Source organism: Streptomyces sp. NPDC014861 (genome assembly GCF_043081625.1).
Classification (GTDB): Bacteria; Actinomycetota; Actinomycetes; order Streptomycetales; family Streptomycetaceae; genus Streptomyces.
In genome coordinates, this window is sequence record NZ_JBIBWV010000015.1 from 50437 (window position 1) to 165779 (window position 115343).

At 73.7% G+C, this 115343-nt stretch carries 85 protein-coding genes and 2 pseudogenes (1 of these 87 running past the window's edge); 57 read left to right on the forward strand and 30 right to left on the reverse strand.

Annotated features, from left to right (window positions below):
• Positions 1-127: 127 nt before the first annotated feature.
• The 4 genes from ACF1BN_RS25770 to ACF1BN_RS25785 all read right to left on the reverse strand — a co-directional run bounded on the left by ACF1BN_RS25770 (position 128) and on the right by ACF1BN_RS25785 (position 6746).
• Positions 128-997 (reverse strand): GyrI-like domain-containing protein, encoded by an 870-nt coding sequence (locus ACF1BN_RS25770; protein WP_392333966.1) that lies wholly within the window; start codon positions 995-997, stop codon positions 128-130.
• A 120-nt stretch (positions 998-1117) separates the two neighbouring features.
• Positions 1118-3079 (reverse strand): acyl-CoA dehydrogenase, encoded by a 1962-nt coding sequence (locus ACF1BN_RS25775; protein ID WP_392333967.1) that lies wholly within the window; start codon positions 3077-3079, stop codon positions 1118-1120.
• A 95-nt stretch (positions 3080-3174) separates the two neighbouring features.
• Positions 3175-4701: a tetratricopeptide repeat protein gene (locus ACF1BN_RS25780; protein WP_392333968.1), complete on the reverse strand. Its 1527-nt coding sequence runs from the start codon at positions 4699-4701 to the stop codon at positions 3175-3177.
• The gene (locus ACF1BN_RS25785; RefSeq protein ID WP_392333969.1) at positions 4698-6746 is read right to left on the reverse strand and encodes a protein kinase; all 2049 of its coding nucleotides are present in this window, start codon (positions 6744-6746) and stop codon (positions 4698-4700) included. The genes ACF1BN_RS25780 and ACF1BN_RS25785 overlap by 4 nt, the downstream gene beginning before the upstream one ends.
• A gap of 157 nt (positions 6747-6903) precedes the next feature.
• Between ACF1BN_RS25785 and ACF1BN_RS25790 the strand changes: the two genes are divergently transcribed.
• Positions 6904-7485, forward strand: a complete 582-nt coding sequence (locus ACF1BN_RS25790; RefSeq protein WP_392333970.1) for a sugar O-acetyltransferase — start codon at positions 6904-6906, stop codon at positions 7483-7485.
• 13 nt (positions 7486-7498) lie between these two features.
• Positions 7499-8044, forward strand: coding sequence for a TetR/AcrR family transcriptional regulator (locus tag ACF1BN_RS25795; protein WP_392333971.1), 546 nt, complete (start codon positions 7499-7501; stop codon positions 8042-8044).
• Positions 8045-8151: 107 nt separating this feature from the next.
• Here ACF1BN_RS25795 and ACF1BN_RS25800 read toward each other — a convergent pair whose 3' ends face one another.
• Entirely contained in the window at positions 8152-8688 is a 537-nt protein-coding gene (locus ACF1BN_RS25800) for a VOC family protein (RefSeq protein ID WP_392333972.1), read from the reverse strand.
• 382 nt (positions 8689-9070) lie between these two features.
• Here ACF1BN_RS25800 and fabG point away from each other — a divergent pair, with 382 nt between their 5' ends.
• The 7 genes from fabG (at position 9071) to ACF1BN_RS25835 (ending at position 14759) form a co-directional block, all read left to right on the forward strand.
• The gene (fabG, locus tag ACF1BN_RS25805; protein WP_392333973.1) at positions 9071-9877 is read left to right on the forward strand and encodes a 3-oxoacyl-ACP reductase FabG; all 807 of its coding nucleotides are present in this window, start codon (positions 9071-9073) and stop codon (positions 9875-9877) included.
• 286 nt (positions 9878-10163) lie between these two features.
• Complete coding sequence (locus tag ACF1BN_RS25810; RefSeq protein ID WP_392333974.1) at positions 10164-11363, forward strand: S8 family peptidase; 1200 nt, start codon at positions 10164-10166, stop codon at positions 11361-11363.
• A gap of 219 nt (positions 11364-11582) precedes the next feature.
• Positions 11583-12056: a hypothetical protein gene (locus ACF1BN_RS25815; protein WP_392333975.1), complete on the forward strand. Its 474-nt coding sequence runs from the start codon at positions 11583-11585 to the stop codon at positions 12054-12056.
• Between the two features lie 22 nt (positions 12057-12078).
• Positions 12079-12234, forward strand: coding sequence for a hypothetical protein (locus tag ACF1BN_RS25820; RefSeq protein WP_392333976.1), 156 nt, complete (start codon positions 12079-12081; stop codon positions 12232-12234).
• Between the two features lie 105 nt (positions 12235-12339).
• Complete coding sequence (locus tag ACF1BN_RS25825; RefSeq protein WP_392333977.1) at positions 12340-13065, forward strand: class I SAM-dependent methyltransferase; 726 nt, start codon at positions 12340-12342, stop codon at positions 13063-13065.
• A 204-nt stretch (positions 13066-13269) separates the two neighbouring features.
• Positions 13270-13644, forward strand: a complete 375-nt coding sequence (locus ACF1BN_RS25830; RefSeq protein ID WP_392333978.1) for an FKBP-type peptidyl-prolyl cis-trans isomerase — start codon at positions 13270-13272, stop codon at positions 13642-13644.
• Between the two features lie 602 nt (positions 13645-14246).
• The gene (locus tag ACF1BN_RS25835; RefSeq protein ID WP_392333979.1) at positions 14247-14759 is read left to right on the forward strand and encodes a hypothetical protein; all 513 of its coding nucleotides are present in this window, start codon (positions 14247-14249) and stop codon (positions 14757-14759) included.
• Between the two features lie 78 nt (positions 14760-14837).
• On the opposite strand, the gene ACF1BN_RS25840 is transcribed toward ACF1BN_RS25835, so the two are convergent.
• The 7 genes from ACF1BN_RS25840 to ACF1BN_RS25870 form a co-directional block, all read right to left on the reverse strand.
• Positions 14838-15920, reverse strand: coding sequence for an LLM class flavin-dependent oxidoreductase (locus ACF1BN_RS25840; RefSeq protein WP_392333980.1), 1083 nt, complete (start codon positions 15918-15920; stop codon positions 14838-14840).
• A 4-nt stretch (positions 15921-15924) separates the two neighbouring features.
• Positions 15925-16788: an ABC transporter substrate-binding protein gene (locus tag ACF1BN_RS25845; protein ID WP_392333981.1), complete on the reverse strand. Its 864-nt coding sequence runs from the start codon at positions 16786-16788 to the stop codon at positions 15925-15927.
• Positions 16785-17612 carry an ABC transporter ATP-binding protein gene (locus ACF1BN_RS25850; protein WP_392333982.1) on the reverse strand — a complete coding sequence of 276 codons (828 nt, stop codon included), beginning with the start codon at positions 17610-17612 and terminating at the stop codon, positions 16785-16787. The genes ACF1BN_RS25845 and ACF1BN_RS25850 overlap by 4 nt, the downstream gene beginning before the upstream one ends.
• The gene (locus ACF1BN_RS25855) at positions 17609-18442 is read right to left on the reverse strand and encodes an ABC transporter permease (RefSeq protein ID WP_392333983.1); all 834 of its coding nucleotides are present in this window, start codon (positions 18440-18442) and stop codon (positions 17609-17611) included. Before ACF1BN_RS25855 ends, ACF1BN_RS25850 begins: the two co-directional genes overlap by 4 nt.
• Positions 18439-19458 carry an NrtA/SsuA/CpmA family ABC transporter substrate-binding protein gene (locus ACF1BN_RS25860; protein ID WP_392333984.1) on the reverse strand — a complete coding sequence of 340 codons (1020 nt, stop codon included), beginning with the start codon at positions 19456-19458 and terminating at the stop codon, positions 18439-18441. The genes ACF1BN_RS25855 and ACF1BN_RS25860 overlap by 4 nt, the downstream gene beginning before the upstream one ends.
• A gap of 145 nt (positions 19459-19603) precedes the next feature.
• Positions 19604-20620 carry an ABC transporter substrate-binding protein gene (locus tag ACF1BN_RS25865; protein WP_392333985.1) on the reverse strand — a complete coding sequence of 339 codons (1017 nt, stop codon included), beginning with the start codon at positions 20618-20620 and terminating at the stop codon, positions 19604-19606.
• A gap of 262 nt (positions 20621-20882) precedes the next feature.
• Positions 20883-21011 carry a putative leader peptide gene (locus tag ACF1BN_RS25870; protein ID WP_392333986.1) on the reverse strand — a complete coding sequence of 43 codons (129 nt, stop codon included), beginning with the start codon at positions 21009-21011 and terminating at the stop codon, positions 20883-20885.
• Positions 21012-21240: 229 nt separating this feature from the next.
• On the opposite strand from ACF1BN_RS25870, the gene ACF1BN_RS25875 reads away from it, so the two are divergent.
• From ACF1BN_RS25875 to ACF1BN_RS25915, 9 genes are all read left to right on the forward strand, one after another.
• On the forward strand, positions 21241-22059 hold the full coding sequence (locus ACF1BN_RS25875; RefSeq protein WP_392333987.1) for an IclR family transcriptional regulator: 819 nt from the start codon (positions 21241-21243) through the stop codon (positions 22057-22059).
• 271 nt (positions 22060-22330) lie between these two features.
• A complete protein-coding gene (locus ACF1BN_RS25880) occupies positions 22331-23737 on the forward strand; it encodes a uracil-xanthine permease family protein (RefSeq protein ID WP_392333988.1) in 1407 nt (468 codons plus the stop codon).
• Positions 23738-24067: 330 nt separating this feature from the next.
• Positions 24068-25366: an SLC13 family permease gene (locus tag ACF1BN_RS25885; RefSeq protein ID WP_392333989.1), complete on the forward strand. Its 1299-nt coding sequence runs from the start codon at positions 24068-24070 to the stop codon at positions 25364-25366.
• A gap of 101 nt (positions 25367-25467) precedes the next feature.
• Positions 25468-25725, forward strand: coding sequence for a hypothetical protein (locus ACF1BN_RS25890; RefSeq protein WP_392333990.1), 258 nt, complete (start codon positions 25468-25470; stop codon positions 25723-25725).
• A 223-nt stretch (positions 25726-25948) separates the two neighbouring features.
• Positions 25949-26977: a HAMP domain-containing sensor histidine kinase gene (locus ACF1BN_RS25895; protein WP_392333991.1), complete on the forward strand. Its 1029-nt coding sequence runs from the start codon at positions 25949-25951 to the stop codon at positions 26975-26977.
• Positions 26974-27627 (forward strand): response regulator, encoded by a 654-nt coding sequence (locus tag ACF1BN_RS25900; protein ID WP_392333992.1) that lies wholly within the window; start codon positions 26974-26976, stop codon positions 27625-27627. Before ACF1BN_RS25895 ends, ACF1BN_RS25900 begins: the two co-directional genes overlap by 4 nt.
• A 253-nt stretch (positions 27628-27880) precedes the next feature.
• Entirely contained in the window at positions 27881-28279 is a 399-nt protein-coding gene (locus ACF1BN_RS25905; RefSeq protein WP_392333993.1) for a hypothetical protein, read from the forward strand.
• Positions 28280-28388: 109 nt separating this feature from the next.
• Positions 28389-29459 carry a MerR family transcriptional regulator gene (locus tag ACF1BN_RS25910; RefSeq protein ID WP_392333994.1) on the forward strand — a complete coding sequence of 357 codons (1071 nt, stop codon included), beginning with the start codon at positions 28389-28391 and terminating at the stop codon, positions 29457-29459.
• 137 nt (positions 29460-29596) lie between these two features.
• Positions 29597-30112 carry a hypothetical protein gene (locus tag ACF1BN_RS25915; protein ID WP_392333995.1) on the forward strand — a complete coding sequence of 172 codons (516 nt, stop codon included), beginning with the start codon at positions 29597-29599 and terminating at the stop codon, positions 30110-30112.
• Between the two features lie 53 nt (positions 30113-30165).
• Here ACF1BN_RS25915 and ACF1BN_RS25920 read toward each other — a convergent pair whose 3' ends face one another.
• On the reverse strand, positions 30166-31200 hold the full coding sequence (locus tag ACF1BN_RS25920; RefSeq protein ID WP_392333996.1) for a polyprenyl synthetase family protein: 1035 nt from the start codon (positions 31198-31200) through the stop codon (positions 30166-30168).
• A gap of 373 nt (positions 31201-31573) precedes the next feature.
• Between ACF1BN_RS25920 and ACF1BN_RS25925 the strand changes: the two genes are divergently transcribed.
• The 6 genes from ACF1BN_RS25925 to ACF1BN_RS25950 all read left to right on the forward strand — a co-directional run bounded on the left by ACF1BN_RS25925 (position 31574) and on the right by ACF1BN_RS25950 (position 37372).
• Positions 31574-32143 (forward strand): maleylpyruvate isomerase N-terminal domain-containing protein, encoded by a 570-nt coding sequence (locus ACF1BN_RS25925; protein WP_392333997.1) that lies wholly within the window; start codon positions 31574-31576, stop codon positions 32141-32143.
• A gap of 358 nt (positions 32144-32501) precedes the next feature.
• The gene (locus tag ACF1BN_RS25930) at positions 32502-33758 is read left to right on the forward strand and encodes an NAD(P)/FAD-dependent oxidoreductase (RefSeq protein WP_392333998.1); all 1257 of its coding nucleotides are present in this window, start codon (positions 32502-32504) and stop codon (positions 33756-33758) included.
• The gene (locus ACF1BN_RS25935; protein ID WP_392333999.1) at positions 33758-34507 is read left to right on the forward strand and encodes a DUF1365 domain-containing protein; all 750 of its coding nucleotides are present in this window, start codon (positions 33758-33760) and stop codon (positions 34505-34507) included. The genes ACF1BN_RS25930 and ACF1BN_RS25935 overlap by 1 nt, the downstream gene beginning before the upstream one ends.
• Complete coding sequence (locus tag ACF1BN_RS25940; protein ID WP_392334000.1) at positions 34504-35838, forward strand: class I SAM-dependent methyltransferase; 1335 nt, start codon at positions 34504-34506, stop codon at positions 35836-35838. The genes ACF1BN_RS25935 and ACF1BN_RS25940 overlap by 4 nt, the downstream gene beginning before the upstream one ends.
• A 56-nt stretch (positions 35839-35894) precedes the next feature.
• Positions 35895-36650, forward strand: coding sequence for a DUF1295 domain-containing protein (locus tag ACF1BN_RS25945; protein WP_392334058.1), 756 nt, complete (start codon positions 35895-35897; stop codon positions 36648-36650).
• Positions 36647-37372 carry an alpha/beta fold hydrolase gene (locus tag ACF1BN_RS25950; RefSeq protein ID WP_392334001.1) on the forward strand — a complete coding sequence of 242 codons (726 nt, stop codon included), beginning with the start codon at positions 36647-36649 and terminating at the stop codon, positions 37370-37372. Before ACF1BN_RS25945 ends, ACF1BN_RS25950 begins: the two co-directional genes overlap by 4 nt.
• 43 nt (positions 37373-37415) lie before the next feature.
• Here ACF1BN_RS25950 and ACF1BN_RS25955 read toward each other — a convergent pair whose 3' ends face one another.
• Positions 37416-38084: an SDR family NAD(P)-dependent oxidoreductase gene (locus ACF1BN_RS25955; RefSeq protein ID WP_392334002.1), complete on the reverse strand. Its 669-nt coding sequence runs from the start codon at positions 38082-38084 to the stop codon at positions 37416-37418.
• A gap of 199 nt (positions 38085-38283) precedes the next feature.
• On the opposite strand from ACF1BN_RS25955, the gene ACF1BN_RS25960 reads away from it, so the two are divergent.
• Both ACF1BN_RS25960 and ACF1BN_RS25965 read left to right on the forward strand, forming a co-directional pair.
• A complete protein-coding gene (locus ACF1BN_RS25960) occupies positions 38284-39564 on the forward strand; it encodes an NAD(P)/FAD-dependent oxidoreductase (RefSeq protein WP_392334003.1) in 1281 nt (426 codons plus the stop codon).
• Between the two features lie 130 nt (positions 39565-39694).
• A complete protein-coding gene (locus ACF1BN_RS25965) occupies positions 39695-39895 on the forward strand; it encodes a DUF6480 family protein (protein ID WP_392334004.1) in 201 nt (66 codons plus the stop codon).
• Between the two features lie 34 nt (positions 39896-39929).
• Here ACF1BN_RS25965 and ACF1BN_RS25970 read toward each other — a convergent pair whose 3' ends face one another.
• The 3 genes from ACF1BN_RS25970 to ACF1BN_RS25980 form a co-directional block, all read right to left on the reverse strand.
• On the reverse strand, positions 39930-40340 hold the full coding sequence (locus ACF1BN_RS25970; RefSeq protein WP_392334005.1) for a UBP-type zinc finger domain-containing protein: 411 nt from the start codon (positions 40338-40340) through the stop codon (positions 39930-39932).
• A 139-nt stretch (positions 40341-40479) separates the two neighbouring features.
• Complete coding sequence (locus tag ACF1BN_RS25975) at positions 40480-41733, reverse strand: hypothetical protein (protein ID WP_392334006.1); 1254 nt, start codon at positions 41731-41733, stop codon at positions 40480-40482.
• A gap of 104 nt (positions 41734-41837) precedes the next feature.
• Complete coding sequence (locus ACF1BN_RS25980; protein ID WP_392334007.1) at positions 41838-43472, reverse strand: endo-1,3-beta-xylanase; 1635 nt, start codon at positions 43470-43472, stop codon at positions 41838-41840.
• A 293-nt stretch (positions 43473-43765) separates the two neighbouring features.
• Between ACF1BN_RS25980 and ACF1BN_RS25985 the strand changes: the two genes are divergently transcribed.
• From ACF1BN_RS25985 to ACF1BN_RS26005, 5 genes are all read left to right on the forward strand, one after another.
• Entirely contained in the window at positions 43766-45046 is a 1281-nt protein-coding gene (locus tag ACF1BN_RS25985; RefSeq protein WP_392334008.1) for an extracellular solute-binding protein, read from the forward strand.
• 252 nt (positions 45047-45298) lie between these two features.
• Complete coding sequence (locus tag ACF1BN_RS25990; RefSeq protein ID WP_392334009.1) at positions 45299-46252, forward strand: carbohydrate ABC transporter permease; 954 nt, start codon at positions 45299-45301, stop codon at positions 46250-46252.
• A 58-nt stretch (positions 46253-46310) separates the two neighbouring features.
• A complete protein-coding gene (locus tag ACF1BN_RS25995; RefSeq protein ID WP_392334010.1) occupies positions 46311-47222 on the forward strand; it encodes a carbohydrate ABC transporter permease in 912 nt (303 codons plus the stop codon).
• A gap of 22 nt (positions 47223-47244) precedes the next feature.
• On the forward strand, positions 47245-49053 hold the full coding sequence (locus ACF1BN_RS26000; protein WP_392334011.1) for a glycoside hydrolase family 43 protein: 1809 nt from the start codon (positions 47245-47247) through the stop codon (positions 49051-49053).
• A gap of 95 nt (positions 49054-49148) precedes the next feature.
• Positions 49149-50186 (forward strand): LacI family DNA-binding transcriptional regulator, encoded by a 1038-nt coding sequence (locus tag ACF1BN_RS26005; RefSeq protein ID WP_392334012.1) that lies wholly within the window; start codon positions 49149-49151, stop codon positions 50184-50186.
• Positions 50187-50243: 57 nt separating this feature from the next.
• On the opposite strand, the gene ACF1BN_RS26010 is transcribed toward ACF1BN_RS26005, so the two are convergent.
• Positions 50244-51326: a glycoside hydrolase family 43 protein gene (locus ACF1BN_RS26010; RefSeq protein WP_392334013.1), complete on the reverse strand. Its 1083-nt coding sequence runs from the start codon at positions 51324-51326 to the stop codon at positions 50244-50246.
• 325 nt (positions 51327-51651) lie between these two features.
• Between ACF1BN_RS26010 and ACF1BN_RS26015 the strand changes: the two are divergent.
• Together ACF1BN_RS26015 and ACF1BN_RS26020 are read left to right on the forward strand one after the other, a co-directional pair.
• Positions 51652-53988, forward strand: a pseudogene (locus ACF1BN_RS26015) (AbfB domain-containing protein); the annotation flags it as partial.
• 60 nt (positions 53989-54048) lie between these two features.
• Positions 54049-54483: pseudogene (locus ACF1BN_RS26020) on the forward strand (AbfB domain-containing protein); the annotation flags it as partial.
• Between the two features lie 68 nt (positions 54484-54551).
• Here ACF1BN_RS26020 and ACF1BN_RS26025 read toward each other — a convergent pair.
• Complete coding sequence (locus ACF1BN_RS26025; RefSeq protein WP_392334014.1) at positions 54552-57842, reverse strand: LamG-like jellyroll fold domain-containing protein; 3291 nt, start codon at positions 57840-57842, stop codon at positions 54552-54554.
• A 586-nt stretch (positions 57843-58428) separates the two neighbouring features.
• Between ACF1BN_RS26025 and ACF1BN_RS26030 the strand changes: the two genes are divergently transcribed.
• From ACF1BN_RS26030 to ACF1BN_RS26055, 6 genes are all read left to right on the forward strand, one after another.
• Entirely contained in the window at positions 58429-59520 is a 1092-nt protein-coding gene (locus ACF1BN_RS26030; protein ID WP_392334015.1) for an ABC transporter substrate-binding protein, read from the forward strand.
• A gap of 375 nt (positions 59521-59895) precedes the next feature.
• A complete protein-coding gene (locus ACF1BN_RS26035; RefSeq protein ID WP_392334016.1) occupies positions 59896-61686 on the forward strand; it encodes a sugar ABC transporter ATP-binding protein in 1791 nt (596 codons plus the stop codon).
• Positions 61683-62738 (forward strand): ABC transporter permease, encoded by a 1056-nt coding sequence (locus ACF1BN_RS26040; RefSeq protein WP_392334017.1) that lies wholly within the window; start codon positions 61683-61685, stop codon positions 62736-62738. The genes ACF1BN_RS26035 and ACF1BN_RS26040 overlap by 4 nt, the downstream gene beginning before the upstream one ends.
• Positions 62735-63847 (forward strand): ABC transporter permease, encoded by a 1113-nt coding sequence (locus ACF1BN_RS26045; RefSeq protein ID WP_392334018.1) that lies wholly within the window; start codon positions 62735-62737, stop codon positions 63845-63847. The genes ACF1BN_RS26040 and ACF1BN_RS26045 overlap by 4 nt, the downstream gene beginning before the upstream one ends.
• Positions 63848-63927: 80 nt before the next feature.
• The gene (locus ACF1BN_RS26050; protein ID WP_392334019.1) at positions 63928-64998 is read left to right on the forward strand and encodes a LacI family DNA-binding transcriptional regulator; all 1071 of its coding nucleotides are present in this window, start codon (positions 63928-63930) and stop codon (positions 64996-64998) included.
• Positions 64999-65066: 68 nt separating this feature from the next.
• Positions 65067-66146, forward strand: a complete 1080-nt coding sequence (locus tag ACF1BN_RS26055) for an aldose epimerase family protein (RefSeq protein ID WP_392334020.1) — start codon at positions 65067-65069, stop codon at positions 66144-66146.
• A 52-nt stretch (positions 66147-66198) separates the two neighbouring features.
• Here ACF1BN_RS26055 and urtE read toward each other — a convergent pair whose 3' ends face one another.
• The 5 genes from urtE to urtA are packed head-to-tail and all read right to left on the reverse strand — an operon-like array spanning position 66199 to position 70994.
• Positions 66199-66891 (reverse strand): urea ABC transporter ATP-binding subunit UrtE, encoded by a 693-nt coding sequence (gene urtE / locus ACF1BN_RS26060; protein ID WP_392334059.1) that lies wholly within the window; start codon positions 66889-66891, stop codon positions 66199-66201.
• Positions 66892-66896: 5 nt separating this feature from the next.
• Positions 66897-67682, reverse strand: coding sequence for an urea ABC transporter ATP-binding protein UrtD (gene urtD / locus ACF1BN_RS26065; RefSeq protein ID WP_392334021.1), 786 nt, complete (start codon positions 67680-67682; stop codon positions 66897-66899).
• Complete coding sequence (gene urtC / locus ACF1BN_RS26070) at positions 67679-68812, reverse strand: urea ABC transporter permease subunit UrtC (protein WP_392334022.1); 1134 nt, start codon at positions 68810-68812, stop codon at positions 67679-67681. Before urtC ends, urtD begins: the two co-directional genes overlap by 4 nt.
• Positions 68809-69693 carry an urea ABC transporter permease subunit UrtB gene (gene urtB, locus ACF1BN_RS26075; RefSeq protein ID WP_392334023.1) on the reverse strand — a complete coding sequence of 295 codons (885 nt, stop codon included), beginning with the start codon at positions 69691-69693 and terminating at the stop codon, positions 68809-68811. The genes urtC and urtB overlap by 4 nt, the downstream gene beginning before the upstream one ends.
• Positions 69694-69740: 47 nt before the next feature.
• The gene (urtA, locus tag ACF1BN_RS26080; protein WP_392334024.1) at positions 69741-70994 is read right to left on the reverse strand and encodes an urea ABC transporter substrate-binding protein; all 1254 of its coding nucleotides are present in this window, start codon (positions 70992-70994) and stop codon (positions 69741-69743) included.
• Between the two features lie 320 nt (positions 70995-71314).
• Here urtA and ACF1BN_RS26085 point away from each other — a divergent pair, with 320 nt between their 5' ends.
• Complete coding sequence (locus tag ACF1BN_RS26085; RefSeq protein WP_392334025.1) at positions 71315-71791, forward strand: MarR family winged helix-turn-helix transcriptional regulator; 477 nt, start codon at positions 71315-71317, stop codon at positions 71789-71791.
• On the opposite strand, the gene ACF1BN_RS26090 is transcribed toward ACF1BN_RS26085, so the two are convergent.
• A complete protein-coding gene (locus ACF1BN_RS26090; protein WP_392334026.1) occupies positions 71748-72863 on the reverse strand; it encodes a substrate-binding domain-containing protein in 1116 nt (371 codons plus the stop codon). The two genes, ACF1BN_RS26085 and ACF1BN_RS26090, sit on opposite strands and share 44 nt — an antisense overlap.
• Positions 72864-73065: 202 nt before the next feature.
• Between ACF1BN_RS26090 and ACF1BN_RS26095 the strand changes: the two genes are divergently transcribed.
• The 5 genes from ACF1BN_RS26095 to ACF1BN_RS26115 all read left to right on the forward strand — a co-directional run bounded on the left by ACF1BN_RS26095 (position 73066) and on the right by ACF1BN_RS26115 (position 76764).
• Positions 73066-73269 carry a cold-shock protein gene (locus tag ACF1BN_RS26095; protein WP_383813762.1) on the forward strand — a complete coding sequence of 68 codons (204 nt, stop codon included), beginning with the start codon at positions 73066-73068 and terminating at the stop codon, positions 73267-73269.
• Between the two features lie 221 nt (positions 73270-73490).
• Complete coding sequence (locus ACF1BN_RS26100; protein WP_392334027.1) at positions 73491-74291, forward strand: hypothetical protein; 801 nt, start codon at positions 73491-73493, stop codon at positions 74289-74291.
• Positions 74292-74477: 186 nt separating this feature from the next.
• Positions 74478-75053, forward strand: coding sequence for an RNA polymerase sigma factor (locus tag ACF1BN_RS26105; protein ID WP_392334028.1), 576 nt, complete (start codon positions 74478-74480; stop codon positions 75051-75053).
• Positions 75050-76120: a CU044_5270 family protein gene (locus ACF1BN_RS26110; RefSeq protein ID WP_392334029.1), complete on the forward strand. Its 1071-nt coding sequence runs from the start codon at positions 75050-75052 to the stop codon at positions 76118-76120. The genes ACF1BN_RS26105 and ACF1BN_RS26110 overlap by 4 nt, the downstream gene beginning before the upstream one ends.
• A 110-nt stretch (positions 76121-76230) precedes the next feature.
• The gene (locus ACF1BN_RS26115; protein ID WP_392334030.1) at positions 76231-76764 is read left to right on the forward strand and encodes a hypothetical protein; all 534 of its coding nucleotides are present in this window, start codon (positions 76231-76233) and stop codon (positions 76762-76764) included.
• 36 nt (positions 76765-76800) lie between these two features.
• Here ACF1BN_RS26115 and ACF1BN_RS26120 read toward each other — a convergent pair whose 3' ends face one another.
• A complete protein-coding gene (locus tag ACF1BN_RS26120) occupies positions 76801-77193 on the reverse strand; it encodes a hypothetical protein (protein ID WP_392334031.1) in 393 nt (130 codons plus the stop codon).
• Positions 77194-77452: 259 nt separating this feature from the next.
• The gene (locus ACF1BN_RS26125) at positions 77453-77644 is read right to left on the reverse strand and encodes a hypothetical protein (RefSeq protein ID WP_392334032.1); all 192 of its coding nucleotides are present in this window, start codon (positions 77642-77644) and stop codon (positions 77453-77455) included.
• Between the two features lie 366 nt (positions 77645-78010).
• Here ACF1BN_RS26125 and ACF1BN_RS26130 point away from each other — a divergent pair, with 366 nt between their 5' ends.
• Entirely contained in the window at positions 78011-78868 is an 858-nt protein-coding gene (locus ACF1BN_RS26130; RefSeq protein WP_392334033.1) for a DUF4232 domain-containing protein, read from the forward strand.
• Positions 78869-79118: 250 nt separating this feature from the next.
• On the opposite strand, the gene ACF1BN_RS26135 is transcribed toward ACF1BN_RS26130, so the two are convergent.
• Together ACF1BN_RS26135 and ACF1BN_RS26140 are read right to left on the reverse strand one after the other, a co-directional pair.
• A complete protein-coding gene (locus ACF1BN_RS26135; RefSeq protein ID WP_392334034.1) occupies positions 79119-79988 on the reverse strand; it encodes a D-alanyl-D-alanine carboxypeptidase family protein in 870 nt (289 codons plus the stop codon).
• A 314-nt stretch (positions 79989-80302) separates the two neighbouring features.
• The gene (locus ACF1BN_RS26140) at positions 80303-80701 is read right to left on the reverse strand and encodes a nuclear transport factor 2 family protein (RefSeq protein ID WP_392334035.1); all 399 of its coding nucleotides are present in this window, start codon (positions 80699-80701) and stop codon (positions 80303-80305) included.
• A 255-nt stretch (positions 80702-80956) separates the two neighbouring features.
• On the opposite strand from ACF1BN_RS26140, the gene ACF1BN_RS26145 reads away from it, so the two are divergent.
• Complete coding sequence (locus ACF1BN_RS26145; RefSeq protein WP_392334060.1) at positions 80957-83983, forward strand: BTAD domain-containing putative transcriptional regulator; 3027 nt, start codon at positions 80957-80959, stop codon at positions 83981-83983.
• Positions 83984-84470: 487 nt separating this feature from the next.
• Here ACF1BN_RS26145 and ACF1BN_RS26150 read toward each other — a convergent pair whose 3' ends face one another.
• Positions 84471-84677, reverse strand: a complete 207-nt coding sequence (locus tag ACF1BN_RS26150) for a hypothetical protein (RefSeq protein ID WP_392334036.1) — start codon at positions 84675-84677, stop codon at positions 84471-84473.
• Positions 84678-85069: 392 nt separating this feature from the next.
• Here ACF1BN_RS26150 and ACF1BN_RS26155 point away from each other — a divergent pair, with 392 nt between their 5' ends.
• From ACF1BN_RS26155 to ACF1BN_RS26200, 10 genes are all read left to right on the forward strand, one after another.
• Positions 85070-86524, forward strand: a complete 1455-nt coding sequence (locus tag ACF1BN_RS26155; RefSeq protein ID WP_392334037.1) for an AAA family ATPase — start codon at positions 85070-85072, stop codon at positions 86522-86524.
• 441 nt (positions 86525-86965) lie between these two features.
• Positions 86966-96493 carry an amino acid adenylation domain-containing protein gene (locus ACF1BN_RS26160; RefSeq protein WP_392334038.1) on the forward strand — a complete coding sequence of 3176 codons (9528 nt, stop codon included), beginning with the start codon at positions 86966-86968 and terminating at the stop codon, positions 96491-96493.
• On the forward strand, positions 96490-97275 hold the full coding sequence (locus tag ACF1BN_RS26165; protein ID WP_392334039.1) for a thioesterase II family protein: 786 nt from the start codon (positions 96490-96492) through the stop codon (positions 97273-97275). Before ACF1BN_RS26160 ends, ACF1BN_RS26165 begins: the two co-directional genes overlap by 4 nt.
• A gap of 273 nt (positions 97276-97548) precedes the next feature.
• On the forward strand, positions 97549-98601 hold the full coding sequence (locus tag ACF1BN_RS26170; protein ID WP_392334040.1) for a TauD/TfdA family dioxygenase: 1053 nt from the start codon (positions 97549-97551) through the stop codon (positions 98599-98601).
• A gap of 11 nt (positions 98602-98612) precedes the next feature.
• Entirely contained in the window at positions 98613-100529 is a 1917-nt protein-coding gene (locus tag ACF1BN_RS26175) for an amino acid adenylation domain-containing protein (protein WP_392334041.1), read from the forward strand.
• Positions 100530-100603: 74 nt separating this feature from the next.
• Positions 100604-106174 (forward strand): condensation domain-containing protein, encoded by a 5571-nt coding sequence (locus tag ACF1BN_RS26180; protein ID WP_392334042.1) that lies wholly within the window; start codon positions 100604-100606, stop codon positions 106172-106174.
• Positions 106175-106332: 158 nt separating this feature from the next.
• Positions 106333-113460 (forward strand): amino acid adenylation domain-containing protein, encoded by a 7128-nt coding sequence (locus ACF1BN_RS26185; protein WP_392334043.1) that lies wholly within the window; start codon positions 106333-106335, stop codon positions 113458-113460.
• A complete protein-coding gene (locus tag ACF1BN_RS26190; protein ID WP_392334044.1) occupies positions 113457-113672 on the forward strand; it encodes an MbtH family protein in 216 nt (71 codons plus the stop codon). Before ACF1BN_RS26185 ends, ACF1BN_RS26190 begins: the two co-directional genes overlap by 4 nt.
• Positions 113673-113836: 164 nt before the next feature.
• A complete protein-coding gene (locus tag ACF1BN_RS26195) occupies positions 113837-114247 on the forward strand; it encodes a cobalamin B12-binding domain-containing protein (RefSeq protein ID WP_392334045.1) in 411 nt (136 codons plus the stop codon).
• Positions 114244-115343, forward strand: partial view of a methylaspartate mutase gene (locus tag ACF1BN_RS26200; RefSeq protein ID WP_392334046.1) — the 5' portion only. The gene runs 244 nt beyond the window's last position; only the first 1100 of its 1344 coding nucleotides appear in the window; it begins with the start codon at positions 114244-114246; its stop codon lies off the right edge, out of view. The genes ACF1BN_RS26195 and ACF1BN_RS26200 overlap by 4 nt, the downstream gene beginning before the upstream one ends.

The following is a 115343-nucleotide window of genomic DNA, read 5'->3' on the forward strand; positions in this document are numbered from 1 at the left end:
CCCGACGCCCGACGCCCGACGCCCGACGCCCGACGCCCGACGCCCGACGCCCGACGCCCGACGCCCGACGCCCGACGCCCGACGCCCGACGCCCGACGCCCGGCGCCCGGGGATCGGGCCGCGTGGGTCACGCGGGCTCGACGGGCAGCCACAGCTCACACGTCGCGGTGGTGAAGTCGTCCGCGCGTTCGAGGACCGCGACGATCGAGGGGCCCCGGCGCAGCCGCCACGGGTTGGAGGGGAACCACTCGGTCGCGGTCGCCGCCCATGCCTTCTGGAGCGCCTGCGGATGGGGTCCACTGGTGCGGAAGACGGCCCACCGGCCGGCCTGCACCTCGATCGCGTCCAGCCCCTCGGGGACGGGCGTGTCCCCGTCCAGGGCGACGCCGTGGAGGTAGGTCAGCTCGCTCCCCTCCGCCGCGTCGAGGTCGAGGTCGTCGCTGACCTGGAGCAGCCCCTCGGGCTGGGTGTCGCCGAGCGCCTTCAGCCGCAGGTGCTCCTCCTGCGGCAGCGCGGAGATGTGCCGGACGATGTGCGGATTGACGCCCTCATGGATGAGCGGTACCCGGGCCGAGTGTCCGACCAGGCGGAACGCGGGGCGGTCGACGAGGCGGGTGTCCATAGGGGTGCTCCCTTCGACGGTCAGGCGGAACCTGAGCTGTGGTTGTGTGCGCAGGGGGCCTCCGTCACGGCGTACGTCACCGGGACCGGCGCCGTGCACGGCACGGAACGCCCGCCCGAACGCCTCGCCCGACCCGTATCCGTGCCGGACGGCGACGGTCAGCAGATCGTCCTCCCCCCGGACGACGTCGGCGGCGGCGACGGTCATGCGCCGCCGCCGCACGTACTCCGACAGCGGCATGCCGGCCAGCGACGAGAACATCCGCCGCAGGTGGTACTCGGTCGTGCCGAGCGATCGGGCCAGCGCGTCGACGTCGAGCTCCTCGGAGAGGTGCTCCTCGACGAGATCCACGAGCCGGTTGAGTGCCGAGATCATGAGGCCTCCTTTCGACACCCACCCTGGCATCGGGCACCCGCCCCGCACCCGATCGCCGCGGTCCGTTCCGATCAGGAGCGGATCCGCCCCGGGCGGGCGCGGGCCCGCACGTGCCGGAACTCAGCCCAGCAGGTCCCCGGCGCGCAGCACCTCGGGCGGGACGCGCCAGGCGTCGACCAGATCGACGGCGTGCGGCCGGATGCTGCGGCAGAGGCTGTTGACCTCGCGGGTGATCGCCTTGGACCGCTGGACGGTCAGCCGCCCGTGCTCCATGAACCACGCCCGGTCCGCCTCGATCGTGGACAGCGCGAACAGGTCGCACAGCAGACCGAGCGCGACCTTGTCGCCGTCGTCGGGCAGGGCCCGGCACGCGTCGACGAACGCCTCGAGCACCAGACGCTCGGCATGGGCGTGGGCGAGCGCGATCACATGGTCCTGGACCTGGGAGAAGACGGCGCCGGGATCGCGCTCCTGGTCGATGCCGCGCTTGAGGCGGCGCGCCAGCCCGGCGAGCATGTGCTCCTCGCGGTAGCGCAGCATGGCGAGCTGGTACTCCGAGTCGAGCAGCCCCGCCTCCTGGTCCCACGCGTCGCCGCCGGGCAGCAGGTCGCGGACCCGCTCCAGGAGCTTGTGGACGGACGCCTTCTCGATCACGGTCTCGACCGCGAGACCGGTGACGTACCGGACCACGCCCAGCTGGTCCAGGTCCTCGAACTCGCCGGCGTGGTCGGTGAGCAGGCCCTTCGCCACGAGCTGGAGCAGCACGTGGTTGTCGCCCTCGAAGGTGGTGAAGACGTCGCTGTCGGCCTTGAGCGCGGCGAAGCGGTTCACCGCGAGATAGCCCGCGCCGCCGCACGCCTCGCGGCACTCCTGCACGGTCCGGGTGGCGTGCCAGGTGCCGAGCGCCTTCGTGGCGGCGGCCCGCGACTCCAGCCGGCGCCGCGCCCGCGGATCGTCCTCGTGGCCGGAGAACACGTCGTGCAGCTGCCCGCGGACGACGTCCTGGGCGAAGTGCAGCGCATACGTACGGGCCAGCAGGGGCAGCAGTCGGCGCTGGTGCAGCCCGTAGTCCAGGAGGAGCTGCTCCGGTGCGCCCGCCGACGCCTCGAACTGGCGCCGCCGCACGCCGTACTTGACGGCGATGGTGAGCGCGACCTTGGCCACGCTCACCCCGGCCCCGCCCACGCAGACCCGTCCCTGCACGAGCGTGCCGAGCATGGTGAAGAAGCGCCGGTCGGGGTTGTCGATGGAGCTGACGTACCTGCCGTCGGGCGTGACGTCGGCGAAGCGGTTGAGCAGCGCCTCGCGCGGCACCCGGACCCCGTCGAAGCGGATCCGGCCGTTGTCGACGCCGTTGAGGCCCATCTTGCGCCCGTCGTCCTCGATCGCGACGCCCGGAAGGACCCGCCCCCCGGACCGCAGCGGTACGAGGAGCGCGTGCACCCCGCGCGACTCGCCGCCCACCTCCAGCTGCGCGAAGACGACCGCCAGCTCGGCGTGGCGGGCGGCGTTCCCGATGTAGTCCTTGCGGGCGGCGTCGGCCTCCGTGGTGACGACGAACTCCTCGGTCCCTGGGTCGTACCGGGCCACCGTGCCGAGCGACTGGACGTTGGAGCCGTGCCCGGTCTCGGTCATCGCGAAGCAGCCCAGGAGCCGCCCGGCGACCAGATCCGGCAGGTACGCGCCGTGGTGGCGCTCCGTGCCGAGGTGCAGGATCGCGCCGCCGAACAGCCCGAACTGCACGCCGCTCTTGACCAGTACCGACAGGTCGCCGAAGGCGAGGGTCTCGAACGCGGCGACAGAGGCGCCGACGTCACCGCCGCCGCCGTGCTCCACGGGGAAGCCCATGCCGGTCTGACCGGTGGCGGCGAGCTCGACCACGACGTCGCGGACCCGTTCACGGAACGCGTCCGTGTCCAGTCGCTCCGCGTCCTCCAGCACGGAGGCGTGGGCCACCAGACCGGTGCGGACGAGGTCGCGGACCTCCGGGTACTCGCCGTCGAGAAGAGCCGCCAGGGCGTCGACGTCGATCTCCGGCCGGGTCGTGCCGCTGGTCGCGGCGGAAGGATCATCGGGTGCCATGGACGTCGGATACCCCGGCCGGAGGGGATCAACCGGCGGTGATCGCGTGACGCGGCGAACCCGGAGTGACGTGCTGTCCGGCCGCCCCGCCCCGGTCAGGACGTCGACCGGCGCCTCCACGGCCGCCTCCGGCGCGGCCCGGCGGGGAAGCGGCGCAGCAGGTCCGCGGCCTGCGCGTCGCCCGCCTCGGCGGCCCGGCGCAGCCAGCGCAGCCCCTCGTCGGGCCGGCCCAGCGCCGTGGTGAGCCCGTAGAGGTTCATCATCGCGTGGGCGTCGCCGTTCTCGCCCGCCCGCACGAGCCACGGTTCGGCCTCCTGCGGCCGGCCCTGCTCCAGCAGCAGGGCGCCCAGCACGCCGGCCGGTCTGACCGGGTCCCGCTCGGCCACGCGCCGCAGCAGCCGCTCCGCCTCGTCCCGGTCATCGGAGCGGCCGGTCCGGCCGAGGAAGAGGGCCAGGTCGAGGACGTCCACGTCGCGCCCGCCCTCGGCAGCCCTCCGCAGGTACGGCTCCGCCCCCGTGATGTCGCCGGCGTCGGCCAGACGGCGCCCCACCTTCCCGCTCGCCTCGGGAAGCCCGGCCGCCGCCGCGCTCCGGTACCAGCGCCCGGCCTCCTCGTCACGACCCAGCCGTTCCAGCGCCAGCGCCAGCAGATGGGCGGCGCGCGGCCCCATCCCGGCCTCGTGCGCGCGCTGCAGCAGCGGCTCGGCCTCCGCCGGACGGTTCGCGTTCAGGAGCACGATGCCCAGGTCGAACGTGCCTCGCACGTCGCCGGCGGCCGCGGCGTCACCGAGGCACCGCTCGGCCTCCTCCTCGCGGCCGGCGTCGTACAGCAGCGCCCCCAGGGATCCGAGCGCGGGCGCCACGCCCTCGCTCGCGGCCCGCCGGTACCACCGCTCCGCCTCGTCGCTCCGTCCCAGCCGTTCGAGCACCCCGCCCAGGCGGACCATGGCCGCGAGGTCCCCGTCCTCAGCGTCCGCGCGGTACCTCGACTCCTGGTCGGGCGCGAACTCCGGGAAGGTCCGCCGCCCGTCCGGTCCCGGCACGCCGTCCTCGATCGCCCGCCGGTGGGCGCGCATCCGGTCGAGCGTGCGCGCCGTCACGCCGTCGGTGACGGCCGCTCCGCGCTCCGCGATCCCGAGGTAGTCGCGTGCCTCGCCCCGTTCGCCGAGGGCCAGGTAGGAGGCGGTGAGGTTGACGGCGGCCCGGATCGTGGCCGGGTGCCGCCGGCCGAACGCCTGCGACTGGATCACCATGTTGTGCTGGTCGAGCGTCAGCGCCTCCCGGTTCCGGCCCACCTGACGCAGCGCCTGGGCCGTGCTGTCCATCACGTCACCGGTGCGCGGATGGGACGCGCCGTGGACCCAGGGGGCGTGGTCGAGCGCCCGCAGCCCGCAGACGGCGGCCTCCTCGTACCGCTGGACGAACAGGTGGTTCACATGCAGGCCCTCCAGGATGTCGTACAGGTGCACGCTGTCCGGTCCGAGCAGCCGCTCGCCGGCCGCGAGCGCCTCGCCCAGCTTCGCCAGCGCCTCCTCGGACCGTCCGGCCCTGCTCAGCTCGACGCCCTCCTCGTAGGGCAGCCACATCTCCGCGAGGTGCGGATCGCGCTCGGAACGTCTCATGACGACGTGCTCCCGTCTCCGGAGAAGTGCCGCTCGGTCTTCTTCACGAACGCCGTCGCGGGATCGAACTCTGCTCGCTGCGAACCGAGTTCGGCGAATCCTGGGTGACTGCGGAGGAACTGCCGCCGCTGTTCGAGGAGGAAGACGAGGTCGAGGGCGGCCGCGCCCGGACCGGTGTCCCCGCCGTCCAGCTCCCGGTAGGCGCGCGCGGCCCGGCGCGCCAGCCCCAGCGCCGCCTCGTGCTCCCCGAGATGGCGGCGGGTGCGGGCGAGGGCGTCCAGCTGCTCGGCCAGCCGGTGGGCGAGGCGCGCGTACAGCGGGGCGAAGTCGCTCTCGTACGCGAGCTCCAGGGCCTCGTACCAGCAGGCGAAGGCCGTGGGGGCGTCACCGGGCAACGCGATCCGCACGTTCCCCTCCTGGAGCAGCCCCCGGGTCACCCCGAACAGGTCGGCCACGGAACGGGACAGCTCCACGGCGCTCCGGTGGCTGACGGCCGCCTCCGCGAGATCCCCGAGCATCCGGTCCGTCTCGCCGAGGTCGGACAGGGCGTCCGCCTCCAGCCTGCGATCCCCGACCGCCCGCGCCCGGGCCAGCGCCCGCTCCACATGGGGACGGGCGTCCTGCGGGCGCCGCGCGTCGAGGAGCGACCGGGCCAGGGTGAGCCGGGCGGCGGTGAGGTCGGATCCGTCCCCGTCCCCCTCCAGGAGCCGTAAGGCCTCCTCCGCGTCGGCCCTGGCCTCGTCCGATCGGCCCAGGCTGCCGTGGACGTGCGCCCTGCTGCGCAGCAGCCGGCTCAGGGCCCGCCGGTCACCCGCCCCGCGCAGCAGCGCGACCCCGCGGTCGAGGCACCCGAGCGCCTGCAGCCGCCGGCCGGCCGTCCGCAGGTCCAGTCCGGCGCGCTCCCACGTCGCCGCCTGCAACAGGACGTCCCCGGCGGCCTCCGCGTGCGCGAGGGCCTCGCGATAGTGGTGCAGGGCTCGTCCGTGCTCCCCGATGGCGTCGGCCGAGACGCCGAACTCGAAGGCCGCGTGGGCCCGTTCCTCCGGACTCTCCGCGCGGACCACGCCTGCGGGGGCCGTACCAGCGCCCCTGGGCGGCGCCGCGGGACCTCCGGGGCCGGCGGCCTGGCCCCAGGCGGCCGTGAGGGACTTCTCCACCTCGTCCCACGACGCGGGACGCCCGGCGGGATCGGTCGCCAGACAGTCCGCCACCAGGGAACGCAGGGCCGGTGGCCATGAATCCGGCAGCGGGACCAGGGCGGCCTGCCCGCTGATGTGCGCTCCGCACAGCTCCCAGATGTTGGCCCCGGACACCACCGGCCGCCCCGTCAGCACCTCGTGGACGATGGCCCCGAAGGCGTACACGTCGGCGCGGAGGTCGACCCCGCGTCCCGGCTCCCACTGCTCGGGGGCCATGTAGTACGGCGTGCCCGCGCCGTCCGCCCACCGGGGGTCGTGGAGCAGCACCTCCGCTCCGATCGACCGGTACGCCACGGCGATGCCGAAGTCGGTGACCTTCGCCGTCCCGTCCTCGGCGATCAGGATGTTGCCCGGTTTCAGGTCGCGGTGGACGAACCCGTGCACCTCGCGCGCCGCGTGCCCCATGCCGCGGGCGACGCCCAGCGCGTACCCCAGAGCCTCGCCGAGCGGGAGCGGCCCGTCGCGGCGGGCGCGGGCCGCGAGCGAGGCGTCGTCGTACCCCGGGGCGGCGGCCACGAGTTCGAGGACCAGGTGCGGCAGGTCGTCCGGTCCGTCCCGGAAGAGCCGCTCCACGGTGACGACATGGGGGTGGGCGGGGATCCTGGACCACAGCGTGGCCTCCTGGAGGAAGCCGCGCCGCAGGTCGATGTCCCCCTCCTTGCCCGGGAGCAGCGTCTTGACCGCGACCGGCCGGTCGTCGGCGAGATCGCGGCAGAGGCAGACGGCTCCCATCCCGCCCCGCAGCACGCGCCCCACGAGGTAGCGGCCGGCCAGGAGGTCGCCTGCCGCCGGAAGCCCCTCCGCGCCCTCCATGCCCTCCATGCCCTCCGGGTCTTCTCCCGTCATGCCCCACCCCGCTCTGCCCAGGACCGGTCGCGTCAGCCGATCTATGGACGATCCGCGGGGTCGGGACGGTTCCCGGGGCGCCTGCCCGGAAGGGCCCGGCCAGGCTTCCCGGCCGGGGAGCGTACGACCGTACGTTCAAGGGTGTACGATCGTACGCATGGCAACGGACTACTTCGCGGGCGACTCCCGCACCCAGCTGGAGCGCATGCTGGCCGGCGACCTCTACATCGCCGACGACCCGCAGATCGTCGAGCGGCAGCGGCACGCGATGCGCCTTGCCGCGCGCTACCAGGCGCTCTTCGTGGAGGGGCCCGAGGAGGCCCGGGCGGTCCTCGGCGAACTGCTCGGTGCCGTCGGCGAGGAGGTCGAGGTGCGTCCGCCGCTGTACGTCGACTACGGCAGCAACATCACCATCGGCGCGCGCACGTTCGTGAACTACAACCTGACGGCCCTGGACGTCGCCGCGATCACGATCGGCGAGGACTGCCAGATCGGGCCGAACGTCCAACTCCTCACGCCCACGCACCCCCTGGAGCCCCAGCCCCGGCGCGACAAGCTGGAGGCCGCCCGCCCCATCACCCTGGGGGACAACGTGTGGCTCGGCGGCGGCGTCATCGTGTGCCCCGGTGTGACCATCGGCGACAACAGCGTCATCGGCGCCGGAGCGGTCGTCACCAGGGACATCCCGGCGAACGTCGTCGCGGTCGGCAACCCCGCCCGCCCCGTCCGCGACCTCTGACCGCGCGCCCGCCATGGCCACCGGACACACCGACCCCCAGCGGCGCGAACGCATCCTCGCCGCCACCCTGGACCACATCGCGGCCGAGGGGGTCGCCGGCGTCTCCCACCGGAAGATCGCCGCGCGAGCCGGGGTGCCGCTGGGCTCGATGACGTACCACTTCACCGGCATCGACGATCTGCTCCGCGAGGCGTTCACCCGCTTCGCCGACCACATCGTCACCGTCTTCGACGAGCACCTCGGCGGCGTCGACGACCGGGAACAGGCCCGAGAGGCCCTCACCGGCCTGGTCCACGCCCTCTCCGAGGGCCCCCGGCGCGACCTCGTGCTGACGCAGGAGCTCTACACCCTCGCCGCCCGCCGCCCCGAGTACCGCGCTCTCACCCAGGCGTGGATGGCCCGCAGCCGCCACCTCCTGGAGCGGCACTTCGACCCCGGCACCGCCCGCCAGCTCGACGCCCTCATCGAGGGCCTGACCCTCCACCGGGCCCTCGACCCCGAGCCCCACGACCGCGAGCTGACGAACGAGGCGATCCGCCGCATCACCACAGCGGCCTGACCGGCGGCCCCCCCGGGCCGCCTGACCGGGGGCCTCATGAACCGCCTGCGAGGGCGCGGACCTGACACCGCGCCCTCGCAGGCACACACCCGGGGAGGGTGTTTCGTTCAGCGTCGGGCCGTGAGCCGGGGGGCGCTCGAGATCCCCGTCTCCCGGCCGCTCAGCTCGGTGTCCAGCGTCGCCTGAGCCGTGCGCATCGACTCGGCGTACTTCGGCTCGGACATCCGCTCCCAGGCGACGTCGGGGTCGACGTCCTCGACCCGGCTCGTCACCCACCAGATGTTGCCGAACGGATCCCGGACCCGGCCGCCGCGATCCCCCCACGCGCTGTCGCTGACCGCGGTGACCACCTGTGCTCCGTGCTCGACCGCGGTGGCCACGGCGGCGTCCGCGTCGGGGACGTAGACCCGCAGCAGCGAGGGCATCACCGGCCAGTCGGGCCGTCGGTCGAAGGCCAGCACGACCGTGTCGCCGACCCGGATCTCGCCGTGGCCGATGGTGCCGTCCTCGACCGGCACCCGTGCGATCTCCTCGCCGTCGAACGCGGCGGTGACGAAGTCGAGCAGTCCTCCGGTGTCGTCGGTGACCACCCACGGTGCGACGCTCGTGTAGCCCTCGGGTGCGGTGCCGTTCATCGTTCTCATCCTTCGGTTCGGTGCTTCGAGATGACGACGACGCTAGGACTCGATTAGGACACTCCCGGTCCTAGTTGCGGGCCCTGGCGGCATATGGGGCGACAGTTCACCCCTTCGGGTGAGGTCGAGGGCGACGGCGGTCCGGCGTCACCGACGCGACGGGCGGGGCGCGAGGCGTCCCGTGCCGTACATCGCCGGAGTCCCGGCGTCCGCGCACCGGCCCTCGGGGCCCGCGTACCCCACCGGTGCGGGCACACACCTCGACTAGCGTGGCCCGCCGCGGCCGACTCGGCCGCGACGCCGTCCGGGGGCGTCCGGCGCCATCCAGCGGCATCCAGCGGCATCCGGATGGCATCCGGCGGCATCCGGCGCAGGACGAGGGAGTCGAGCCATGTTCCGTACCACCCCCTGGCAGGAACGGTCCGTAGTCGTGACCGGCGGAACCCGCGGCATCGGCCGGGGCATCGCCGAACTCTTCGCCCGCAGGGGTGCGGCGGTGCTGCTCACGGGCCGGGACGAGGCGACGGCCCGCGAGGTGGCCGCCGGCCTCGCGCGGGACACCGGAGGGCGCGTCACCGGCATGGGCATGGACCTGCGCGACGCGGACGCCGTCGAGGCGGTGGCGGCCGAGGCCGAACGCCGGCACGGACACCTCGACATCCTGTGCGCGAACGCCGGGATCTTCCCCGAGAAGCCCTTGCGCGAGATGACCGCCGCCGACGTCGACGAGGTCCTGGCGGTCAACCTGCGCGGCTCCATCCTCGCCGTCCGGGCGTGCCTGCCGGCCATGGAGCGCGCCGGACGCGGCCGTGTCGTCCTGACCTCCTCCATCACCGGACCCACGACGGGCTACGCCGGCTGGAGTCACTACGGGGCGAGCAAGGCGGGCCAGCTCGGGTTCCTGCGCGGCGCGGCACTGGAACTGGCCCCGTCGGGCATCACGGTGAACGCGGTCCTCCCGGGCAACGTCCGCACCGAGGGCCTGGAGGCCCTGGGTGAGGACTACCTGCGCAGGATGACGGCCTCGATCCCGCTCGGCAGGGTGGGGGAGACCGAGGACGTCGCGCACGCCGTGGCCTTCCTCGCCTCCGACGAGGCCGCGTTCATCACCGGGCAGACCCTGACCGTCGACGGCGGTCAGACCGTGCCGGAGTCCCTCGACGCCCTCACCCCCGCCGCCGTCCCGGCGGGAGGCTGACGGCCGCGTCCGTCGACAGCTCCGGACCGACGCCCTCCCCCGCGTGTCCGGGCGTCAGCTCACGTGGACGTGGGAACGTTTGGCGATCGCCGCGTGATGTGCGCGTTCGGAGGAGGGGGCCGTCGGGGAGCGTGAACGACGTGGAGGCGATGCGGAGAGCCTTTTAAGAAACCTTGTTGAATATCGCGGTTGTCATGATCAGGCCTTGATTTGCGCCTGCCAATCCGCACAGGGTTCTACCGAACGTTTGACGCCCCACACGTCAACACGAGGAGAGATCCCCTACATGGCAACTCACAAGCGATCGCGTCGAGTTCGCAACACGGTCATCGCCGCAGGCGTGGCGGGTTCCACCGCCGCCGCCCTGCTCGCGGCCAACCTGGCCGGCGCGGCCACCCCCGCCGAAGGAACCGTGCACGGACTCGGCGCCCCCGGGGCCGTGGACGGCAGCTTCGTCGTCATCCTCGACGCATCCGCGAACAAGGAAGCCCTGGCGAAGAAGTACGGCGGCACGCTCGACCGTGCCTACGGCTCGGAGGTCAACGGCTTCTCCGCGTCGGGTCTCAGCGTCCAGGAGGCCAAGCGCCTCGCCGCCGACCCCGCCGTCGGAACGGTCGTCCAGAACAAGCGCTTCACCATCAACGAGACGCAGGAGAAGCCCCCGTCCTGGGGCCTCGACCGGATCGACCAGGCCGAGACCGCGGGCGACGAGAAGTACACCTACCCCGACGGCGGCGGGGAGGGCGTGACCGCGTACGTCATCGACACCGGCGTCCGCGTCTCGCACCAGGACTTCGGGGGCCGGGCCACCCACGGCTTCGACGCCATCGACAACGACGAGACCGCCGACGACGGCAACGGCCACGGCACCCACGTCGCCGGCACGATAGCCGGAACCGCGCACGGCGTCGCCAAGAAGGCCAAGATCGTGGCCGTCCGCGTCCTGGACGACAACGGCTCCGGCACCACCGAGCAGGTGGTCGCGGGCATCGACTGGGTGACGAAGAACCACAGCGGCCCCTCCGTCGCCAACATGAGCCTCGGCGGCGGCGCCGACGAGGCGCTCGACGCGGCGGTCCAGCGCGCCATCGCCGCCGGCATCACCTTCGCGGTCGCCGCCGGCAACGAGTCCTCCGACGCGGGCCAGGGCTCGCCCTCCCGGGTCCCCGAAGCCCTCACGGTCGCCTCCAGCACCAGCGGGGACGAGCAGTCGGACTTCTCCAACTTCGGCGCGGTCGTGGACCTCTACGCCCCCGGCTCGGAGATCACCTCGGCGTGGAACGACAGCGACACCGGAGTCAAGACCATCTCCGGTACGTCGATGGCCGCCCCCCACGTCGCGGGCGCCGCCGCCCTCCACCTGGCGACCGACCCGACGTCGACCCCGGCCGAGACGGCCGCCGCGCTCACCGGCTCGGCGACCGCGGACGCCATCAAGAGCCCGTCCGCCGGCACGCCCAACAAGCTCCTGAAGATCGCCCCCTGATCCGGACTCACCCCGCACACGACGGCCCCCTGTCACCAGGGGGCCGTCCCCGTGCGCCCGTCGCGTCCTCGTGGAAGCGGATCCGCGCCGACGCGGGCCGGGACCTGGCGTCGGGCGAGGCCGGGCCCTCGGGCGCGTGCGAGACTGAGCGCCAGTTCGATGGAGGCAGGGAGCCTCCACGCGTGTCGCTCGGGGGGAATTGTGCGCAAGGTCGGATGGATGGCCGCTGCCGCTGGTCTGGCACTGCTCGTGACGGGCTGCGGCGACGAGGGCGCGACGCCGTCCGGGGGGTCGGGTGCGAACGGCGTGAAGCTGGAAGCGACCACCGTCGCCAGGGAGATCGACGCGGCGGCGAAGGCCGCCGGGTTCACCAAGGACTCCTCGGTCAGCAGGGTGAAGCCCGAACTCAAGGAGTGCATGGTCGACTGGGTGGCGGACGACCCCGGCCGCGCCGCCGACCCGAAGAAGTCCGCGGCGGACACGATCGCGGGGCTGGTCGAGGCCGGCTGGACCGAGGGCGAGAGCGCCCAGCAGGGCGACCGGGAGACGAAGACCCTGACGAAGGGCGACTGGGAGATCAGGTCCGCGTCCGAACTGGGCAAGGGCATCAAGGCCTTGGTGTTCGCAGGCACCCGCACGTCCCCGGAGTGCGTCGAACTGCTGGTCGCCGACCTGGGCAGCGGCAAGGGATAGTCGCGACACGGGACGGGACGTCATGAACCTGAAAGAGGCCCTGGACCGGAGCCGGAGGGCCGAACGTATCGGGTGGACGGCGATCGCCCTGCTCCTGGCTCTGGGACTCCTGGCCGTCCTGGGCGTGCTGGCGGGCGTCGTGCTGTTCAGCTACCTCGCGGTCAACCTGGTGCCCTGAGGACGGTGCCACGGCGCTCCTCCGGGTCTCCAGGCGGACGTGCGGGTGGCTGTGGAGCCAGTCGGGTGCGGCGCTGAGGGGCAGGCGATGCGTAACCTCGACCGCATGGTTGGCGACTGTTTCCGGCATCCGCGACTCGCCGCGATCTACGATCCGCTCGATCCCGATCGCGGCGACCTGGACGCGTATCTGTCGATGGTGGACGAGTTCGAGGCCCGCCGAGTCCTGGACATCGGTTGTGGCACCGGCGTGTTCGCGCTGCTCCTCGCCGACCGCGGGGTCGAAGTCGTGGGCGTGGACCCCGCTCAGGCGTCCGTCGACGTCGCCTGTGCCAAGCCGCGGAGCGGACGTGTGCGCTGGATCTGCGGCGACGCGACGAACCTTCCCCCGCTCCAGGCGGACCTGGCGACGATGACGGCGAACGTCGCACAGGAGATCGTCGACCGGCAGACGTGGCAGGAGACGCTGTCCGGGATCCGCGGGGCACTGCGGCCCGGCGGGCGTCTGATCTTCGAGACGCGGGACCCGGCCGCACGTGCCTGGGAGGAGTGGACCCGGGAGAAGTCGTGGCGCGTGACCGAGGTTTCGGGCGTCGGATCCGTCGAGAGCTGGGTTCGGGTGACCGAGGTGAGCGGGCCGCTCGTGTCCTTCCGCTGGACCTACAGGTTCGCGGCGGACGGCCAGATGCTGACGTCGGACTCGACGCTGCGGTTCCGCGAACGAGAGGAGGTCGCCCAGGACCTGAAGGCGCAGGGGTACGTGGTGGACGAGGTCCGCGATGCGCCCGACCGCCCGGGGCGGGAGTTCGTCTTCCTGGCGCGGCGTCCGTGAGCGGTGGGTATCGCGAGCCGGCCTTCGAACGACCGGGTGGGTCGATGCGGCGGTCGCAGGCGCAGGCAGGTCAGGTGCGCCCGGCGCGTCGGGGTTCCCGGGGTCGGGTCGCGTCATGTTCTTGTCGGGCGGCGTGCGAGAGTGATCGCTCAGTGATGCCGGGCGGCGGCAGGTCGGGCCGGCGACGAGAGCGAGGAGCGGGCGATGGCCCTTGAACGACCGGAGATCGACACCCCCCAGGGCCGCCCGTCCCCCTATCTGCACATCGAGGACGTCTGGGTCGGCGACGGGGACGAGGCCACCAAGGGGGCCGTGGTGTCGGTCCACTACCTCGGGGTGGCCCACTCCACCGGCGAGGAGTTCGACGCCTCGTGGAACCGCGGCGAGCCCTTCGAGTTCACCCTGGGGGGCAAGCAGGTCATCAAGGGCTGGGAGATGGGGGTGCGCGGCATGAAGGTCGGTGGCCGGAGGAAGCTGGTCATCCCGCCCCACCTGGCCTACGGCGACCGTTCCCCGTCGCCGGCCATCAAGGCGGGCGAGACCCTGGTCTTCGTCGTCGACCTTCTCTCGATCGGCTGACACGGGGGCCTCGCCGGTTCGCCGGTCCGGGCATGCCGAGACCGAGGTGAGCCCGGGGGCCCGTCCCTCGACGGGCCCCCACGCAGGGAGGCACGCTCCCGGGCGCGCCGCCTCGTCTCCACCCCGCGGGAGGGCCGGGCGCGCTCGCGCGACGGGGACCGGCTGGGGCGTCTCGGTCCGGTCGGACACGGACGGGATACGGCCGATCGGCGACGCGTACCGCGGGAGGTCGAGGAGCAGACCCCGGGACTCGGACGGAGCTTCTTCGTGCCGGTGATCGGTGAGGTGGTGACGGCCGCTGCAGGCTTCGAGGCCGCCGGGCCGGAGACCGTGCGAGGCTTCCTGACCTCGGTGGAGAAGCCCACCGGGCGGGCGCGCCCGGCCTGAGGGGACGGGGGCGGCCCCGTGCGCCACCCTCGCACCCGGGCCGTCCCCGTCGCGCTCCCGCACCCTCGTGCGGAACAGCGGAATCACGTCAACGTCGCGTACCGGCGCACCCTCCCCGCGCGCCATCTCGTTGGTCCCGGCGGTGCCCCGACGGTTCCGGGGCAGGCGAGAGGAGCGCACCACCGCGTGCGCTGAACCCACAGGGAGGCGCCCAGATGAACGTGACCGATCCGTACGACGAGCTCCAGCGGGACATCGCGGAGACCGAGGCCCGCTTCGCGGTCGACTCCTGGGGTGCGCTGATGACGGTTCTCCGCAGGGACGGCGGCTACCGCCATCTCCGCTTCGACCTGCCCAGGGCGTCCTGGCAGGGCTTCGAGCTCGTGACCTGGCCCGGGACCCTCGTCGTCCGCGGCGGGCTCGGCTGCTGGACCTTCCACTGCGAAGGGGCCGACCTGATGGACGACGCCCGGCCCTCCCGCGGCACCGCGCGGGTCGACCCGCTCTTCTGGGAGGAACGGTTCACCCCCGGCGGCGGGCAGGCCGCGAAGCGGTACGCGGCCGGCCCGGCCGCCGTCCTTCTCCGTGCCGCGGCCGCCGAGACGGAGGAGCCGTACCCCGCCCGGGCAGCGGCGGTGACGTACGACCCCTGGTTCCTGCTGACCTGCGCCGCACTGCCCTGGGCGGCCGAGCAGTTCGACACGACGACCGTTCGCGCCGTCCTCTAGCCGCTCGGAACCCGAGGTTCCGAGCACGCCGGCGGGCATCCCCTCCGACCGCCGGCTCCGCAAGCCGCGCGACGTCCGTCAAGGACGCACGCCGAGCGCCGGCAGGACCGTCTCCGCGACCCGGTACGCCTCCTCCAGGAGCGGGTTCCCGGACAGGATGAAGGTGTCCACACCCAGCTCCCGGAACTCCTGGAGCCGCTCCACGACCTGCGAGGTGGAACCCACGAGCGCCGTGCCGGGACCCGGCCGGAAGAGGCTCATGCCCGGCCACAGGTTGGGGTACGTCTCCAGCTCCCGGGCGCGGGCGGGCACCCTGCCTCCGTGCTGGCGGAACTGCCGCTGCCAGCCGACGCCCTCCTCCCCGGCCCGCTCGCCGAGCTGACGGGCGTACGTCGCCTCGCTGGTGACGTCGAGCAGCCGGTCGGCGGCGGCCCAGGCCTCGTCCTCCGTGTCCCGGACGATGAGGTGCAGGCGCAGGCCGACGCGGAGGGACCGGCCGTGCGCCGCGGCCCGGGCCCGCACCCGGTCGAGCTTCTCCCTGAGGAGGTGCGGCGGCTCGCCCCAGGTGAGATAGACGTCGACGTGTTCGGCGGCCATCTCGATGCCGGGGGCGGACGAGCCGCCGAACCAGAGCGGGACGTGCGGGGCCTGGACCGGGCGCAGGTCGCGGAAGGAGGCGCCCGCGTTCCGGAGGTCGTAGAAGCGGCCCTTGTGGTCGAAGACCTCACCGGCCGTGAGCCGTTTCACGATCGACCAGTACTCGGCGCTCAGCTCGTACCGCTCGTCGTGGTCGACGTGCAGCCCGTACTCGCGGAGGGACTCGGTGGAGCCGTTGACGACGTTGAAGCGCAGCCGGCCGCCGAAGAGGTTGTCGAAGGTGAGCGCCGTCTTGGCGAGCAGGGTGGGCGAGATCAGGCCGGGATGGACGGCGAGCAGCGGTTTGAAGCGGGTGCTCGTGGTGGCGGCGAGGGCCGAGCCGAGCGGCCAGACGTCGTACAGGTCGGTGGCCAGCAGCGCGCCGGTGTAGCCGAGGCGTTCGACGGTGGAGGCCAGGTGCTGGAGATAGCCCAGGTCGACGGGCCTGCGGCCCTCCGGCTCCCAGGGGTAGGCGCCTTCGCGGGGGATGATGTACCAGAGGACTTCGGGTGCCGGGGAGGTCATGGCGTCAGGCCTTCCGGGGCAGTGCGTCGGCGACGGTGACGGCGCGGTCGATGAACCCGGTCCGGTGGAAGATGTCGGCGGCTCGCTGCTGCTCGGCGATGAACTCCTCGCTGACCTCCTCGATCGTCCACGGCAGGGCGCGCAGCGCCGTCTCCCAGTCCTCCGCTGAGCCGCCCTGGTCGGCGGCGGCGATCGCCGCCGCCTCGCCGGGGTGCGCGGCCGCCCACGCGTCGGCCCTGCGGAGCGCCCGGACCAGCGCCTCCACCAGCTCGGGCCGCTCTTCTGCCAGATCCCTGCGGGTGAAGAACACGGACCGGTCGGATATGACGTCGCCGGTGCGGACCAGGGTGCGCAGCCCGCCCGTACGACGGGCCGCCGCGAGCTCGGCGCCCTGCGCGACCCAGGCGGTGATCGCGCCGGAGCGGAGCCGCGCCTCGCTGCCCGCGTCGCCGCGCACCGGGGTGATGTCGGTGGCGTAGGAGAGGCCCGCGTCGTCCAGGGCCTGGGCGACGAGGTGCGTCTGCCACGAGCCGATGGCGAGGTGGACGGTTCCTCCCTGGAGGTCGGCGACGGTACGGACCGGGCTGTCCTCCGGGACGAGCAGGGCGCCGTGATCGGGGCGGGGCGCCGAGATCGCGGTGTAGACGATGTCGTGACCGGCCGCCTGGGCGGTGACCGGCGGGGTCGAACCGGTGCCGCCGAAGTCGATGGTGCCGTCGGAGAGGAGGGCGCCGGTGCGCACGCCGTCGGTGTACGCGTGCCAGCGCGCCGTCTCGCCGAGGGCGGCCAGCTCCTCCTCCGCGTAGCCGAGCCGGGAGAGGTGGAAGAGCGACGGGTTGCTGCGGTGGACGCCGAGGGTGACGGTCATGCGGAGAACTCCTTCTGCGGGGCGGGTGCCGGGGTGGATGCGGGTCCCGAAGCGGGTCCCGTTGCGGGCGCGGGCGCGGGTGTGGGGGTCGGGCCGTCGGTGGCCGAGGCGCGGTCAGGGCGGGGCGCGGTGGCGTGCACGCCGAGGTCGGCGAGGAGGCGGCGGCGCAGGGCGACGACCTCGGGATCGCCGGGATCGCGGGGGTGGGGGACGGCCACGGGTTCGTCGGTCACGAGCCGGCCGTCACGCAGGACGGCGACCCGGTCGGCGAGCCGCACGGCCTCGTCGACGTCGTGGGTGACGAGCAGGACGGCGGGTCGGTGGATCCGGCGCAGTTCGCCCACCAGATCCTGCATCCGGAGGCGGGTCAGCGCGTCGAGGGCCGCGAACGGCTCGTCGAGCAGCAGGAGTTCCGGCTCGCGGACCAGCGCCCTGGCCAGCGCGACCCGCTGGGCCTCGCCGCCGGAGAGGGTGGCCGGCCAGGCGTCCGCGTGCCGCTCCAGGCCGACCTCGGCGAGGGCCCGCAGACCCGTCGCCCGGGTGGCGGCGCCGCGCGGCAGCCCGACGGTGACATTGGGCAGGACCTTCTTCGAGGGGATGAGCCGGGGCTCCTGGAAGACGATCGTGCGGGCCTCGGGGACGAGGACCTCGCCCCCGTCGGCGCCGTCGAGGGCGCCGAGGATCCGCAGCAGGGTGGTCTTGCCGCTGCCGCTGGCACCGAGCAGGGCGACGAACTCGCCGCGCCCGAGGGTGAGATCGAGACCGTCGATGACGGCGCGGTCCCCGAAGGCGCGGCGCAGTCCTCGTACGCGAACGGCGGTCATCGTGTCGTCCCTCCGGGGCCGGCGGTGCGCCAGGGCATGAGGATCCGCTCCAGTCCGCGGACCAGCACGTCGGCGGTGAGGCCGAGGAGTCCGTAGACGAGGATGCAGACGGCGAGGATGTCGGTGCGGGCGTAGCTCTGGGCCTGGGACATCAAGTAGCCGATGCCCGCCGTGGCGTTGATCTCCTCGGCGGCGATGAGCGCGATGACGCTGAGCGTCATCGAGAGACGCAGGCCCGCGAGGAGCGACGGCAGGGCACCCGGGAGGACGACCTGGCGGACGATCGCGAGCCGGCCGAGGCCGAAGCTGCGCATGGCCTCGACGAGCTTGCGGTCGGTGTTGCGGACGCCGCCGCTGGTGGAGACGTACATGGGGAAGGTGGTGGCGACGGCGATGAGCAGGATCTTCGCGGTCTCGTTGATGCCGAACCAGACCATGAAGAGCGGCACCAGGGAGAGGAAGGGGATGGTGCGCAGGGTCTGGAGGGAGGAGTCGAGGAGTTCGTCGCCGAGCCGGGTGAAGCCGGTGGTGATGCCGAGGGCGAGGCCGGCGGCGAGACCGATGACGAGTCCGATCCCGGACCGGGTGAGGGAGGTGGCGAGTGCGTCGGACAGCTGACCGTTGCCCCACAACTCACCCACCGCGTCCAGTACTTGGGCGGGCGATGCCAGGACGTCGGGGGTGAGGAGGCCGGTGGCGGACGAGGCCCACCACAGGACGAGCAGGGCGACCGGCCCGAGGGCGCGGACGGTGACCGCGTACCCCCGGGAGCGGGGGCGGCGGACCGAGGGGCGGGGGGTGACGAGGCCGGGGGCCGGGGGCGCCGTCACGACAGGGACTCGACGTCGAGGAGGTGGGAGGCGATGTCGACCGTCGCGGGGGTGACCTTCTGGTCGGCGTAGAAGCGGGCGACCGTCTCGAACCGCTCGACGTCCTCCGGGCCGATGGGGTCGACGGTCCCGCCCTTGCGGGTGAAGTCGATCTGGACGTCCCTGGCCCTGCCGGTGACGGCGGTGGGGCCGGCGTCGGTGAAGACGTTGAGGTAGGCGGCCGGGTCCTTCCGCTCCTTGGCGCTGTTGTCGTGGAGGTAGTGGTAGAGCGCCTTCACGATGGCGGGGTGCTCCTTCGCGAAGTCCGAACGGACGGCGTTGAGGCTGTAGTTGTCGGAGCCGATCGCCGCGCCGTCGGCGAGGAAGCGTGCCTTGCCGCTGCCGATCTCGGCCACCGCGTAGGTGGACCAGACGGCCCAGGCGTCGACCTGTCCGGCGTTGAAGACGGCGGCGGTCTGGTCGGGCCGGAGATAGACCCGTTCGACCGCGTCGGCCGGGATGCCCTCCTTCGCGAGGGCCTTGAGGAGCAGGTACTCGCCCGTGCCGCCCTTGTTGACGGCGACCTTGCGGCCGACGAGGTCCTTCAGGGAGCCGATGTCGGAGCCCTCGCGGACGAGGATGCCCTCACCGACGGGGTCGGGGTCGGTGGCGGTGAAGAAGGCGAAGCCGGGCTTCTGGGCGAGGGAGGTGATGCCGGAGGTGATGGAGCCGGTGGCGAAGTCCAGCTGGTCGGCGTTCATCGCCTGGGCGGCGGGGGCGAAGGGCCCGGCGCTGCCGGTCCAGGCCACCTCGGCGCCCACGGCGGAGAGTGCCTTGTCCAGGCTGCCGTCCTGCTTGCCCCGGGCGAGGATCCCGGCGTTCCCGGGGTCGGGGATGCGGACGGTGACCGTGCCGCGCTTCGCCCCGTCGCCGCCCCGGCCGGAGGCCGAGTCGGCCGCCGGGTCGGCGCCGCAGGCGGTGAGGGTGGTGAGGGCGGCGAGGGCCGCCAGAGCGGTGAGAGGGGCGAATGGGCGCATGGCGGTCGTCCTTGGTGGGCGGGGTGCGGGAAGGAGTGAGGGGGCGTGCGGGGGCGGGGAGAGAGCGGCGGACGGGGCAATCCGGGCCGGTGCGCCCAGGCCCGTACGGGGTGTACGGGTCCACGGGGGCGCGTACGGGGCCTGGTTACGCGACGGGGCTCGGTGACGTCGGGCCGGCGACGAGCCGTCCGGCCCGGCGCAGCGGCTCCGGGTCGGCCCAGGCCCGGACGTCGACCGCCTCGGGGAGGAAGCCGTGGGCGCGCAGCGCCGCCTCCTGCTCGGCCAGCAGGTCGAGCCGGGTGCCGGACAGATCGGGGTGCAGCGTGCGGTGGGTGTCGGCGCGGTAGGCCCCCGCGACGCCTGCCGCCCCCGCGCCGGTCTCCGCGCCGAGGATGCGGGCGACCTCCGCCGGTTCGCCGGCGGCCCAGTCGGCGGCCCGGAGCAGGACGGCGAGAAAGCGGTCCACCACGTCGGGGTGGCGGTCGAGGAGGTCCTGGTGGACGGTGAGGGGGCGGGGGGTGCCGTTGTTGACCCGGTGCGCCGGGTCGGGGAGCGCGTCGAGCTCGACGGCCACCTCGGCACCGGCGCGGCGGGCCGACTCGACGGCGAGGGCGCCCTTGACGTACACGGCGTCGACCTCGCCCCGGCGCAGCGCGTCGAGTTCGGCGGCCCACTGCCCGTGGTGCCCGGCCGCGGGGACGTCGACGAGCCGGGCGTCGTCGAGCCCGAGACCGCCGGAGGCGAGGGCGCCCTCGAAGCCGCGGAGCGCCATGGCCCGCCAGAAGTCGATCGGCACGTCGTGCCGGGGCACCGCGAGCCGGAGTCCGCGCAGGGCGGCGGCGCCCCGCACCGGGGAGCCGGGCGCGACGAGCACGACCTGGCGCTCCTCGATCCATGTGAGGCCGATCAGCCGGGTGCCCTGGCCGCGCGAACGCGCCCACAGGGCGGGGACGTTGCCGCCCTCGCGGAAGAGGCCGGGCAGGTCGTGGGTGTAGTGGGCGGAGCGGTCGGCGCCCGGGTCGGCGTCCTGGAGGGAGCGGACGGCGATGCCGTCCGGCGCGAACTCGGCGGCCAGCCAGCCGCGGTCGGCGGCCACACCGGTGGCGGTGGGGACGGGGCAGCGGGTGAACCAGAGCGTGGCGGGCACGCGGGTGTCGGTCATGGAGGCGTCCAAGGGTGCGGGGGCGAGGCGGTGCCGTACCGGGGCGCTGCCGGGCACGACGGCGCGACGCCGCGGCGGAGGAGGCGGCGCGCGTACGGCGCCGAGGGAGGAGACGGAGGGCAGAGGGCAGACGGCGGAAGACCGAAGCCGAAGACCGAAGGCGGAAGGCGGAAGGGCGGAAGGCGGGAGCGGGGGGCCGCCGGTGCCGGGCCGGGGACGGCGCGGGGCGAGTGGGAAGGGTGGGGCGGGGGAGCGGCGTCGGCTAGCCGCGACGACAGCCGGTGCCCGCGACCCGCGCCAGGTCGATGTGACGGCGCCGGGTGAGCCCGAGGAGGGCGGGAGGAACAGCGGGAGCGGCGTGCGGCGTCGTACGGCACATGTGCACGCTCATGGCGGACCTGCTCCCTCCGGTGTCGTGAACCCGCGGCGCGGTGTTCCCGGCGCCGTGTTCTCCTGCGGTGTTGGCCGGAACCATGGCACGGTCTTCCGGCTCGTCACAACTCGCTTCCCACCATGTGGGATTGCGTATGAACGGAGTGTTTCCTCCCGTCCTGCGGGGTCGTTCAGCCTCCCATCATGTGGGAGCGTGAGGTGCCGATCACCGAGGGGGATTCCACGCCATGACCACCGAGGCCGAGCCCGTACGGGCCCCGGCGGGCGCCCAGGCGGTCCGACGTGCCCTGGACGTGCTGCACAGCTTCCACGACAACCGGCCGGACCTGAGCGTCTCCGACCTGGCCCGCCGGCTCGGGCTCTCCACCTCGACGGCCCACCGGTTGGTCCGGACCCTGCTCGCGGCCGACTTCCTGGAGCAGGACGTCCGCACGGCCCGCTACCGGCTCGGTCCCGCGGTGACGGAGCTCGGCCGGCTCTCGTACCACCAGCGGGGACTGCATCTCGCCGCGCCGGAGCTGGCCGACCTGGCCGAGCGGACCGGCGCCACCGCCGACCTGGCCCTGCGCAGCGGCCCGTACGCGGTCATCGTGGCGGGCGGCTCGGTGACACCGAAGGTGGGGCTGCGCCGGCCGCTGCACTCGACGGCGCTGGGAAAGGTGCTGCTGGCCTGGCCGAGGGCGGGTGAGCCGGGGCCGCTCGCACTGCCGCCGTTGTACGCGTTCACGGACCGGACCATCGTCGAACCAGGCGCGCTGGCGGCCGAGTTGTCGCGGGTCAGGGAGGCGGGCCACGCCCTGAACGACGGGGAGTCGGCGCCCGGGGTGCGGACGGTCGCGGTGCCGGTCCTGGAACGGACGGGTCACGCGCGCTTCGCGCTCGCGGTCCGGGCGACACCCGAGGTGATCACGGACACGCGGCTCGACTGGTTCCTGGCACAGGCCCGGTCCTGCGCGCGGGCCCTGGAAGTACTGCTGCTGCCCCCGGCGGAACGCCGGGCACCCGAGCCGCCGACGGACGGGCACCGACAGCCCGGAACGGTCTGACCGCCTCGCCCGGCTGTCCGACCGCTCCGCCCGCCTGTCTGAGACCGTGCCGCCCGACGGTCTGGCGGGCCCGCCCGCGCTCGGAGGCGTCGTCGCCACCCGGCCACCCCGCCGCCACCCGGCCACCCGGCCGCCCCCCGCCGCCCTCGTCCGGCCTGGTCAGCGCGGTCGCCTTCGGGCCCACCCCCGGCGCATAACATGTGGCTGATCTTTTACGGCCTGACGCGGCGGCCCGACACGGCCGCCGGATCCGGAGAACGGGAGCGACCTCATGAATCTCGGCGTGCGCTGGACCCTGCACGGGGACGGGAGAACGCCCGCCCCCGGGGCCGTCGTCCGCCCCGACGAGCGGCTGTCCTGGCCCCGCACCGCCGGTCTCGGCGCCCAGCACGTGGTCGCCATGTTCGGCGCGAGTTTCGTCGCCCCGGTGCTGATGGGGCTCGACCCGAACCTCGCGATCATGATGTCCGGCGTCGCCACGATCATCTTCCTGCTCGCCACCCGGGGCACGATCCCCTCGTACCTCGGCTGCTCGCTCTCCTTCGTCGGCGTCGCCGCCGCGATCCGGGCCTCCGGCGGCAGCAGCGCCACCGTCACCGGCGCCGTCCTCGTCGTCGGCGCGGTGCTCTTCCTCGCCGGTCTCGCCGTGCGGAAGTTCGGCGCCCGGATCATCCACGCCGCGATGCCGCCGATCGTGACCGGTGCCGTCGTCATGCTGATCGGCTTCAATCTGGCGCCCGTGACCGCCTCCACCTACTGGCCGCAGGACCAGTGGACGGCGCTGCTGGTGATGCTCTTCACCGGTCTGGCCGTGGTCTGCCTGCGCGGCTTCTGGTCCCGGATCGCGATCTTCCTCGGACTGATCTTCGGCTACGCCGTCTCCTGGGTCTTCGACCTCGTCTTCGGCAAGATCCACTCGATGTCGCCCGCGGGCAAGGTCGAGGACCACTGGCGGCTCGACCTCTCCGGCGTGGGCCAGGCCGACTGGATCGGCCTGCCCTCCTTCCACGGCCCCAGCTTCGAGTGGTCCGCGATCCTCGTCGCGCTCCCCGTCGTCATCGCCCTGATCGCCGAGAACGCCGGCCACGTCAAGGCCGTCGGCGAGATGACCGGCGACAACCTCGACGGCAAGCTGGGCACCGCGATCGCCGCCGACGGCGCCGCCTCGATGCTGTCCACGGCCCTGGGCGGACCGCCGAACACCACGTACTCCGAGAACATCGGCGTCATGGCCGCCACCCGCGTCTACTCCACGGCCGCCTACTGGGCCGCCGCGGGCTTCGCGCTGCTCTTCGGCCTCTGCCCCAAGTTCGGCGCGGTCGTCGCCGCGATCCCCGGCGGCGTCCTCGGCGGCATCACCGTCATCCTCTACGGCATGATCGGCCTGCTCGGCGCCCAGATCTGGATCAACGCCAAGGTCGACCTGCGCAACCCGCTCAACCTGGTCCCGGCCGCCGCCGGCATCATCATCGGCGTCGGGGGTGTGAAGCTGACCTTCACCGACACCTTCGAGCTCGGCGGCATCGCGCTCGGCACGATCGTCGTCATCACCGGCTACCACGTGCTGCGCGCCTTCGCCCCGGCGCACCTGAAGGACGCCCCCACCGAGCAGGAACCGCTCCTGGACTCGGGCACCAGCTCGTACGAGAAGGGCTCCGGCGACACGGGGCAGAGCTGACCCCCGCGGACGGCAGCGCCGTCGACCGGACCGCCGACGGCGCTGCCCCGTAAGGGAGGGAAAGGGAGGAAAAGGGGCGAAGATGGGTGCCGGCCCCGATGCGGCGGCGCGGCACCGTCGGTGAGGGTGGGGTGGAGGAGCACTCCTGGTGCCTCGCGTGGTGCCGGACCGCAGCGCGTGACGCGTGGCGTGCGGCGGCGTCCGGGCCGGGGCGGTGGGCGTGTTCGCGGCCACGGCACGAACGGAGTCCGCGCCGATGACCTCACCGTCCCCCCACTCCTGCCGAAGACATCCCCTCCCGGCCCGCCGTGACGTCGGCGTGGTGCCGCCGTGAGCATGACCACGTGGTTGGCACTGGCGGTCTTCGTCGTCGTCTACGTGCTGATCGCGACCGAGTGGGTCCACCGGGTGGCCGCCGCGCTCGGAGGCGCCGTGGTCATGCTGCTCATCGGGGCGACGACCCCCGAGCACGCCTTCTTCTCCGAACACGCGGGGATCGACTGGAACGTCGTCTTCCTGCTCCTGGGCATGATGCTGATCGTCTCGGTCCTCAAGCGCACGGGCGTGTTCGAGTTCATGGCCATCTGGGCGGCGCAACGGGCCCGGGGGCGGCCGTACCGGCTCATGGTCCTGCTGATCCTCGTGACCTCACTCCTCTCCGCGTGGCTGGACAACGTCACGACCGTCCTCCTGCTCGTGCCGGTGACCATCCTGGTGTGCGAGCGGCTCGCCCTCCCCGTGGTTCCGTACCTGATCGCCGAGGTGATGGCCTGCAACATCAGCGGCGCCGCCACCCTGATCGGCGATCCGCCCAACATCATGATCGGCTCGCGGGCCGGGCTCTCCTTCAACGACTTCCTGCTCCACATGACGCCCATCGCGGCCCTGCTCGTCGTCGTCTTCGCGGTGATGGCGCGCTGGATGTTCCGCCACGCCTTCACCTACGACCCCGAGCGCGCGGCTCGGGTCATGGAGCTGCGCGCGAGGGACGCGATCAAGGACGCGCGGCTGCTGGCCGTCAGCGGCGTGGTCATCCTGATCGTGATGGTCTGCTTCGTCCTGCACACCGCGCTGCACCTGGAGCCCTCGGTGGTGGCCATCAGCGGGGGGCTGCTGCTCCTGGCCGTCTCCCGGCTCGACCCGGGGGAGGTCGTGCGCGACGTGGAGTGGCCGACGCTCGCGTTCTTCACCGGGCTGTTCGTCATGGTCGGCGCGATGGTGCAGACCGGGATCATCGCCGATCTCGGGCAGGCCGCAGCACGGGCGACCGAGGGGCAGCTGTTCGGGGCCTCGATGGCGCTCCTGTTCGGCTCCGTGGTGCCCTCGGCCGTGATCGACAACATCCCGTTCGTCGCCTCCGTCAGCCCGATCGTCTCCGAGGTCGTCGCCGCCTCCGGCGGGATCGAGCACGCCGCCGTGCTGTGGTGGTCCTTCGCCCTCGGGGCGGACCTCGCCGGCAACGCCACGATCATTGCGTCCTCCGCCAACGTCGTCACCGTGGGCATCGCCGACCGCGCCGGCCACCACATCTCGTTCTGGCAGTTCAGCCGGTACGGCCTGGTCGTCACCGCCGTCACCACCTCCCTCGCCGGCCTGTACGTCTGGCTGCGGTACTTCGTGCTCGCCTGACGGGACTGCGAGGGGCGCGAGGGGCGAGAAGGGCGAGGAGGGCGAGGAGGGACGCGGAGCGCGCGGAGCACGGCGGGGGGAAACCAGGAAGGAGCGGTGCCATGTCCGACTCTCCGCGCCAGGGCGACCGACGACAGTCCGGCCCGTCCCGACAGCCCGGCCCGTCCCGACGACGTCCCCGCCCGTCCCGGCGGGGCTTCGCCTGGCTCGCGCTGACCGCGGCCCTGGCCGCGGGCGTCGCCGGCGCCGTCCTGCCCCAGGCCCTGCTGCTCGCCGGAGGCCTGGCCCTCACCGCGACCGCGGCGCACCTCTTCCAGCCCGCCCGCGGGCGCCGCGGCCGGCCTCCCCCCACCGGATGAGCCCCGCGAGCATCGTGGGGGCGGCGCCCGCGGCACCGAGGGACCGGGCGGCAGGCGCGCGCCGGGCCGCGACGTGGGTGCCATCACGGATGGACAAGCGGAGCGGCCACCGGTCACGCTGAAGGGAGGGACCGATGGGTCTCCCGAAGGTCGGCGTCCCGGTACGGGCCGGGGCGCGTGGTGGTGGCGGCGAGGGGGCGCCCCCGGCGAAAGGCACGGGACCATGTCGCTGTTCTGGCGGATCTTCCTCATGAACGCCGCCGTGCTCGTCGTGGCCGTCCTCCTCCTCCTCGGCCCCGTCACCGTGTCCACCCCCGTCCTGCTCGGTGAGGCCCTGGTACTGATCGCCGGACTCATGGCGATGCTCACCGCGAACGCCGCCCTCCTGCGGTTCGGCCTCGCCCCGCTCCAGCGGCTGAGCCGCGCCATGGCCACCGCCGACCTCCTCCAGCCGGGCCATCGCACCGAGGTCACCGGCACCGGGGAGATCGCCGAGCTGACGACGACGTTCAACGCGATGCTGAGCCGCCTCGAATCCGAACGGGCCACCAGTGCCGGCCGGGTCCTGTCCGCGCAGGAGGCCGAGCGGCGACGCATCGCCCAGGAACTCCACGACGAGGTCGGCCAGACCCTCACCGCCGTACTCCTCCAGCTCAAGCACACGGCGGACCAGGTCCCGGAGCCCGTGCGCGCAGACCTCCACCAGGCCCAGGAGACCACCCGCGCCGGCCTGGACGAGATCCGCCGCATCGCCCGCCGCCTGCGCCCCGGCGTCCTGGAGGAACTCGGCCTGCACAGCGCCCTGCGCGCGCTGGCCGCCGAGTTCACCACCTTCCGCCTCGGCGTCACCACCCACATCACCCCCGGTCTGCCGCGGCTGGCCCAGGACGCCGAACTGGTCGTGTACCGCGTCGCCCAGGAGGCGCTCACCAACACGGCCCGCCACTCCGGCGCCGACGCGGTCGAGGTCCACCTCCGTCCGCTGCCGCGCGGGGGAGTGGCCCTGCTCGTCCGCGACAACGGCAAGGGACTGCGCGACGCGGCCGAAGGGGCCGGCATCCGCGGCATGCGGGAACGCACGCTGCTCATCGGCGCGCAGCTCGTCCTCGGCGCCGGACCCCACGGCGGGACCCAGGTCCGCCTGAACCTCCCGGGTACCGGTACCGGTACCGGACCCGAGGACCGGCGGGGAACCGGGTCCGAGGACCTTCCAGGGACCGGGCCCGAGGATCGGCCGGGGAGCCCCGGATGACCGCGCCGGCCCGCATCCTGCTCGCCGACGACCACGCCCTGGTCCGCCGCGGCGTACGGCTCATCCTCGACGCCGAACCGGACATGACCGTGGTGGCCGAGGCCGCCGACGGGGCCGAAGCCGTCGCCCGGGCCCGGGAGCAGGGCGTCGACCTGGCCATCCTCGACATCGCCATGCCCCGCAGGACCGGCCTCCAGGCCGCCCGCGAGCTCGCCCGCGTACGCCCGGGGCTGCGCACCCTGATGCTGACGATGTACGACAACGAGCAGTACTTCTTCGAAGCGCTCAGGGCCGGCGCCTCCGGATACGTCCCCAAGTCCGTCGCCGACCGCGACCTCGTCGAGGCCTGCCGGGCCGCCCTCCGCGACGAACCCTTCATCTACCCCGGGGCGGAGACCACCCTCGTCCGCACCTACCTAGACCGCGCCCGGGGCGGCGATCCCCTCCCCGCCCGGCCCATCACCGAACGCGAGGAGGAGATCCTGAAACTCGTCGCCGAGGGCCACACCTCGAAGGAGATCGGCGACCTCCTCGTCATCAGCGTCAAGACGGTCGAACGCCACCGCGCGAACCTCCTCCAGAAACTCGGCCTGCGCGACCGCCTGGGTCTCACCCGCTACGCCATCCGCGTCGGCCTCATCGAACCGTGACGGGCGAGGGCGCCGCTCAGCGGAAGCGCACCGGCCGGCGGCGAGCTTCGTGAGAGCGGCTGCGAGGTTCAGGGCGGGCATGAGGAGGGGCGGAGGAGGCCGCGGAGCGTCAGGTGCGGAGTCCCGGTGGTGCGGCGCGTCTGGCATACGGGGCATCCAGCACCAAAAAGACCTGGATTTCGAAGGCGTGCGGGGTCGTGGTGCACCATGGCGGGGGCCCCGACGGCGGGGAGCGTCGGCGGAGGAGGATCGCATGGTGGAGTGGAAGCCGATGGGCGGTGGACCACGTCCGGTCCCCGACCCCGTGGCCACGCCCTCCGTCTGGGTCGCGACCTCGGCGGCGGCCCTGGCTCTGGTCACCGCCCTCAACTTCCTGGACCACCACGGCGACCCCGCCCTCGACCTCGCCGTCCTGTCCCTCATCGCCGCACTGGCCGGCACCGGCGCCCGGCTCATCGCCGCACCCGGCACCGCGCTGCTCTGCTGGGTCGCCCTCAACGGCTTCGCCATCCCGCCCGTGGGCCGGCTCACCTGGACGGCGACGCACGACGCGGGACGTCTCGCCTGCCTGCTCGCCGCGGCCGTCACCGGGACCGTCCTGGCCCGCTTGCTCCACGCCCGCGCCGCCTACCGCCGCGTCACGCGCCCGTGACTGCTCGTCCCCGCGTCGGAGGGACGGTGTGGTGCGCGCCGCGCTCGCGGCCGGCGGCGCGAGGCGTCCGTGTTGACCTTCGAGTGGGTCGAAACTCCATGATGACGAGGTGCCGAACGATGAGCTGATGCCGATCGGGGCCTTCGCCCGCCGCAGTGGTCTGACCTCCAGCGCCCTGCGGTTCTACGCCGATTCAGGGCTCCTGCCCCCCGCCGAGGTCGATCCGGTCACCGGGTACCGCTACTACAGCGCCGACCAGGTGGCCCGGGCGACCGCACTGCGCCGGCTCCGCGAGCTCGCGATGCCCCTCGCCGCTGTCGAGGCGGTCCTCGGGGCCGGGGCCGACGAGGCGTCCCGCCTGCTCGACGAGCACGTCGCCGAGGTCGTCGGGAACGCGGCAGCCGTGCGGCGGAAGGCCGCGCTCATCAAGGCCGCTTTCCGCGACGCCCCGGGTCTTCCCCTCGCCGTGCTGAAGGGTCCCGTCCTGGCGGACGCCGTCGAGCAGGTCCTCACCGCGGCGGCCCACGAGCCCGGGGTGCCGGCGCTCACCGGGCTGCGCGTCGAGGCCGATCACGAGGCGGTCACCCTGACCGCCACGGACCGGTACCGGCTCTCCACCCGGACCCTGGTGCCGATCGAACCGCCGAGGCGGCCATGGGCGGGCACCGTCCACGGCGACGAACTGCGTTCCGCGGTCGCGGCGACCCGACGCAGCCCGTTGGTGCGACTGGAAGCCTTCCCGGACGGGATCTGCTTCCGCGTCGCGGGCCAGGAGGACCGGCACTGCCGACTACTGCCCGAGGACTACCCCGACCACAGGCAGCTCCTGGCGTCCCTGGGCGAGGTCACGACGCGCGTGACCGTCGCGAAGGATCCGCTCCTGCGTGCCCTGGAGGAACTTCCCGGCGAGCGCGTCGGGCTGCACGTCGCCGACCAGGGGGTGAGCGTCATGACGGCGGACGAGGGACACGCCGTCCTCACGCTCCCGGGGACCGTGGTGGGCCCCGGCCTCCGGATCGAGTTCGAGCTGACCACCCTCTATCCCGCCGTGAGTACCGCGATCGGCCCCGACCTCCTGATCGACCTGCGCGGACACGACCAGCCCGTCGCGATCCGCTCCGCAGACCGAGGCGATCTCACCACCCTGGCCATGCCCGTCGAGCCCGACCACTCCGCCTGAAATCCGCCTGGGCCATCTGCCCGACCACTCCGCCTGGGCCATCCGCCCGACCACTCCGCCCGAGCCATCCGCCCGACGACTTCGCCTGAGCCGTCCGCCTGAACGATCCGCCTGAGAAGGACGACGAGGAGCCAACCATGACCGCCACACCCGCCGCACCCGCCGCCGACCCGACCATGGAAGCCATCGGGCACGCCGTCGTCCGGGCCAGGACCGGTGACATCGCCTCGGCCCGCCGTGAACTGCTGGGCCTGTGGTCCGGGATCGGCGTCACGGGCGACCCGCTGCACCGCTGCTCGCTGGCCCACTACCTCGCAGACCTCTACGAGGACCCCGCCCAGGCCCTCGCCTGGGACATCCGGGCCCTGGACGCCGCCGACGCCGTGACCGACCTGCGCGTCCGGGAGCACCACGCCGGTCTCCGCATCGCGGGCTTCTACCCGTCCCTGCACCTCAACCTCGCAGACGACTACCGCCGGCTCGGCTCCTTCGAAGCCGCCACCGCGCACATCGACGCGGCCAGGGAGCACGCTCCCAGCCTTCCCCAGGACCCCTACGGAGACCTGATCCGCGGCGCCATCCAAGAGGTCGGGGAGTCCATCGACAGGCGGGACCGATCCCCTCGGGCCTCCGCGCCCGGCCCCGGGGCCTGATGCGCCGCCGGTCGAGACGAGACGATGTGCGGCAAGGCCGCGGTCCGGTGAGGTCAGCGGGTGTGGGTGACGACGTAGTCGATCAGTGAGGCGAGTTCGGCCTTGGAGCGCCGTCCGGGCAGGTCCGCGCGGGCCAGCGCGGTCTGGGCCTGGGCGAGATGGCGGGCACGGTAGTCCTCGACCGCGGTGCGGCCGCCGGCGCGTTCGAGGAGTGCGGCGGCGTCGTGTGCCGCCTCCGGATCGCCCACCGCGTCGCGGAGCGCGGTGCGGAGGGAGTCCCGCAGCGGGCCGGGGGCGGTCCGCAGGCCGAGGATGACGGGCAGGGTGTGCTTTCCGGTCAGGAGATCGGTCAGCGGGGTCTTCCCGGTCGCGATGCCGTCGTTCCAGACGTTGCCCATGTCGTTGCCGGCCTGCCCGGCGAGCGCGGCGTGCAGGCCGGCCCTGCGCAGCGCGTCGATCGCCTGGTCGCTCGCGCCGCCGAGCGTGGCACCGCAGACCAGGGCGAAGCGCACGAGGTTGTCCGTCTTGCCCGTGCACAGTTCCTCGTACTCCCGCAGGGAGACGTCACCGGGTTCGCGTCGCTCCAGCAGGCAGTCGCGGGTCTGCCCGACGTTCAGCTCGACGAGTGCCCGGATCGCCAGCGGCAGCAGCGCGGGGGCGGTCCCGGACTCCTCGGCCACGACCTCCAGGGCCTTGGCGGCGAGGATGTTCCCGAGGAAGAGAGCCGGCCCGGTCCCGAACGCGACCCAGGCCGCGGGCAGCCCGTGCCGGGCCCGGTCGTCGTCCGCGATGTCGTCGTGCAGGAGCGACGAGGCCTGCATCAGCTCCGTCGCGGCGGCGATCCGCAGCACCTCGCCGGGGTCGCCGCCCGCCGCGCCGGCGGCCAGCAGGACCAGGGTCGGCCGGAGCCACTTCCCGGTTCTGGGCGGGTCGATCGGCGTGCCGTCGGCGTGCTGGAAGCCGTTGCAGTACCTGGCGAGTGGCGCCACCTCGCCGGGCAGCTCCGCGAGGATCTTCTCCAGCGTGGGACGGACCGTGTCCAGGCCCCAGGCCAGCAGATCCCTTCCCTCGCGCACGTCGCCTCGCATGGCGGGGATCGTCCGCCCCCGCGGCGTACCGACAGGGGCGGGAGTCGTAGCGGTGGAGACCTTCTTCATGAACCCTGCAACGAGTTCACCCGGCACCGGATACGGAACCAACGACTTCGTCCACCGGTTCGGCGAGAGGGCGCCATACGCCGACGGCCCCTCGAAGCGCGGTGCCGGTGCCGGCGTCGGTGCCGGCCCCAGCTCCCTCACCGTCTCAGCCTCACCCTGAACTTCAGGGTGAGGCTGAGGTGCAGCATGACAGCGTGGGGACCACACCCGGACGGACGGACGGACAGGCAGACAGGAAGAAAGACAGAAAGAAAGACAGAAAGACAGACGGTCCGGTCGCGGCGCGGAGGGGAAGGATCCCGGCATGGACCATCAGGACGTCGACGCCGCGCTGGCGGAGATGCTGCGCGTTCTCGACCCGCTGACCGGCGAGGACTGGACCGTACGGGCGGGTTCGCTCACCTGGACCTGCCGGCGGACGGCGGCGCACGTCGGGCACGACCTCCTGGCCTACGCGGGCCAACTGGCGGCACAGCCCACCGACTCCTACCTGCCGATGGACCTGAACGTCCACCCCACCGCCACCCCCGCCGAGGTCCTCCGGACCGTCACCGCGTGCGCCCGGCTGCTTGGCGCCGCGCTGGCGTCGGCCGACCCGGCCCTGCGCGCCTGGCACTGGGGTCCCTGCGATCCCGAGGGGTTCGCGGCGATGGGCGTCGCCGAGATCCTGCTGCACACCCACGACATCACGCGGGGGCTGTCCGTGGACTGGCGCCCTCCGGCGGCGTTGAGCGCCGCCGTGCTCGACCGCCTCTTCCCTGACGCCCCGGACGGAGACCCCGCCGCCGTACTGCTCTGGTGCACCGGCCGGGGAGAGCTGGACGGCCTCCCGCACCGGGAGTCCTGGACGTGGCAGGCGGCGCGGTCGGACTGATCCGCCCGACCCGCCACGGCCCGGCCCCGAGACCAGCGCGTGTGAGCGCCTCCTCTCCCCTCGCGGGCGGAACGCCGTGCGGACGAGGCGATACCGGCACGACATCGATGCGCAAACGATGCGTCTTGAGCCGGGGCTCCCGTTCGCTCGATCCTGAGGGGGCCGGGCGCACTCGCCCGGTCGGTGCCCGCCCCTCGCGGTGACGAGAGCCGGCGGCGTCCCGGACGGCCCGCGGGACCGGGCCGGAGGAGTCGTCGGCGGGCGAAGGCCCCCGCACCCATCCGCGAGGGCCTCGGCACCGAAGAGACAGAGACGGCGAGCCGCGCGGGCGGAAACCGACGTACACGAGGGGGCAGACATGAACCGGCGCAGTGTCGCGGTGATCGGATCGGGAGTGGCGGGACTGACCGCCGGGTACGTGCTGTCGCGGTCGCACGACGTGGTCCTGTACGAAGCCGACTCCCGGCTCGGGGGCCACGCGCACACCCACGAGCTCCCGACCGGGGCGGGCGGCACCGTACGCGTGGACACCGGCTTCATCGTGCACAACGAGCGCACCTACCCGAACCTGCTGAGGCTCTTCCGCGAGCTCGGGGTCGCCACCCAGGACTCCGAGATGAGCATGTCCGTACGGTGCGACGGCTGCGGCCTCGAATACGCGGGCGCCCGCGGCCCCCGAGGGCTGCTGAGCGGCGGGAACCTGCGCCGCCCCCGCCATCTGCGGATGCTCGCCGACGTACCGCGCTTCCACCGCGCCGCGCGGCGGCTGCTGGCCTCCGGGGACGACACCAGGACGCTCGGGACCTTCCTGCGGCGCGGCGGGTTCTCCCCGTACTTCGTGGGCCACTTCGCCGTCCCGCTCGTCTCCTCCGTCTGGTCCTGCGCCCCGGACACCGCCCTGCAGTACCCGGCGGCGTACCTCTTCCGCTTCCTCGACCACCACGGGCTGCTCTCCGTCACGGGTTCGCCCCAGTGGAAGACCGTGACCGGAGGCTCGTCGGCGTACGTGGACAAGGTCGCCAAGCACCTCGCCTCCGTCCGCACCTCCACCCCCGTGCGGTCGATCGAGCGCGGCCCCGACCACGCGCGCGTGACCACCGAGGACGGCCGCTCCGAGACGCACGCGGCCGTCGTCGTCGCCGTCCACCCCGACCAGGCGCTGCGGATGCTCGCGGACGCCACGCCCGACGAGCGGCGCGTCCTCGGAGCCTTCACCTACTCCCGCAACCCGACGGTGCTGCACCGGGACGAGTCCGTGCTGCCCCGCTCGCCCCACGCGCGGGCCTCCTGGAACTACTGGCTCCCGTCCTGCGCGGCCCGCCCCGGAAGCGTGCGGGTGAGCTACGACATGAACCGCCTCCAGCGCCTCGCCGTCCCCGAACCGCACCTCGTCACCCTGAACCCCGGCCGGCGCGTCGACGAGAGCACCGTCCTCGCCCGGATGGTGTACGAGCATCCCGTCTACACCCCCGGATCGGTCGCGGCCCAGCGCGAACTCCCCGGCCTCGCCACCTCCGTCACCGCCTTCGCCGGCGCCTACCACGGCTGGGGCTTCCACGAGGACGGCTGCCGCTCCGGCGTCGAGGCCGCCCGGACCCTGGGGGTGGACTGGTGATGTCCGCCGACGCCACTCCCGCGACACCCGCGCTCTACACCTGCGAGGTCGCCCACGCGCGTGTCCAGCCGGTACGCCACTCGCTGCGCCAGCGCACCTACCTCTGGCTCGTCGACCTCGACGCCCTGCCCTCGCTGCCCCGCCTCCTGCGCCCCCTCGCCCGGTTCGACGCCCGCGACCACTTCGGCGGCCGAGCCCCCACCATCCGCGCCGGCCTCGACGCCTACCTCGCGTCCCACGGCGTACGGAACGCCGACGGCCGCGTCCTCATGCTGGCCCACGCCCGCGTCCTCGGCTACGTGTTCAACCCGCTCACGGTGTACTGGTGCCACGACAGGGCCGGACGCCCGGTCTGCGTCGTCGCCGAGGTGCACAACACGTACGGCGGCCGCCACTGCTATCTGCTGCGCCCCGACGACGAAGGACGCGCCGACGTCGAGAAGGACTTCTACGTCTCCCCGTTCTTCGACGTCGAAGGCTCCTACCGGATGCGGCTGCCGCTCCCCGGGGACCGCCTCGACCTCACCGTCCAGCTGCGGCTCGGGGACGGGAGCCGGCCGTTCACCGCCACCGTCCGGGGCCGGCACCGACCCGCCGACCCGCGCGGTCTGCTGACCGCGGCGCTCCGCCACCCCTGGTCCACCGCGGCCGTCAGCGCCGGCATCCGCCGGCACGGAATCCGCCTGTACCTCAAGGGACTCCCCGTCCGCCCGCGCCCCGCGCCGTCCACCCGAGAAGGCATGCTGTGACACTCTCCACCTCGCCGGACACCTCCGTCCGCATCGTGGGCCCGCGCCCGCCCGCCGACCCGGAGCGCTGGCCCGACGTCGCCCGCCTGCCGCGCGCCTCCGCCCTGCGCACGGCCATCGCCCGACGCATCGTCGAAGGGGCGCTGACCCGGCTGCCCCTGCGGATACGGCACGGCGACGGAGCGGGGAGCGTGCCCCGGCCCGCGGCCCCCCGCCCCGGAGAGCCGGCAGCGCTCCGGGACGGCGCGCCCACCCTCACCCTCCACGACCCCGCGGCCTTCCACCGCCGGATCGGTGCCGACGGCCTCATCGGCTTCGGCGAGTCCTACATGGCGGGCGAATGGGACAGCGACGACCTCGTCGGCCTGCTCACCGTGCTCGCCACCCACGTCGACGACCTCGTACCGGCCCCGCTGCGCCGTCTCCGCGGGCTCTGGGCACACCGCAGGCCGCTCCGGGACCGCAGCACCATCGAGGGCGCGCGCGACAACATCCAGCGGCACTACGACCTGTCGAACGACCTGTTCACGCTCTTCCTGGACCCGAGCCTGACCTACTCCTCGGCGCTCTTCGACACCCTCCCCGCGACACCGGACGCGCTGACGGCGGCGCAGCACGCCAAGATCGACCGGCTGCTCGACCTCGCGGGCGTCGGCCCCGGCACCCGGCTCCTGGAGATCGGCACCGGCTGGGGCGAACTCGCGATCCGGGCCGCCGCGCGCGGCGCCGACGTCCTGACCGTCACGCTCTCCCGGGAGCAGCGCGACCTCGCGCTGCGGCGGATCGCCGAAGCGGGGGTGGCCGGGCGGGTCGCCGTCGAACTGCGCGACTACCGCGAGGTCGAGGGCCGGTACGACGCCGTGGTCAGCGTCGAGATGATCGAGGCGGTCGGGGCGGAGTTCTGGCCCGCCTATTTCACCGCCCTGCGCGGCCTCCTCGCCCCCGGCGGTCGCGTGGCCCTCCAGGCCATCACGATGCCGCACGACCGGATGCTCGCCACCGCCCGCACGCACACCTGGATCAGCAAGTACGTCTTCCCCGGCGGCCTGATCCCCTCGCCGGACGCCCTCGCCCGCGAGAGCGCCGCCGCCGGCCTGGACATCACGCACGACGACGGATTCGGGGACCACTACGCCGAAACGCTCCGCCTCTGGCGCGAACGCTTCGTCGACGACCCGGACGCGGTCGACGCACTCGGCTTCGACCGGACCTTCCGCCGCATGTGGGAGCTGTATCTCGCCTACTCGGAAGCCGGGTTCCGCGCGCGCTACCTCGACGTCAGGCAGCTGCGGCTGGTCGCCACCGGCGAGGACGGGGAGGGTCCCCGGTGAACGGATCGGCCTTCGCGGTCAACCTGGCCGCCTCGGCGGGCGCGGCCCTCGCGGTCATGCTGGTCACCTTCGCCGTGGGCCTGAGGCAAGGCGTCCACCGGATCGTCGACGTCGCCTGGGGTCTCGCCTTCGCCGCCGTCGCGCTCGTCACCTGGGCGCTCTCCGCCGGGTACGGGGACGACACCCGGCGACTCGTCGTCACCCTCGCGACCTGCCTCTGGGGCCTGCGGCTCGCGGTCCACATCGCCCGGAGGGGACGCGGCCACGGCGAGGACCCCCGCTACGCGCGGATGCTCGCCAAGGCCCCGGGCAGCCCCGCCCTCTACGCGCTGCGCAAGGTCTACCTCCTCCAAGGGGGCCTGGTCTGGCTCGTCTCGCTCCCCGTCCAGGCCGCCGCCTACCTCCCCGAGGGAGTGGACGTCCTCCTGGTCGCGGGACTGGTGCTGTGGGCCGTCGGCCTGGCCTTCGAGGCCGTGGGCGACCATCAGCTGGCCCGCTTCAAGGCCGACCCCGCCCACCGCGGGCGCGTCATGGATCAGGGCCTCTGGAGCTGGACCCGGCACCCCAACTACTTCGGGGACTTCCTGGTCTGGTGGGGCCTCTACCTGACGGCGTGCGCGAGCTGGACCACCGCGGTCCTCACCCTCGTCTCCCCCCTGGTGATGAGCGGACTCCTCATCTGGGGGAGCGGCAAGCGGCTGCTGGACGCCCACATGGCGGACCGCCCCGGCTGGTCGGACTACGCCGCCCGCACGAGCGGCTTCTTCCCCCGCCCGCCCCGCCGCGCGACGAGCCGGACGGAGCCCCTGTGAGCTCCCCGGTCCAGGGCGCCCGCCGGAGCGAAGGGGACCCGCTGGACGTCCTGAACGCGCCGGCGGTCCCCGCCGCCGCCGTACTCCTGCTGCACGGCGGCCGTTCCGAAGGCCTGGAGCCGCCGCCCCCGGTCAATCTCCCGGCGCTGCGCATGCGCCCGTTCGCGGCCCGGCTCAGGCGGACGCTCGCCGACCGGGACGTGCTCGTCGCGCTCGTCCGGTACCGCCACCGGGGCTGGAACGGCCCGCGTGCCGACGCGGCCAGGGACGCCGAGGCCGCGCTCGCGGCGCTGGCGCGGACGGCGGGGGACGTCCCGGTCGTCCTCGTCGGGCATTCGATGGGGGCCCGGGCCGCCCTGCGCGCGGCGGGGCATCCGGCGGTCCGCGGAGTGGTCGGCCTGGCGCCCTGGTGTCCGCCCGGCGAGCCCGTCGGGCACCTCGCCGGCCGGCGTATCCATCTGCTGCACGACGAGGCCGACCGGGTCACCTCGGCGTCGGCGACCTGGGACCTCGTCCGGCGCGCGAACGCGGCGGGTGCCCACGCCGAGGGAATCGTCATGGGGCGCGGGGGACACGCGATGCTCCTCGGTGCGGCCGACTGGCACCGCCGTACGACGGAACTCGTCGCCGCACTGCTGGTGACCCCGCCCCCGGACGGGGAACCGGTAGAAGGGGAAGCCGGGGGACGGGAGGCCGGGGAAGGGGAGGCCGGGACGGTCTGAAGCGGCATCGGCGCCATGGCGGCGCCGGTTCCGGCCGGACGGCTCAGCGGCGGTCCAAGGCGTCGAGGACGGGGACGACCAGATGCTCGCGCACGGCTTCCGCCGGGTCCGCCCCGGGGCCGAGCGCCGGGACCGTGCCCACCACCGCGCGGGCGGCGAAACCGGTGTCCAGATGGGGCATGCGCACGTCCATCACCTGGAGGGCTTCACGGCGGACCTCGCGCCCGGCCACCCCGAGCCAGGCGGCGAGGGCCGACTTCGCCGCCGCGTAGTCGCCCATGCCCCGCGCCGGGCGGTCCACGATCTCGCCCGTCACCACGGCCACGACGCCGCCCGGGGAGAGCACGCCCAGGGAGCCCCTGACGACCGCCATCGGCGCCAGGGCGTTCACGGTGAGGAGATGCTCGGCCGACGCGTCCGAGACCTCCGCCACGGATCCGAAGCCAGCCACGCCCACGGCGACCACCACCGCGTCGAGTCCGCCGAGCACGCCCGCGGCCCAAGGGGCCAGCCGGGCGCAGCCGTTCAGGTCGTACGCGTCGAAAACACGCCGGGGCCGCCCGCCGAGCGCCGCGGCACGCTTCTCCAGCCGGTGACGGTCCCGGCCGGCCAGAGCGGTGGCGATGCCGCGCTCGGTCAGCTGCCCGGCGGCCAGCCCGCCGATGGCACCGGTCGCGCCGACCACGAGAACCCCGGCTCCGACGACACCCATGGCCCCGCTCCTTCGCTGGAGGACTGCGTCTCTCCTTCGGCGGCCCGGCCCCTCCCGGATGCGCCACCGCCTCCCGGGCGGCGACCGGAACCGGAGGGCCCCGGCCCCGGTCGCGTCCTCCCGCGACGAGGCGGCCGCTCGGCGTAACGTGGCCCCGGTCGGCCAATGGGTGGAACGGAACCGAGGAGCGGTGACGGCGATGCGCGGGACCGTCGGCGAAGGCACGAACCCGGGCGGGGACCCGGACGCGGATCTGGACGTGGTGATCGTCGGTGCCGGTGCGTCCGGCCTCGCGTGCGCCGCCGACCTCCTCGCCGCGGGGCTGCGGGTGCGCCTGCTGGAGGCCGAGGACGTCGTGGGCGGGCGGATGCGGACCGACCGGATCGGCGGATTCACCCTCGACCGGGGCTTCCAGGTGTTCAACACCTCCTACCCGCAGGTCAAACGGCGTCTCGACCTCAAGGCGCTCAGGCTGCGGCCGTTCACCGCGGGCATGCTGGTGCACACCTCCGACGGGCCCCGCCGCTTCACGGACCCCAGCCGGCGCCGGGGGCACGGCGGACTGCTGCCGGTCGAGGGTGCGTCGGCCCGCGACCTGACCGCCCTCGGCCTGCTGTCGGCACGGGACATGCTGGCGCCCACCGCGTGGCTGCGACGCCGGCCGGACGCGACGACGGCGACCGCGCTCGCCGACGCCGGTCTCTCCGCCGAACTCGTCGAGAGCGTCCTCCGGCCCTTCCTCTCCGGGGTCTTCCTGGAGGACGACCTGGAGACCTCGGCGCGCTTCTTCCACCTCGTCTGGCGCAGCATGCTGCGGGGCACGCTGTGCCTGCCGGCCGGAGGCATCGGCGCGATCCCGGCCCAGCTCGCCGCGCGGCTCCCCAACAGCGTCCTGCGCACCGGTGTACGCGTCGCCTCGCTGACCCCCGACGGAGTCGCCCTCGCCGAGGGCGGCGAGCTGCCGGTCCGCACCGTCGTCGTCGCCACCGGCCAGGGAGCCGCGGCCGCCCTGCTCCCCGGCCTCGACGTACCGCGCGGCCGGACGGTGACCACGCTCTACCACGCGGTCACGCGGTCCCCCCTGGCCGAGCCGACCCTCGTCGTCGACGAGCGGCGCCGGTTCCTCAACTCCTGCGTCCTCACGGAGGTCCACCCCGGGTTCGCCGACGACGGCCGGGCGCTCGTCTCGACGTCCGTCCTCGGTTCCCCGGGACCCGACGAGGTGGCGGAGGTGGAGACGGCTCTCGGCGAGGCGTACGGAGCGGACGTGTCCACCTGGGAACCGGTGCACCGCGTCACGGTGCGCGACGCCCTTCCCGCGATGCCCCCGCCCCTGGCCCTGTCCCGTGGCACGCGCTTCGCCCCTGGCCGCTACGTCTGCGGCGATCACCGGGCGACGGGCTCGCTCCAGGGCGCTCTCGCCTCCGGGGCACGCGCCGCCCGCGAGGTCCTGGCGGACCTCGGGGCCGGCACCGGATGAGGACCCCCGGCCCGTCGCCGTCGAGGCGCGATCCGGTTTCGCTGCACGAACGACGCGACTTGTAGGGCGACGGGGCCGGCGAGACCGTGGAGGGGAACGGTCTTGACGGTGTCCAGACCCGGGAGGCGTCATGAGCGACAAGCCGGCACCCGTACCCGCACCCGTACCGCCCGGGGAGACACCCCCGGCCGAGGGTTCCACGTCATCGGCGCATCAGGAGCGACCGGACGGGGGCATCTGGGAGCACCCGATGGTGTGGGTGTCCCTGATCGCCCTCGGCTCCGTCATGGTGGCGCTGCTGTTCGCGTTCCGCGTCGGCGGAGGACTCTGAGACACCCGGGGTCTCTGGGGCCGGGGAGCCTCGGTCAGTCCCGGGCTGAGGATCCTCGACCGGTACGAGGCCGAGGATCCTCGATCAGGAAGAGTTCGTCCGCGTAGCACCAGCCCCACTTCTCCTCGGGGTCGAGGGAGAGGGCGACCGGGTGTCCCGAGGCCGCGTGGTGGGCGTAGGCGTGGCGCCCCCGGGAGCTGTCGCAGCAGCCGACGTGTCCGCACGTCGCGCACCACCGCAGCCTCGCCCACGCCCCGCCCGAGGCCGCGCACTCCTCGCAGCCGCCACCGGGCGGATCGGCCGGCCGCCTGACGTCCGGGAGATGACCGCAGGTCCGTCCGTCGGGACGCCCGGGGTCGGGCGCCACCCGCCATGACCCCTCGCCGCCACGGGGCGGTCCGGTGCCGCTGTTCCCGAGCTCGCCGCCCGTCGCGTCCGTGGTCATCGCCCAGCCACCTCGTCCCGTCGATCCCCCCCCCGTACGCCCCCTCTTCCGGTGCTTGGGCACGGAGGGATGCGCGGCCTCGGCGCGCCCCCGGCGTGGCGGTGGGGAGCGATGTCCACCGGGCTCGGAGGACGGCGCGTCAGCGGCAGCGGGCGGTGAAGCCGTTCGCGGCCAACCCCCGGCAGAAAGCCGCTCGGGCCGGGCCGTACCGCGAGAGCCGGCCGTCGACGAACCACGTGGTGTCCGGCGGGAAGTCGAAGCTGCCGTCCTCGATGCCGTCCCAGCCGTAGCGGAAGTCGAGGCCGATGTATACCACGGAGCGGATCACGCCCCGCAGGTCGTGTTCGCCGGGCAGGTTCGGGATCGGTCCCCGGTAGTTCATGAGGGAGAAGAGTCGGTTCACCCACTGCTCGGCGCGGACCTGCTCGATCCCGTCGGTGGTCGTGCCGTCCGCCGTGAAGTTCATCAGGCCGGCCTCGGACAGCACGACCGGCTTGCCGTGGTCGCGGGCGAACTTCACCAGCTTCAGGACGTTGCCGTCGTGGTCGAAGTTCCGCCAGACCGCCGCCGGATTGCCGTGCGCGTCCGTGCCGATGTACGCGTTCCGGCACTGGCTCGCGGCGATGTCGTAGTTCTGCGGCGGGGTGCCGTTGTAGAGGTACCCGCGGTCGTGGATCGGCAGGCACAACTCGTGCGCGAAGACGGACACGCCCATCCAGTCGACGGCCGCGTCTCCGGGGTACATCGCCTCGTACTCGCCCCGGACCGGGTGGAACACGTATTCCAGGTTGTGCGCGCGGGAGCGGGCGTCCAGGTGGGCGGCCAGCCGGTTGAAGGCGTTCTTGTACGAGGAGCAGGCCGCGTCCGCGCAGTGGTAGAAGGAGCTGACCTCGTAGTCGAGTCGGAGCTTGAACCGGGCGGCCGGGTACGCGTCGGTGAAGGCGAGCAGCCGGTCGAGGGCGGCGGTGTGTCCACCCGAGGCGATCTCGGCGGTGACCGCGCGGGAGCGGGCCGCCTTGGCGCTCTCGTCGCCGCCGGTGAAGCCGGGCGGATTGTCCTTCCAGCTGATCCCGACCTGCACGGTCCCGCCCTGCTGGGCCAGCATCGTCGCATAGGCGCGGTGGTTGTCGCCCACCCAGTCGCCGCGGCGCAGCTCGTAGTAGACCGAACCGCCGTCGGCGCCCTGCCCGTAGCTCTGGAAGTCGTCCCAGGCGGTCCGGGTGGACTGGCCGATCAGCAGCTCGGGCGCCGCGGCGGCGGACGTGGTGCGGGGGGAGTCGTCGATACGGGCGGAGGCCGGGCCCGCGGGCAGGGCCGCGAACGCGGCCAGGGCCAGGGCGGCCAGGGTGGCGAGGAGCCGGGCGGCGATCCTCGGGCGACGTGGGTGCTGCATCGTGGCTGCTTCCGTCGAGGGAGGGGCGGGGGAGAGGGGTGCGTGCGGGGGCAGGGGGCCGGGTGGCGCATCCGGTGCGCCACCCGGCCCCGGGGACGGCCGGATCAGACGGCGCGCCAGGTGAAGGAAGGGGTGGTGAGCTGGCTGGTCTGGGTCGAGGGCTGGTAGTGGAGGAAGTACGAGACGGTGGCGCCGGCCGGGACCCGCAGGGACAGCTCCCAGCGCCGGTCGGCGGAGTCGTACGCGAGGAAGTGGTTCTGCGGTGAGCCGCCGTCGACGCGGTACTGGACCGTGACGAACGTGGCCTGGAAGCCCTGCGGGGCGAACCAGAGCGTGGCGTCCGAGGCGGAGCCGGTGACGCCCTGGGTGTATCCCTGCGGTCCCGGAGTCGTCGGGGTCGGGGTCGGGGTCGGGGTCGGCGTGGGGGTGCCGGTCGGGGTCGGCGTGGGGGTGGGTGTCGGGGTCGGCGTCGGACCGGTGGTGCCGTTGGTCCACAGCGGCTTCCTGATCTCGGACAAGAAGCGGCTCAGCACCGTCGGGTCGGCCTGGACCCGGGAGTCGCCCCAGTTGCCGTTGGCGCAGCCGGGGCCGCCGGCCTGGGCCCCCGCCGCGCACTGCCACTGCGTCTGCGCGTCCCAGTTCGTGTTGATGTACGCGGCGGCGCGGATGACGTCCTTGTTGCGGTCGACCCAGTCGAAGTAGCCCGCGTGCCAGCCGTCCCAGATGGCCTGCCCGCTGGTGGCCGTCGGGCTGTTGCGGAAGATGCAGCTGCTGGTCTTCGCGCCGGTCCGCGCGCCCTGCGGGGCGGCCTCGGCGACCATCGCGGGCTTGCCGTGGGCGCGGGCGAAGTCGAGGATGCGGTTCTGCAGGCCGACCGGGTCGGTGTCGAAGGACCCGCAGCCCCACTGGGTGCTCACGGAGCGGGAGTTGTAGAACGAGGAGAGTCCGACCCAGTCCACGTAGGCGTCGCCCGGGTACCAGTCGTCGAGGTGGGCCGGGTCGGTGACGACGTAGTTCCACTCCGGGTGGTCCGGGTGGGTGTTGACGGGCCAGGCCGCGCTCTGCCAGACCGTGGCGATCCGGGTGGCGCCGAGGGCGTCGATCCTGCCCTTGATGTAGCGGAACGCCTGCTTGTAGAAGTCCGCGCTGTAGCAGTTCCAGGGACCGTCGAACTCGTAGCCGATGCGGAGCAGTACGTCCCTGTCGTACGCCTTGAACCGGTTGATCATCTCGTCGACCTTGGCCCGGTACTGGCTGATGAGGTTCGGGTTCCCGGCGGTGACGTCGGCGTCCTGGCGGCCGATGATCGCGCGCAGCGGCTGGTTGCCGCAGCCCGAGGTGGCGTCGGACAGGTAGAGGCCCACGGCGAGCGAGGAGGTGGGGTAGTCGGCCAGGGTGCGGGCGAAGTCCACTGTCCCCGCACCCCAGTTCGCGGGGCCGGTCATCCCCGCGAGCGGCGCGGGCGAGCCACCGAGGACGAGATTGGTGTAGAGGGTCACCGCCCCGGGCGCGGGGGCGCCGAGGGACGCGTCGCCGAGGACGTCCCGGCGGTAGTCCCCGAGGGTGTCGCTGTCCTGGCCCAGGACCAGGCTGACCTTCCCGGCCGGCGGAAGGCCGGGCGGTGCCGCGGAGGTGGCGGCGCCGGCGGGGGTGGGCAGGGCGGTGAAGGCGAGGAGGGCGGCGACGGCCGCGGCGGCGGTGCCGAGGGCGCGTCGGAGCGGGGGTGCGGGGCGGGGCATGCGGAGGCCTCCGGAGTCGGGGAAGGGAGAGGGCCGGCGGCATGGGAGCCGGTGGCGGTCGCATGGTGGGGTCCAGGCAGGGGCGGGTCAACGGCCCGCGCGCTTTTCGTACCGCGCAGCAGGTCAACGGCGCGGTCCAGCGAAAAGTTTCGCGAGGAAGTCGCAGTTCGGTAAGGCTGGTTGAGGATGACTCAGATCTTCTGTCGGAAGTTTTCGCGAAAACCTTGACAGTGTTTTCGGTCGTCCCCGACCTTGGTGGCACCCACCCGTCGCCCTCTTCCCGGAGGATCACCATGGGCCGTTCCCGTGCCCGCAGAACCCTCGGCGCGCTCGCCGCCACCGCCTCGCTCGTCGCCCTCTCCGCCTGCGGCGGCGGGGGAGGGGCGGCGGACGGAACGATCACGCTCACCGTCGCGACCTTCAGCGACTTCGGCTACAAGCCGCTGATCGAGGAGTACCGGCGGACCCACCCGAACGTGGTGATCAAGGAGCGCATCTCCCAGTTCGACCAGCACCACAACCAGCTGTCGACCCAGATCGCCTCCGGCAGCGGGGCCGCCGACGTGGTCGCCATCGAGGAGGGCTACCTCCCCAAGTTCCGCGCGGTGAAGGACAAGTTCACCAACCTCGCCGACCACGGGGCGAACGAACGCCGGGGCGAGTACCTCGACTGGAAGTGGCAGCAGGCCACCCTCGGCACCTCCGACTTCGTCATGGGGTACGGCACCGATGTCGGCAGCCTCGCCGTCTGCTACCGCAAGGACCTCTTCGCGCAGGCCGGCCTCCCCACCGACCGCGCCGCCGTGTCCGCGCTCTGGCCCACCTGGGAGGCCTACTTCGCCACCGGCGAGAAGTTCCGCGCCAAGGTGAAGGACAAGGCCTGGTTCGACAGTTCGGGCAACATCTTCACGGCCATGATGAACCAGACCGAGTTCGGCTTCTTCGACGCGGACGACCGGTACATCGGTGACTCCAACCCCAAGGTGAAGGAGTTCTTCACCGCCACCGCGCAGGCCACCGCCACCGGCCAGTCCGCCAACCTTCAGCCCTTCTCCCAGCAGTGGAACACCGGCATCAAGCTCGGCAGGATGGCGACGATGACCTGCCCGGCCTGGATGACCGGGCTCATCAAGACCGCCGCCGGCGAGTCCGCCGCCGGGACCTGGGACATCGCCTCCGTCCCGGGTGGCGGAGGCAACTGGGGCGGCTCCTTCCTCACCGTGCCCAAGCAGGGCAAGCACGTGAAGGAGGCGGCCGAGCTGGCCGACTTCCTCACCTCGGCCGCCTCCCAGAAGAAGATCTTCACCAGTCCGGTCGGCGCGCTGCCCTCCCTGGTCCCCGTGCTGGAGGACCCCGACGTCAAGGGGGCCACGCAGGACTGGTTCTCCCAGGCCCCCACCGGCGAGATCTTCGCCTCCTCGGCCAAGTCCCTGAAGCCCAACTACCGGGGCACGAAGGACCAGCAGGTCCGCATCCCCTTCGGCAACGCCCTCCAGCTCGTCGAGCAGCGCAAGGCCGACCCCGCCGCGGCCTGGGACAAGGCGCTCGCCGAGGCCGCCAAGAACCTTCGCTGACACCACGGTCCTGACGCGGGCGGCTCCGAGGCGACCGCCCCGGCGTCAACCGCCCTGACGCGCACGCGCCCCAACCCGACACCACGTGCCCCGACACCACCCGACCCGGCACGACCGGGGAGAGCCGGGTCCCCCGACCGCCGGCCCGCCGCACCACCACGCCGCTCACGGCGGGCCGGCACCCCCCCGACCCACCCGGCCCGCGCGCACGCCGTCCCTCCTTCCCTCCCACCCACCTCCCCGGAGACCCCCATGGCGGTCCAGACCCGCCCGCTCCCGACCGCCCGACCGGGCGCGCCGAGCCCGCGCCCGTCCCGGCGACCGGGCCGGAACGCGCTCCCGTACCTCTTCGTCGCCCCCTTCTTCCTCCTCTTCGCCGTCTTCGGCGCCTACCCGCTGCTGCAGACCTTCTGGGTCTCGCTGCACGACTGGGACCGCCTCGCCGGGCAGGGGGAGTGGGTGGGCCTGGACAACTTCCGGCGGCTGCTCGGCGACACCGACTTCTTCACCGCCCTCTTCAACACCCTCAGCATCTTCCTGCTCTCCACCGTCCCCCAGCTCCTCGCCGCCCTCGGCGTCGCCTGGCTGCTCGACCGCCACCTGCGGGCCCGTACCGTCTGGCGCGCTCTCGTCCTCGTCCCGCAGTACGTCTCCGTCGTCGCCGTCGCCCTGGTCTTCTCCCAGCTCTTCGGCCGGGACTACGGCGTCGTCAACTGGGCCCTCCAAGGGCTCGGCCTCATCGACGCGCCCGTCGACTGGACCGCCGACACCTGGAGTTCGCACCTGGCCATCAGCTTCATGGTCATGTGGCGATGGACCGGCTACAACGCCCTCATCTACCTCGCCGCCATGCAGGCCGTCCCCCGCGAGCTGTACGAGTCCGCCGCGATCGACGGCGCCTCCCGCCTCCTCACCTTCCGCAAGGTCACCCTGCCCGCCATCCGGCCGACGCTCCTGTTCACCGTCGTCATCTCCACCATCGGCGGCCTCCAGCTCTTCGCCGAACCCTTCCTCTTCGACCAGCAGGGCAACGCGGAGGGCGGCGCGGAACACCAGTTCCAGACACTGACGCTGATGCTCTACAAGTACGGCTTCATCAACAACGACGCCGGCTACGCCTCCGCCGTCTCCTGGGTGCTCTTCCTCGTCATCGCCGTCGTGGCGGCCGTGAACCTCCTGCTCGCCCGCCGCCCGCGCCGCCCCTGAACCGTCCGCGCCCGCTCCGTCCCACCCCGCTCCGCCCGCCCCGTCACGGAGGACACCCATGGCCGCCACCGCACCGCCCACCCGGATCCGCCCGCGCCCACCCCGCGCACCGGGCGGCCCCTACCGTGCGGTCCCGCGCCGTGCCCGGCGTCTCGACGCGGCCGGCCCGCTCGCCTACACGCTCCTGGCCGCCGTCACCGCCGCCTCCGTCTTCCCGCTGTACTGGAGCTTCGTCGTCGCCTCCCACGACGACAACTCGGTCCTCGCCGGCGCGACCCCGTCGCTCGTGCCCGGCGGGCACCTGATCGAGAACATCCAGCGCGTCTTCGAGCTGTCCGCCTTCTGGCAGGCACTGGGCAACTCCCTCCTCGTCGCCGGAACCACCGCCGTCTCCAACGTGCTGCTGTCCTCGCTCGCCGGCTTCGCCTTCGCCAAACTCCGCTTCCGGGGAAGGGACTTCCTGCTCGGCTGCGTCGTGGTGACCCTGATGGTCCCGACCCAGCTGGGCGTCATCCCGCTGTACATCCTCGTCACCGACCTCGGGATGTACGGGAAGCTGTCGGCGCTGATCGTGCCCGCGCTGGTCTCCGCGGTCGGCGTCTTCTGGATGCGGCAGGCCGTCGAGGAGAACATCCCCGACGAACTCGTCGAGGCCGCCCGCGTCGACGGCGCCGGGCTGCTCCGCACGTACTGGCACGTCGTCGTCCCCGGCGTCCGCACCACCGCCACCGTGCTCGGCCTCTTCACCTTCATGTTCGCCTGGAACGACTACTTCTGGCCGCTGATCGCCCTGCCGCCGGAGAACGGCACCGTCCAGATCGCGCTGAACCAGCTCGCCGCCGGCTACTACACCGACTACACCCTCATGCTCGCCGGCGTCGTCGTCTCGGCCCTCCCCGTCCTCGTCGCCTTCACGGTGCTCGCCCGCCGCATCGTCTCCGGCGTGATGGCCGGCGCCGTCAAGGGCTGACCCCTTCCGAAAGCAGGAGCACATGACCTCCGGGCCCGTCCTCGGCACCCCCGTCCCCCTCCCCGACCCTCTCCCCGCCCCCCGACGCCCCACCGCCCCCGAGGACTCCGTCCTCGTCAATCCCGTGCTGCCCGGGTTCCACCCCGACCCGTCGATCCTCCGTGTCGGCGACGACTACTACATCGCCACCTCCACCTTCGAGTGGACGCCCGGCGTGACCCTCCACCACTCCCGCGACCTCGTCCGCTGGACCCCGCTCGGCGGACTCCTCCAGGAGGACCGGCTGCTCGACCTGGCGGGCCGCCCCGACTCCGGTGGCGTGTGGGCGCCCTGCCTCTCCCACACCGACGGCCTCTTCCACCTGGTCTACAGCGACGTCACCAATCTCGCCGGCGCCTTCAAGGACGTCCGCAACCGTGTCACCACCGCCCCCTCCCTCGCCGGACCCTGGTCCGACCCCGTCCCCTTCCCCTCGCACGGCTTCGACCCCTCCCTCTTCCACGACGACGGGCCGGACGGCGACGGACGCAGCTGGGCGGTGTGGATGGAGTGGGACCACCGGCCGGGCCGCCACCCCTTCGCGGGGATCCTCGTCCAGGAATGGGACCGCGCCCGGAGCACGGTCACCGGCTCCGTGCACCGCGTCTTCACCGGCACCGCCCTCGCCCACACCGAGGGCCCGCACCTCTACCGCCGGGGCCGCTGGCACTACCTCGTCACCGCCGAGGGCGGCACCTCCTGGGACCACGCCGTGACCGTCGCCCGCTCCCGCTCGCTCACCGGCCCGTACGAGGCCGACCCCGCAGGCCCTCTCCTCACCTCCCGGCACCACCCCGAGGCCCCGCTCCAGAAGGCGGGCCACGGCAGCCTCGTCGAGACCCCCGCGGGGGAGTGGTACCTCGCCCATCTGACCGCCCGCCCGCTGACCCCTCGCGGCGCCTGCGTCCTCGGGCGCGAGACCGCGCTCCAGAGGGTGGAGTGGACCCCGGACGGCTGGCCCCGGCTCGCGGGCGCCGCCCCGGTCCCGGGCGGCGAGGCCCTGCCCCGCACCGTCGTCCGGGCCCCGGCACCCGCCCGCCCGTCGCCGCCGGCGCCCGCGCCCGTACCCCCGTCCGCGTCTCCGGCACCCGCCCCGGCCGCGCCCGACGGTGCGGAGCAGGTCGTCTCGGCGGACTCCGCGCGGCTCGCGCCGCCGTGGTCGGCCCTCCGCCGCCACCCCGATCCCGGGTGGCTGGCGCCGCTGCCCGGCGGAGTCCGGCTGTACGGCGGTCAGTCGCTCGGCTCCACGCACGGGCAGAGCCTCGTCGCCCGCCGCCGCCGGGCCGCCCACGGCGACTTCTCCGTACGGCTCGACTTCCGCCCCGGATCGCCGCTGGCGATGGCGGGCCTGGTCCACTACTACAACACCACGCTCTGGCACTACGCCCATCTCACCCGGGACGAGGAGCTGGGCCGCGTGCTCAGGCTCGGAGTGTGCGAGCACGGCCGGTACGCCGAGCCCGCCGCGCCCCTGCCGGTCGGCGACGGGCCGGTGGAGCTGCGGCTCGCCGTCCGGGGGGCCGAGGGCCGGTTCTCCTGGCGCCAGGACGGCCGGGACGGTGGGGACGGCACGGCGGGGGAGCGCGCCGGAGACGCGCGGTGGCGGCCGCTCGGGGAGGCCCTGGACGTGTCTCCGCTCTCCGACGAGGGCGCCACCCGGGGCGATCCCGCGACGGGTCACTACACGGCGTGGGGCTTCACCGGCGCCTTCGCCGGGCTGTGCGCCCAGGACCTCACCGGTGGGCGGGCGCCGGCCGACTTCACCGCACCCGTCCACCGGGAGTGGGCGTGACCTGTGCGGACACCGGCGGAGGGCTGTGGCACCGCCCGTTAGGCTTCGGGAGCACAGCCGGCGGACACCCCCACCCCACGAGCGGAAGGCAGGGCATGACGGAGGAGCGGACCGACGCCCCGGGCGGCAAGGTCACCCTGCACATGGTCGCGGCCGAGGCAGGGGTCTCCGTCTCCACGGTCTCCAAGGTGCTGAACGGGCGCGCCGACATCTCGGCCGACACCAAGGGACGCGTCGAGGAGGTGGCGGACGCCCTCGGCTACCGGCGGCGTCCGGCCCGCCGCCGGGGCAGCGTCGTCGACCTGGTCCTCAACGAACTGGACAGCCTCTGGTCGGTCGAGATCGTGCGCGGCGTGGACGAGGTGCTGCACGAGGCCGGCGCGAGCATGGTGCTCTCCGCCGTCCACGGGCGCAGCGCCGACACCCGCGAGTGGATCGAACAGCTCGCGGCCCGCCGCAGCAACGGCGCCATCCTCGTCGTCTCCGACCTGACCCAGCAGCAGCGGCGCAGGCTCGCCGCGATGGACGTGCCGTTCGTCCTCCTCGACCCGGTCGGACAGGCCGACGCGCTGGTGCCGACGGTCGGTGCCACCAACTGGGCCGGGGCGGTGGCGGCCACCGAGCACCTGATCGCCCTCGGTCACACCCGGATCGCCCATCTCGCCGGGCCCCGGCAGCTGTTGTGCAGCCGGGCCCGTGCCGACGGCTACCGGGCGACGATGGAGGGGGCCGAACTGCCCGTGCCTGAGGGCTTCGTACGGCACGGAGAGTTCAACGACGCCTCGGGGCGCCGCGAGACCGCGCGGCTGCTCGACGCGCTGGAGGCGGTGGGGGAGCCGCCGCCCACCGCGATCTTCGCGGCCAGCGACCTCCAGGCCCTCGGCGCGTACGAGGAGCTGCGCGGGCGGGGGCTGCGGATCCCGGAGGACATCGGCGTCGTCGGCTTCGACGACCTGCCGGTGGCGCGCTGGACGCACCCCCCGCTCACCACGGTCCGCCAGCCGCTCTTCGACATGGCTGCCATGGCGGCCCAGACGCTGCTGAGGATCATCGACGGCGAGCGCGTGGAGAACCTGCGGGTCGAGCTCGCCACCCGTCTCGTGGTGCGCGGCAGCACCGCGCCGCCGTCCTGACGGTCCGGCGCTGCGCCGCCCGCGAGGCGTCGGGACCTCGGCCGGCGCGGGCCGGGACTACTCGAAGAACTTCAGGCTCCACCCGGTGTCGGAGGTCGGCCCGGGGACGTTCGCGCGGCGGTAGGTGGTGTCGCCCCACCAGCAGAAGGTGCCGGTGTGCCAGTAGCGGTTCTCCCAGGCGTACGGGGTGCCCTTGCGTACGGCGTGGAACATGAGCGGGAACCTCGGGCCGGCCGGCGGGCTGGTGGCGATGTCCCCGTCGAGCAGGACGAAGGTGTGGTGCCCGGGACCGTCGACGGACAGGGTGGGGTCCCAGCCGGCCATCATGGTGTCGCGGTGCGAGCCGAAGAGGCAGCCGTTGGACTTGTACCAGTCCCACACGTGGGTGGGGTCGCCGCCGGCCCGCAGCCGCAGGTCGGCCAGGCAGTAGCTGTCGCTCCAGCTGCCGTTGGCGGAGTAGACGACGTGCAGCTGCCCGGCGGGGTCCTTGATGGGTTCGGGGCCCTCGTTGATGTACGGATGGCCGACGACCCGCTCCCAGGGTTCGCGCGGCTGGGAGATGACGTACCGGGCGCCGGTGGGGGTGGTCGGGCCGCTCATGCGGGCGATGTAGAGGTTCTGCTCGACGTCCGTGTCGCCGGCCCAGCCGGACCAGACGAACCAGCGCTGCCCGCCGAAGGTGAAGAGCGTCCCGTCGATGGCCCACTTGTCGTCGGGGAGGGCGAGCCGGGTGGCGGGGGTGTAGCCGCTGTCGGGCGCGGCCGAGCTGATCACGTACATGCGGTGCGCGGCGCCCTTGCCGGCGGCGAAGTAGACGTAGTACCGGCCGCCGTCACGGACGATCTCCGGGGCCCAGACCTCGCCGAGTCCTCCGGTGTCGGTCCACACCGCGCGTTCGGGGGCGGTGGCGAGTCCGGCGGTCGTGTCGGCCTGGCGGACGACGATCGAGCCGCCCGTCGCCTGGACGGCGATGTACGTGGAGCCGACCCGGAGCACGCTGGGGTCGGCGGCCCGCAGCGGTGTCTGCTCCGCGGCGGCGGGGGTGGCCGCGGTGGTCGCCATCGCGGCGGCGAGCAGGGTGAGGAGCAGGGTCAGGACCAGGGTGACGGGCATCCCGGGCCACCGTCGGGCACGCTTCATGGTTGCTCCCGTGAGCGGATCGGCGCGTTGTACAACGATGTAATCCCGCAGGGAAGCATCGCTATATGAAATGGGCATGTCAATGACTGCGGGCGGGTTCGCCCCGCTTGGCTGACGATAAATGTTGGATTCCATGGACTTCCCGGGGGGATTCCGTTGATACATGTTCCGTGTTAGGTTCCCCGGCACCTCGGTCCTCCGAGACGCGGGGCATTCGCCCCCCGCACGAGCCGCTCGCCAACTCCGCACGGACCTCCCGACGTCGCCGCCTCACGGCCCCGGCGCGCGGGGGACTCCGGGCGCCGTCCTGCCCAGGAGGAGTTCGATGCGACGCATCGTCGCCTTTCTCGCGGCCCTGCTGATGACGGCCGGAGGCCTCGTCCTCGCCGCCACCACCGCCGCGTCCGCCGCCGTCGTCCCCAAGACGCCGCCCCTGACCACCCCGTGGACCGGTCAGGTGTCCACCACGAACCCGCTGCCCGAGTACCCGCGCCCCCAGATGACGCGGCCCGACTGGATGTCCCTCAACGGGGAGTGGGAGTTCCTCAACCCGCCCACCGACGCCGCCGGCAACGTCGACCGCGAGGCCGCGCCCCCGCTCGGCCGGACCCTGCCCGAACGCATCCTCGTCCCGTACCCCGTCGAGTCCGCGCTCTCCGGCATCATGCGCAACGACGACCGGGACCTGATGTTCTACCGCCGCACCTTCACCGTCCCGCCGGACTGGAACGGCCGACGCGTCCAACTGCACTTCGGAGCCGTCGACTTCGAGTCCACCGTCTGGGTCAACGGCACCCGCGTCACCAGCCACAAGGGCGGCTACGACCGCTTCGAGGTCGACATCACCCCGCAGCTGCGCGCCGGTGCCGCCAACGAGATCGTCGTCCGCGTCTACGACCCCACCGACGCCCGCGGCGAGAAGCAGGCGGTCGGCAAGCAGACCACCAACCCCAGCGGCATCTTCTACACTTCCACCAGCGGCATCTGGCAGTCCGTCTGGCTGGAACCCACCCCCGTCACCTCGATCTACTCCGTCGACATCCGCCCCGACCTCGCCGCCGGCACCGCCCGCGTGAAGGTCTTCACCCGCGGCTCCACCACCGGTCACACCGTCCGCGCCGAGGCCCTGAGCGGCGGCCAGGTGGTCTCCACCGCCAACGGCGGCTTCACCGAGTTCGCCGTCCCCGTCCCGAACGCCCGCCTCTGGTCGCCGGACGACCCCTTCCTGTACGACCTCCGGGTCACCCTCCGCGACGCCACCGGCGCCGCCGTCGACACCGTCACCAGCTACTTCGGCATGCGCGAGGTCGGCACCAAGCTCGTCGACGGCGTCCTGCGACCCACCCGCAACGGCGAGTTCGTCTTCCAGATCGGCACCCTCGACCAGGGCTTCTGGCCCGACGGCCTCTACACCGCGCCCACCGACGCCGCCCTCGCCTCCGACCTCGTCAAGCACAAGGACCTCGGCTTCAACATGGTCCGCAAGCACATCAAGGTCGAACCCGCCCGCTGGTACTACCACGCCGACCGCCTCGGGCTGCTCGTGTGGCAGGACATCCCCTCCACCCAGGCCTTCGACGCCACCCGCACCCCCGCCCAGATCGCGCAGTTCGAGACCGAGGCGCGCGAGATCATCGACGAACACCGCTTCTCCCCTGCCGTCGTCGCCTACGTCCCCTTCAACGAGGGCTGGGGCGAATGGAACCTGGACGACACCCGCAGGATCACCACCGCCCTGGAGAACCAGGACCCCGCACGCCTCATGAACGCCCACAGCGGCTACAACTGCTGCGCCTCCAAGGGCGACCCCGGCACCGGTGACATGATCGACTGGCACGTCTACACCGGCCCCGACGCCCCCCGCCCCTCCGCCACCCGGATCTCCGTCCTCGGCGAGTTCGGCGGCATCGGCCTGCGCACCCCCGGCCACGAATACAGCCCCAACGGCCAGTTCTTCGCCTACGAGCAGGTCGGCAGCGCGGCCCAGCTCGACGACCGCTACACCGGCATGGTCCGCGACGTCCAGCGCCTGATGACCACCAAGGGCGTCTCCGCCTACGTCTACACCGAGATCACCGACGTCGAGGGCGAGTACAACGGCCTCCTCACCTACGACCGCAGGATCCAGAAGGTCGACACCGCTCGGCTCCGCGCCGCCCACGCCGGCCTCGTCGCGGCCTCCCGCAACCTCAACGCCACCCCGGTCCACACCCTCGGCCACGTCCGCTCCTTCCGGGTCACCACCCCCGGCCACACCACCCGCCACCTCCGCCACGCCGACTCCCTCGCCCGCACCGACGTCCTCACCTCCGCCTCCGCGGACGGCGCCCGCCAGGACGCCTCCTTCCGCACCGTCCCGGGCCTCGCCGACCCGCGCTGCCTCTCCTTCGAATCCGTCAACCTCCCGGGCCGCTACCTCCGCCACGCCGGCGGCCGGGCCCGCGTCGACACCTCCGGCGGCGGCACCTTCGCCGCCGACGCCACCTGGTGCGCGCGCCCCGGTCTCGCGGCCGGCGGCACCTCGTACGAGTCGCTGAACTTCCCCGGCTCCTACCTCCGCCACTACGCCGACGCCGTCCACCTCGCCCGCAGCGGCGGACCCAACCCCTGGGACACCGCCTCCTCCTTCGCCGCCGACGCGACCTGGAGCACCGACGGGCCCGCGCTCTGGCGCAGCTCCGTCCTCCTCCCCACCGACGTACGCCGCTCCCTGCGCGTCACCACCTGGGGGCACACCGACCGCTACCTGCGGCACGCCGACAGCCTCGCCTGGACCGAGATCGTGAACGCGGGCAGCGGCGCCCTGCTCAAGCAGGACGCCACCTACACCGTGCGGCGCGGCCTCGCCGACTCCTCGTGCTACTCCTTCGAGTCCGTGAACTACCCCGGCCAGTTCCTCCGGCACGCCGCGAGCCGGGTCCGCAACGCTCCCTCCGACGGAACCGCCCTCTTCCGCGAGGACGCCACCTGGTGCGCCCGGCCGGGACTCGGCGGCACCGGGGTCACCTTCGAGTCGCTGAACGTCCCCGGTTCGTTCCTCCGCCACTTCGACTCCGCGGTGTACCTGGCCTCGGGTGCCGGGAGCGGCGGCGCCGACCGTCCGCAGACCCTGACCGCCGACAGCAGCTGGTCCCTGGAGGCGCCCTGGGCGCCCTGACCGCACGACCGGGCCCCGGCCGCCGCGAGGCGGCCGGGGCCCGGCCCCACTCGGTGACGCCGGGGCCGCTACGGGCGCTCCGCGGCGTTCAGGGCGGCCACCTCCTCCGAGGACAGCGCCCGGTCGAAGACGCCGACCCGGTCCACCGAGCCCTTCCAGAAGTCGACGTTCCCACCGCCCCACCTGGCCCGGCCCACCGCCAGCGGACCGGTGCTCACGTCCGCGGGACCCGGCGCGGCCGTGGCCACCAGGGCGCCGTCCAGGTAGAGCCGGAGCTCGTTCCGGGCCGGGTCGCGGACGCCCACCAGGTGGTACCAGCGGCCGAGCTCGGGCGTGGTGGCGAAGCGGGCCCGGTTTCCGCCCGGCGTGCTGAAGGCGAAGGCGCCCTGACCGTACTGGAGGTAGAAGGGGTTCTCCTGGCGCCGGCCGTCCTGGCTGACGACGGTGGCGTAGTTCCCGGGGAGGGCGTCGAGTGTCGCCCAGGCCGAGACCGTGTAACCGGCGGTGGTGTCGACCACCGGGCCGGCCGTCTGCGCGAAGTCGCCCTGGCCGTCGAAGCGCAGCCCGCTGCCGCGGACGCCGTCCGTCCAGCTCGTGTCCCCGGTGAGGGTGAGCGTCGCCCTGTTCGGGCCGGAGTCGCCGGCCGTCGTCCCCGCGCCCTCGTCGAGCGCCCAGGAGGCACCGCCCGCCACCGGAGTGTGCCGCCCGGCCGAGGCACCGGCCGCGATCACCTTGCGGTTGATCTGACGGACGCGCACCGGGTCGACCTTGATCTCCCTGCGGTCGTACGTGTAGAGGCCGTTGAGCTCGTTCTCCAGGTCCGAGATCTGGGTGTAGACGGAGCCCGACAGCTCGGCGCCCGCCGCCTCCAGGTAGTACTTCTCCGTGTTCTCGACGTACTTGCGGGTCAGTGCCTCCTTGTCGGCGACCCCGCTGTAGATCACGGTCGGCGCGCCGGGCCACATGTGCCCGGGGGTGCGCAGGGTGAAGCCGCCGTGCTCGCCGTCCATCGCCGCCCGGTGGTCGGGGTAGGGCGCGTCGGTGTTGTTGTAGTCGTGGTGGTCGATGATGTCGCCCTTGCCCGAATCACCCTTGGAGTTGCAGCAGTTGACACCGCTGTGGGCGTTGACGATCCGGGACGGGTCGGCCGCCTTCACCGACTCGGCGATCCGGCCGGACTCCTCGCGGTCCCACTCGCCCCAGCCCTCGTTGAAGACGATCCAGCCGATCACGGACGGGGAGTCGTGGTGCTCGCGCATCATCTCCCGGCCCTGCTCGACGAAGGCCTGCCGCCCGGCGGCGTCCTTCAGGTCGCCGGAGACGAAGTCCTGCCACACCAGGAGACCGAGGCGGTCGGCGTGGTAGAACCAGCGGTCCGACTCGACCTTGATGTGCTTGCGCACCGCGTTGAAGCCGAGCTTCTTGTGGGCCTCCAGATCGAAGGCGAGCGCCTCGTCGCTCGGCGGTGTGTACAGGCCGTCGGGCCAGAAGCCCTGGTCGAGAGTGGCCAGCGAGAAGACCGGCTCGCCGTTGAGCACCAGCTTCGGGAAGCCGCCGACCTTCTCGACGGAGATCTTCCGCATGCCGAAGTAGCTGCCCACGCGGTCGGACGACCGGCCGTCGGTGAGCCGCACGTCGAGGTCGTACAGGTACGGGTCGTCCGGGCTCCACAGCCGGGCCTGCGGCACCGGAAGCCGCAGTTCGCCGTTGGCCGGGCCGCTGATCCGGCCGACGATCCTGCCCCGCGCGTCCCGGGCGACGGCCTCGACGCGGGCGCCGGCCGAGGCACGGGCGGACCGGACCGTCACGGCGAGGGTGGAGGTGTCGACGTCGGGGGTGGTGACGACGTCGTCGATGGCGACGGGAGCGACCGGCTCCATCCACACGGTCTGCCAGATGCCCGAGGACTGGGTGTAGAAGATGCCGCCGGGGTGGGTGGACTGCTTGCCCGTGGGCTGGTTCGGGCCGCCGGTGTCGGTGACGGCGACGACGATCTCCTGCGGGCCCCTCGCCTTCAGTGCGTCGGTGACGTCGGCGCCGAAGGCGTCGTAGCCGCCGGTGTGTTCGGCGACCTTCCGGCCGTTCACGTACACCGTGGCCCGGTGGTCGACGGCGCCGAAGTTCAGCATCAGACGGTTGCCGCGGCCGGTCCTGCCGACCTTCCAGCCCTGGGGGACGTCGACGAGCCGCCGGTAGACCATGTGGTCCTCGTGCCGCTCGATCCCCGAGAGCTGGGACTCGACGGGGAAGGGTACGACGATCCGCTCCGGCAGGTCCTTGCCGAAGACGGGCGTCTCGCCGGCCCTCGCGGGGGCGAACTGCCAGGGGCCGTTGAGGTTCTTCCACTGCGAGCGGACCTGCTGCGGGCGTGGGTACTCGGGCAGCGGGTTCCTCGGGTCCAGCTCGTCGCCCCACTCGGTCGTGAGGCGGTGGGCGGAGGCGTTGGCCGCCGCGCGCAGGAGCCGGGGGACGGTCTCGCCGCCGTTGGTCAGACCGCCGGCGCCGTCGTAGTCGATCCGTACCCGCTGGCCCTTCTGGACCGGAGCGTCGAGCTCGACGACGGCGGTCGTCGGATCGCCGGGCGCGGCCCTGACGGAGCGGATCGGCAGGGGAGTGGTGTCGGCCTCCACGGCGAGGTGGTCCGCGAGCCGGTCGAGGCCGCCGACCCGGTGGTCGAAGCGGAGCAGCAGCCGGCGGCCGTCCGCCGGGACGGTCGGTTCGACCGGATAGACCGCGAAGTCGTCCGGCGGCGTGAAGGCCGACTCGGGGACGAGCTGCTTGGGCATCGTCGGCGTCGACCAGCGCAGGAACATGTTGGCGCCGCCGACGTCCTGGAACATCTCCAGCCGGAAGTCGTGCTTCTCGCCCGCGGTCAGCCGCACGGGCGCGCTGGTCTGCTCCCGGTCCCAGTCGGGCACCCAGTGGTCGATGACCGGCTCGCCGTCGATGAACAGCCGGAAGCCGTTGTCGCCGATGCCGTGGAAGGTGTAGTCGCCGGTGACCGGGGCGGCGATCCGTCCGGTCCAGCGCGCGGTGGTGTGCTCCGAGCTGCCGGTCAGCGCCTCGAACGTGCCGGTGAGTCCGGAGAAGTCGACCTGCGGGTCGAGCGCGGTGCCGCCGAGCCGGGCGAAGTCGCGGGCGCCGGGCGCGGACATCGCGAAGTACTCGCCCTTGAGGCCGTGGACCTCGATGGCGGGGGCGGTGGACGCCGTCGTGGACGCCGCCGAGGACGGGGTCCGATCGGCGGCGAGGGCGGCGGCCGGGGGAGTCAGGGCGCCCACGGGGAGGACGAGGGCGGCGGCGGTGAGGAGGGACCAGAACCGGGTGCGGGAACGGGTGGTGCGTGGTTGTCGTGTCATCACGTCTTCCTCGTGCGGGGCAGGAAGGACCGAGGGGGCGGGCGGCCCCGGAACGTCCCGCCGTGCGGGGTGTCCGGCACGGCGGCCGGCGGGGTCACGCGTACGGCGGGGAGTACGCCCGGTGGCGTACGGAACCGGTGTACGGCGACTGCCTGCGTACGGGGTCGGCAGGGGGCCCCGGCGGGGCGGCCGACCGGAATTCCAACGTTGGAAATCGGCGTGCAGCGGAATGACAGCACGCCGTGCGGAGGCTGTCCAGACCCCGCGCGCGCCCTGGGTGAGCGATCGTCAACAACGTGCGCGGAAAGGTGCTTTCGCCTCGGTGCAGGATTCCGGAAAACGTTGTCCTCGCCTCTTGCCGAGCTCGCCGCGGCACGGTTATAACGTTGTAAAGCCGGAGTCGCCGCCCGTCCCGGAAGGCGCTCCGCATCATGATCTCCCCAGGTCAAGGCCATGATCCGGGCTGATCGAGACTGTGCATCACAGGTCCGCCGTCCTCATCGCGGCGGTCTGGCTCCGCTTCCCTGCCCCCGTGCGACCGCACGCCGCTCGGCGGTGCTGTCCCCCGCCAAGGAGTGTCCTTCCGATGACCCTTCCGCAGAGATCCCGCACGCTCTCCGTCGCCTGCGTCGTCGCGGCCACCGCCGCGCTCGCGCTCTCCGGCTGCGCCAAGTCCGAGACGACCGGCGAGGCCGCCGGCGACAGCGGCCAGGGCGCGCAGACCGTCCAGACACCGACCGCCTCCGCCGAAGCGGGCTCCGGCTGCGACCTCACCACCTACGGCGCGCCGAAGCTCGACCTCAAGGACGCCGTCGTCGGCTTCTCGCAGTCCGAGAAGGAGGCCAACCCGTTCCGCATCGCCGAGACCCGGTCCATCAAGGACGAGGCCGCGAGGATCGGCGTCAAGAAGCTCCTCACCACCAACGCCCAGTCCCAGCTGTCCAAGCAGATCAGCGACATCCAGGACATGCTGGCCCAGGGCGCGCAGTTCCTGATCGTCGCCCCGCTCAACTCCGACGGCCTGGAGCCCGCGTTCCAGGCCGCCGCCGCCAAGAAGGTCCCCGTCCTCACCATCGACCGCAAGGTCAACGCCACCGCCTGCAAGGACTATCTCGCCTTCCTCGGCTCGGACTTCGTCGAGCAGGGCAAGCGGGCGGCGGACGCGATGGCCAAGGCGACCGGAGGCAAGGGCAAGGTCGCCATCCTGCTCGGATCGTCCGGCAACAGCGTCACCACGGACCGGACCAAGGGCTTCGTCGACCAGGTCGCCGCCACGGCGCCGGGCCTGGAGATCGTCGCCCAGCAGACCGGCGAGTTCGCCCGCGACAAGGGCCAGCAGGTCATGGAGCAGCTGATCCAGTCGAAGCCCGACATCACGGCGGTGTACGCCGAGAACGACGAGATGGCCCTGGGCGCCGTCACCGCCCTCAAGGCGGCCGGCAAGAAGCCCGGCAAGGACATCAAGATCGTGTCGATCGACGGCACCCGCAACGCCGTACAGGCCCTGGCCAACGGCGAGTTGAACGCCGTGGTCGAGTCCAACCCGCGCTTCGGGCCGCTGGCCTTCGCCACCGCGCAGAAGTTCTACGCGGGTGAGGGCATCCCCGAGGACGTCATCATCGCCGACCGCGCCTACGACCCGGCGAACGCCGAGGAGTCGCTGGGCGGCGCGTACTGACCGACGGGGGCGGGAGCCGAGACGGGGCCGGTACGCAGGGGACCTCGGCGCGATCCCGGCCCGCGCCTCCCGGATGGATCCGCGGGGCCGCACCCGGCCTCCCCGCTCCGTGCGGCCCCGCGCCACGTCCGCCTCTGACGTACGGCCTCCGCAGGCCACGTCCGCCTCTGACGTACGGCCTCCGCAGGCCACGTCCGCCCCTGACGTACCGGCTCCGCAGGCCACGCCCGCCCCTGACGTACCGGCTCCGCGGGCCACCCCTCGCGGCCTCTCCGACGGTCTCCCTCGGGCCCTCTCCGCCGGTCACCCGCGCCGGCCGCGCCGGCCGACCCCTCAGCCCCCTGCCCACCCACCCTCGAACCCCGGAAGGCCCCCATGGCACTCCCCGAAGCGGCAGCGTCCGCGGTCCGCGGCACGGCGTCCGCGTCCGCGCCGGCGGTGCTGGAGGCCCGCGGCGTCGGGAAACGCTTCCCCGGCGTCATCGCCCTGGACGACGTCTCCTTCACGCTCCGCGCCGGCGAGATCCACGCCCTCGTCGGTGAGAACGGCGCGGGCAAGTCCACCCTCATCAAGGTGCTCACCGGAGTGCACCGCCCCGACGCCGGCGAACTCCTGCTCGCCGGAAGCCCGGTGAGCTTCTCCCGCCCCTCCGAGGCGCAGAGCGCCGGGATCTCCACGATCTACCAGGAGGTCAACCTCGTTCCGCTGATGAGCGTGGCCCGGAACGTCTTCCTCGGCCGCGAACCCAAGAACCGTCTCCGCCTGATCGACTTCCCGAGGATGCACGAGGAGGCGGCCGAACTCCTCGGCGGCTTCGGCGTCACCGTGGAGCCGCGCCGCCCCCTGCACACGCTCGGGCTCGGCACCCAGCAGATGGTCGCCCTCGCCCGCGCGGTCTCGGTCGACGCCCAGGTCGTCGTCATGGACGAACCGACGTCGTCCCTGGAACCCCGCGAGGTCGAGACCCTCTTCCGGGTCATCGAGGACCTCAGACGGCGGAACATCGCCGTCGTGTACGTCAGCCACCGCATGGACGAGCTCTACCGCGTCTGCGACCGCGTCACCGTCCTGCGCGACGGCCGGCACATCCACACCGGCCCGCTCGCGGAGCTCGACCGGGTGAGGCTGGTCTCCATGATGCTGGGCCGGGAGGTGTCCGAGGTACGACGCGACGGCGTCACCAGCTTCGGCGCGGACGGCCACGAGGTCGCCCGGACCCCCGTCCTGACCGCGAAGGGCCTGGTACGCCGCCACCAACTGGACGACGTCTCGCTGGAGTTGCATCCGGGCGAGGTGCTCGGCCTCGGGGGTCTGCTCGGCTCCGGCCGCAGCGAGACCGCGAAGGCCCTCGCCGGCGCGCTCTCCCTGGACGCGGGGGAGGTACGGGTCGCGGGCACGCCGCTCGCCCGCTCCTCCTCGGCGGCGGCCATCCGGGCGGGGATCAGCCTGCTCCCGGAGGACCGCAAGGCGGAGGGGATCGTGCCCGGCCTGTCCGTGCGGGAGAACATCGTTCTCGCCGCCCTGCCCCGGCTGTCACGCGGCGGCGTGGTCTCCCGGGCGCGCCAGGACCGACTGGTCGAGATCTTCATGAAGCGGCTGCGGATCAAGGCGTCCAGCCCGGAGCAGAAGGTCGGCGAACTGTCCGGCGGCAACCAGCAGAAGGTCCTCCTGGCCCGCTGGCTCTGCCTCGAACCGAAGGTCCTGCTCCTCGACGAACCCACCCGGGGCATCGACGTGGGGGCGAAGGCCGAGGTCCAGGCCCTCATCGACGAACTCGCGGGGGAGGGCCTCGCCGTCCTGCTGATCTCGTCCGACATCGAGGAACTCGTCGAAGGCGCCGACCGGATCGTCGTCCTGCGCAACGGCGCGACCGTCGACGAACTCGTGGGCGAGGACGTCTCGGAAGGCGCCCTCCTCGCCGCGCTGGCCGACCACGCCCCACCCGCCGACCAGGCCCCGGAAGCCGGCCGCCCTCGATCCCCCGACGACCCCACCGCGACCGCGCCCGCCCCCGCACCGGCACCCGAACCCGCACCGGAATCGACACCGGCACCGGCACTCGAACCCGCACCCACCTCAACACCCCCGTCCGAACCCCCGTCCGAGCCCCCGCCCACCCCCGCGTCCCCACACCCCCGCCCCGCATCCGAGGAGGCCCCCCGATGACCGCCCAGGCCACCGAGGAACCCGTCCACGGCGAGGGAGCCCACGGCCCCGGCACCCCCGGTGCCCCAGGCGCACCCGGCACACCCGGAGCCCCCGGCGCCAAGAGCCCCGGACCCCGAGGCCGCGGCGCTACGGCGGCCTGGCTCCAGGAGTACGGCGTCTACGCGGCCGTGGCCGCGCTGCTCCTCTTCAACGCGCTCTTCACCGACCACTTCCTCACCGCCGACAACTTCCGCACCCAGCTCATCCAGGTCGCGCCGATCGTCATCGTCGCCCTCGGGATGGCCCTGGTCATCGGCACCGAGGGCGTCGACCTCTCCGTGGGCTCCGCCATGGCCCTCGCCGCCGCGCTGCTGCCGCTCTACCTCGGCTACGGACTGATCCCGGCCCTGCTCGTCGCGCTCCTCTCGGGCGCCCTCGTCGGAGCGATCAACGGGACCCTGGTCTCCGTCGTCGGACTCCAACCGATCGTCGCCACCCTCGCGCTGTTCGTCGGCGGACGCGGTCTGGCGCTCGTCATGGCGGACGGCCGGCTCAAGCAGATCGTCAACCCCGACCTGCTCGCCCTCGGCACCGGCAGCTTCCTCGGCATCCCGCTCGTCGTGCTGATCGCCGGCGTCCTGGCCCTCGCCGTCGCCTTCGTCGTCCACCGCACCACCTTCGGGCGGCAGGTCGTCGCCATCGGCGGCAACCGCGCCGCCGCCACGCTCGCGGGGCTCCCCGTCAAGCGCGTCCTGACCGGCGTCTACATCCTGTGCGGCGTCCTCGCCGCCCTGGCCGGCGTCCTCGCCACCGCCCGCCTCACCGCCAGCGACCCCTCCTCCCTCGGCACGCTGATGGAACTCTCGGCCATCACCGCCGTGGTCGTCGGCGGCACCCCGCTCAGCGGCGGCTCGATCCGCGTCCTGGGCACCGTCGCCGGCGCGCTCCTGATGCAGCTGCTCCGGGCCACGCTCGTCAAGCACGACCTGCCCGACTCCACCGCCCAGATCGCCCAGGCGGCCATCATCGTCGCCGCCGTCTACGTCGCACGGGAGCGCCGATCCCGATGAAGCAGACCTCGTCCGCAGCCACAGCGGCCACGGCCGACCCGGCCGGCCCCACGCCGGCTGCCGGCCCGACCGCTCCGGAAGCCCCGGAAGCCCCGGACGGCCGGGGCACACCCACCGCCTCCCACCGGCCCTCAGTCGCCCGTCCCCGCGACAGCCTCGCGGAACGCCTCCTGGCGGGCGTGCGGAGCCAGGGCGTGCTCGCCGTCCTGCTCTCGGTCGTGGTGATCGCGTCCTTCGTCTACCCGACCTTCGCCACCCTCGACAACGCGCGCGGCGTCCTCGTCCAGGCGTCCTTCCTCGCCGTCGTCGCCCTCGGCATGACCCTGGTGATCATCACCGGCGGCATCGACCTGTCCGTCGGCTCCGTCTTCGCCCTCGGCGGTGTCCTCGCCGCCTGGGCCTCGCAGTGGGGCCTGCTGCCCGCGCTGCTCGCGCCGCTCGTCGTGTGCGGCGCCATCGGACTGCTCAACGGCCTCCTGATCGCCCGCGCCGGCATGGCCCCCTTCATCGTCACCCTCGCCTCCCTGCTGGGCGCCCGGGGCCTGCTGCTCGCGCTGACCGACGAGGGCGCCACCACCCATCTCGTGCCGAAGGGCTCGGCGTTCGCCGAGCTCGGCCAGGGCGGCGTCGCCGGGTTCGGCCACCCGATCCTGATCGCCCTGGCGCTGTTCGCCGCGGGCGGCCTCGTCCTCCAGCGCACCTCCTTCGGCCAGACGCTGTTCGCCGTCGGCGGCAGCGGCGACGCGGCGACCCTCATGGGGCTGCCGGTTGCCCGCGCCAAGGTGACGGTGTACGTGCTCAGCGGCCTGCTCGCCGGCTTCGCGGGGGCGATCAACGCCGCACGGCTCTCCTCCGGCGTCACGATCATCGGCACCGGCATGGAGCTCGACGCCATCGCCGCCGTCGTCATCGGCGGCACGCTCCTCGTCGGCGGCGCCGGCTCGGTGACCGGCACGCTGTGGGGCGTCCTGCTGCTCGCCGTCATCCAGAACCTCATCAACCAGATCGGCTCGCTGAACTCCTCGTACCAGTCGGTGGTCAGTGGAGGCTTCCTGATCCTGGTCGTGGTGGCCCAGCGGTACGTTTCACGTACCAGAAGAACGCTCTGAAGCCGATCCGCACCACCGCAACCGCCCCGTCGGTCCCGTCCCGGCCCCGACACCGGCCAGAGCCGAACCAGAGGAGTCTCGTGGGCGTCAGCCTCAAGGACGTCGCGCAGAGGGCCGGCGTCTCCATCAAGACCGTCTCGAACGTGGTCAACAACTACCCCCACGTCACGCCGCAGATGCGCGCCAAGGTGCAGCGGGCCATCGACGAGCTCGGCTACCGGCCGAACCTCACGGCCCGCCACCTCCGCAAGGGGCGCACGGGCATCATCGCCTTCGCGGTCCCCGAGCTGGGCAACCCGTACTTCGCGGAGCTGGCCGGCGCGGTGATCGACGCGGCCGCCCAGCACGACTACACCGTGCTCGTCGACCACACGGCGGGGCTGCGCGAGCGGGAGCTGCTGGTCTGCCAGGAGTTCCGCTCCCACGTCATCGACGGGCTGATCCTCAGCCCCATCCACCTGGAGAACGGCGACCTGCTCGCCCGCCAGGAGACCTCCCCGCTCGTCCTCCTCGGCGAGCGGGAGTACGACGCCCCGTACGACCAGATCGCCATCGACAACGTCGCCGCCGCCCGCAGCGCGGTCCGCCACCTGCTCGACCTCGGCCGGCGCCGCATCGCCTTCCTGGGCTCCCGCACCGGCCGCGAACGCCAGCCCGCCCACCTGCGGTTGCGCGGCTGGCGCGAGGAGCTCACCGCCGCCGGGGTGGAACCCGACGAGCGGCTGGTCGTCGCCACCGACGGCTACGGCCGGGGCGACGGCGCCGACGCCATGGCCACCCTCCTCGACCGCGACGTCCGGCCCGACGCCGTCTTCGCCTACAACGACCTGATCGCGCTCGGCGCGCTGCGCACCCTCGCCGAGCGGGGCCTGCGGGTCCCCGACGACATCGCCGTCGTCGGCTTCGACGACATCGAGGAGAGCCGGTACGGCGCCATCAGCCTCACCACCGTCGCCCCGGACAAGCGGGCCATCGCCCGCCAGGCCGTCGACCGGCTGGTGGAGCGCCTCGCCGGCGCCCCCGTCACGGAGCCGCGCCGCATCCGCCCCGGCTACGAACTCGTCGTCCGCGAATCCACCGGCGGCTCCCACACGGTGGCGGGGCCGCGGACCCGCACGGCACCGACCGCCCCTGTGACCGACGCTCCCTGAACCCGTCCTCGGGGCCCGTCCCGCCCCGAGGACGCCCACCCTTCCTCCCCCCGGCCCGAGGAATCCCCATGCCCCGACCCACCATCCGTCACCGCCCGTTCGGCACCACCCCCGCCGGGGAGGAGGTCACCCTCTGGCACCTGGCGTCGCCCTCCGGGACCTACGCGGAGATCCTCACGTACGGCGGCGTCCTGCACGCCCTCGGCGTCCCCGACACCCTGGGGCGCACGGACAACGTGGTCCTCTCGCTCGGCTCGCTCGACCAGTACGCGGAGAAGAGCCCGTACCTCGGCGCCCTCATCGGCCGGTACGCCAACCGCATCGCCCACGGACGGTTCACGCTCGACGGCGTCACCCACCACGTCCCCGTGAACGACCGGGGCCATGCCCTGCACGGCGGGCCCGACGGCTTCGACAACCGGGTCTGGAGCGCCGCCCCGCTCGTCGACGGCGACACCGCGGCGCTGCGGCTCACCCTGCGCAGCCCCGACGGCGACATGGGCTTCCCCGGAACCCTCGACGTCACCGCCACGTACGCGCTCGACGCCGCCGGCACCCTCTCCCTGGAGTGCGTCGCCACCACGGACCGACCGACCGTCGTCAGCCTCACCAGCCACGCCTACTTCAACCTCGCGGCCGACGGCGGCGACGTCCTCGACCACACGCTCCAGGTCGACGCCACCGGCTACCTCCCCGTCGACCCCGCCGGCATCCCGCTCGGCCCGCCGGCGGACCCGGAGGGCACCCCCTTCGATCTCACCGCCCCCCGGCGCCTGCGGGACACCCTCCTCGCTTCCGTCGACGAACAGCTCCGCCTCGCCGGCGGCTACGACCACTGCTGGACCCTCTCCGGCGCCGAGTCGCAGGTACCCCGCCGAGCCGCCCGCCTGACGGCCCCCGGCGGGACCCGGGTCATGGAGCTCTGGACGACCGCGCCCGGCCTCCAGGTCTACACGGCGAACCAGCTCGACGGCGGCCTGGCCGACCCCGCCGGCCGTCCCCTCCTCCGCCACGGCGCGGTCTGCCTGGAGGCCCAGCACTACCCCGACGCCCCCAACCGCCCCGCGTACCCCACCCCCGTGCTCCGCCCCGGCACCACCGCCCGCCGGCGCACCGAGTTCCGCTTCCCCCGCCCGACCGGTCGCTGACGGCCGGAAGGGGGCGGACACGCGTCCGCCCCCTTCCGGCCCGCCCGGGGCCTCACACGCTGAGCGCCTCGCGCACCGTGCTCTCCGCCCCGGTCCCGCCCGCTCCGGAGGAGGTGACGCGGCCCGCTTCCAGCACGGAGTACCGCTGGGCGGCCCGCATCGCGAACCCCACGTGCTGCTCGACGAGGAGGACCGACAGACCGCCGCGCGAGGTGAGGGCCAGGATCACGTCCTCGATCTCGCGGACGACGGACGGCTGGATGCCCTCCGTCGGTTCGTCGAGGAGGAGGACCCGGGGCCGGGTGATCAGGGCCCGGGCCAGGGCGAGCTGCTGGCGCTGGCCACCGGAGAGGAGGCCGGCACGGCGACCGGCCAGCTCGCCCAGGACCGGGAAGAGGTCCAGGGCCTCCGCGATCGCCTCCCTGCCGTGGCGGCGCCCGTCGGCGACGAGCCGCAGGTTCTCGGCGGTGGTGAGGTGGGGGAAGGACTGCTGGCCCTGGGGGACGTACGCCATGCCCCGGGCGACCCGCCGGTGCGGGGCGAGGCGGGTGATGTCCTCGCCGTCCAGCAGGACCGTCCCGGCGCTCGGCCTGATCGACCCCATGGCGGCCCTCAGGAGGGTGCTCTTGCCGGCGCCGTTGTGCCCGAGGACGGCGGCGACACCGTTCGCCGGGACCGTGACGGACACCTCGTGCAGCACGGTGGTGCGGTCGTAGCCCGCCCGCAGGGACGTGATCTCCAGCACGGCGGTCACACCCCTTCCCCGCCGGCCCCGGCGACGGCGGCGACCTCGCGGTCGGGTTCGGAGGCGCTCCCGAGGTAGACCTCCTGGACCCGGGCGTCGGCCTGGACGTCGGCGACCGAGCCCTCGCTGAGGACCCGCCCGGCGTGCAGGACGGTCACGCTGCGGGCGAACGACCTCATGAAGTCCATGTCGTGCTCGATGACGACGACCGTCCGCTCCCCGCTCACCCTCCGCAGCAGTTCGCCGGTGGCCTCGCGCTCGTCGTGGCTCATGCCGGCGACGGGCTCGTCGAGCAGGAGCAGCCGCACGTCCTGGACGAGGAGCATGCCGATCTCCAGCCACTGCTTCTGGCCGTGGGCCAGCGCGCCCGCCGGCCGGTCCCGCAGTGCCGTCAGACCGGTGGTCCCCAGCGCCCGTGTCACCGCCTCCGGCACGTCCTTGCGCCGCCGGAGCAGGGTCAGCGGACCGCGCCCGGCGCCCGCCGCGATGTCGAGGTTCTGCAGCACGGTCAGCTCCTCGAAGACCGTGGCCGTCTGGAAGGTGCGGCCGAGGCCGAGGCGGGCGATGCGGTGCACGGGCTTCCCGCGCAGCTCCCGGCCCTCGAAGCGGACCGACCCGGTCGAGGGCACCAGGCCGGTGATCGCGTCGACCAGGGTGGTCTTGCCGGCCCCGTTGGGGCCGATCAGGAAGCGCAGGTCGCCCGGGTGGATGTCCAGGTCGACGCCGTCGACGGCGGTGAACCCGTCGAACGTCACCCGCAGGTCGCGGACGACCAGTCCGTCGCCGTTCATACGGTTCCTCCTCGGGGAGCCGGGGGAGTGGTACGGGTCCGGGCGCGTCGCCCGCGGACGACGGACACCAGAGAGGCGAGCCCGCCGGGCAGGAACCCGACGGCCACGACGAAGAGCAGGCCCTGGAGGTACGTCCACGCGGCGGGGAACGCGTCGGACAGACCGCTCTGGGCCCAGGCCACCGCGATCGCGCCGAGCACCGCGCCCAGCAGCGAGGCCCGCCCGCCGACCGCCGCGCCGATGACGAAGCCGATGGACGGCACGATGCCGATCAGGGCGGGCGAGATGATGCCGACGGCCGGGACGAAGAGCGCGCCGGCCAGCCCCGCCGCGCCGGCCGCCCCGACGTACGCCACCAGCTTGACCATGGCCGGGTCGTATCCCAGGAAGCGCACCCGCTCCTCGGCGTCCCGCACGGCGATCAGCAGCTCGCCGTAGCGGCTGACGAACAGCTGCCGGGTGATCATCATCAGCAGCAGGAGCACGGCGGCGATGACGAAGTACACCATCCGCTGGTTCACCGGGTCGTCCAGGTCGTAGCCGAAGAAGCCCTGGAAGTCGGTGAGCCCGTTGGTGCCGCCGGTGGTCGCCTGCTGGCCGATCAGCCAGATGGACAGGGCCGCCGCGAGAGCCTGGCTGAGGATCGCGAAGTACGCGCCCTTCACCCGGCGCCGGAAGACGCAGAGCCCGAGCAGGGCGGCGACCGCCATCGGCAGCAGCACCGTCATCGCGAGCGCGAAGACCGGGTTCGCGAACGGCGCCCACCACCAGGGCAGCGCGTCGGAGGTGCCGTAGAGCTGCATGAAGTCGGGCAGCGTCTGCCCGGTCGCGGCGGCGTCGGCGAGCTTCAGGTGCATCGCCATGGCGTAGCCGCCCAGGCCGAAGAAGACGCCCTGGCCGAGGACGAGCAGGCCCCCGCGGCCCCAGGCGAGGCTGACCCCGACCGCGACGATCGCGTAACACAGGTACTTGGCGAGGAGGTTGAGCCGGAAATCCGAGAGGACCAGCGGCGCCACGCCGACGAGCAGGACCGCGCCGAGGAGGAAGGCGCCCGGCACGCGGAGCCGCGTGAGGGGCGACGGGGCGACCGGCTCGCCCGCGGTGTCGGGTGGGGAGGGTGTCGTCGTCATGCCAGGCTCCGGGTACGCAGTGTGTAGAGGCCCTGGGGTCGCCACTGGAGGAAGGCGACGATCGCCACGAGCACGAAGACCTTCGCGACGCTGACGGTCGTCGAGTACTCCACGACCGACTGGAGCACCCCCAGCGCGAAGGCGGTGATCACGCTGCCCTTGAGCTGGGCGACGCCGCCGACGACCACGACCAGGAAGGCGTCGACGATGAAGTTCGTGCCCATCGTCGGCCCGATCGGGCCGACCAGGGTGAGCGCGACGCCCGCCACGCCCGCCAGGCCCGAGCCGATGAAGAAGGTCGTCCGGTCCACCGCGGCCGTGGCGATGCCGGACACCTCGGCGAGGTCCCGGTTCTGCACGACGGCCCGGATGCGCCGCCCCAGCGGCGTCAGCCGCAGCAGCAGCGTGAGCCCGAGCACGCACAGCAGCGCCAGGGCGAGGATGAACAGCCTGTTGGTGGCGAAGGTGACCCCCGCGACGGAGACGTTGCCGGTGAGGACGTCGGGTGCGCGGGTCTGGACGTTCGGGGCGCCGAAGACGTCCCGGGCGAGCTGCTGGAGCATCAGGGAGACGCCCCAGGTGACGAGCAGCGTGTCCAGCGGCCTGGCGTAGAGGCGCCGGATGAGGAGCCATTCGAGGAGTGCCCCCATGGCGCCGGCGACCAGGAAGGCCAGCGGCAGGGCGACGAGCAGCGAGACGCCCGCGCCACCGAGGGACTGCTGGAGCACGTACGTCGTGTACGCGCCGGCCATGATGAACTCGCCGTGCGCCATGTTGATCACGCCCATCTGCCCGAAGGTGAGGGTCAGGCCGAGCGCGATGAGCAGGAGGACGGCACCGATGCTGATGCCGGTGAAGGACTGGTTGAGGACGACCGTCATGAAGCGGCTCCGGAAGGGGACGGGGGGACGCGGGGGCGGGAGGCGGCTCAGGAGAGCCCGGCGGCCCAGGGGTAGCCCTTCAGGTACGGGTCCGGCTTGATCGGCTTGCCCGAGTTCCACACCTCGTCGATGAGACCGTTCGCGCCGATCTTCCCGATCCGGGCGGTCTTGTGGACGTGCTGGGTCGCCCCGTCGACGGTGATCGTGCCCTCCGGCGCGTCGAGCGTGATGCCGTCCGACGCCGCCTTCACCTTCGCCACGTCGAAGGAGCCGGCCTTCTCCACCATGGCCTTCCACAGGTGCACGGCGTTGTACGCGGCCTCCATCGGGTCGCTCGTCGGCTTGTCGGCGCCGTACGCCGCCTGGTAGGCCGTGCGGAACTTCTCGTTCGCCGCGCCCGGGGTCGTCTGGTAGTAGTTCCAGGCGGTCAACTGCCCTTCCAGGTACTGCGTCCCGATGCTCTTGACCTCCTCCTCGGCGATGGACACCGAGAGCACCGGCAGGCTCTTCGCGGTGAGCCCGGCCGACTTGTACTCCTTGAAGAAGGCCACGTTGCTGTCGCCGTTGAGGGTGTTGAAGACGGCGTCGGCGCCGGCCCCCTTGACCTTGTTGACGATGGTGCTGAACTCGGTGGAGCCGAGCGGCGCGTAGTCCTCGCCGACCACCTGCATGCCGTTCGCCTTCGCGTACGCCTGGATGATCTTGTTGGCGGTGCGCGGGAAGACGTAGTCGCTGCCCACCAGGTAGAGCCGCGTCAGACCCTGCTTCTTCAGGTACTCCAGAGCGGGCACGATCTGCTGGTTGGTGGTGGCGCCGGTGTAGAAGATGTACGGCGACTGCTCCAGCCCCTCGTACTGCACCGGGTAGAAGAGCAGCGACCTGTACCGCTCGAAGACCGGCTTCACGGCCTTGCGGCTCGCGGACGTCCAGCAGCCGAAGGTGGCGACGACCTTGTCGTCCGTGATCAGCGCCTCGGCCTTCTCGGCGAAGGTGGGCCAGTCGGAGGCGCCGTCCTGACTGACGGCCTCCAGCTTCTTGCCCAGCACACCGCCGGAGGCGTTGATCTCCTTCACCGCGAGGAGCAGCGCGTTGTGCACCGTCACCTCGCTGATGGCCATGGTGCCCGAGAGCGAGTTCAGCAGGCCGACCTTGACGGTGGCGCCGGACGTGTCCGCCTTGGCCTCGGCGCCGGGGGACGTACCACTGCCGGTCTTGGCGCCGCAGGCGGCGAGGACTCCGACGGCGCCGACGGCCGACATGCTCGTGAGAAGACCGCGTCTGGTGAGGATGAGCCCGGACATGCGTGACCTCCGTGCCCCGGAGGGCGTGATGAGGGGAGCGGAAGACTCCGATCGCTGAAGTGCGACACAGCCTGGGCCGGATCTGTTTCCACCGCGTTTCCGAGCAATTGAAGAACAGTTTCCACAGGAAGCAATTGCGGGCGGGCCGCAGGAGAGGTCCCGTCAGAATCGTTGCTGACAAGCGCAGTTGTGTCCCCGCCGCCATGCTTCCTGGCGGAAGGATCGCCTTCCCGGACCCCCTGGGGGATCGCCCCGGACGGTTGTAGGCTCGACGCGTCCCCACCCCCGGGAGGACGTACGACGCGAGCGCGAGGAGCGAGATGACGAACCGGCATCAGGACCTGCTCCACCTGCTGACCCGGGCCGAGCGCCTCTCCGCGCGCCGGCTCCAGACCGTGCTCGGCGCCTTCGACTGCTCCCTGGAGGCGTGGCGCGTCCTCGACCTGCTCGCCGACGGGCAGGGCCACACCATGACGGCCCTCGCCGAACACGCCTTCCTGCCGGCCCCCACCCTGACCAGGCTCGTGGACCAGCTCGTCGACCAGAACCTGGTCTACCGCCGTGCCGACCCCGCCGACCGCCGCCGTGTGCTCGCGGCCCTGACACCCCGGGGCGTCGAGCACCGGCAGCTGCTGTCCCGCGCGGTGGACGCCGACCGGGAGGCGTGGGCCGCCCCGCTCGCCGAGGCCGACGAGGCCCACCTCGCGGAGCTGCTGCGCCGACTGACCGGGGTGCTGGGCGGCCGTGACGCCGTCACGGCCGCCGGGGCGGAGCGGGGAGCTGGGCGAGCACGTTGAAGTCGTGGCCCTCCGCCTCCGCCAGATAGATGCGCTGGCGCACATGACGGCCGCTCAGTCCCACGAGTCCCCGTGGCCCTTCGTACGAGACGTGCTCGGCGGCCGCCCCGATGGCTGACACGTCGAGAGTGCGGGCCCGCTCGACGAGCGCGGCCAGCAGCAGCACCCCCTCGTAGCAGGACTCCCCGAGGCTCCCCGGCACCGGGGCGTCGCTCCCGAAGCGCCCGGCGTACAGCCCGTGGAAGTCCATGCTGTTCCGGTCCGCCAGCGACGCGAAGAACCCGGCCGTGCTGTACAGGCCGGCGGTCGCCTCCGGACCGCTGCCCAGCAGCATGCTCTCGTCCATCAGCGTGCTCAGCCGCAGACACCGCAGGTCGAGACCGGAAGCGGCGAAAGCCCGGTTGAACCGGACCGCGTCACTGCCCACCAGCAGCATCAGCACGCCGTCCGCCTCCGCCCGCTCGACGAGCCGCAGCACACCGGCGAAGTCGTCCGTGCCCAGCGGCAGATACGCCTCCCCGCACACCCGGCCCCGGCAGTCGCGCGCGTACCGGCGAGCCGCCCGCGCGGTACGCCGGGGCCACACGTAGTCGTTGCCGACGACGAACCACCGCCGCACGCCCCGCGCCTCCATGAGCCAGCGCATCGCGGGGAGCAGCTGACCCGCAGGGGTCTCGCTGGTCAGGTACACGCCCTCGGTGCGCTCACCCCCCTCGTACAGCGCCGTGTACACGTACGGGACCCGGTGCGCGATCCGCGGCGCGACCGCCCGCCGCACCGAGGAGATGTGCCACCCGGTGACGCCCTGGACGACCCCCGTCGCCACCAGTGCCTCGACCTCCGCCGCGACCCGCCCGGGGTCGGCCCCGCCGTCGACCTCGACCAGCCGCAGCTCCCTGCCCAGCACCCCGCCCGCCTTGTTGACCTCCTCCGCCGCCAGCCGGGCGCAGGCCCCGCACGTCGGACCGAACATCCCGGCGGGCCCCTGCATCGGATAGACGAGGGCCACGTTCACCGACGCGTCGTCGGCCATGAACCACTCGGGGAGGTGGAGGGGGAGCGGCCGCTGCATGGCGCCCATGATGGCCGTACCCGAAGCCGCCCCCAAGCCGCGCCCCCGATCGAGACCGAATCGTAGAAGTCACCCGGATCCGAAAAGGATCTGGAGAACGTGTGTAGACGTGAGGCAGTCGGGGGAGGAGTGTGTCGGGCATCCCAGGAGGCCCAGTGGGGCCCGAACCCGGGCAACCACCGAATTGACCAGAAGGACGAGCATGGCCAGCGGCACCGTGAAGTGGTTCAACTCCGAGAAGGGCTTCGGCTTCATCGCCCAGGACGGAGGCGGACCGGACGTCTTCGCCCACTACTCCAACATCTCCGGCAACGGATACCGCGAACTCACCGAGGGTGAGACGGTGACGTTCGACATCACCCAGGGCCAGAAGGGCCCGCAGGCGGAGAACATCGTCCGCGGCTGACCGAGCTCGCCCTTCCCGACGGCGCCCGCACCCTGTGCGGGCGCCGTCGTCGTGCCGGGCCCCGGACGGGCGGCGCACTCTGGGCCGGGTGGCGGAGGCGCTGTCGCCCGTGCGGGGGCGAGTGAACGTTTCCGTTCTCCCGTACGCGGCGAGGAGCCCGAGAGGATCATGCCGACCCGGCGTGCCCGCCGGGACCCCGCGTGCTCCCGGAGGTGGCTCCTGTGGCCCTCGTCATCATCGTCGCCGTGCTCGCCCTGCTGGCCGGCCTCGCCGCGAACAGGTGGCTCCGGCCGAGGCTGGTCAACGCCGACGACGACGAGGGCATGGCCGTCAAGGACCTCGTCGGCCCGCTGCTGACCATGACCGTCCTGCTGCTCTCGTTCGTCCTGGTCACCGCCAACGGCTCCTACGGCAAGGCCGAGGTCGCCGCGCGCGGCGAGGCGCGCGCCCTGGACCAGCTCGTGGAGACAGCCGAGTACGCCCCCGTGGCGCAGCGGGCCAGGATCCAGGCCGACGCCGTCTGCTACGCCCGCGCGGTGCGTGTCCAGGAGTGGCCCGCGATGTCCGACGGGAACGGCTCGGTGGCCCCGAGCGTGTGGTCGACCTCGTTCCGGAAGACGTTCGAGACGCTGGAGGGCACGCCGGCCTTCGGGATGCTGGTGGCCGCCGACAACAAGCGCTCCGACGAGCGGGAGGAGCGCCTGACCCAGGCGACCTCCAGCATTCCCAGCACCATCTTCTGGTTCCTGCTCGCCACCCTGGTCATCACGGTGGCGGCCCTGGGGATCTGCCTTCCCCGCCGCAACAACCGGGGCCAGATCATCACCCTCGTCGTCATCACCGCCCTGCTGACCACGGCCCTGGTCATCATCCGCGACGTCGACCGGCCCTTCGGCGGCATCATCGACATCGAACCCACCGCCATCGCCGAGACCGAGCGCCAGGCACGACGAGACTTCACCGCCAACCACCCCGCCTCCGAGCTGCCTTGCGACGCCGACGGAGACCGCCGGAACGTCTGAGCTCCGGGGCTGGGCGGCAGGGTCCGAGGGCGGGTGACAGGGTTCGGGGGTGGGCGGCCGTGTCCGGGGGTGGGGGCCGCGTCCGGGGGTGGGGTGCCGCACCGCTCTGACCTGCGGAAAGTAACGGGTTGCCGATCTTCGGCCAAGGACGGGTGAGAGAATCACCCGCCACACTGGAGGTCCCGCGTGCAGAGACCCACGCACGAGCCCGGACGGACTCGAACACCGTTCGGCGACGTGTACGAGGCGCACTTCGACGCCATCCTCGGCTTCGTCACCCGCAGAACCGCGGACCGTCACGTGGCCGCGGACCTGACGGCCGACGTCTTCGTGGCCGCGCTGGAGGCGTTCGAGGGCTACGACCCCCGACGGGGCACGCACCTGATGTGGCTCTACGGAATCGCCCGCAACACGCTCGCCTCGTACGCCCGTCAGACGGCCCGTGAACGGGAGGCGGTCGCCGCGGTGAGCGGCCGCCGGCTCCTGGACGAGCAGGACGTGCTGCGGTTCGAGGAGCGCATCGACGCCGAGCGGGAGGCCAGGCACCTGCTCGCCCGGCACGCCGAGCTGTCCGAACCGCTGCGCGCCGTGATCGACCTGGTCGCCGTCGACGGCCTGACCACGAAGGAGGCCGCGAAGGTGCTCCGGATCTCCCAGGCGACGGCCCGCGTCCGCCTCCACCGCGCCCGTGCCGCGCTGCGCGCCGGGCGCCCCTCCCCGTCCGAGACCTTCAGCACCCCCCTCGCGGAGGCCACCCGATGAACACCCCCACCGGATTCAAGCAGCGGCTCGGCGCGGAGCTGGCCGTCCTGGAACGGGCCAAGGCCGAGCGTGCCGCCGAAGCCGTGTCCGAGCCCGGCACACAGGGGACCGCCCGTCGCGCCCTCGCGTGGCCCGGCATACGGCGGACCACCTTCATGGGCCTGGCCGCGGGCACGGTCGCCGTCGCCCTCATCGCCACCACGGGCGGCGACGCGGTACGGCCCGGGCAGGTACAGGCCCTGACTGTCGCGCAGGTCCTGGACTCCGCGGCGGCCCACGCGCAGAAGCGCCCGGACAAGCAGCCGCGCCCCCGTCAGTGGATCTACACGAACAGCGTCGTCTGCGAGAACGGCTGCGAGCACGTCCCGTTCTGGGTCCGGTACGACGGGGCGAGCAGCGCGTTCGTGGACGAGACCGTCTCCACCGGAGACCGTCAGGTCGTGTCCGTGATCGGTGGCCTGCTCGCCCCGCCGGGACGGGGTGTCAGCCGGCCCCAGGAGACCCGTGAGGCGCTGTCCCGGCTGCCCACCGACCCTCGCGAACTCCTTGAGCGGGTGAGTCAGGACCCCGTCTTCCGCTCCAAGCTGGAGCCGAGCGGCGCATACGTCGGCCCCGATCGCGAAGCCCACGACGGGGGCACGGCGAAGCACCCTCCGGTCACCACTCCCGGAGCGCAGTTCGCCAGGATCCTCAACATCCTGCAGACAGCCCCGGACATCCCTCCCCGGATCAACGCCGCGCTCTACCGCGCGCTGGGGCTCATCCCCGGAACCGAACTGGTCCGCGAGCCGATGCGGGACGCGGCCGGCCGGTCGGGGATCACCCTCGCCTTCTCCACCGGGGACGACGTCCGGGACCGCCAGTACCTCTTCCTGGACCCGGACACGTACGCCTACCGCGGACACCGCATGGACGTGCGCGCATGGCGCGACTTCTCCGAGTCCTACGCCGTCGTGGCGACCGGAGTGGTCGACCATCCCGGCCAGGTCCCCGGCGGCCCCGCCCCTGACCCCTCCGACGTCGTGGAGCGGCCCAGCCTGCTGTCGCTCCCGCGCAACCCGCGCTGAATCACCGCTCCGGCCGGGTGTGCCGCCGGGAATCCCCCGGTGCGGGCGCGCCCGGCCTGTGCGGTCCGACGGCGCCGGCGTTGTCGGTCCCCGGTGCTAGCGTCGTGATCATGGCAAACCGTTCCTATCTCTACTCCGCAGACTCGATGCCGACCGAGGCGGGGATCCCGCAGCGGATCCGATGCATATCCGAGCACAACTGGGACATTCCGCTCGCGCACAAGCTCCTGGTCGGGCGCGGAACCACCGCCGTCCCGTCCATGATCTGGAACCCTCCGATCGGTATCGCCGCGGACTACGCCCAGGGCGCGGCTCTGCTCCGCGACCTCCTGCGCGAGGTCGGCAAGGGCCTTCAGGACGACGCCGAGTTCGCCGAGTGCGTCGACAGGACCACCGCGCACCTGGAGAAGCAGCAGGCGGAGTACTTCGTCCTCGAAACCGGTGAGATCGTCTCGATGACGGACGACGATCCGGCCGACAGCGTGCGGCGTCTCGCGGCCGACGACATCCCCCACGCCGTCGCGCAGGCGGAGGCGGCGATCGCCGGCCAGAACGACGCGTGGCTGGCCTCGGTCCGTGCCGACTGGCAGAGGCACTTCGCGTCCTTCTACAGCGAGGCGCTCTACTTCTCGTTCCCCGAGTGACACGCCCCGCGCCGCCGCGCGGGGTGTGTCGGAGGGTCAGGGGGCTGCGGGCACCGCGACGGTGAGCGGTCCGAGGTCTCCGTACAGGGCCGCGTGGAGGGCGGCGGCGATCTCACGGGCCCGCTCCTCGCTCTCCACACCGTGGAGGACGTAGTAGACGGGGCCCGCGTACGCGTCCGAGCGGACCTCGCCGGCGGCGACCAGGCGCATCACGGCGTCCCGGGCGGCGCCCGCCACGGCGTCATCGACGCGGTGACCGGGGTCGGCGGTGAGCGCGTCCGCCTTCACCGTCCACCACGCCCCCTGGCTCTCGATCGCGATGAAGACGGCTTGTTGGGACTTGGCCTGTCGGTAGGCGGCGTCGAAGCGGCCGGCGCCTGTGGCGTCGGGAACGAGGCGCGCGGGGCAAGGGGTCGGCAGCGGCTCCATGCGGACATCGTGCCAGGCATATCCACACGACATGTGCAGGCGCCATCGGGCATAAGGAAGAGCCCGGCCGTCGTCGCACGGGTCTGCGACATCACGGGCGTGTCGCACCGCGTTCTCCGGGGGTCCTGACCGTCGTCGTCGTCCGCCCGCCGGTCAGGGCGGCGGGCGGACGGACGAGGAGCGGCGTGCCCTCACCGATGGTCGAGCCCGGGCTACGCCGGGACCGCCGGTGCGGGGGAGGGCGTTGGAGCCGCCGCGGTCAGTTGTCGGAGCCGACGGTGTTGTCGTGGCCGGCGTTGAACACGTCGTCGGCGGCGAACTGCCCCCAGTCACCGAAGACGATGGTGTAGGAGTTCTCGGGCTCGTATTCCACGTTCACGTCGGCGTTCGCGAGTCCGGCGCTGCCGAGGACGAGGGCGCCTGCGGCGAGGGCGGGGAGCAGGAAGCGCATGAGGGGCACCTTTGTGTGGGGGGTGTCGGGGCGAAACGCTCCTCAAGTTAAGGCGTCGGGCCGCCGGCGCCCCGTCTGTCCCCCCGCGTGGCTCGGGCCTTCAGCCGATTGGGGCAGCCGAGCGGGCGACGAGCCCTGCGGTGGCGGCGGAGAAGGAAGAGGGCAAGGGGAGGGGGTCCTGAGAGGGAGAGCCGCCCGCCCCGGGCTCGGTGGAGTGCGGTCGGCCCGTCGGCCCGTGCCGCCCGGCCCCTCGGTTCCTCGGCACCGGGCTCGCGGTCGCCTCTCGGGGTGAACTGTGACGGCCCTGTGACCGGTGAAGTGACCCACGCCACGGCCCTCCGGGGCCGGGCTTGATCGACTTGGCTCATGCGCCCGCACCCCGTCCTTCCGCTCGCACTCGCCGCCGGCTTCGCCCTCCTCACCGCCTGCGGGAGCCAGAGCTCCGCGGGCGGTGCGGCATCCGCTGCCCCCGCCCCCTCCGTCAGCGCCGAGGAGAAGGACGGGATCCGGATCACCGGCACCGGCGGCTGCGCCCGGCCCTGCGCCACGTACACCGTCACCGGACCGGCGGAGGGCCCGGTCGTCACCATCGCGGTCTTCGAGTTCCTGTCGGCGGAGGGGCGGGCGATGGACAACGTGAAGGAGACCATCCCGGCCGTCGCGCCCGGGACCACCGTGACCCGTACCGTCACCGCCCCCCTCGCCCCGCCGGACTCGCTCGTCGGGGGCCGCGTGCACATCGGTACCGTGCGGACGGTGCCGGCGGCCGAGGCCCTCACACGCACCGGGCCCTGCCCGCCGTCGGGCGTCCGGGTGTACGCGGACGAGGGCGACGCGGCCATGGGCCTGCGCGCCGTCGGCCTGCACCTGGAGAACTGCGGCACCCGGCCCCTGTCGATCGACGGCTACCCCGCGGTCCAGCCCCTGGACGCGGACCACCGGGCCCTCCCGGCCGTCCGTGTCCTCCAGGGCGGCGAGGCCGTCGCCACGGGCACCGGGGCGGACGGGCCCGCGCGCGCCTTCAGCCTTCGCCCCGGCGAACGCGCCCGAGCGGGTCTCGTCTGGCGCAACACCACGGAGGCGGGGGATCCGGTCAGCGCCCCCTACGTCCGTGTCCGGTGGCGGCCGGGCGCCGCCCCCGTCATGGTCGTCCCCGAACTCGACCTCGGCACCACCGGCCGTCTCGCCGTCGGACCCTGGAAGCCGGCGCGGAACGACGGCTGAAGGGTGCGGCACCACCCGCGGCGGGTCCTCCGCCGTCGGCCCCTGGAGGCCGGCCCGGGAACGGCGGTTGCGGCACCGTCCACGGCGGGTCCGCCCCGTCGGCCGATCACGGCCTCGGACTGCCCGCAAGGCCGTGGTCGCGAACGCGAAGGGCCGCGACGCCTGATGGCGCCGCGGCCCGGGCCGTACGCTCCCCGCGGGAGGAGCACACGGCCGGGCGGCGGGAGCCTCAGGCTCCCGCCGCCGTCGATCACCTCGCGAAGCCGTAGTCCAGCAGCTTCTTCACGTCGGCCGCCCGCTGCGTCTCGCTCGGCGCGGCGAGGACCGTGCCGATGACGGTCTTGCTGCCGCGGGTGGCCGCGAAGACGAGGCAGTACTTGGCCTGCTGGCCCGAGCCCGTCTTCACGCCGATCGCGCCGCTGTAGGTGCTCAGCAGCTTGTTCGTGTTGCTCCACGCCATGTTGCGGTAGCCACCGGTCCTGGTGATCACCTTCTGCGTGGTGGACTTGGTCTTGACGATGGTGCGGAACGTGCTGTTCTTCATCGCACTGCTCGCGATCTTGGTCAGATCGCGCGGGGTCGAGTAGTTCGCCCCGTTGCTTATCCCGTCGAACGAGTCGAAGTGCGTGTTCCGCAGCCCCATCTTCCGGGCTTCCTCGTTCATCTTTCCGATGAACGACTTCACCCGGGCCGCCCGCGTGGAGCCGGTGCCGAACTTGTCGGCCAACGCGTAGGCGGCGTCGCAGCCCGACGGCAGCATGAGTCCGTAGAGCAGCTGTCGGACCGTCACCTTGTCGCCGACGATGAGCCGGGCCGACGAGGCGTTCTTCGAGACGATGTAGTCGCTGTAGGCCTTCTGGATCGTGACCTTCGCGTCGAGGTTCAGACCCCGCTGGGCCAGCACCACCTTCGCCGTCATGATCTTGGTGGTGGAGCCGGTCGCCCGTCGGGTGTCCGCGGCCTTCCCGAACAGCGACGTGCCCGTCCCGTTGTTCATCACGAAACCGCCCGGGGCGGAGATGGACGGTGTGGGCGGCGTCGCGGCCTGCGCCTGGCTGACGGAGAAGCCCCCGGCCAGCACGGCGGAGGTGGTGACCACGACCGTCACGGCGCGCCGCACGCGCAGTGGCGTAGATATCAAAGTGTTCTGCCCTCGGTAGGAGTTGTGGTTGCCGAGAGGACGGTACGTCCTTCTCGCACACAAGATGCGCATACGGGCCCGACGGGTGCACGAAGAGGTGTGACGTAGCCCTCATTTCCTCCCGACGGCGCAACCACAAGCGCACCGGGGAGACCTGGGGCGGGGAGGGTGTCGGCCTCGGGGCCGGGTGAGGCCGGGGGAGCGGCCGCGAGCGGAGGAGCGGCGTCACCCGGCCGTCCGGCGCGCGCGGGACCGGGTCGCGCGGCCTCCGTGGGTCTGGCCGCCGGCGTTCCTCAGGGCGTGGCGTGAAAGTACCGTACGCAGGTACGCAGCAGGCCGTCGTCCGCGATCGTGAACACGTCCACGAAACGCTGGTCGGCCGCGGCGCTCCCCGGCGTGACCCGGCGGCCGGTCGCGATCACCGTGCGGTCGTGCGCGACGACCCGGTCCACGACGTGCCGGGCGTCCGGCAGAGCGTGCAGGACATGGGCGCGCAGGGCGTCGGTGCGACCCCGCGCCGCCTTCTGGCCCGGGAGCTCCAGGACCATCGCGTCGTGCAGGAGCGAACCGCAGCCGTCGAGGTCGCCGTGGTCCAGGTAGTCGTAGACCAGCCGCACGTGGTCGATGCCCGCGGCGGTCACCAGGTCCCCGCAAGCCGGGTTTCCGGTCATCATGGTGTCTTGGCTGTTCAACGGTGCCAACTCCTCTCACCTTCCGTCCAGGATTCTGCGGCGCCCGCCCAACTCGGCGTTATCGCGGCCCTATCGCGGACCGAGGATCTTCACGGCATGGACAGGAGGGGAGGAGATGTGGAGACTGTCCTCACTTGATCCTGACGTCCCGGCGCGGACCGGCACGTTCCGGTGTGGCGCGGTGCGGTTCCGGTGTGTCGTCTCATCTGTTGCGTGGGGGAATCAGTGGCTGCTGCCGACGGCGGGTTAGGGGAACTGGACGTCCCGGGCGGACCCCGTCTCACCTTCCGGGTCCTGGGACCGCTCCAGGTCCAGGGCACCGCCGGGCCGCTGCGCGTGCCCCCCGGCCGGCAGGAGGTGATCCTCGCCGCGCTCCTCCTGGAGACCAACAGGATCGTGAGCACCAGCCAGTTGGTCGACCTCATCTGGGAGGACAACCCGCCGGAGACCGCCAGGACCCAGGTGCAGATCTGCGTCTCGCGGCTGCGCAAGTTGCTCGTCGACGCGGACGGCGAGGTCGTCCTGACGACCAGACCCCCCGGGTACGTGCTCCACACCGAGGCCGGGAACGTGGACGCCGCCCTCTTCACCGGGCTGGTGCAGCGCGCCCGCTCCCTCGGTGAGGGAGGCGACCGCGAGGAGGCGGTACGACTCCTGAGATCCGCGGTCACGCTCTGGCAGGGCGACTGCCTCACCGGACTCGACAGCGGACCCCTCGCCAACGCGGCGAGACAGCTCAACGAGGAGCGCCTCGCCGCCGTGGAGCTCCGCATCCGGCTCGAACTCGAACTCGGCCACCACGACCGGCTCGTGGGGGAACTCCAGCGGCTCACCCACGAACACCCGCTGCGGGAGAAGCTGCACGGCCAGCTCATCCAGGCCCTCTACTGGTCCGGCCGGCAGGCCGAGGCTCTGGAGGCCTTCCGGACCGCCCGCCGCTACCTCGCGGAGGAGCTCGGCCTCGAACCCAGCCGCGAACTGCGCGACCTCGAAGCGGCCATCCTCGCCGGGGAACTCCCGCCGCCCGCCGCCGCGCGCCCCGCGCCCGCCCCCGTACGGGCCGTCGCCACGCCCGGTCCCGAGGCGCTCGACGGGGCTTCCGCCGTGCCCGAGCCGGCGTCGCCGGCCCCCGTTGCTGAATCGATTCGGCACGAGACCGTACCGCACCAGCTCCCCGCCGACATCGCCGACTTCGTCGCCGACGGGCAGCGGCTCGCCGCCCTGGAGAAGGCCCTCGCCGGGGGCGACGGACGTGGCACCGTCGGCCTCGCCGCCATCACCGGCAAGCCCGGCACCGGCAAGTCGACCCTCGCCGTCCACGTCGCCCACGCCCTCGCCGAGACCGGCTTCCCCGACGGGCAGCTCTACTGCGACCTGCGGGGCACCACCCCCGCCCCCGCCACCCCCGTGGAAGTCCTCGGCCGCTTCCTCCGCGCCCTCGGCATCCCCGGACAGCTCATCCCGGAGTCCCTCGACGAGCGCGCCGAGATGTACCGCACCCGCCTCTCCACCCGACGCGTCCTCGTCGTCCTCGACGACGCCGCGGGCGAGGGCCAGGTCCTCCCCCTGCTCCCCGGCAGCCGCGACTGCGCCGTCCTCGTCACCAGCCGCGCCCGCCTCACCGCGCTGCCCGGCGCCCACCGCGTCGAGCTCGACGTCCTCGACGAGGACCGGGCCCTCGAACTCCTGGCCCGCATCATCGGCGGCGAGCGGGTCTCCGGCGAGGCCGCCGCCGCCGAGGCGCTCGTCCGCACCGTCGGCCGCCTGCCGCTCGCCCTCCGGATCGTCGCCGCCCGCCTCGCCGCCCGCCCGCACTGGACCCTGGCCTCCATGGTGCAGCGGCTCGCCAACGAACGGCACCGGCTCGACGAGCTCGCCCACGGCGAGATGACGATGCGCGCCAGCCTCTCCCTCACCTACGAAGGGCTCGCCCCCGACGACCGGGGACTGCTGCGGCTCCTGAGCATGGCGCAGGCGCCGACGCTCCCGAGCTGGCTCGCCGGCGCCCTCCTCGACGACCACCGGCCCTTCCCCTCCGACCTCATGGAACCGCTCGTCGACGTGCAGATGCTCGACGTCGTCGGCGTCGAGTCCAGCGGCGGCTTCCGCTACCGCTTCCACGAGATCATCCGCGTCTACGCCCGCGAGCAGCTCGCCGCACAGCACCCGCCGGAGGTCCGCCAGGCCGCCTTCGCCCGCATGGCGGGCGGCTGGATGCACCTCGTCGAGGAGGCCCACCGCAAGGTGTACGGGGGAGACTTCACCGTGCTGCACGGCGCCGCGCCCCGCTGGCAGCCGCCGTCCCCGTACACCGAGGACGCCCTCGCCGACCCGCTCGCCTGGCTCGACGCCGAACAGGCCGCGCTCTGCGGCATGGTCGGGCACGCCGCCGAGGAGGGGCTGCACGACCTCAGCTGGGACCTCGCGACCTCGCTCGTCACGCTGTTCGAGGTTCGCGGCCACTACGACCTGTGGGAGTCGACCCACCTCACCGCGCTCGCCGCCGTCCGCAAGGCCGGAAACCTCCGCGGCACCGCCGCGATCCGCGCCTCCCTCGGCTCGCTCTACATGAGCCGCAACCAGTACGACACCGCCCGCCAGTCCCTCAACTCCGCCCTCGACGTCTTCCAGGCCCTCGACGAGCCGATGGGCGAGGCGCTCTGCCGTCGTGACATGGCCCTGATCGCCCGGACCAACGGGGACGACACGACCGCCCTGGAGCTCTACCGGCGCTCCCTCGCCGACTTCGACCGTGCGGGCGACGTCGTCGGGCGGGCCATCGTCCTCACCCAGAGCGCCCACATCCGCATGCGGCAGGGCGAGATCGACCTCGCCCAGAAGCAGCTCGACGAGGCGCTCGACATCTACGAGGGCATCGGCTACACCGGCGGCCGGGCCCGCACCCTGCGGCGCGTCGGTCAGGTCCTCCTCGAACAGGGCCGGAGCGACCTGGCGGTCCTCACCTTCACGGAGGTGCTCGAACTCTGCCGCGACTCCGGCGACGTCATCGGCGAAGGACACCTGCTGCGCGACCTGGGCCAGGCCTTCGCCATGATGGGACGGCCGGACCGGGCCCGCGACTTCTACGACCGCGCGGTCTCCTCGCGGGAGCAGATCATGGATTTTAGCGGCGGCGCACTGGCACGCCTGGATCTGGCGCGGCTGCTGACGGACGAACCGGGACGCTCACGGGAACTGCTGGTGCCGGCGGTCGAGGTGTTCCGCGAGCGGCGGATGGCGCGGGAACTCGCGGAGGCGGAGCGGCTGCTCGGCGTGTGCTGAGGGCGCGCGGGCGGGAAATCGCGGAGCGGTTCCCGGGGGTGCCTCAGGGGTGTCCGTGAGGGAGTGCGGTGGGGGAGCGCCGCGGGGATGTCCGCGAGGAAGCGCCGCGGGGGTGTCCGCGAGGGAGTGCGGTGGGGGAGCGCCGCGGGGATGTCCGTGAGGGAGTGCCGCGGGGGAGTGCTCAAGGCCGTGGACCGGGGGACGTCGGGGCCGGCGGACGGCCGGCTGCCGGGGCGTCGGGTCTGACGTACGAGCGGCTGGGCTCGACGTACGGGATGCCGGGCGCGGGGTCCGACGTACGAGAGGCCGGGCGTCGGGTCCGACGTGCGGGGCCTCGGGAGCGAACGTACGGGACGAGGGCGTCGGGCCGAGCGGGTGTGGTGCCTGTGGTGGTGCTCCCCGCGGAGGCCGCGGGTGGTGCTTCCGGGTCGCGCCGCACTTCGGGGCCGGGGCGGATGTCCGGGTCTGCGGGCCGTACCGGGGTGTGTCAGTCCCAGGGGTTGTTGTCGGTGGTGGGGGTGGGGGTCGGGGTCGGGGCGGAGGCCGGCGCGGGGGCGGTGGAGGTGGCCGGGGTGCCGGTGGCCGGGTCGTCGGCCCAGCTCGCCTGGAGGCCGACGCCGGTCACCAGGACGACCAGGGCGGAGGTGACGGCGGCGCGGAGGGCGGTGCGGGCGGCGGTGGTCTTCTTCTGCATGGGACTCTCCGTCTCGTCTCGTGTTCCGTGCGGGCCCTTCGCGGGGTCCGTCCGGGCCCCTTCCGGCTTTCGTCCGGGGCTGTCGTTTCCTTCTGGACACCAAGCTACGAAGGGGCGGATTCACCGCACCGCCCGCTGCCCTATCGCCCCGCTATCACCGCACCGCCTTCGTGTGCCCCGGGACGCCGACCGCTATCACGGGCCGCCGGAGGGCCTTTCACCGCTATCTCCGGAACCCCCTCCGGAAGCCCCCGGCACGGTTAGTGGCGCGATGCCCCCTCGATAGGCGGCCACCGGAATCTGGTGCCAGCAGACGGCGAGGAGCCGCCGCGACCGGTCCCGACCAGGCCGGCCGTCCGGCCCCGCCCCCACCTGACCAGCGGGAGCACTCCATGACGACCGGTCTCTCCCCTGAGGGCACGTCGACGGCCACCGCCGCGATCGGCGCCCTCATCCGCGGACACCGCCTCCGCATCGGGCTCACCCAGCGCGAGCTCGCGGACCTCTCCACCATCAGCGTCCGCGCCATCCGCGACCTGGAGAAGGGGAAGGCCCTCCGGCCCCGCGCCGACACCGTCCGGCTGATAGCCGACGGCCTCCGCCTCGGTCCCCGCGCCCGCGCCGCCCTCGAAGAGGCGGTGAGACGGGGCCACCAGGGCGGAGCCGGCCGGCACCTCCTCCTGGAGCGGTGCGCGCCGCCGGTCCCGCTGCACCCGATGATCGGCCGGCAGGCCGAGGCCGCCGTCCTCGCCGAGGAACTGCGCTCCGGCGCCGAGCGCCTGATCACCGTCGTCGGACTCAGCGGCGTCGGCAAGACCCGGCTCGCCCTGGAGACCGCCGCCCGCCTCCACGACGCCGGCCTCCCCGTCCTCTGGCACACCGCCCCCGGCGCGGTCTCCGACTGCCTGCCGGCCGACGGCGACCCGCTCGCCGCCCTCGCCACCGCCTGCGCCGCCCACCTGCGCCTCCCGGACCACCCCGTCACCGCCCCGCTCGGTACGGAGTCCGGTACGCGGCACCTCCTCGGCCCCGAGGCCGCCGCCCGCCCGCCGTACGGATCCGGCGACCGGGACGGGCAGCCGCCCGCCGAACTGCTCGCCGCGCTCGGGGACCGCGACGTGCTGCTCGTCCTCGACGGGGCCGACTGCGCGCGCCTCGACTTCGCCCGCCTGAGCCGGCTGCTGCGCGAACTGCCCGGACTCCGCGTCCTCGTCACCGCCGACACCCCCTGGAACGTGCCCGGCGAACGCCTCTTCCTCCTCTCGCCGCTCGACGCCCCGCACCCCGGCGGCACGCCGTCCGCCGACGCCCCCGCCGTACGGTTCCTCCTCAGCCGGATCCGCCGGGTGCGGCCCGACATCGTCGCCGACGAGCGGAGCCTCGCCGACATCGCCCATGTGGCGCACGGGCTGGACGGGCACCCCCTCGCCCTCGCCGCCGCCGCCTCCTGGCTCACCGTCTGCGACCTGCCCACCCTCCGCGGCATCGTCGAGACCGACCCGGCCCCGCTGCTCGACCACCTCTCCGAAGGCACCTCCGGCTCCCACCTGCGCGACGGCGTCACCCGAGCCCTCGACGGCCTGCCGGCCGGCCCCCGGGACCTCGTCGCCCGGCTGTGCGCCGCCGACGACGCCGACTTCGACCTCGACGAGGTCGTCCGGCTCACCGGCCGCCCCCTCCCGGACTGCGGCCGCATGGTCCGCGCCCTGCTCATCGGCGGCGTCATCCGCCCGAGCACCGACCACGGCCGCTCCGCCTTCCGCCTCCTCCGTGTCGTCCGGGCCCTCGCCGCGACCCCGCCCGTGCCCGCCTCCCCGGCCGCCGTCGCCGCCCCCGCTGCCGCCTGACTGCCGCAGCGCCGCCGATCCGCTGCCTTACCGCCGGGCCAACTGCCGCTCGGGGCCCCCGCGGACGGGTTGTATGGCCACTGCCGGCCGGTCGCCACAAGCCGACCGGCCGGCCGGACGGATCCCGGTCGGACCCGCCCGACGATCCTCGGGCGGGTCCGCCGGCCCGCTCCACCGCGGAACCGGGATCAGCCCGACGACATCCCGGCCGACCTCCGTTCCGTGCTGAGCCGCCCGATCAACCTGATCCAACCGAGCCACCCGCGCCTCCCGATCCACCCGCGCCTCCCGATCCACCTGATCCGCCCCGATCCGGCGCGGGACCCGGCCGACCCGGTCCCGCCCCCGGCCCGGCCCGGCCAAGCCCCTGGCCCCAGGCCGACCCCGTACGCATCCGGTGCCGTCGGCACCTCCGCCCGACGTGACCCCACAGGAGCCCCCATGCCGTTCGACACGCCCGTCGCTTCCGCCCCGGCGGCCGTGAGGCTGCCGCTCTCGGTGGCCCAGCGGGACATCTGGACGGCCCACCTGCTGGACCCGACCGGCGTCAAGTACAACGTCGGCGAATGCCGGGAGATCAACGGGCCGGTCGAACCGGAGCACATGGCGGCCGCCTGGCGACGGCTGGTCGACGAGGCCGACTTCCTGCGGATCCGGGGCTTCGAGGAGGACGGCGAGCAGGTCTGGCAGCTCCTCGACCCCGACGCGGGGGACCGCACGCTGCCGTTCCACGACGTCAGCGCCGCCGACGACCCGGAGGCGGCCGCCTGGCGGCTGATCGACGGCCTGATCGGCGTGCCCTTCGACCTCACCGGCGAGGCCCCCGTCCGCTGCGTGCTCGTCAAACTGGCCGAGGAGCGCTTCTTCTACTTCTACGGCTTCCACCACCTGGTCGTGGACGGCGTCGGCGTGTCCATGGCCCTCTCACGGCTCGTCGAACTGTACGAGCGGGCCGTCGCCGGCGAGCCCTGGGGAGACTCCCCCTTCGGCCCCCTCGCCGAACTCCTCGCGGAGGACGCCGCCTACCGCGCCTCGGACGAGGCGGCCGCCGACCTCGCCGCCTGGCGCGCCCACCTCGCCGGCGCCCCCGACGCCCCCGCCGGGCTCGTCCGGGGCCGCGACCGCGCGCCGGCCGCCCACGGAACCCTGCCGTTCGCCCGCCGCAGCGTCCGCGTCGGCGCGGCCGACGCCGAACGGCTCCGCACCGTCGCCCGCGCCGAGCGGGTGAACTGGTCCGTCTTCCTCATCGCCCTCTTCGGCGTCTACCTGCACCGCGTCACCGCCCGCGACGAGATCGTCCTCGCCCTCCCGGTCACCGGCCGCACCACCCGCGCCGCCCGCAGCACCCCCGGCATGGCATCCAACATCGTCCCGCTCCGCCTCCGGATCCGACCCGAGGCCGGCTTCGGCGAGCTGCTGCGCGCCACCGCCGCCGAGGTCAAGCACGGGCTGCGCCACCAGCGGACCCGCTACGAGGACCTGTGCCGGGAAGCCGGGACGGGCCGCAGGCTCGCCTCTCCGGTCCTCAACATCATGGGCTTCCACGCCGACCTGACCGTCGGCGGTCACCCCACCGTCAACCACAACGTCTCCAACGGTCCCGTCGACGACCTGAACGTCGCCGTCCTCGACCTCGGCGCCGCCCACGGCCTCCGCATCGACTTCGACACCCCCGTCGAGAGCGTCGACCCCGTCCTCACCGCCGCCCACCAGGACCGCTTCGCCGCCTTTGTCACCGCCGTCCTCGCCGCCGAGGAGGCCCCCGGCACCCGTCGGATCGCCGACCTCGATGTGCTGCGCCCCGAGGAGCGCACCCTCCTCACCCGCGACTGGGCCGGACCCGTCGCGGAGCCCGCCGGGACGACGCTGGTCGCCCGCTTCGAGGAGCAGGTACGGCTCCACCCCCACCGCACCGCCCTGGTCGACACCGACGGCGGCGTCACGTACGCCGCGCTCGACGCCGCCGCGAACCGACTGGCCCGCGATCTCGCCGACCGGGGCCTGGGACGAGGACAGCTCGCGGGCGTCCTCCTGGAGCGAGGCGTCCCCTTCTCCGTCGCCCTCATCGCCGTCCTGAAGACGGGCGCCGCACACGTCCTCCTCGACCCCGACTTCCCCGACGAGCGCCTCCGCTCGGCCGCCACCGACGCCGGCATCACCCACCTCGTCACCCGGCCGGGGCTCGCGGACCGCCTCACGGGCCCCTGGACCACCCACGCGGACCCCGTCGGCCTCGACGCGGACTCCGGCGCGGGCCCCGACGGCATCCCCGGCCCGGACGTCCGCATCAGCCCCGACGACCCCGCCTGCCTCATGTTCACCTCGGGTTCGACCGGCCGCCCCAAGGCCATCCTGTCCTCGCACCGCAACCTGATCGCAACCCTCGTCGGCCAGCCGTACCTCCCCACCGGCACCGACCAGGTCTGGCTCCAGAGCTCGCCGGTCTCCTGGGACGCGTTCAGCCTGGAGTTCTGGGGCGCCCTCCTGCACGGGGGCACCGCCGTCCTCCAGCCCGGCCAGAAGCCCGAGCCCGCGCTCGTCGCCGAGCTCGCCCGCCGCCACGGAGTCACCACGCTCCTGCTCTCCGCGACGCTCTTCAACTACCTGACCGACGAGCACCCCGAAGCCTTCGAGACCGTCACCACCGCCTTCACCGTCGGCGAGGCCGCCTCCCCGGCCCACGTCCACAAGCTCCAGCGGCTCAGGCCCGGCATCACCGTCCTCAACGGGTACGGCCCCGCCGAGGTGATGATCTTCGCCACCACGCACGCCGTCGAACCCTCCGACGAGCCCCACGCCGTCGTCCCCGTCGGCGCCCCGCTCGTCAACAAGCCGGCCTACGTCCTCGACCCGCACCTCAACCTCTGCCCGCCCGGCGTCACCGGCGAGCTGTACATCGGCGGCGAGGGCCTGGCCCACGGATACCTCGGCCGCCCCGACCTCACCGCCGTCCGCTTCGTCCCCGATCCCTTCGGCCCCGCCGGCGCCCGCCTCTACCGCACCGGCGACCTCGTCCACTTCGACACCGGAGGCCGCCTCGTCTACGAGGGACGGGCCGACGACCAGATCAAGATCCGGGGCTTCCGCATCGAACCCGGCGAGACCGAGGCCGCCCTCCTGGCCCACCCCTCCGTCACCCGGGCCGTCGTCACCGTCCACCAGCAGCGGCTGGCCGCGTACCTCGTCCTCGACATCCCCACCGGCGACGAGCTCCCGAATGCCGCCCCCGACCCGGAGGAGTTCCGCCGCCACGTCGCCGACCGCCTCCCCGAGCACCTGGTCCCCACCTACGTCACCGTCCTCGACCGACTCCCCGTCACCCCCAACGGCAAGATCGACAAGCGCGCCCTCCCCGCCCCGGACACCACCGCCTCCGCCACCCGGCGTCCCCCGCGCGACCGCACCGAGGAGACTCTCGCCGCCCTCTTCACCCTCGTCCTGGACACGGCCGAGGTCGGCATCGACGACAGCTTCTTCGCCCTGGGAGGTCACTCCCTCCTGGCGGCCCGGCTCACCAACCGCATCGCGGAACTGCTCGGCGTCCGCCTGACCATCCGGGACGTCTTCGGCCGGCCCACGGTCGCCGGTCTCGCCGAGCTGGTCGCCGAGCAGGGTGGTGCGGGCGTGGTCCTGCCTGCGCTGGTGGCCGGTGAGGCGGCGGCGGGGGGTGGGTTGCCGCCGGCGTCGTTCGCGCAGCGGCGGTTGTGGCTGCTGTCCCAGCTGGACGGGGGGAGCGCGGCGTACAACGTGCCGATGGTGGTCCGGCTGGACGCGGGCGTGGATGCCGGTGCGCTGGAGTCCGCCCTCGGTGCGGTGATCGGGAGGCACGCGCCCCTGCGCACCGTCTTCGAGGCCGTCGACGGCGAACCGCACCAGCGGATCCTCCCCGCCGAGCGGGCCCGCCTCACGCTGGAGCGCGTCACCGTCGACACGAGCGCCGAGCTCGACGCGGCACTCGACGTGGCCGCCGGCCGGGTCTTCGACCTGGCGACCGACCTCCCGCTGCGGGCGACCCTGATCGAACGCGCGGACGGCCCGGCCGTGTTGTCGCTCGTGCTCCACCACATCGCGACGGACGGGCTCTCCCACGACGCCTTCTTCGCGGATCTTGAGTGCGCTTACGCGGGTGGGGAGTTGGAGCCGCTGGGGGTGCAGTACGCGGACTATGCGGTCTGGCAGCGGCGGGTTCTCGGTGCCGCTGGTGACGCGGACTCGGTTCTCGGTGGCGAACTCGCGCATTGGCGTGAGGCGTTGGCGGGGCTTCCCGAGGAGCACGGTCTGACGCTCGACCGTCCGCGCCCGGCCCGTGCTTCGCACCGCGGTGGGGAGATCGAACTCGACCTGGGTCCCGACGTGTTCGAGCGTGCTACCGCCCTCGCCCGTGAGGAGGGGTGCACGCCGTTCATGGTGGTGCACGCGGCGCTGGTGGCGGCGTTGGCGCGGCTCGGTGCGGGTTCTGATCTGGCGATCGGTTCGCCGGTGGCGGGGCGGAGTGACGAAGCTCTGTCGGGGCTGGTGGGGTTCTTCGTGAACACGCTGGTGCTGCGGACGGACAGTGGGGGAGACCCGACGTTCCGGGACCTGCTCGGCCGGGTGCGGACCGCCGACCTGGACGCGTTCGCGCACCAGGAGGCCCCGTTCGACCTCGTCCTCGAAGCCGTCAACCCGACACGGTCGCTCGCCCGGCACCCCCTGTTCCAGATCTGCCTGACCCTGGAGGCCGGCGCCGGAACCCCGGCCGGCGGCACCGGCGCGGTCCCCGTGTTCGGGCCGGTCGAGAAGCGGGGCAACGGCGCCGCCAAGTTCGACCTGGAGTTCTTCCTCCGCTCCGAGGACGGCGCGGGCCTGGGCGCCACCGTCCTCTTCGCCTCCGACGTCTTCGACGCCGAGACCGTCCACCGCATGACCTCCCTCCTCGGCCGGGTGTGCCGCCAGGTCCTCGACGACCCCGGCACACGCCTCTCGGCCCTCGACGTCCTCACGCCCGAGGAGCGCGCGCTGCTCACCGGGCCCTGGGCCGGGTCCGCCGCCGAGACCGGTGACGGTTCGCTGGCGGGACGGTTCGAGGAGGCGGCGGCGCGCCACCCGGAGCGGACGGCGCTGGTGGACGGCGAGCGGAGGATCTCGTACGCCGAGCTCGACGCGTCCGCGAACCGGCTCGCGCATCTGCTGCGGGCCCATGGCCTGGGCCGGGGCGATCTGGCAGGAGTGCTGCTCGACCGAGGCGCGGTCTTCGCGGTGGCGGTGCTCGCGGTGGTGAAGGCGGGCGCCGCGTACACGCTGCTCGACCCGGACTTCCCCGACGAGCGGCTGCGCTCCGCCGCCGACGACGCCGGCATCTCCCTGCTCCTGACAGCACCCGCCCACGCCGCGCGGGTGGGGGGAGCTTGGCCGACGGTCCTCTTCCCGGCCAGCGACGAGCTGGCGGCCTACCCGGCCCACGCCCCGGAGACCGGTCTGACCGGTGACGACGCGGCGTGCCTGATGTTCACGTCCGGCTCCACGGGCCGGCCGAAGGGGATCCTGTCCTCGCACCGGAATCTCGTGTCGACGGTGAGCGGCCAGTCGTACGGGCGCTTCGGTCCGGACGAGGTGTTCCTCCAGTGCTCGCCGGTGTCGTGGGACGCGTTCAGCCTGGAGTTCTGGGGTGCGCTGCTCCACGGCGGGACGACCGTCCTCCAGCCGGGACAGCGCCCGGAACCGGTCCTCATCAGCGAGCTGGCGCGGCGCCACGGCGTGACGATGCTCCAACTCTCCGCCAGCCTCTTCAACTTCCTCGTCGACGAACACCAGGACGCCTTCACCACCGTGACCGTCGCCTACACGGGCGGCGAGGCCGCGTCGCCCGCCCACGTCGAGAAGCTTCGGCGCGAGCGGCCCAGCGTCACGGTCGTCAACGGCTACGGGCCCGCCGAGTCGATGGGCTTCACCACCACCCACACCATCGAGGACGCCACGGGCACGCAGTCGGCCGTCCCGATCGGGACGCCGCTGGTGAACAAGGGCGCCTACGTCCTCGACGCCCGGCTGAACCTGTGCCCGCCCGGCGTCACGGGCGAGCTGTACCTCGCGGGGGAGGGCCTGGCCCACGGCTACCTCGGGCGACCCGACCTCACCGCGGCCCGGTTCGTGCCGGACCCGTACGGTGCGGCAGGCGGCCGGCTCTACCGGACGGGCGACCTCGCCCGTTTCGACCGGGACGGACGACTCGTGTACGAGGGCCGGGTCGACGACCAGATCAAGATCCGGGGCTTCCGCGTCGAGCCCGGCGAGACCGAAGCCGGGCTCCTCACCCACCCCGACGTCACCCAGGCCGTCGTCACCGTCCACGAGGACCGACTCGCCGCCTATCTGGTGACGAGCGCGAACACGTCGCCGGACGAGATCCGCCGGTACGCCGCCGAGCGGCTGCCCGACCACCTCGTCCCGACCCACGTCACCGTCCTCGACCGACTGCCCCTCACCCCCAACGGCAAGATCGACAAGCGGGCGCTGCCCGCCCCCGCCGCCCTCACCGCCGGCGGCCGGGCGCCCCGCACCCCGCTGGAGGAAACCCTCGTCGCGCTCTTCGCCCGCACCCTCGACACCACCGCACCCCTCACCATCGACGACGGGTTCTTCGTCCTGGGAGGCCACTCGCTCCTGGCGGCCCGGCTCACCAACAGGATCGCCCAGGCCCTCGGCGTCCGCCTCACCATCCGGGACGTCTTCGAGCGGCCCACGGTCGCCGGTCTCGCCGGGCTGGTCGCCGAGCAGGGTGGTGCGGGGGTGGTCCTGCCTGCGCTGGTGGCCGGTGAGGCGGCGGTGGAGGGTGGGTTGCCGCCGGCGTCGTTCGCGCAGCGGCGGTTGTGGCTGCTGTCCCAGCTGGACGGGGGGAGCGCGGCGTACAACGTGCCGATGGTGGTCCGGCTGGACGCGGGCGTGGATGCCGGCGCGCTGGAGTCCGCCCTCGGTGCGGTGATCGGGAGGCACGCGCCGCTCCGGACGCTCCTGGAGGTCGTCGACGGCGAACCGCGCCAGCGGATCCTCCCGCCCGACCGGGCCCGCCTGACCGTGGAACGCGTACCGGTGGCGTCGGACGAGGCCCTGGACGAGGCGCTGGCCCGGTCCGCCGGCCACGTCTTCGACCTGGCGGCCGACCTCCCGATCCGCGCACGGCTCTTCGAGCGCCCCGACGGATCAGCGGTGTTGTCGCTCGTGCTCCACCACATTGCGACGGACGGACTGTCAAACGCCGTGTTCTTCGCGGATCTTGAGTGCGCTTACGCGGGTGGGGAGTTGGAGCCGCTGGGGGTGCAGTACGCGGACTATGCGGTCTGGCAGCGGCGGGTTCTCGGTGCCGCTGGTGACGCGGACTCCGTTCTGGGTGGCGAACTCGCGCATTGGCGTGCGGCGTTGGCGGGGCTTCCCGAGGAGCACGGTCTGACGCTCGACCGTCCGCGCCCGGCCCGTGCTTCGCACCGCGGTGGGGAGATCGAACTCGACCTGGGTCCCGACGTGTTCGAGCGTGCTACCGCCCTCGCCCGTGAGGAGGGGTGCACGCCGTTCATGGTGGTGCACGCGGCGCTGGTGGCGGCGTTGGCGCGGCTCGGTGCGGGTTCTGATCTGGCGATCGGTTCGCCGGTGGCGGGGCGGAGTGACGAAGCTCTGTCGGGGCTGGTGGGGTTCTTCGTGAACACGCTGGTGCTGCGGACGGACAGTGGGGGAGACCCGACGTTTCGGGACCTGCTCGGCCGGGTGCGGACCGCCGACCTGGACGCGTTCGCGCACCAGGAGGCCCCGTTCGACCTCGTCCTCGAAGCCGTCAACCCGGCCAGGACCCTCGCCCGCCACCCGCTCTTCCAGATCTGCCTCGGACTGGAGACCGGCGGAGCGCCCCGCCTCGCCCTCCCGGGGCTCCCCGCCGCCACCGTCGCCGGCACCGGCAACGGCGCCGCCAAGTTCGACCTCGAATTCCTGCTCCGCTCCGACGACGGGCAGCGGCTGCACGGCTCGCTCCTCTACGCCGCCGAGCTGTTCGACCCCGAGACCGTACGCGACACGGGCGCCCTCCTCGGCCGCGTCCTCGACCAGGTCCTCTCCGACCCGGGTCTCCGGCTCTCCGACCTCGACGTCCTCACCACCGACCAGCGCGCCCTGCTCACCGGGCCCTGGGCCGGCTTCACCGCCGAGACCGGTGACGGCTCGCTGGTGGTGCGGTTCGAGGAGGCGGCCGCCCGGTTCGCGGAGCGGACGGCGCTGGTGGACGGCGAGCGGAGGATCTCGTACGCCGAGCTCAACGCCTCCGCGAACCGGCTCGCGCATCTGCTGCGGGCCCATGGCCTGGGCCGGGGCGATCTGGCAGGAGTGCTGCTCGACCGTGGCGCGGACTTCGCGGTGGCGGTGCTCGCGGTGGTGAAGGCGGGGGCCGCGTACACGCTGCTCGACCCGGACTTCCCCGACGAGCGGCTGCGCTCCGCCGCCGACGACGCCGGCATCTCCCTGCTCCTCACCGCCCCGGGCCACGCGGCCAGGGTCGAGGGGCGCTGGCGGACCGTCGACCTCCCGTCGCGCGGCGAACTGGCGGTCTTCCCCGCCGTGAATCCGAGCACGGACGTCACCGGTGACGACGCGGCGTGCCTGATGTTCACGTCCGGCTCCACGGGCCGGCCGAAGGGGATCCTGTCCTCGCACCGGAATCTCGTGTCGACGGTGAGCGGCCAGTCGTACGGGCGCTTCGGTCCGGACGAGGTGTTCCTCCAGTGCTCGCCGGTGTCGTGGGACGCGTTCAGCCTGGAGTTCTGGGGTGCGCTCCTGCACGGCGGGACGACCGTCCTCCAGCCGGGACAGCGCCCGGAACCGGTCCTCATCAGCGAGCTGGCGCGGCGCCACGGCGTGACGATGCTCCAACTCTCCGCCAGCCTCTTCAACTTCCTCGTCGACGAACACCCCGAGACCTTCGCCCCGGTCACCGTCGCCTTCACCGGCGGCGAGGCCGCCTCGCCCGCCCACGTCCAGAAGCTGCACGCGCAGCGGCCCGGCATCACCGTGGTCAACGGCTACGGGCCCGCCGAGTCCATGGGCTTCACCACCACCCACCTCATCGCGCCCGGCACCGACCCGGGCCTCCTCGTCCCCATCGGCGTCCCACTCGTCAACAAGGGAGCCTATGTCCTCGACGCCCGGCTGAACCTGTGCCCGCCCGGTGTCACGGGCGAGTTGTACCTCGCGGGGGAGGGCCTGGCCCACGGCTATCTCGGGCGGCCCGATCTGACGGCGAGCCGCTTCGTCCCCGACCTGTTCGGCGGCAAGGGCGGCCGGCTCTACCGGACGGGCGACCTCGCCCGCTTCGACCGGGACGGACGGCTCGTGTACGAGGGCCGGGTCGACGACCAGATCAAGATCCGGGGCTTCCGCGTCGAGCCCGGCGAGACCGAGACCGCGCTCCTCACCCACCCCGACGTCACCCAGGCCGTCGTCACCGTCCACGAGGAACGACTCGCCGCCTACCTCGTCACCGGCGGCACCGCCTCGCCCGACGAGATCCGCCGACACGTCGCCGAGCGACTGCCCGACCACCTCGTCCCGACCCACGTCACCGTCCTCGACCGACTGCCCCTCACCCCCAACGGCAAGATCGACAAGCGGGCCCTGCCCGCCCCCGCCGCCCTCACCGCCGGCGGCCGGGCTCCGCGCACCCCGCTGGAGGAAACCCTCGTCGCGCTCTTCGCCCGCACCCTCGACACCACCGCACCCCTCACCATCGACGACGACTTCTTCCATCTCGGCGGCCACTCCCTCCTCGGAGCCCGCCTCACCAACCACATCGCCGGCGCCCTCGACGTCCGCCTCACCGTGCGGGACGTCTTCCAGCACCCCACGCCCGCCCGGCTCGCCGCGCACCTCGAATCCCTCAAGACCGCACCGGCCGCCCGGAAGGCCCGACCGGCCCTCCGCCGCCGCACCGAGACAGATCGGATCAGCTCATGAGCGCCTCCTTCACCCCCGCGCCCGAGGACGTCGTCTGGGACCTGCCCGGCGAAGCGCCGCACCGCCTGTCCCTGCTCGTCCTCCCGCACGCCGGCGGCAACGCCCACGCCTACAGCGCCTGGCGCGAGCACCTCCCCACCGACGTCCGGCTCCTCATCGGCCAGTACCCGGGCCGCGGCGCCCGCTACTGCGAGGACCTGCCCGCCTCCGTCGACGACCTGGCCCTCCCCGTCGTCGACGCCCTCCCGGCGGACATCGGCGCCCTGGTCGTCCTCGGCCACAGCATGGGCTCCCTGGTCGCCTTCGAGGTCACCCGCGCTCTCCAGGCCGCGGGCCGCACCCCGGTCGGTCTGGTCGCCTCCGCCTGCCGCGCGCCCGTCCTGCCCAACCAGGCCCCCGTGCACCCGGAGCGCTTCGACGACGACGAGCTGGTGGCCGCCATCAAGGAGCGCGGCGGCACCGACGACGGCATCCTCGACGACCCGGAGCTGCGCGAGATCGTCCTCCCGTCCATCCGGGCCGACTTCGCCATCGACGACGCCTACCGGTGCACCGCGCCCGACGTGCGGCTCGACTGCCCGGTCGCCGTCCTGGGCGGCGACGCCGACCCGATCGTGCCGGTCGACCTGCTCGACGGCTGGTCCCTCGTGGCCGGGCACACCGTCGTCCCCGAGGTCCTGCCCGGCGACCACTTCTACTTCCAGCAGGACCTGGCCGGCTTCTTCGGCCGCCTGAACCCGGTCCTCCGCTCCTTCGACGCGACCCCCGCCGCCACCGCCTGAACGGTCCCGGCCCCCACCGCCTGAACGGTCCCGGCCCCCGCCGCCTGAACGGCCACGGCCACCAGGCCCCTCCCGCGCCCCCCGCCTGAGCATTTCCGGTCCACGCCGTCTGAGCGGCCCCGACCACCAGGGCCCCTCCCGGGCCCCCGCCTGAGCAATCCCGGTCCACGCCGCCTCAGCGGCCCCGGCCACCACGCCCCTCCCGCCGCCACCGCCTGAGCGGCCCGGACCGTCACCTCCGCGCCGCCACCCACCGAAGACGAGGTACACACCATGACCACTTTCGCCCCGACCCCGACCCCGGTGCCGACCGCCGCCGACGGCGCCCTGGCCGTCGTCCGGGAGTCCGGCAAGCCCGCCCTGATCCAGGTCCCCCGCTTCGCCGAGATGGCCGAGGCCACCGCCTGGCTCGCCGCCCGCCGCCCCGAGATCCAGGCCGAGCTGCACCGCTCCGGCGCCGTGATGCTCCGCGGCCTGCCCGTCACCGACGCCGGCACCTTCGCCGAGGCCCGCGACGCGCTGATCGCGCAGCGCGCCGGGTACAAGGAGAAGGCCACCCCGCGCACCGACTTCGGCGAGGGCGTCTTCTCCTCCACCGACCTGCCCGCGATCCAGCCGATCCGCCTGCACAACGAGAACAGCTACACCCTCGACTTCCCCGGCGTCCTCCTCTTCGGCTGCGTCACCGCGCCCGAGACCGGCGGCGCCACCACCGTCGGCGACATGCGCCGCGCCCTGTCCCTCCTCCCGCCGGAGCTCGTCGCCCGCTTCGAGGAGGCCGGCTGGCTGCTCGTCCGCAACTACTCCGACCTCGCCGGGATGCCGTGGCGCAAGGCCTTCTCCGCCGACGACCCGGCCGGTGCGGAGGAGTACTGCGACGCGCACTCCATCGGATACGAATGGCTCGACGAGGACACCCTGCGCACCCGCCAGCTCCGCTCGGCGATCGTCACCCACCCGGTCACCGGCGAGCGCGTCTGGTTCAACCACTTCGCCTTCTGGAACGCTCGCAGCCTCGACGAGGACGTCCGCGAGGTCCTCACCGAGACCTTCGGCGCCGACGGCCTGCCCTTCGACACCCGGCTCGGCGACGGCACCACCCTCACCGACGCCGAGGTCGACGCCGTCAACGACGCCTACCAGGCCGTCACCGTCCGCGAGACCTGGCAGGCCGGCGACCTGATGCTCGTCGACAACATCCTCTGCGCGCACGGACGCGAGTCGTACACGGGCGCCCGCAAGATCCTCGTCGCCATGGGCGAGCCCGTGCCGCTGTCCGACTGCGCCCCGACCGTCGCGCCCTCCGCCCACCCGTACGGAATGTGAGCCCCGCCGCCATGACTGCCACCCTCCCCGAGACCACCGCCCCGGCCGCCGTGACCGCCGCCCTCCCCGAGGCCGGCGTCCCCGCCGACGCGACCGCCCTCCTCGCGGACACCGCCCCCTGCGCGTGCTCCGGTTGCGCCGCCGGCACCGGGCACGCCGACCTCCTCGCCCGGCTCGCCACCGCCCCCGGCGGGCGTACCGCGGTCGTCGCCGCCGACCGGACGCTGACCTTCGACGAGCTGCGCGCCGAGGCGGCCGCCGTCGCCACCCGCCTCACCGCCCTCGGTATCGGCCCGGAGAGCGTCGTCGCCCTCTGCCTGCCGCGCGGAGCCGGGCTCGCCGCCGCCCTCATCGGCACCCTCACCGCCGGCGCCGCCTACCTGCCCGTCGACCCCGCGCTGCCCGCCGAGCGCCGCGCCTACCTCCTCGCCGACTCCGGTGCCGACCTCGTCGTCGTCCAGGACGGGGACGCGGACGCCTCCGCCCCGGCCCGCACCGGCACCCGTACCCTCACCCTCGCGGAGCTCACCGCCCCCGCCGAGGGGCAGGCCGCCCCGTACCGGCCCGTGCCCGTCACGGCCGACACCCTCGCCTACGTCATCTACACCTCCGGCTCCACCGGCCGGCCCAAGGGCGTCGAGATCGGCCGCGCCGCCGCCTCGCTGCTGCTCGCGGAGCTGGAGGGCGTCGGCGCCGCCACCGGTCAGGCCCGCCGGGTCGGCTGGAACGCCTCGCCGTCCTTCGACGCCTCCGTGCAGCAGTGGGTACGGCTCTGCCGCGGCGACACCCTCGTCATGATCGACGAGGAGACCCGCCGCGACCCCGCCCTCCTCGCCGCGTTCGTCGACGCCCAGAGCCTCACCGACCTCGACATCACGCCCTCCCACGCCGACCCGCTGCTCGACCTGCTGACCACCGACGGCGGCCCCCGCCCGCTGACCCTGCTCATCGGAGGCGAGGCCATCAGCCCCGCCCTGTGGGACCGGCTGGCCGCCGCCCACACCTCCGGCCTGCTGCGCGCGCTCAACGTGTACGGACCGACCGAGTGCACCGTCGACGCCACCGCCGGCTGGATCGACCGCCCCGGACAGCCGCACATCGGCACCGTCCTGCCCGGCCTGTCGATGCGCCTCCTCGACGAGAAGCTCGCCCCGGTCGCACCCGGCGAGACCGGCGAGCTGTACCTCACCGGACCCCGCGTCGCCCGCGGCTACCGCAACCGGCCCGCCCTCACCGCCGAGCGGTTCGTCGCCGACCCCGCCGCCGACGCCGCCACCGGGGCCCGCGCCTACCGCACCGGCGACCGCTGCCGCCTCCTCCCCGACGGCCGCCTCGCCTACCTCGGCCGCGCCGACGGCCAGGTCAAGCTCCGCGGCCACCGCATCGAACTCCCCGAGATCGAGGCCGCCCTCACCCGGCAGGACGGCGTCGCCGAGGCCGCCGTCGTCCTCGGCGAGGACGCCGCCGGCAGCCCCGCCCTCCTCGCCTACCACCGGGGAGGCGACGCCGACGCCCTGCGCACCGCGCTCGCCGCGACCCTGCCCGCCTACATGCTGCCGTCCGCGTTCGTCGCCGTGGAGCGGTTCGCCACCACCCCGAGCGGCAAGCTCGACCGGGCCGCGCTGCCCACCCGCGCCGAGACCCCCGCGCCCGCCGGGACCACCGCCCCGGCCGGCGGATCGGGTCTCACCGGCCCCGCCGAGGAACTCATCGCCCGCGTCTGGACCCAGGTCCTCGGCGCCGCCTCCATCGGCCCCGACGACAACTTCTTCAAGCTCGGCGGCCACTCCCTCCTCGCCATCAAACTCGTCTCCCGGGTCCGCGCCGAACTCTCCGTCGCCCTGCCGGTCAAGGCCGTCTACGCCAACCCCCGCCTCCGCGACCTCGCGGCCCACATCGAGGAGCTGACGGCCGCGCGGGATGCCTGACCGCCGGTCGCACCGCAGCGGCCCGCGCCAACGGCCCACCCGCCCGCCCCCGCCCTTCACGAGAGGCAGCAACCGTGATCCCCCTGTCCTACGCCCAGCGGCGTCTGTGGTTCATGAACCGGCTGGAGGGCTCGTCCCCCGCCTACAACGCGCCCGTGGTGCTCCGCCTCGCCACCCGGCCGGACCCGGCCGTCCTGGAGGCGGCCGTGGGGGACGTGGTGGCGCGGCACGAGGTGCTCCGCACGGTCTACCCGGCCGTGGACGGGGAGCCGCACCAGCGGATCCTCGACGACGTCCGGATCCCGGTCGAGACCACCCGGTGCCCGGCCGGAGAGGCGGACGGACGGGCCACGGAGTTCGCCCGCACCCCGATCGACGTCACCCGGGAACTCCCGCTGCGCGTCGGCCTCTTCACCACCGACGGCGAGGACTCCGCGGTCCTGGTGCTCTCCGTCCATCACATCGCCACCGACGGCTGGTCCGTCGGCTGCCTCCTCGCCGACCTCGACACCGCCTGCACCGCCCGCGCCGCGGGCCGCGCGCCGGAGTGGGAGCCGCTGCCCGTCCAGTACGCCGACTACGCCCTCTGGCAGCGGGACATGCTCGGCGAGCCCGACGACGCCGGAAGCACCGCCCACGAACAGCTCGCCCACTGGCGGGCGGCCCTCGACGGCGCCCCCGCCGAGACCCGGCTCCCCGCCGACCGGCCCCGGCCCACCGAGCCGACCCACACCGGCGCCTTCACCACCACCACGCTCGACGCCGCCACCCACCGGGCGCTCACCGGGGTCGCCCGCGACGGCGGCGCCACCTTCTTCATGGTCGTCCGCGCCGCCCTCGCGCTCGCCCTGCGCGCCGCCGGGGCCGGCCCCGACCAGGTCGTCGGCACCCCCGTCGCCGGCCGCCCCGAGGAGGACCTGCACGAACTCGTCGGCTTCTTCGTCAACACGCTCGCCCTGCGCACCGACCTCTCCGGCGACCCCACCCTCGCCGAGGTCCTGCGGCGGGTCCGCGAGGCCGACCTCGCCGCCTTCGCCCACGAGGACCTGCCCTTCGACCTCCTCGTCGAGGACCTCAACCCCGAGCGCTCCCTCGGCCGCCACCCCGTCTTCCAGGTGATGGTCGCGGCGCACGCCCGGGAGACCCGGGAGCTGCGCCTCGGCGGCGTCCCCGCCGTCCTCGACGAGGCCGACCTCGCCACCGCCAAGTTCGACCTGTCCTTCCACTGCCAGGAGCGCACCGGAGCCGACGGCGAACCCGCCGGACTCCTCCTCGGCCTCCAGTACGCCACCGACCTGTACGACGCCGACACCGCGGGCCTCCTGCTCGACCTCCTCGGCACCGCCCTCACCGCCCTCGCCGAACGCCCCGGCACCACCCGGGTCAGCGAGGTCACCCTCCTCACCGAGGACCAGCAGGCCGCCGTCGACCGTCGCCACCGCGCCCTCGCCGCCGACGCGCGACCGCCGCGCCCCGACGCGTGGAACCCCGGCACCTCCGGCGCCGGACCGGCCGCCGACCCGCGCGAGGAGATCCTCCGCGGCCTCTTCGCCGAACTCCTCGACAGCGCCGGCACCGTCCTCGCCCACGACAACTTCTTCAAGCTCGGCGGCCACTCGCTCCTCGCCGGCAAGCTCACCAACCGGGTCCGGTCCGTCCTCGGCCTCCACGCCGCGATCCGCGACGTCTTCCTCGCCCCCACCCCGCGCCGGCTCCTGCGCCGCCTCGACGACCAGGGCGGCGGCACCCCGCGCCCCGTGCTGCGCGCCGTCCCCGCCGAGCTGCGCCCGGACCGGCTCCCGCTCTCCTCCGCCCAGCGCCGGCTGTGGCTCCTCGGCCGGATGGAGGGCCCCTCCGCCGCCTACAACGCGCCCGTCGTCCTCCGCCTCGCCGCCCGCCCCGCCCCGGCCGTCCTCGAAGCCGCGCTGCGCGACCTCCTCGACCGGCACGAGGTGCTGCGGACCGTCTACCCGGCCGTCGACGGCGAGCCGTACCAGTCCGTCACCACCGCGCCCACCGTCCCCGTCGGGACGACGTCCTGCGCGGCCGGCGAACTCCACGGACAGATGACCGAGTTCGCCCGCCGGCCCCTCGACATCACCCGCGAACTCCCGCTCCGCGCACACCTCTTCACCACCGACGGCGACGACACCGCGGTCCTGGTCCTCTCCGTCCACCACATCGCCACCGACGGCTGGTCCACCGCCCGCCTCCTCGCCGACCTCGACACCGCCTACACCGCCCGCTCCGCCGGCCGCGCGCCGGAGTGGGAGCCGCTGCCCGTCCAGTACGCCGACTACACCCTCTGGCAGCGCGAACTCCTCGCCCCCGAAGGCGCCTTCGTACGGCAGCGCCTCGACTTCTGGCGGACCGCGCTGGACGGCGCCCCCGCCGAGACCCGCCTCCCCGCCGACCGGCCCCGCCGCACCGAACCCAGCGGGCGCGGCGCCCTCGCCACCACCACGCTCGACGCCGAAGCCCACCGGGCGCTGACCCGACTCGCCCGCGACGGCCACGCCACCTTCTTCATGGTCGTCCGCGCCGCCCTCGCGCTCGCCCTGCGCGCCGCCGGAGCCGGCCCCGACCAGGTCGTCGGCGCCCCGGTCGCCGGCCGGCCCGACGACGCACTCGACGGCCTCGTCGGCTTCTTCGTCAACACCCTGGCCCTGCGCACCGACCTCTCCGGCGACCCCACCCTCGCCGAGGTCCTGCGACGGGTCCGCGAGGCCGACCTCGCCGCCTTCGCCCACGACGACCTCCCCTTCGACCTCCTCGTCGAGGACCTCAACCCCGAACGCTCCCTCGGCCGCCACCCCTTCTTCCAGGTCATGGTCAGCGCCCAGGAGCGCCGCGAGGACACCGCCACCCTCGGCGGCGTCACCGCCGTCCTCGACGGCGCCGACCTCGGCAGCGCCAAATTCGACCTGAGCTTCCACTGCTCCGGCAGCCACGACGCCGACGGCGCCCCCGGCCCGCTCCTCCTCGGCCTCCAGTACGCCACCGACCTGTACGACGCCGACACCGCCGACCTCCTCCTCGGCCTCTTCCGCCACGCCCTCGCGACCCTCGCGGCACAGCCGGGCGACACCCCCCTGAGCGGCGTCGCCTGGACCACCGAGGACCAGCGGCGGGAGCTCGACCGGCGCCACGAGGCGCTCGACGCCGCACGCGACACCGCCCCCTCCGCCGAGGACGGCCCGGCCCGCCGGGAGACCGCCCCCGCCGACCCGCGCGAGGAGATCCTCCGCGGCCTCTACGCCGAACTCCTCGGCCGCGACACCGTCCTCCCCGACGACAACTTCTTCAAGCTCGGCGGCCACTCCCTCCTCGCCGGCAAGCTCGCCAACCGGGTACGCGGCACCCTCGGCCTCCAGGCCGCCATCCGCGACGTCTTCCTCGCCCCCAGCCCGAAGGCGCTGCTGCGCCGCCTCGACGAGCACGTCGGCGGCCCCGCCCGCCCCGCCCTCCGCCCGGTCCCCGCCGCCCTGCGCCCCGCCCGGCTGCCGCTCTCCGCCGCACAGCGCCGCCTCTGGTTCGTCGGCCGCCTCGAAGGCCCCAGCGCCACCTACAACATCCCCGTCGTCACCCGCCTGCACCGCCCGCTCGACCCGGCCGTCCTCGCCGCCGCCCTCGCCGACACCGCAGCCCGGCACGAAGTGCTCCGCACCGTCTACCGGTCCACCGACGGCGAGCCGTACCAGCTCGTCCTCGACGACCAGGCACCCGTCCTCGACGAGATCCGCGCCGACGGACCCGGAGCCGTCCGCGCCGCCGTCGACGCCGCGGCGGGCCACGTCTTCGACCTCGCGGCCGAGATCCCCTTCCGGGCGACGCTCATCACCGACACCGAGGAGCGACAGACCCTCGTCCTCCTCGTCCACCACATCGCCGGCGACGGCTGGTCCACCGCCTGCCTCCTCGCCGACCTCGACACCGCCTACCGCGCCCGCGCCGCCGGCCGCGCCCCCGCGCGGCAGCCGCTCCCCGTCCAGTACGCCGACTACACCCTCTGGCAGCACCAGCTGCTCGACGGCACCCCCGGCACGGACGACGAGCCCGGCACCCCCGGCGTCGCCGCGGAACAGCTCGCCCACTGGAGCGGAGCCCTCGCCGGGATGCCGCCGCTCCTCGCCCTCCCCACCGACCGTCCCCGCCCCCTGGAGGGCGACGGCCGGGGAGCCCTCACCGGCTTCGAGGTCGGCGCCGCCACCCACCAGGCCCTGCTGCGTACGGCCCGAGCCCACGGCGCCACCCTCTTCATGGTCGTCCAGGCCGCGCTGGCCGCCCTCCTCACCCGCCACGGCGCCGGCACCGACATCGCCCTCGGCACCACCGTCGCCGGCCGCGCCGACCACGCCCTCCACCCGCTCGTCGGCTTCTTCGTCAACACCCTCGTCCTGCGCACGGACACCTCCGGCGACCCCGCCTTCACCGACCTCGTCCACCGGGTCCGCGAGTCCGGGCTCGCCGCCTACAGCCACCAGGACCTGCCCTTCGACCGGCTGGTCGAGCACCTCAGCCCGCAGCGCTCCGCCGCCCACGCCCCGCTCGTCCAGGTCATGCTCCAGGTCCACGCCGCCGACACCGCCGGCGGCGCCCCGTCCGTCCTCGACGGCGACCCCGTCGCCTTCACCGGGACGGGCGCCAAGAGCGACCTGACCTTCGCCCTCACCGAACTCACCGGCCCCGACGGCGCCCCCGGCGGACTGCGCGGCGTCCTGGAGTACGCCACCGCCCTGTACGACGCCGACACCGCCCGCCTCCTCGCCGGCCGCCTCGCCGAGACCCTCGACGCCTTCGCCGCCGACCCCGCCGCCCCGCTGTCCGCACCCCGCTACGGGACCGGCGCCCCCGCACCGTCGGCGCACGGAACCGTCCTCGACGAGCGGGGCCGCCCCGCCCCCGTCCGCGTCCCCGGCGAGGTGCACGCCCCGGCCCCCGGCGGCGGACTGCGCGCCACGGGCCGGCGGGCGTACACCTCCGCCGACGGCGGCCTGCGGCCCGTCGCCACCCTCACCGCGGGCGGCTACGCCGTCGAACCCGGCCGCGTCGAGGAGGCCCTGCTCGCCCACCCGGCCGTCACCGGCGCCGCCGTGGACGTCCACGACGACCGCCTGCACGCCACCGTCGCCTGCGCCCCCGGCGCCTCCGTCACCGAGGAGGAACTGCGCGCCTGGGCCGAGCGACGGCTCCCCGAGTACCTCGCCCCGGCCCGCGTCACGGTCGGCGGCGGGGGAGCGCGGCCCGGCGCCGCCACGGCCGGACCGGAGACCGAGGCCCCGGCCCGCGACCGGGAGGAGCGCCTGCTCGCGCTCTTCCGCGAGGTCCTCGGCGGCCGGAGCGTCGGCAGGACGGACAACTTCTTCAAGAACGGCGGGCATTCGCTGCTCGCCGTGCGACTCCTCAACCGCGTCCGGGCCGAGTTCGGCCAGGACCTCACCCTGCGGGACGTCTTCCGCAACCCGACCGCCGCCGCCCTCGCCCGGCTCCTCGACGAGCCGGCCCCCGGCACCCGCAAGACCCCCGACGGCACCAGGACCCCGGGCGAGCCCCGCCCCCACGGTCCCGCGGCGACGCCACGTCCGCCGGTCCCGGCCCCCGCACTCAAGCGGCGCACCCGGGCGGGCACCCGCACCGGCCGCTGAACGGCCCCGCACACCGGCAGCTCCGGACGGCGTTTCTGCCGCCCGGAGCTGCCGCGTCTACTGCCCCGGCCGGGCGGGGGCCGCCCCTAGCGTGGTGGTCACGGAGGCGAGAGGAACCGTTCGCCCCGGTCTCCCGCCCCTTACCGGAGGAACTCAGCATGCCCCGCAGCAGAACGGACGACCTGCTCGACGGCGGTCCCTCTCCCGCCGCCGCGCCGCCGGTGCTCGACCTCATCGCCGCCCAGGAGCGCACCCGCCCCGAAGCCGTGGCCCTGGTCCACGCCGACGCCCGGCTGACCTACGCCGAGCTCGGCGCCGCGGTCCGCGCCCGGGCCGCCGAACTCGCCGCCCAGGGCGCCGGACCCGGCCGCCTCGTGGCGCTCCACCGGCCGCGCGGCATCGACGCGATCACCGGCCTCCTCGCCGTCCTCACCACCGGCGCCGCCTACCTGCCGCTCGACGTGCAGGCCCCCGACGCCCGCAACGCCGCCATCCTCCGGGACGCCTGCGGAGACTCCGCCCCCGAGCCCGCCGAGGTCGCCCGCCACGGCGAGCTCGTTCTCGACGGACCCGGCGCCGGAGAGGGCGCCGCGTACGTCATCTACACCTCCGGCTCCACCGGCGTGCCCAACGGCGTCGTCGTCGCCCACGACTCCCTCGCCCACTTCATCGCCGGCGCCACCCCCGCGTACGGCATCGACGCCGACTCCCGCGTCCTCCAGTTCAGCCCGCTGCACTTCGACGCCAGCATCCAGGAGGTGTTCACCGTCCTCGGCGCCGGCGGCACCCTCGTCCTGCGCACCGACGACATGCTCGACGTCGGCGAACTCCTCGCCGGCTGCGAGCGGACCGGCGTCACCCTCCTCGACCTGCCCGCCGCCTACTGGCACGAGCTGGTCTACGTCCTCACCACCGGCGCCGTCCGGCTCCCCTCCGCACTGCGCACCGTCATCATCTACGGCGAGGCGGCCCTGCCCGAGCGGATCGCCCAGTGGCGCGGACTCGTCGGCGACCGGGTCCGACTGCTCAACGCGTACGGGCCCACCGAGACCACCGTCGTCGCCACCGTCGCGGACCTCACCCGGCACGACCCGGGACCGGTCCCCATCGGCCGCCCCCTCCCCGGCGTGCGGGCCGCCGTCGTCGAGGGAGAGCTCTGGCTCCTGGGAGGCGGCCTGACCCGCGGCTACCTCCACCGGCCCGAGCTCAACGCCCGCCGCTTCACCGAACTCGACGGCGAACGCGCCTACCGCACAGGCGATCTGGTCACCATCGGTGACGACCGACAGATCCTCTACCACGGGCGCCTCGACGACGAGGTGAAGATCGGCGGCCAGCGCATCGACCCCGCCGCCGTCGACTCCGTCCTCGCCGGCCACCCCGCCGTCCGCGAGGCCGCCGTCGTCGCCCAGCAGGACGCCGACGGCGTCAAGCGCCTCGTCGCCTTCGTCGTCACCGACGGCGGCACCGGCGCCGAGGAACTGCGCGACCTGGTGCGCGAGCGGATGCCGGCCGCGGCCGTGCCCGCCGTCTCCGTCGTCGTCGCCCTGCCCCGCACCAGCTCCGGCAAGATCAACCGCAAGGTCCTCCGCACCACCGACCCCCGGCTCCCCGTCGTCCACGAGGACCCGCTGCCCGCCGACGAGCGGGTCCCGCTCTCCCACGCCCAGCGCCGACTCTGGCTCGTCAACCAGCTCGACGGCCCCTCCGCCGCCTACAACATGCCGATCGTCCTCCACCTGGACACGGCCCCCGACCGTACGGCCCTCGCCGCAGCCGTCACCGACCTCGCCGAACGCCACGAGGCGCTCCGCACCGTCTTCCTCGCCCCCGACGACGAGCCCTACCAGCACGTCCTCGCCGCGAGCGCGGTACGGCTCCGGACCGTCGACGCCCCGGCGGACGCCCTGCCCGGCCTCGCCGCCCGCTTCACCGCCGAGACCTTCGACCTCGCCCGCGAACTCCCGCTGCGCGTCGCCCTCCTCCTCCCCGAGGACGGCCCCGGCGCCACCCTCGCAGTCCTGCTCCACCACGTCGCCGGCGACGGCTGGTCCCTCACCCCGCTCATGACCGACCTCGCCACCGCCTACGCCGCCCGGGCCGAGGGCCGCGCACCGGAGTGGGAGCCGCTGCCCGTCCAGTACGCCGACTACACCCTCTGGCAGCACGACGTCCTCGGCGACCCCGACGACCCCGGCTCCGTCACCGGCCAGGGCCTCGCCCACTGGCGCGACGCGCTCGCCGACCTGCCCGCCGTCACCCCGCTGCCCCTCGACCGGCCCCGGCCCGCCCTCCGCGACCACGCGGGCGGCCTGGTCGCCACCCGCCTCGAACCCGCCGTGCACGCCCGGCTCGTCCGCCTCGCCGAGGCCCACGACGCCAGCCTCCTCATGGTCCTCCAGGCCGCCCTCGGACTCGCCCTGCGCGCCGCCGGAGCCGGCGACCGGCTCGCCCTCGGCACCCCCGTCGCCGGCCGCGACGACGAAGCACTCGACGACCTCGTCGGCTTCTTCGTCAACACCCTCGTCCTGCCCACCGACACCGCCGGCGCCCCCGCCTTCGCCGACCTCCTCGACCGCGTCCGCGACACCGACCTCGCCGCCTTCGCCCACCAGCGGCTCCCCTTCGACCTGCTCGTCGAACACCTCAACCCGCCCCGCACACCCGGCCTCCACCCCCTCTTCCAGGTGATGCTCACCCTGCGCGCCGCCGGACCCGACCCGGAGACCTTCGCCTTCGGCGGACTCACCGGCCGCTTCCCCGCCGAGGAGGGACCCGCCACCACCAAGTTCGACCTCACCGCCGCCTGCGTCGACCACCGCGACGCCGACGGGGCGCCCGCCGGACTCGCCCTCGGACTCGAATACGCCCGCGACGTCCTCGACGCGGACGTCCCCCGGCTCCTCCTCGCCGCCCTCGAAACCGCGCTGCGCACCGCCGCCGACGACCCGACCGTGCCCGTCCCCGACGACCGCCTCGTCCCCGCCGCCGACCGCGACGCCCTCGACGCCCGCCGCGACCGCGCCGCCGCCGCACCCGACACCCCGCAGAGCGCGGACGCCCCGGAGGACGCCCCCGCCGACCGGGAGCTCGTCGACACCCTGCGCGCCCTCTTCGCCGAGGTCCTCGGCCTCGACGAGGTCGGCCCCCACGAGGGCTTCTTCACCATCGGCGGACACTCCATGAGCGGCGTCCGCCTCGCCAACCGGATCCGCGCCCGGCTCGGCGCCGACGTCCAGGTCCGCGACCTCCTCCTCGCCCCCACGCCCACCGCCCTCGCCCACCGCGTCGGCGCCCCCGCCGAACCCGCCCGCGACGCGGCCGACGCCGCCCCGCCCCGGCCCCGTCTCGCCGCACGCGCCGCCCGGCCCGCACGCCTCCCGCTCTCGTACGCCCAGCGCCGCCTCTGGTTCATCGACACCCTCGAAGGACCCAGCGCCTCCTACAACATCCCGCTCGTCCTGCGCCCCGCCGCCCCCCTCGACCCGGCCGCGCTCGCCGAGGCCCTCGCCGACCTGTCCGACCGGCACGAGGTCCTGCGCACCCGCTACCCCGCCGTCGACGGCGAACCCCACCAGGACGTCCTCACCGGCGTCCGCCCCGCCCTCGACGTACGGACCGTCCCCGCCGCCCGGCTCGCCGACTCCGCCGCCGAAGCCGCCGGCCACGTCTTCGGACTCGCCGAGGAGACCCCGCTCCGGGCCGCGCTCCTCACCCCCGACGACGGCACCGGACAGGTCCTCGTCCTCCTCGTCCACCACATCGCCGCCGACGGCTGGTCCACCGGCCCGCTCCTCGCCGACCTCGCCACCGCCTACACCGCCCGCGCCGAGGGCCGCGCACCGGAGTGGGAGCCGCTGCCTGTCCAGTACGCCGACTACACCCTCTGGCAGCACGACCTCCTCGAAGGACCCGGCGCCGACGCCCACCGCGCCTTCTGGCACGACACCCTCGCCGGCGCGCCCGCCGCCCTCGACCTGCCCGTCGCCCGCCCCCGGCCCGCCGAGGCGAGCCACCGGGGCGCGCACACGCCGATCGACATCGACGCCGCCACCCACGAGGCCCTGGAAGCGCTCGCCCGCCGGGGCGGAGCCACCCTCTTCATGGTCCTCCAGGCCGCCCTCGCCGCCGTCCTCACCCGGCACGGCGCCGGCACCGACCTGCCGCTCGCCACCATGACCGCAGGCCGCGACGACGACCACCTCGGCGGACTCGTCGGCTTCTTCGTCAACACCCTCGTCCTGCGCACCGACACCTCCGGCGACCCCGCCTTCGCCGAACTCCTCGACCGCGTCCGCGACACCGACCTCGCCGCCTTCGCCCACCAGGAGCTCCCCTTCGACCGGGTCGTCGAACACCTCAACCCGGTCCGCACCACCGCCCACCACCCGCTCGCCCAGATCGTCGTCCAGCTCCACCACGACTACACCCGCGGCGTCCCCGGAGCCGCCGCCGCGCACGGCCTCTTCCGCGAGGACGGGCCCGCCCTCCTCACCACCTCCACCACCAAGTTCGACCTCACCTTCGCCCTCGCCGAGCGGCGCGGCCCCGACGGCCGGCCCGCGGGCCTCACCGGCGGACTCGAATACGCCACCGACCTCTTCGACGCCCCCACCGCAGCCCTCCTCGCCACCCACCTCCAACGCACCCTTCGCGCCGCCGCGGCCGACCCCGCCGTCCGCGTCGGCGACCTGCCCCTCCTCACCGACGTCGACCACCTCCGGCTCACCGGCGAGTACAACGACACCGCGACCGTCCCCGCCGAACGGGGCACCGTGCACGGCGTCATCGCCCGCCGGGCCGCCCGCGCCCCGGAGGCGCCCGCCCTCGTCACCGACGAGGAGACCGTCACCTACGGGCAGCTGAACGCCCGCGCCGACGCCCTCGCCGCGCGGCTCCGCGCCGCCGGCGTCCGCCGCGGCGACACCGTCGGCGTCCTCCTCGACCGGGGCGTCCCGCTCGTCGCCACCGCGCTCGCCGCGCTCAAGAGCGGCGCCGCCTACCTGCCCCTCGACCCCCGGCTCCCCGAGGCCCGCCTCCGCCTCATGCTGGAGGACTCCGGCACCCGGCTCGTCGCCACCGACCGCCACCACACCGCCCCGGAGGGCGTACCGGTGCTCCGCGTCGACGCGGGCGACACCGGCCCCCTCGACCCGGCCGCCACCCAGGACGCCACCGAGGACGACCTCGCCTACGTGATGTTCACCTCCGGCTCCACCGGACGGCCCAAGGGCGTCGGCGTCACCCACCGCAACCTCGTCGAACTCGCCGCCGACCGCGACATGTCCCTCGGCCCCGGCCGCAGGATGCTCGTCCACTCCGCGACCGGCTTCGACGCCTCCGCCTTCGAACTGTGGGTCCCGCTCCTCTCCGGCGGCGGCCTCGTCCTGATGCGCGGCGACGGCACCGACCTCGCCGAGACCGACCGCACCGTCCGCGCCCACGGCGTCACCACCGCCTACTTCACCGTCGGCCTCTTCCACGTCATGGCCGACGAAGGCCTCGACACCCTCCGCCTGCTGCGCGAGGTGTGGACCGGCGGCGACGTCGCCTCGCCCGCCGCCGTCCAGCGGGTCCTCACCCACTGCCCCGACACCGTCCTCGTGCACTCCTACGGCCCCACCGAGACCACCTTCGCCTCGCACAACCAGTGGTTCACCACCGACCGGCGCACCCTCACCGGCACCGGGCTCCACCTCGGCCGGCCCATGGACAACACCCGCAGCCACGTCCTCGACCAAGCCCTGCGCCCCGTCCCGCCCGGCGTCCCCGGCGAGCTGTACATCGCGGGCGGACACGTCGCCCGCGGCTACACCGGCCGCCCCGGCCTCACCGCCGAACGCTTCGTGCCCGACCCCTTCGAGGCCGACGGCAGCCGCATGTACCGCACCGGCGACCGCGTCCTGTGGACCGCGGACGGCGAACTGCGCTTCCTCGGCCGCGCCGACGGGCAGATCAAGCTCCGCGGCGTCCGCATCGAACCCGGCGAGGTGGAGCGGGTCCTCGCCGCCCACCCCGCCGTCGGCCAAGCCCTCGCCGTCGTCCGCGAGGACCGCCCCGGCGACAAGCGCCTCGTCGGCTACGCCGTCCCGCGCGCCGGCGACACCGTCACCGAGGCCGAACTCCTCGCCGAGGCACGCCGGGTCCTCCCCGAACACCTCGTCCCCAGCGCCATAGTCGTCCTCGACACCCTGCCGCTCACCGTCAACGGCAAGCCCGACCGGTCCGCGCTCCCCGCCCCCGACCGGCCCGCCGCCGCCCCCGGAGGCCGCGCGCCCCGCAACGCCCGCGAGGAGATCCTCTGCGCGCTCTTCGCGGAGATCCTCGACGTGCCCCGGGTCACCGTCGACGACAACTTCTTCGCCCTCGGCGGCCACTCGCTCCTCGGCGTCCGCCTCGTCAACCGGATGCGCGGCGTCCTCGGCGTCGAGCGCACCGTCCGCGACCTCTTCCGCGCCCCCACCCCCGCCGGCCTCCTCGGCGAGGACGTCGGCCCGGACGCCGACGCGACGGCCTCCGCCCTCGGCGTGCTCCTGCCCCTCAGCCCCGCCGGGACCCGCCGCCCGCTCTTCTGCGTCCACCCCGGGACCGGCGTCGGCTGGGCCTACGCCGGCCTCGCCCGCCACCTCGGCCCCGAACAGCCGCTGTACGCCCTCCAGGCCCGCGCGCTCAGCGACCCCGGCCACCGGCCCGGCAGCGTCGAGGAGATGGCCGACGCCTACCTGGAGCGCATCCGCCGGATCCAGCCCTGGGGCCCCTACCGGCTGCTCGGCTGGTCCTTCGGCGGCCTCGTCGCCCACACCATGGCCGTGCGGCTGCGGGAGGCCGGGGAGAGCGTCGAACTGCTCGCCCTCATGGACGTCCACCAGACCGGCCCCGGCAGCGTCTCCGTGCTGCCGCCCGAGGAGACCGAGGCCCGCCCGGCCGGCGACCCGGCCGAGGCGATGGACCGGATCCGCCGCGAGGACCCCGTCCTCGCCGGGTTCTCCACCGCCGAACTCCGGGCCGTGCTCCGCGCCTCCGAGACCCACGCCGAGCTGATGGCCCGGCACGTCCCCGGCCGCGCCGACACCGACGTCCTGTTCTTCACCGCGCGCAGGCCGGGGGAGCCCGAGGGCGCCCTCGCCGCCACCTGGATTCCCTTCACCGAAGGAATCATCGAGAACCACACCCTCGAACACGGCCACCTCCACCTGGCCGAACCGGAACCCCTCGCACACATCGGAAACATCGTCTCGGAAAAACTCTCCGCCCTGCAGAAGAAAGAAACGAGGACCCAGTCATGAGCGATTCCGTCAACCCCTTCGACAACGCCGAGAACTCCTTTCACGTCGTCGTCAACGACGAGGGCCAGCACTCCCTCTGGCCGGCCTTCGCCGCCGTCCCGGCCGGCTGGACCAGCGTCTGGGGCCCCGGTGACCGGGGAGAAGCCCTGGAGCACATCACCACCACCTGGACCGACATCCGCCCCCGGAGCCTCGTCGCCCAGTACGCCTGACCCCTCCCGCGACCTTCTCGCGAAAGGCGCCGCGCCCCGCATCCACAGCGGGGCGCGGCGCCTTTTCCGTGACCTTCCGAGGAATCTCCAGAATGCGAAAGTGCCGGTCCTTGCTGCCGCTCCTACTTCCTCTTCCGGAACCCTCCCGAAAATATTCTTCAGACATGAAGATTCTCTTGAGCGGGACCGCCTCGGACTCCCATACGTGGAATCTCGTGTACCTCCGGCTCTTCCTGGAGGAGCTCGGGTACGAGGTCGTCGGGCTCGGCCCCTGCGTGGACGCCGAACTCCTCGCGGACGCCTGCCGGCGGCACGCGCCCGACGCGGTGGTGCTCAGCAGCGTCAACGGCCACGGCTACCGCGACGGCCTCGCCGCCGTCCGCCGGCTGCGCGACGAACCCGCCCTGGCCGCCCTGCCGGTCGTCCTCGGCGGCAAGCTCGGCGTCGCCGGGCACCGCCAGGACGACGACGTCGCCCGGCTTCTGGAAGCCGGCTGCGACGCCGTCCTCGGCGACGACCTCGACGCCCTGCGGGCCTTCCTCGCCGCCAGAGCCCGCACGGAGGTCCCGGCGTGACTCCGCACCCCGCCGGCCCCGCCCCCTCCTTCGGGGCCTTCGTCACGGCCTCGGCCGCCGCCGGCCGGCTCGTCGTCCAGCCCCGCATGGGCTTCGGCGACCCCCGCGAGATGCGCGCGGGTCTGGCCCGCACCAAGGCCGCCACCGCCCACACCGCGGGCACCCTGACCGTCGACAGCTACACCCGCGTCGGCGACCTGGCCGGGGCCGGCGCAGCCGTCGCCGACGGCACCCGCCTCAACGGCTACCCGATCGCCACGCACTCCAGGGCCACCACCCGAGCCGTCCTGGACGGGCTCCACGACGCCGGATTCCCCGTCCAGGTCCGGCACGGCTCCGCCCGCCCCGAAGCCATCGTCCGCGCGCTCCTCACCGCAGGACTCGACGCCACCGAGGGCGGCCCGGTCTCCTACTGCCTGCCCTACGGCCGCACCCCGCTGCGCGACTCCGTCACCGCCTGGGTCCGCGCCTGCGCCCTGCTCGCCGAAGGCGCCCGGCCCGGTGCCACCCCGCACCTGGAGAGCTTCGGCGGCTGCCTCCTCGGCCAGCTCTGCCCGCCGAGCCTGCTCGTCGCCACGAGTCTTCTCGAATGCCTCTTCTTCGTCCGGTACGGGCTCCGCAGCGTCTCCCTCAGCTACGCCCAGCAGACCCACCCCGGCCAGGACGAGGAGGCCCTGCGCGCCCTGGGCCGCCTCGCCGCCGAGTTCCTCCCCGACGACGTCGAACGCCACGTCGTCCTCTACACGTACATGGGCGTCTACCCGCACACCGAGCGCGGCGCCCTGCGCCTCCTCGAGGACTCCGCACGGCTCGCGGTGCGCGCCGGGGCCGGCCGGCTCATCGTCAAGACCGCCGCCGAGGCCCACCGCATCCCGACCGTCGAGGAGAACGTCCGCGCCCTGGAGACCGCCGCCGCGGCCGCCGCCCTCGAAGAGGCCCCCGGTCCCGCCGACGGCACCGACAGCGAGGTCTACCTGGAGGCCCGCGCCCTCGTGGAGGCCGTCCTCGACCTCCACCCCGACCTCTCCCGGGCCCTGCCCGACGCCTTCGCCCGGGGCCTCCTCGACGTCCCCTTCTGCCTCCACCCCGACAACCC

Coding starts and splice junctions, on each gene's coding strand:
- ACF1BN_RS25770 (WP_392333966.1), bottom strand. CDS start 997: ATGATCTCGGCACTCAACCGGCTCGTGGATCTCGTCGAGGAGCACCTC.
- ACF1BN_RS25785 (WP_392333969.1), bottom strand. CDS start 6,746: ATGACGGGAGAAGACCCGGAGGGCATGGAGGGCATGGAGGGCGCGGAG.
- ACF1BN_RS25790 (WP_392333970.1), top strand. CDS start 6,904: ATGGCAACGGACTACTTCGCGGGCGACTCCCGCACCCAGCTGGAGCGC.
- ACF1BN_RS26025 (WP_392334014.1), bottom strand. CDS start 57,842: ATGACACGACAACCACGCACCACCCGTTCCCGCACCCGGTTCTGGTCC.
- ACF1BN_RS25925 (WP_392333997.1), top strand. CDS start 31,574: ATGGACCATCAGGACGTCGACGCCGCGCTGGCGGAGATGCTGCGCGTT.
- ACF1BN_RS25880 (WP_392333988.1), top strand. CDS start 22,331: ATGAATCTCGGCGTGCGCTGGACCCTGCACGGGGACGGGAGAACGCCC.
- ACF1BN_RS25895 (WP_392333991.1), top strand. CDS start 25,949: ATGTCGCTGTTCTGGCGGATCTTCCTCATGAACGCCGCCGTGCTCGTC.
- ACF1BN_RS26150 (WP_392334036.1), bottom strand. CDS start 84,677: ATGCAGAAGAAGACCACCGCCGCCCGCACCGCCCTCCGCGCCGCCGTC.
- ACF1BN_RS25830 (WP_392333978.1), top strand. CDS start 13,270: ATGGCCCTTGAACGACCGGAGATCGACACCCCCCAGGGCCGCCCGTCC.
- ACF1BN_RS26085 (WP_392334025.1), top strand. CDS start 71,315: ATGACGAACCGGCATCAGGACCTGCTCCACCTGCTGACCCGGGCCGAG.
- ACF1BN_RS26090 (WP_392334026.1), bottom strand. CDS start 72,863: ATGCAGCGGCCGCTCCCCCTCCACCTCCCCGAGTGGTTCATGGCCGAC.
- ACF1BN_RS25840 (WP_392333980.1), bottom strand. CDS start 15,920: ATGACCTCCCCGGCACCCGAAGTCCTCTGGTACATCATCCCCCGCGAA.
- ACF1BN_RS25945 (WP_392334058.1), top strand. CDS start 35,895: ATGCTGGTCACCTTCGCCGTGGGCCTGAGGCAAGGCGTCCACCGGATC.
- ACF1BN_RS25915 (WP_392333995.1), top strand. CDS start 29,597: ATGACCGCCACACCCGCCGCACCCGCCGCCGACCCGACCATGGAAGCC.
- ACF1BN_RS25835 (WP_392333979.1), top strand. CDS start 14,247: ATGAACGTGACCGATCCGTACGACGAGCTCCAGCGGGACATCGCGGAG.
- ACF1BN_RS26130 (WP_392334033.1), top strand. CDS start 78,011: ATGCGCCCGCACCCCGTCCTTCCGCTCGCACTCGCCGCCGGCTTCGCC.
- ACF1BN_RS25985 (WP_392334008.1), top strand. CDS start 43,766: ATGGGCCGTTCCCGTGCCCGCAGAACCCTCGGCGCGCTCGCCGCCACC.
- ACF1BN_RS25870 (WP_392333986.1), bottom strand. CDS start 21,011: ATGAGCGTGCACATGTGCCGTACGACGCCGCACGCCGCTCCCGCTGTT.
- ACF1BN_RS26000 (WP_392334011.1), top strand. CDS start 47,245: ATGACCTCCGGGCCCGTCCTCGGCACCCCCGTCCCCCTCCCCGACCCT.
- ACF1BN_RS25810 (WP_392333974.1), top strand. CDS start 10,164: ATGGCAACTCACAAGCGATCGCGTCGAGTTCGCAACACGGTCATCGCC.
- ACF1BN_RS25995 (WP_392334010.1), top strand. CDS start 46,311: ATGGCCGCCACCGCACCGCCCACCCGGATCCGCCCGCGCCCACCCCGC.
- ACF1BN_RS26190 (WP_392334044.1), top strand. CDS start 113,457: ATGAGCGATTCCGTCAACCCCTTCGACAACGCCGAGAACTCCTTTCAC.
- ACF1BN_RS25865 (WP_392333985.1), bottom strand. CDS start 20,620: ATGACCGACACCCGCGTGCCCGCCACGCTCTGGTTCACCCGCTGCCCC.
- ACF1BN_RS26160 (WP_392334038.1), top strand. CDS start 86,966: ATGCCGTTCGACACGCCCGTCGCTTCCGCCCCGGCGGCCGTGAGGCTG.
- ACF1BN_RS25975 (WP_392334006.1), bottom strand. CDS start 41,733: ATGCAGCACCCACGTCGCCCGAGGATCGCCGCCCGGCTCCTCGCCACC.
- ACF1BN_RS26195 (WP_392334045.1), top strand. CDS start 113,837: ATGAAGATTCTCTTGAGCGGGACCGCCTCGGACTCCCATACGTGGAAT.
- ACF1BN_RS25935 (WP_392333999.1), top strand. CDS start 33,758: ATGTCCGCCGACGCCACTCCCGCGACACCCGCGCTCTACACCTGCGAG.
- ACF1BN_RS25905 (WP_392333993.1), top strand. CDS start 27,881: ATGGTGGAGTGGAAGCCGATGGGCGGTGGACCACGTCCGGTCCCCGAC.
- ACF1BN_RS26165 (WP_392334039.1), top strand. CDS start 96,490: ATGAGCGCCTCCTTCACCCCCGCGCCCGAGGACGTCGTCTGGGACCTG.
- ACF1BN_RS25980 (WP_392334007.1), bottom strand. CDS start 43,472: ATGCCCCGCCCCGCACCCCCGCTCCGACGCGCCCTCGGCACCGCCGCC.
- ACF1BN_RS25780 (WP_392333968.1), bottom strand. CDS start 4,701: ATGAGACGTTCCGAGCGCGATCCGCACCTCGCGGAGATGTGGCTGCCC.
- ACF1BN_RS25875 (WP_392333987.1), top strand. CDS start 21,241: ATGACCACCGAGGCCGAGCCCGTACGGGCCCCGGCGGGCGCCCAGGCG.
- ACF1BN_RS25900 (WP_392333992.1), top strand. CDS start 26,974: ATGACCGCGCCGGCCCGCATCCTGCTCGCCGACGACCACGCCCTGGTC.
- ACF1BN_RS25775 (WP_392333967.1), bottom strand. CDS start 3,079: ATGGCACCCGATGATCCTTCCGCCGCGACCAGCGGCACGACCCGGCCG.
- ACF1BN_RS25815 (WP_392333975.1), top strand. CDS start 11,583: ATGGCCGCTGCCGCTGGTCTGGCACTGCTCGTGACGGGCTGCGGCGAC.
- ACF1BN_RS25890 (WP_392333990.1), top strand. CDS start 25,468: ATGTCCGACTCTCCGCGCCAGGGCGACCGACGACAGTCCGGCCCGTCC.
- ACF1BN_RS25920 (WP_392333996.1), bottom strand. CDS start 31,200: ATGCGAGGCGACGTGCGCGAGGGAAGGGATCTGCTGGCCTGGGGCCTG.
- urtC (WP_392334022.1), bottom strand. CDS start 68,812: ATGACGACGACACCCTCCCCACCCGACACCGCGGGCGAGCCGGTCGCC.
- ACF1BN_RS26010 (WP_392334013.1), bottom strand. CDS start 51,326: ATGAAGCGTGCCCGACGGTGGCCCGGGATGCCCGTCACCCTGGTCCTG.
- ACF1BN_RS25955 (WP_392334002.1), bottom strand. CDS start 38,084: ATGGGTGTCGTCGGAGCCGGGGTTCTCGTGGTCGGCGCGACCGGTGCC.
- urtD (WP_392334021.1), bottom strand. CDS start 67,682: ATGAACGGCGACGGACTGGTCGTCCGCGACCTGCGGGTGACGTTCGAC.
- ACF1BN_RS26115 (WP_392334030.1), top strand. CDS start 76,231: ATGGCAAACCGTTCCTATCTCTACTCCGCAGACTCGATGCCGACCGAG.
- ACF1BN_RS26045 (WP_392334018.1), top strand. CDS start 62,735: ATGAAGCAGACCTCGTCCGCAGCCACAGCGGCCACGGCCGACCCGGCC.
- ACF1BN_RS26040 (WP_392334017.1), top strand. CDS start 61,683: ATGACCGCCCAGGCCACCGAGGAACCCGTCCACGGCGAGGGAGCCCAC.
- ACF1BN_RS25930 (WP_392333998.1), top strand. CDS start 32,502: ATGAACCGGCGCAGTGTCGCGGTGATCGGATCGGGAGTGGCGGGACTG.
- ACF1BN_RS26110 (WP_392334029.1), top strand. CDS start 75,050: ATGAACACCCCCACCGGATTCAAGCAGCGGCTCGGCGCGGAGCTGGCC.
- ACF1BN_RS26175 (WP_392334041.1), top strand. CDS start 98,613: ATGACTGCCACCCTCCCCGAGACCACCGCCCCGGCCGCCGTGACCGCC.
- ACF1BN_RS25845 (WP_392333981.1), bottom strand. CDS start 16,788: ATGACCGTCACCCTCGGCGTCCACCGCAGCAACCCGTCGCTCTTCCAC.
- ACF1BN_RS25960 (WP_392334003.1), top strand. CDS start 38,284: ATGCGCGGGACCGTCGGCGAAGGCACGAACCCGGGCGGGGACCCGGAC.
- ACF1BN_RS25860 (WP_392333984.1), bottom strand. CDS start 19,458: ATGCGCCCATTCGCCCCTCTCACCGCTCTGGCGGCCCTCGCCGCCCTC.
- ACF1BN_RS26170 (WP_392334040.1), top strand. CDS start 97,549: ATGACCACTTTCGCCCCGACCCCGACCCCGGTGCCGACCGCCGCCGAC.
- ACF1BN_RS26125 (WP_392334032.1), bottom strand. CDS start 77,644: ATGCGCTTCCTGCTCCCCGCCCTCGCCGCAGGCGCCCTCGTCCTCGGC.
- ACF1BN_RS25990 (WP_392334009.1), top strand. CDS start 45,299: ATGGCGGTCCAGACCCGCCCGCTCCCGACCGCCCGACCGGGCGCGCCG.
- ACF1BN_RS26185 (WP_392334043.1), top strand. CDS start 106,333: ATGCCCCGCAGCAGAACGGACGACCTGCTCGACGGCGGTCCCTCTCCC.
- urtA (WP_392334024.1), bottom strand. CDS start 70,994: ATGTCCGGGCTCATCCTCACCAGACGCGGTCTTCTCACGAGCATGTCG.
- ACF1BN_RS25795 (WP_392333971.1), top strand. CDS start 7,499: ATGGCCACCGGACACACCGACCCCCAGCGGCGCGAACGCATCCTCGCC.
- ACF1BN_RS25820 (WP_392333976.1), top strand. CDS start 12,079: ATGAACCTGAAAGAGGCCCTGGACCGGAGCCGGAGGGCCGAACGTATC.
- ACF1BN_RS25800 (WP_392333972.1), bottom strand. CDS start 8,688: ATGAGAACGATGAACGGCACCGCACCCGAGGGCTACACGAGCGTCGCA.
- ACF1BN_RS26030 (WP_392334015.1), top strand. CDS start 58,429: ATGACCCTTCCGCAGAGATCCCGCACGCTCTCCGTCGCCTGCGTCGTC.
- ACF1BN_RS26005 (WP_392334012.1), top strand. CDS start 49,149: ATGACGGAGGAGCGGACCGACGCCCCGGGCGGCAAGGTCACCCTGCAC.
- ACF1BN_RS25965 (WP_392334004.1), top strand. CDS start 39,695: ATGAGCGACAAGCCGGCACCCGTACCCGCACCCGTACCGCCCGGGGAG.
- ACF1BN_RS26035 (WP_392334016.1), top strand. CDS start 59,896: ATGGCACTCCCCGAAGCGGCAGCGTCCGCGGTCCGCGGCACGGCGTCC.
- ACF1BN_RS25825 (WP_392333977.1), top strand. CDS start 12,340: ATGGTTGGCGACTGTTTCCGGCATCCGCGACTCGCCGCGATCTACGAT.
- ACF1BN_RS26155 (WP_392334037.1), top strand. CDS start 85,070: ATGACGACCGGTCTCTCCCCTGAGGGCACGTCGACGGCCACCGCCGCG.
- ACF1BN_RS26120 (WP_392334031.1), bottom strand. CDS start 77,193: ATGGAGCCGCTGCCGACCCCTTGCCCCGCGCGCCTCGTTCCCGACGCC.
- ACF1BN_RS26095 (WP_383813762.1), top strand. CDS start 73,066: ATGGCCAGCGGCACCGTGAAGTGGTTCAACTCCGAGAAGGGCTTCGGC.
- ACF1BN_RS25970 (WP_392334005.1), bottom strand. CDS start 40,340: ATGACCACGGACGCGACGGGCGGCGAGCTCGGGAACAGCGGCACCGGA.
- fabG (WP_392333973.1), top strand. CDS start 9,071: ATGTTCCGTACCACCCCCTGGCAGGAACGGTCCGTAGTCGTGACCGGC.
- urtB (WP_392334023.1), bottom strand. CDS start 69,693: ATGACGGTCGTCCTCAACCAGTCCTTCACCGGCATCAGCATCGGTGCC.
- ACF1BN_RS26055 (WP_392334020.1), top strand. CDS start 65,067: ATGCCCCGACCCACCATCCGTCACCGCCCGTTCGGCACCACCCCCGCC.
- ACF1BN_RS25850 (WP_392333982.1), bottom strand. CDS start 17,612: ATGACCGCCGTTCGCGTACGAGGACTGCGCCGCGCCTTCGGGGACCGC.